Origin of the sequence: Larkinella bovis (genome assembly GCF_042655385.1) — a bacterium.
GTDB lineage: Bacteria > Bacteroidota > Bacteroidia > Cytophagales > Spirosomataceae > Larkinella > Larkinella bovis.
Genome location: NZ_JBHSMA010000003.1, coordinates 461,374 through 576,716 on the forward strand (window position 1 = coordinate 461,374; position 115,343 = coordinate 576,716).

A 115,343-nucleotide genomic window follows, 5' to 3' on the forward strand; every position below is an offset into this window, starting at 1 on the left:
ACAGGCGCAAAACCGGGCCGAAACCCTGAAGTTTATTCAGCAGGAGTGGGACCGGTATTTCCCCGAAAAAGGCTTTGCGTATACCTTCCTGGACGAAAGCCTGGCGCGGCTGTACGAGAGCGAACAGCGCCTGAGCAAGCTGATTGGCTATTTCGCCGGGCTGGCGGTTTTGATTTCGTGCCTGGGCTTATACGGGCTGGTGTCGCTCGTGACGCAGCAGAAAACCAAGGAGATCGGCATCCGGAAGGTGCTGGGTGCCACGGTCAGCAGTATTGTCGGCCTGATTTCGCGGGATTTCGTGATTCTGGTGGTGATTTCGCTCGTCATTGCTTCCCCCCTGGCGTGGTGGGCCATGAACAAGTGGCTGGCCGAGTTTGCTTACAAAATTGATGTTGAATGGTGGATGTTCGCGCTGGCGGGCGTACTGGCCGTCGCCGTAACCCTGCTGACGGTTTCGTTTCAAAGCATTAAAGCGGCTTTGATGAATCCGGTGAAGAGTTTACGTAGTGAATAACTCCAATCTCCTATAACCATGGCAGCACATATTGCAATTCCTATTCCAACGATGCCCGGCAAACAGGACATCGAAATCGAGGTTACAATCAATGGACAGAAACAGGCACTGCACTACCGCGTGGAGCTATTCTACTGGGAAGACTGTAACGTCCCCTCCATCGATCGGGTCGAGTGCATCCGGCAGATGCTGGCCGGTTACGATCAGGACTGGACGCTCTACTACATTGGTTCGCCCACCGACCAGTTTGTCCCCATCACGTTTGTGAAACGGGAGGACCTGGTGAAGCAACGGAAGTTGTTGATCGAAGAGTTGTAAGAAAAGTTATTTCACAGGGTTAATCAGAGAACTCTCTGATTAACCCTGTGAAATAACTTAATCTTCGACCTTCTTAATTCTTATCCCACCACAAGGGCGTTGACGCCTTGTCGGGGCCGTTCAGCAGCGAGAGAGCGGCTTTGACGGCTTCGGTGTTGGATTGTTGTTCCAGGAGAAGGAACGGAATCCGGCGGGGGTAGGCCGACGTCGGGACATCGGTGTTGACCGAATTCACCACGGGATATAACTTCGGCAATTTGGTCCGGCGGAATTCGGCCCAGGCTTCGATGCCATCGGGATACAGGGCCAGCCACTTTTGCGTAGCGATTTGCTCCCGCTGGATGGCTTCCGTTGCGCCCCATTTCACGGTGATGTTCGACAAGGCCGGGGATTTCTGCTGATCCTGCGGAGCCGTCGGCGTTTTCGTGCTGACAATGTACGCGTCGGTCACGGCACTGCTGATACCCCAACTTTCCATCGACGTCCGGATTCCTTTTTCGTAAGCCTGCTGGGCAGTTACCCCACCCGTGTTCCAGCCGTTCAAAGCCGCTTCGGCCAGCAGGAAATAGGCTTCGGCTGCGTGCATAACGTCCTGTTTAACGGCCAGTTGGCGGTCCCAGGCCGAACCGGCACCGGTATTTTTGATCCAGCGTTCGCCAATGTTGGAATTGTTGTCGTTGGTATTCAGGGATTCTGTCAATTCCGTGGGACCCAGTCCATTGCGGAGCCCTTCGTACGTTTTGGTGTTGAAAGCGGGCTGGAAGTAAATGCCAATGCGCGGATCGTCGAAGCCTTTCAGCACCGATTCCATTGCGGCACTCATCCGGAACTCGCCCCAGCCTGAGATCGTGGCCAGACCATTGTTGTCGCCACCGTCCAGACTTTTTACCATCATGGCGTCATCACCCTGTTTGTCAATATCGCCGGGAAGCGAGAGCAAGCCCCCCGCAATGGCGGCTTCGGCTTCGGTTTTGGCCCGTGCCGGGTCCACTTTGGAAATACGAAGGGCTAATCGCAGCCGTAATGTGTTCGCAAACTTGATCCATTTGGTAACATCACCTTTGTAGATAATATCGTAGGTGCCATACGGTTTTTCGGCGGTTTTGCCTTTCAAAATCGTTGTGGCTTCGGCCAGCCGTTTGAAGAAATCATCGTAAATTTTGTCCTGCGCGTCGTACTTGACACTGTTGGCCGGAATACCGGCATCGAAATAAGGAACAGGGCCGTAGTAATCCGTCAGCCGGTGGAAAGCAAAAACCCACCAGATGCTGGCCAGGGCGTACTGCGAGGAGGCCTTGTCGGTTTGCTCGAACAGCGTTTTCAATTGCGGTACGACCTGCGTATAAACCGGGTTCCAGTGCGAGTTGATCCAGGTCGGGTGCATGAAATAGCGATCCGACTGGAAGTTGGGCGTGGTCGTCGCAAAATACTGGGCGTATAAATCCGCAAACAGGTTTTGGGCGGTTTGGTAGGTACCAGCCGCATACGAAGCCTGCTGCTGAGCGCGTGAAAACAAATACGGAAGTTCGGTGGCCGTCAGCGTGGTAATGGCGGTTTTGCTGGTGTTGATTTCTTCAAAATCGCTCGTGCAACCGCTCCAGACTCCGGCTGAACCGGCGACCAGGCCGACCATCGACAGTCGAATGAATTTATGAATTGATACGTTCATGGTTCTAATAATCGTGTTTTTGATTCCAAAAATGAAGGTGTCCGGTTTTTAGAATCCTAATTTCAGGTTAAGACCCACCGTGCGGGTGGAAGGCAGCCCTCCGTATTCGGAGCCCTGGTAGTTGGCTGCACTGAGGTTGACATCCGGGTCAAAAGGCAGTTTGCGGGTTTTCAGACCGGGAATGTCCATAATGGCGTTACCCCGGTACAGGAAGAACAGGTTCCGGGCCGTCAGTGACAAACGGGCGTTCTTGATGAAGAAGTTCGACGGGAACGGGATGTTGTAGCCAAACGTTAACTCGCGCAACCGTACGTTCGTGGTCGAGTACGCAAAAAACTCACCCCAGGTATACCGGCCCTGCGATACGGTTTGCCAGAACTGTTCGGCTGTCACGGCTTTCGTATTCGTTTCGCCCTTATCGGTTACACCCGGCAAGACCCAGCCGCCTTCGCGGTGCTGGAGCGTGTATTCCGCGGTCCCGTCGTAGGCCAGGTTTCCATCGGTTCCCGAAACCATGATACCGCCCACCCGGCCATCGACCAGGAAGCTCAGTACGAAGTTTTTATACGAGAAGGTGTTGTTGAAACCGAGCGTCAGTTTGGGGTTGAAGTTTCCGATGGTCTGGAACGCACTCACCATGGGTAGACCGCTCGCATTGACCAGCAGCCGCCCCTGGGCATCTTTTGCCCAGCCGAAGGCCTGCAAATCGCCGTACGAACCGCCTGCCTCGACGATGGCGGTGGTGGTCCGGGTGTTGCCGCCCAGGGTCGCGGTTTTGATGCCGGGATAAAGTTCGACAATGGTGTTGACGTTGCGGGCCAGGTTCAGGGAGGCATCCCAGGTGAGGCTATTGCCTTTCAGCGGAGACGCCGTCAGGGTTAGTTCAAACCCTTTGTTGTTGATCTTTCCGGCGTTGACAAACTGCGTGGCGAAGCCCGATGCCGGTGCCAGACCCAGTGACAGAAGCTGGTTGACCGTGTTGCTGTTGTAGTAGGTAAAATCGACGCCGAGACGACCACCCAGGAAGCGCAGATCCGCCCCGAATTCCGTTGATGAGGAAATCTCCGGTTTCAGGTTTTCGGCCGGACGCTGGGTACTGCGTGAAATGTAACCACCCGATCCACCCTGGGAGAAGGTGTAGGTTTGCTGCAAACTATACGGGGAGGCATCGTTCCCCACCTGCGCCCAGGATCCCCGGATTTTAGCGAAACTAATCCAGGTCGGCAGGTTGACGGCATCCGACAAAATCAGGTTTGCACCGAACGAGGAATAGATGTACGAATACGGTGGCGGCAGGGTCGATGACCAGTCGTTCCGAACCGACGCATCGACGGTCAGGTAGTCGCGGAATGAAATCGAAGAGGTTCCAAAGACGTATTGCAGTTCTTTCTGGCTAAACGCGCTGTTGTGGTTGAGGGCTTTGGCAAACGACAAATCGAAGCGGTTGGCAACGGATAAACCGCCGTTGCTGCTGGCTCCAACCTGCGAATACCGGTTGTAGGTGGCTCCGGCTCCGGCGTTATACGTAATGGCAAAATCCTTGCTTAGGCGATTGTTCCCGGATAGAATGACATCCATGTTGCGTTCCAACTGGTCGCCCGCGTAATCCTGGTACGAACCGCCTGGCCCGGCAAACAGTAAGGTATTGTTGTAATAACCGAAGTTATACCGATCGACATACCAGTCGTAACTGAGCCGTCCCTGCACGTTCAGCCAGTCGGTGATTTCGTAACGGGCCGATCCCAGCGCCGTCACGCGGTTCCGGTTTTCCTTGGCAAACGTCCGGTTCAGCGTCCAGTACGGGTTCATATAAATCCCCGAGCTGGTCCAGTACGTCGGTTTGCCTGTTGCATCTTCAAACGTACTGTACTGGCCGTTCAGGTCCACACTGCGGGGGACTTTGTAGAGGTTCATCGTCACCGAACTTTCTTCACCCGACCGCGGTTTGTTGTCAATTTGCTGGTTGATATACGTGATTTTGGCGTCGGTTGAGAAGCGCTTCGAAAACTGCGAATTGATCCGCAGGTTCAGCGTATGCCGCATCAGCTTGTTGTTGGGTAAAATCCCCTGGCTGCTGTTGTTCGTGTAGGACGCATACGTCTGGAGTTTCTCGGTTCCCCCCGCAATACCGATCGAGTTGTTGGTCGAAATGGCATCCCGGAAAAAGTCTTTGACATTATCCGGGTACGTTGTGGCGGTTGCGCCCCAGCTACCGGCGGCATTTTCGCTGGATTTGCCACCCGCGCCCTGGCCATACGTATTTTGCAGCTTGGGCAGCATGAACGGAGTTTCCATCTGCACCCCGGAGTTAACATCTACCGATATCTTTCCGGCTTTTCCTCGTTTGGTGGTGATCATGATAACGCCGTTGGCGGCCCGGCTCCCGTAGAGGGCCGATGCGGCCGGTCCTTTCAGGACGTTCATGGACTCGATGTCGTCCGGATTGATGTTGTTGGCACCATCGCTGCCGTTGATCCCGCCGAAGTCCCCCGTCACCTGACCGCGAACCGTATTGTCAACCGGCACACCGTCAATGACGAACAGCGCATTGTTATTGCCCGTAATCGACCGGTTTCCGCGCAGGACGACCCGGGTCGCTGAACCCGGCCCCGAAGAGCCTTGGGTCACGACCATCCCGGCGACTTTACCGGATAGGGTGTTGACAAAGTTGGCGTCGCGCACGTCCACCAGTTTCTTGCCGTCGATTTGCTGCGTCGCATACGTCAGTGTTTTGGCGTTCCGCTCGATCCCGAGGGCGGTTACGACCACTTCATTCAGTTGTTTCGAATCTTCCTGAAGCGTTACATCGATCACCGTGCGGTCGCCCACGACAACCTCTTGCGTCAGGGAGCCGATGAACGAGAAGATCAGAACCGTCGCATTATTTTCCACCGTGAGTGCATATTTTCCTTCGCTGTTGGTGGTGGTCCCGCGGGTCGTTCCCTTGATCACGACGTTGACACCGGCCAGGCCGGCCCCGTTGGCATCTTTCACCGTTCCCGTAATGTCTCTGGCGAGAGGGGCTGTCAGTACACCCGTCCCCGGTCCGGCATACGCGGGCGTTTGGGGGGATAAAAACGTGGAACAGGCCGCCAGCAACACAATCGCACACGAGCGCAATCGGAAATTGCCGGGCGATTTCTGGGTTGAATAGAGTACTGGTTTTTGCATGTGACTAATAGAATTAGAAATGGTAATTGGAGTTAATAAAGAATTAGGAATGGGTGATACTTGCCAATGATAACTATTTTGATATTTAGTTACATTGTCCAATTTAATTTTACAAATCGGCCATAATTTAGTATTTAGTTGGTTTGATTCGCAATTATGTGGAGGTAAAATTTTATTTGTAAGGAATTTTAAGAAACGTTCTAAAATAGAACTAATCCAAGAGCGCCGAAAAGAGCGGAATGACTGCTGCTGGTTTGATGGCCGAACGACCCCACTTTTACAATTCCTTTACAAACTTTTACGGGGCTTTTACGACGTCGGGGAGTGCGGTGGATACCTTTGAATCAGTTGCTGGTTTAACCAAAATTCACCATGTCAAAAAGCAGAATAATCGTCATCGGACTTTGTTGTCTGATGCTGGGCGTATCAACTCGAAGTATGTCCAGCCGACGCCCGAAAAAAACCTCCGTGAGGCCGGAGCGTGTCATGTCGGGTGAAGAAAACAGAAAGAAATTTGCGCCCAATGCGCTGCGGTTAAACGGTTTTCCGCTGGACTATGGCTGGTTTTCGATCCAGAGTCGCGGAAAACTTTCAATTGTGGAAGGGGATGCCGATGAGAATCAGACCGCCAGAATACCGATCCGGGTTTATTTGAAACGGGGCAAAACCATTGTTACTCCGGATCGGGCGGGCGGGTGCCAGGGCGCTACTGAGGTGGATCTGGCGGAAATCATGAGCCTGGCCCGGGCCGGCGACGAGCTGGTGGTTGAACCAGTCCGGAAAGAAGATGCGATGGCGAAGCGCGTCATTTTTCTGAAACTTTTCTGGTTCCTGCCGAACAAAAACGTCAAGGGGCCCGGCTGTTGAGTGCAAGGGATCGGTATCAGCCGGAGCAATCCCGTATTTTTCGTATTTTGTAAAAAAATACGGCTATCATGCTTATCTGATCGCATTGGCGAAGGCACGGCTGGCCGTAGATCAAAAACCGAAGGCCATTGCATTCCTGGAAACCGGGATGAAAAAGAGCGACTCGATCCGGAGGTCAAAGGAGAATGGGAAAAATTTCTGACGGAGGTGGTTCGGAGGGAATAAACGCAAAAAGACGATGAAAAAGGTGGTCCGTATCGTGGTGTTGGTGGGTCTGTTGCTGACCACGGGCCTGTTGTTTGTTCAGTTTGTGGGTTCGGAGACGGCCTCGGGCGCGGCTGAAAAACAGCGCTTTGCGGAAAACGTAAACCTGGCGCTTCGTCGCACCGCGGATCAACTGCTGCGGGCCACGGGGGATTCGATCTCCCGGATTGAACCCGTGCAGCAGCCGGATGCCAACACTTTTCGGCTTCGTTTCGACCGTTCGTTCGATTATGATCAGTTACCGGCCTTGTTGCAGAATGCCTTAAAAATTCACGGGATTTCCACACCCTACGACGTTGCTGTTCTGGATTGTTCCGATGGGAAAATTGTGCTGGGGTATGCGGTTACGGATGTGACAAAACCGCAGACCGTGCCGTGCCGTGGGCGTGAGCAGACGACCCGGTGCTACACCCTGCAAGTCCGGTTTGTAACCGCCGAACCCCGTCCGCAGGCCGCAACGGCGGGGTGGATGCTGGTGTTCGGGAGTTTGCTGGCCGCCCTGGTTTTTACGGTTTGGCACCGGTCGACTCCCACCGCCGACGCGAATCCGCCGGAGGACGGAAAGGAGGAAGCGAAGTACCTGTCTTTTGGCAATTCCCGCCTTGATGTAACCAATTTAGGGCTGGTTTCCGGATCGAGCCGCCACCAGCTGACGTACCGGGAAGCCAAATTGCTGCGGCTTTTTGCCGAACACCCGAACCAGTTGCTGGAGCGGGATTTCATTCTCAAAGCCGTTTGGGAAGACGAAGGAATCATCGTTGGGCGCAGCGTGGATGTGTTTGTGTCCCGGCTTCGCAAACTACTTCAGGAGGACTCGACGCTCCGGATTGTGGCTGTTCATGGCGTTGGCTATCGGCTGGAAACCCGGATCAGTGGGCCCGCGGATAGGCCTGTTTAATCCGGGACGTTTCCGATGAAAGTTTACTGGGATTCGATTGACTACGCCCTGAATTTTGGGGATGCAAATTCGCTTATCTGTATGCTCCATAACAATTTCAGGATCACCTTCCGCCATTGGTGGCAAAACCGGCTGTATTCGCTGATCAATGTCGTTGGGCTGGCCGTCGGGATTGCCTGTATGGTCCTGGCGATACTATACCTCAAAGACGAACGGAGTTTTGACCGGTTTCACGCCCGGAATCCCCACCTGTATCGTATCACAACCACCGTGATCGAAACCCGGGGTGGGTCGCCGGAAACGAACGGCGGCACCGGGCAGGTGCAGGGCCCTGCCTTCCAAGCGCAGGTGCCCGAGGTGCAGGAGTACGTTCGGGTAATGGGGGGCGACATTCAGGGCCTGTTTATGGCCAATAACAAATCCTTTCTCCTGCAACCATTTTTTGTCGATTCGACCTTTTTCAATGTCTTTTCGTTCAGGCTGTTAAGCGGTAATCCGAAAACCGCCCTGCGGGGCTCGGGCTCGGTCGTCATTACCGAGCGGACGGCGCGTAAGCTGTTCCATAGCCTCGATGTCATCGGGAAGCCCCTGCTCGAGCAGGGGCCTTCCGGCCAGCGATTGGGAGCCTCCATCATTACCGGTGTGGTGCAGGATCCGCCCAAAAATTCGTCGTTGCAGTTCGATCTGCTGGTTCCGTTCCGGTTTATGCAGGCTTCGTTCGACGATACCAACTGGCTGAATTCCTACCTGAGCACGTTTGTCGTGCTGCATCCCCGGGCTGATCCGGAAACCGTTGTCCGAAAATTTGAAAAAGTCTACGCCGTTCACGCCCGGCAGCAGGTGGCCGAAAATCGGAAAAACTACGGTTTTGATCCGTCCATCCGGTATGGTTTACAACCCATGACCGACCTTCACCTAAACCCTTTGTACCAGAGGGAAGGCAACCGGGAAGGGGGGATTATCAACGGCAGCAGCCCGGTTTTTTCGTACCTCTTTCTGGGGATTTCAGCGTTTATGCTTCTGATGGCCTCCATCAATTTCATTAACATCAGTCTGGCGGGTTCGCTGAAACGGACGAAGGAAATCGGGATTCGGAAAATAACCGGCAGCACCCGGCGAATGATTATGGTGCAATTTCTGGGTGAGTCGGCGGTGTTGTGTCTGGCGGCTTTCGGCCTGGCGCTGCTGCTGGCGGTACTGGCGTTGCCGGTTTTTAATCAGTTGTCCGCCAAGGCGATCGTTTTCGGGGAAATTCTGGATGGTGAATTGGTAATATATTTTCTGATTTTGCTGATTGTCAATGTTATACTATCCGGTTTTTATCCTGCTTTTGTTCTGTCGAATTTCAAACCAGCGGACGTGTTGTACAACAAACCCAGGGTTTCCGGTCGAGGGTGGCTGGGGCAGACGTTGCTGGTGACCCAGTTTGCTTTATCGGCTTTTCTGCTGATTGCAACCACGGTTTTTTACTGCCAGATGGATTATGTCCGCACGAAGGATCTGGGCTACGATCCCTATCAGGTTATTCGTACGTACATTCCCTCCAGCCAGAATCTGACAAACGATCATACGTTTCTGCGGAACGAACTGGCGACCGAGCCGTCGATCCGGCAAATTTCGTTCCACAGCGATCTGGGCGGATTATATGCAACCCGCGTAGCCGACCGGAAAATCGAAAGCCGCTACCAGTACATCGACGAAAACTATCTGCCGGTTTTGGGTATTCGGCTGAAAGCCGGTCGGAACGTGTCGGCTTCTTTTGTGTTGGATAAAACCGATGCGGTGCTGGTGAACGAAACGTTTGTAAAAGCCGCCGGTCTGGCGGAGCCCATCGGGAAAACGATCCGGCGGCACGAAAATTTCAGTCCGAAACCGCTGACCATCGTGGGGGTATTCAAGGACTTTCACGTCCGGTCGTTGCGTGAGCGCATTGAGCCGATGGTGTTGTTCATGCGCGAAGGCCAGGCCAGTGGTGTCCTGGTGAAAATTGATAAAAACCGGCAACCGGAAGCCATTGCGGTGTTGAAGAAAGCCTTCGGGAAAGCGTTTCCGACGGTTGACATGGACTACGCCTTTCTGAATGAAGTGAATGCCAAAGGCTACGAACTTGAGCAGCAGTGGCAGCGGATTGTGGGGTACGCAGCGGCCCTGGCGATCCTGATTTGCGGACTGGGCGTGTTTGGTCTGGCGAAACTGGCCACCCGGCAGCGCACCAGAGAGATCGGGGTTCGGAAAGTGCTGGGCGCCACAGTTCTGGACATTATTGGCCTGATAGCGAAAGGCTTTCTGAAACCGGTGCTGGTGGCGCTTGGCCTGGCGTCGCCGGTAGCAGCCGGGGTGATGAGCCGCTGGTTGCAGCATTTCGCCTACCGCATTGAATTGCAGTGGTGGATGTTTGCCGGGGCCGGTTTGCTGGCGGTCCTGATTACGCTATTGACGGTTTCGTTTCAGTCGGCGAAGGCGGCTTTGGCAGATCCGGTTTCCTCCCTACGCTCGGAGTGAAAGGAGTTAAGAATTAAGAGTGAAGAATGAAGAGTTGGCTGACGCAAGCTATAAAAGAAGGCGTCAGCCAACTCTTCATTCTTCACTCTTAATTCTTAGCTGTCCGACAGCGAACGAAAACCGTCCGCAAGCGGACAAATGAAGTGATGAGTCTTTTAGTAGCCTATTGATAATTAGTGATTTATCTTTATTGGTATATTGTTTGAGTATCCTGAACCGGTGCCTTGAACGAACAGTGAACAACGAACAGTATGCTACGGAATTATCTGAAGATTGCCTTTCGCAATCTCTTGAAACACAAAACGTTCGGCTTTATCAACATTGTCGGCGTGGCCACAGGGCTGGCGTGTTTTCTGCTGATTGCGCTCTACGTGCGGGACGAACTCAGTTTTGACCGATTCCATACCAAAGCCGACCGGACGTACCGGGTGCTGCGAACCTTCCTGAATGCCAACGACGGCACGGTGGAACTGAAATTAGGGACCGTGGCTCCGCCCTTTGGCCCGCTGATCAAGCAGGATTTTCCGGAGGCCGAACAGGTCGTGCGGACGCTCGAAAACGGCGCTTTGGTCAAATACGGCGAGCATACGTACAACGAAAACCGGGTGCTTTTTGCCGAAGAAAATATCTTCAAGGTACTGGATTTCAAGGTGACGAGCGGTAACCCGGAGCGGGCGCTGGCGAACCCTTTCTCGATCATGCTGTCGCAGCCAATGGCCGAAAAATACTTCGGGAAAACGTCGCCGATGGGCAAAAGTATCCGGCTGAACAACCAGTTTGACTTTATGGTAACGGGCGTTTTTGAACCGCTGCCCGCGCAGTCGCACATTCATCCGGATTTTCTGGCGTCCTTTACGACCCTGAACGACAACCGCATTTACGGCGCCGAAGGACTGCGGACCAATTGGGGCAACAACTCCTTTCTGACCTACGTGCTGCTGGCGAAAGGCGCGAATCCGGATAAACTCGTGAACGCCTTTCCGGCCTTTCAGAACCGGCGCATCGGCCCCAAAGCGTCCACCTATTCGCTGCTGAATCTGCAAAAACTGACCGCTATTCACCTGCGTTCGGACACCGACGACGGTCTCGAAGCCGACGGCGATATCCGGTATGTGTACCTCTTTTCCGCCATCGGCCTGTTCATTTTGCTCATTGCCTGTATCAATTACATGAACCTGGCAACGGCCCGCTCGGGCAGCCGGGCCAAGGAAGTGGGCATGCGGAAAGTAGTGGGGGCGGAGCGAAGCCAACTGGTGGGGCAATTCCTGAGCGAATCGATTCTGCTGGTGATTTTTGCGCTCGGGCTGGCGGTAATGTTCGTGATCCTTTGTTTGCCGGCGCTGAATAATTTTACCCAGAAACAGCTCACGCTAAGTCAATTGGTCCACCCGGTTTTTCTGGGCATTGTGGCCGGCATTACACTGCTGACCGGCCTGGTGTCGGGCAGTTATCCGGCTTTCTTCCTGACCTCCTTCCAGCCCATTAGTGTCCTGAAGGGAAAAATTGCGTCGGCCATGCGGGCGGGGCGGTTTCGGCAGGTACTCGTCGTGACGCAGTTTACGATTGCTGCGGTGTTGATTATCAGTACCGTGGTGGTGTACAACCAGATGGATTATATCCGGAATTACAAACTGGGGTATCAGAAAGACCAGATGATTCTGGTGCGGATGGTGGAGGACTCGACGATCGATTACGAAGCGCTGAAACAGGAACTGAAACGCAACAGCGCGATTCTGGAGGTCGGGCAATCGTCGCGGGTGCCGTCGGGGCGGCTGCTGGATTCCTGGGATGCGTACGTGGCGAAGGGCGACAGCATGGCACCCTCGAAAGTGGGGCTGAAAGCCCTATCGATCGATCACGATTTTATTCCGGCCTACGGCATGAAAATGGCCGCGGGGCGTAACTTTTCCCGGGCCTACGCCACCGACGACACGGCCGCGTTCATCCTGAACGAGACGGCCGCTCGGATGCTGGGCTGGAAAGACCCGGCCCAGGCTATCGGAAAAGCATTTGGCTACGGGAAACGGCGCGGGCAGATTGTCGGCATTACCAAAGATTTTCATTTTGAATCCCTGCGCCAGTCGATTGCGCCGATTGCTATGTTCCTGCTACCGGAACGCAACAACTGGCTCTCGCTTCACGTCGCGGGCGGAGCGGGCCTGCAAAATGGCCTGGCGCATCTGGAATCCGTCTGGAAACGCCATTTTCCGGAGCGACCTTTTACGTACGAGTTTCTGGATCAGCGGTTTGGTCGCTTATACACTACGGAACAAACGCAGCAAACCCTGTTCGGGATTTTTGCCGGGATTGCCATCCTGATTTCCTGCCTCGGGCTGTTTGGTCTGTCGATGTTTATGGCCGAGCAACGCACCAAGGAAATCGGAATTCGCAAGGTGTTGGGGGCCACCACCCCCAGCCTGGTCGCGCTGCTCTCCAAAGACCTGCTGAAACTGGTTGTGGTTGCCCTCGGACTGGCGTCGCCGGTGGCGTGGTGGGCGATGAGCAAGTGGCTCGAAGGCTTCGTGTACCGGACCAGCATCAGTCCCTGGGTGTTTATCCTGACGGCGGTTATCGCCATCCTGATTGCCTTCGCCACGGTTTCGTTTCAGTCTGTCAAAGCCGCATTAACGAACCCGGTGAAGAGTTTGAAGAGTGAATAGTGAGCTGGGAGTAAACGGATTAAAGGATTGACAGGATATGAAAAAGGGCGCGGTAGCTCATCCGTTCATCGTTTATTCGGTGTAACCCCGGTTCACAGATGCCGTTCCTGTAAAATCAATTCCTTTCAACCCGGTGGCGCTTTATTTTGCGTAGATTGATCCGTAAAGCTGCTCCATCATGCGTACCTTCTTTTCCGGTTCGGTTCGAAAACCGGCCAAACCCAAAAAGTCCTTCCTGCGGGAATGGTTCGACTCGATTCTGTTTGCGGTCATTGCCGCCACCCTGATCCGGTTTCTGACCTTCGAAGCCTACGCCATTCCGACGCCTTCGATGGAAAACAGCCTGATGGTAGGCGATTTTTTGTTTGTCAGCAAGCTGCATTACGGCATCCGGACTCCAACAACTCCCTTGCAGGTGCCGCTGACCCACCAGAAAATCTGGGGAACCGACGTTCCGTCGTACCTCGACTGGATTCAACTGCCCTCGTACCGGCTGCCCGGTTTTACGCAGGTGAAAAACGGCGACGTGGTGGTGTTCAATTTTCCGCCCCCGAAACCGGGCGAACCCGATCACCCGGTGGATTTACGAACGAACCTGATCAAACGCTGCATCGGGATTCCGGGCGACAAACTGGCGATTCGGCAGGAAGGGGTGTACATCAACGGCAAGGTGTTTCCGGCCCCTGCGCGTTCCCAGACCACCTATTTTATCCGAACGACAGAAGCGCTGAATGAGCGGTTTTTCCGGAAATACAACATTGTCAACGATTACGTTTCGGCGGAAGGGCCCTTCATCAACTGGCAGCCGATCGAAACCTACCACGAAGCGACCAAAACCGCCGTGCTGGCGGGCTATCAGGTGACGACGACCGCCGAAACCATCGCCCGGATTAAAGAACTCGATTGGGTGAAAAGCGTCGAATTGCTGACGGAGCCGGTAAACCAGCCGGAACCGGGGATTTACGGCGGAGCGGCTTTCCCGTGGAACCGCGACAATTTTGGCCCGATCACCATTCCGAAAGAAGGCATGACCATTCCGATCAATCCGCAAACCATCGCGGTCTACGGCCCGGTGATCAGCCGGTATGATGGCAACGAGAAGGTGGACGTAACCCCGACGGGCCTTAAAATCGACGGGAAACCGGTCACGACTTACACCTTTAAACAGGATTATTACTTCATGATGGGCGACAACCGGCATAATTCCGACGACTCGCGGTATTGGGGGTTTGTTCCCAAAGACCATATCGTGGGGAAGGCGGTTTTAGTCTGGATGTCGATTGACCCCACGCCGGCCACGGCCTGGGCCAAAATCCGCTGGAACCGGCTGTTTCGGGTGATTGAGTAGAAGCTCATCGGGCTCTGCAACTCCGATGAAGGCGGTTGCGGAGTTTAACTCCGCAACCGGGTCGGGCAAGATTTGCAATCTTGCCCCGCATGATATAAATCCGAAATCATCTTACATCTGTAGAAGCGCTCATGCTGTATTACACCCAAATCCTGTTTGTAAAACCGGGTCAGGAAACCGTCTTTCACTCGTTTGAAGACCAGGTACTGCCCTTGCTGGCGCGTTACAACGGCGAGCTGGTATACCGCGTCCGGCCATCGGAATCCGCCGTGGTGACAACCACGTTCGGCTATCCGTACGAAATTCACCTGGTGACCTTTCCGGCCAAAGCGGATTTTGAAGCCTACCGCGACGATCCGCAGCGGTTGCAGTTTATCGACCTGAAAAACCAGTCGATCGACCGGGTTTTGCTGATCGAAGGCGTTGCGCTATGAGCCGGTAGCTTGAGTTCTGGGTAATTTTCGGTAAAGTTGCCGGAGAATGCGGCTGTTAATGCCCGCTTTTACCCGAAAATTACATGGAAACCGTCCTTGACCTCCGACTTGCGGTATTGATCGACGCCGATAATGTGCCTTATTCCAACGTCCGGGGTATGCTGGAAGAGATTGCGAAATACGGAACCCCGACCTTCAAGCGGATTTACGCCGACTGGACCAAACCAACCGTAGCGGGCTGGAAAACCGTACTGCTGGAAAATGCCATTACGCCCATACAGCAGTATAGTTATACGACGGGCAAGAACGCTACCGACTCGGCCATGATCATCGATGCGATGGATATCCTGTATACCGGACGGGTCGACGGTTTTTGCATCGTTTCGAGCGACAGTGATTTTACGCGGCTGGCCACGCGGCTGCGCGAAGCGGGGATGAAAGTCTTTGGCATTGGGGAGAAGAAAACGCCAACGCCGTTTATATCGGCCTGTAACAAATTCATTTACCTCGAAATCCTGAAAAAGAACGAGGACGTGCCCGTGCTGCTACCGGCGACGGTGAAAAAACGATCCCGGAAGAAAACCGTAGCCAAGCCCGTGGAACCGCCGGTGCAACCGCCGAAAGAACCCGAGGTCATTGGCAAGGTCAACCAGGAGGTGATCAAGATGATCGCCGATAGCATCAACGACCTGGCGGACGAATCGGGCTGGGCGTTTCTGGGCGAACTGGGCAATTTACTACCCAAAAAACAGGCCGATTTCGATCCCCGAAACTACGGCTTTAAAAAACTGGTGCCCTTGCTGAAAAGCATCGAGCAGTTTGAGGTGGACGAGCGCGAAACCGGCAAAGGCAACATGAAATTAGTGTACGTTCGGGTGAAGTAAGCACGGGTTTGCATCCTGGAGCGCATCGTCTTGATTCCCGATCCGGAAAATCAACCAGCGGTTCTGTGGATAGCGAACGCGTTCCGGAAAGTGATATAATTTAGGCTCCAGTGTGAGCCTGATCATTTTTTGAGCCATTTTTACCACCTATTTTTGAGCCTTCCATTTAAACCAAACCGTACCATTCTAAAAACATGAAGACCGAAAAAGTAATCATAAGCGTTTTGCTGGCGGCCACGGCCGGCGTTGCCCTGGGCCTCCTGTTCGCACCCGAAAAAGGCTCCAAAGTCAGAAAGAAAATAAAGCGCAAAGGGGAGGATTTTCTGGAAGATCTGAAAGATGAGTATGCCGGTTCCGTTAAAAGCCTCAAACGGAAAGTGGATGCCGTTTACGACGATATCGCCACGAAAGTGAAAGGTCAGCTGGAAGAAGTCAAATAAGTTGTCGGGCTTTCTGTAATCAGACAAAAGGAGAAAGAGAAGGGGGTAGGTGTAATGCGTTGACAATCAATGCGTCGCTCTGCCTCCCTTCTCTTTTGCTTTGGTTCTCCTCTCTGGTATCCGGGCTTCACCGCATGGATACAACGCCTTTTTTCTTCTTTTCCCAAAAGTAGCAGGGATTGACTCATTTGTGACAGGCTTTTTTGGCCCGGAAGCGGACCTTTGATTCATCCAAACGGACAATCAAACATACCCTTTAAAGCCATGAAAACGATCCTCAAAACCCTGCTTGTCGCCTTGACATTGACCTTTGTTGGTTTCACTACTGCCGAAGCCGGCCAACCCATCGGCCGTCCTAAAAAAGCCGCTTCTTTCCAGAGCGTGATGTACCTCACCGCCGAAGGGAAAATCCAGGTTTCCCTGAACAAAGAAGTCGGTGGTGCGGTGGTGGTTCGCCTGAAAAACAGTAAGAACGCCGACCTCTACGTGCAGCATGTTGGGAAACGGCAGCATGCCGTCCGGATGCGGTTTGACGTTGGCGCTCTGCCCGATGGCGTTTATCAGGTGGAAATCAGCAACGGCCTGGAAAAAACGACTCAAACCGTAACCCTGATCACGCAGACGCCCACCGAACCGGCTCGTCTGGTTGCCATCAATTAACCATGCGGTCGGAAAACCGCCCGTTCGAGCCCTGCCGGGAAGGCCGACCATCGGGGTCGGCTTTTCTTTTATCCACTACCAGGCGGTTTTAAGCCCCGTTCCTTCGTACCTTGGACGTTTGTTGCTAATGCCCGATTTTTTGATGAAGACCAAAATCCTGTTAGTGGATGACGAAGCCGATCAGGAAATCCTGTTTCGGCAACGCTTCCGGCAAGCCATTCACCGTGGTGTGTACGAATTTGTCTTTGCCCGCAACGGCAGTCAGGCCCTGGAAATCCTGGAAGAACAGGCCGACATCGACCTGCTGCTGACCGATATCAACATGCCCGGTATGGATGGGCTGACGCTGCTGGACCGGCTCTCGCAAGGCAGCGCCATCGTGCCCGCCGTCGTGCTGACGGCCTATGGTGACCTGACGGCCATCCGAACCGCCATGAACCGGGGCGCGTTCGACTTTCTGACCAAACCCATTGACTTCGACGACCTCGAAGCAACGATTGAAAAAAGCCGCCGGTATGTCCAGCAGTTGCGGGAAGCCCAGGAGTCGAAAGCCATCGACGCGATGAAAACCCGGTTTTTTACCAACATCTCCTACGAACTGCGGGCACCCCTGTCGCTGATTATGTCGCCGGTTGACAAACTGCTGGAAACGGATGATTTACCGGACCACTTGCAACAGCCACTGGTGACGGTTCGGCGGAATGCCCGCCAGATTCTGCAACTCCTCAATCAGTTGATGGCCATCGACCAACTCGAAGCCCGGCAGGTGGATGTGGACGAGCAGATTGGGAATTTGCCCGGTTTTGTCGGTCAGCTGGTGGATCTGTTTCGTCCCTCGACCGACCTCAAGAAGCTCACGCTGGTCTATGAGACGGATTTACCCGGCGGTTATTACCGCTTCGATGCGGGCAAGTGGGAAACCATTCTCTTTATTCTGCTGACCAACGCCATCCGGTTTACCCCGGCGGGTACCATCAGCGTTGTCCTGACCCAGACGGACCAGGGCGCCCGGTTGACCGTACGCGATACCGGCATTGGCATCAGTGCCCACAAACTGCCGCATATTTTCGATCGGTATTACCAGGGCGACAACCTGCGCATCCGGGCCAACGACATGACCGGCATCAGTCTGGCGCTGGTGCGGGAACTGGTCTTGCGATTGGGCGGCAACATTCAGGTCGAAAGTCAGATCGAAGGGGATCCGGGGGAACCGGGTACGGTTTTTACGCTCGAACTGCCGCTCCGGCGTACGTCCGGCGACGAGGATGCTCCGCTGGTGGAAGCGCCGTCGGTGGCAGTCGATCTGCCCGCACCAACGGCCGACTCGGCGGGCAAGGAACCTGCCGAATCGGCCGATTCGCCCCCGCTGGTGCTGGTGGTAGAAGATAACCCCGAACTCCGGGAATTTATGGTAGCGGAACTGGCAACGACGTACCGGGTCCGGTCGGCCACCAACGGCTACGAAGGCTGGATACTGGCCAAAGAGGAACTGCCCGCCGTGATCATTACCGACCTGATGATGCCGCGGCTCGACGGCCACGGGTTGATCGAACGACTGAAAGCCGATCCGGCAACCGATCACATTGCCGTGATGCTGCTGTCATCGAGTGCGGCTGAGACGCACCGGTTGCAGGGATTGACGCTCGGTGCCAACGACTACCTGACCAAGCCTTTTCACCTGGGTGAACTTCGGCTGCGGCTGCGCAACCTGCTCAGTCACCAGCAGCGGCTGCGCGAACACTACCGCCAGCAACTCGCTCAGCCCGATAGTGCCAATCCGTTGCAGAGTGTGGGCGATGAGTTCCTGCGCAAGCTTTACACCCTCATCGAGCAACATCTGGACGACCCGACGCTGAGCGTGGAATGGCTGGCGGATGAACTGGCGATGAGCCGCAAGGCGCTTTATCTGAAAGTGCATAACCTGACGCACCTGTCGCCCGTCGAACTGATTCGGCAATACCGGCTCCGCAAAGCCATCGATCTGCTGCGGCTGGGACACAGTGCCGCCGAAACAGCGTATATGGTCGGATTTGAAAGTCCGTCGTATTTCACGAAGGTTTTCCGGGAATTTTACCACCAGACTCCGACCTCGTACCGCAAGAAATAAACCCGGTTTTCCGGCTTTCGTTGGATGCCGGGCAGGATAGCGTACCCAACCGTCAGCGTCCGGCTGATGGGAATCGAATGGCAACCGGTGGGCGTTAATCCGGCCGGAAGATCAACTAGGAAGCGATCAGGAGCGGACGTTCCCGGGTCAAAGCGGGTTGGGTAATTTCTCCCCATTTTCGAATCGGAAGAACCTGCCCCCGGGACGAATCCGCCGAAATCCGGCGCATCAGGACCGGGATGGACCGCAACCGGTTGTGGTTTTTCATCTCGCGCAGGAAGGTTAGTCCGTCATCGGGGGATTTGGACAAATCGACCACAATCAGGTCGGGTAATACCGTCGTCGGGCGGAGCAGTTTTTCGATCAGCAGCTTGGTGGAATTATAAACCACGACGGGGTAAGAGGCAAGATACGTCTCCATCCCGGGCACAACAAACACGCGATGATCAGAGACCCGGGTAATCATCACCACGTAGCGAGTAGCAATTTCGACAGAGGAAGACACGGTTTTGGGAATGGCTTGAATTGCTATGGAAACTTCAGCCAGCCAGAATGGTTTGACTTTTTTTCATTCGATGAGCGTACGGGACATCGGTCGCGCTCCCCATGTTTTCCATTTCGCTCATTTCAAGGGCGCGCGTAAGGAAGCCGTTATGGGTAACTAATTGTTTTCGAGTGGATTGTCAGGCAGGTCTGAAGACGGAACGGGATTTGTGCACGGCTACCGGTCCGAAAGTTTTCCGGTTTTCTTTGTTCACCCTTCATAACTATTCCTGCCTTGTTGAGGTTTGTATGCATACAGTTACTCAGTCTTTTTTCGTATGAATACTTCCAACGATTCGGCCTTAGCGGAATTGGCGGCCTACCTGTCGGCGCGCCGGGATGCCTTTTTGAATAATTGGCGGACCTCCTGTGAAAACGACCCGGTTTGCAATACGGTAGCCAACCTGAGTCGCGAAGAGTTCAATAATAAGGTGCCGTTTATGCTGAACGAACTCAACCGCCAGTTTCGGAACGAACCCGTACAGAAGGAAATTACGCTGCTGGCTGCCGAACATGGGCTGCACCGCTGGCAGAAAGGATATACGTTAGCGGAATTGCTGAGCGAAATTCATCACCTGAACCGGTTGATGATGGGCGAGGTCAGGCAGTATTGGCATCAGCACCCGGTTACGGATAGCGATTGGATTGCTGAATCATACGAATCCCTGGCCTGGTTCACGCAACAGAATATTCAGGGGAGTGTGGAGCAGTATATCGAATTACAGCGTATAGCGGCCAGTAACCGGATGCAGACCCTGCAACAGGCACTGGATGAACTCAATGATCTGAAGCGCCGGCGGGGTGATTTGCTGCGCTCGGCTTCGCACGATCTGCGCGGTAGCTTCGGGGTTATTCAGGGGGCAGCCTCGTTCCTGAACCTGGTTGAAGTGGAAGAGCCGACGCGGAAACAGATGGTCGAAATTCTGAACCGTAATATGGCGACGGTGCGGGATATGGTGTTGCAATTAATGGATTTGTCGCGGCTGGAAGCGGGTCAGGAGCCGGTCACCTTTCAGTCGTTTAATGCCGGCCAATTTCTGTATGAACTCGTAGAGAGTTATCAGCCACTGGCCGCGAAAACGGGCCTGCTCCTGAAGGCGGATGGCCCGACGGATTTAAGGGTCGAAAGCGACCCGGTTCAGTTGCAGCGCATCATGCAGAACCTGGTCCTCAATGCGTTAAACAACGCCACAACCGGCTGGGTGTCGGTGTCGTGGGCGCGTGAAAGTGCCTTCCGCTGGGTGATCAGTGTGCAGGATTCCGGACCCGGTTTGCCAAAGGGGTCGAGCGGTACGTTGCTACAAGCGCTGGCACCGACCACCGAGTCGTCGGCGGCTTTCGGAGTGGATGCACCGGCGGAGGAGCGTCGGGAAGCGGACATAACGCGGTCGCCCAAAACCGCACAGGGTGAAGGCATTGGCCTGTCGATTGTCAAAGGCTTGTGTGAGTTGTTGCGGGCCAGTCTGGAAGTTGAAACCAAAGCGGGGGAAGGAACGCTGTTTCGAATCCGTCTGGCGATCAACCAGAAAACGCCGGGATGATCCGCGAACGAAAGCCTTATTTTCCCATCCACTTCTTGAAATCCGTGGCCCGCTCGCGGCTGACGAGCACCTCCTCGCCGGGGGAGGGCTGAAGCGCCAGCTTGAGTTTGTGGTTGAAATACGGATGAAACTGCTGCACCGCGTTGATGCTGACCATGAACTGGCGGTTGGCCCGAAAAAACTGCGTCGGATCGAGCATCGTTTCCAGTTCGTCCAAGGTATAATCCAGCGAGAACTTTTGCCCTTTGTGCGTGCGAAACAGCGTAACCCGATCCTCGGAATGGAAGTAGGCAATATCACAAACTTCAATGGGCTGCCATTGCGACAGATGACGAACCAGAAACCGGCGCCGGTAGTCGGTGGGCTGCACCTGCTGCCGTAGCTGCTGCACGAGTGCGTCGATGGCTTCCTGTTGCCGGGTCGTCCCGCTGGCGGGGCGGTGGAGCTGGCGAAATTTTTGCAAACCGGCCACCAGTTCCGGCTGTTTAATGGGCTTCAGCAGGTAATCGATGCTGTTGACCTTGAAGGCCTTGATGGCGTATTCATCGTACGATGTGGTGAAGATCACCGGGGCTAAAACCGGCGTTTGCTCAAAAATCTCGAAACTCTGCCCGTCGGCCAGTTCAATATCCATGAAGATCAGATCCAGGGCCGGTTGGGTTTGCAGATACTCGACCGACAACTCCACGCTGGGGGTGGTGTTGACCACCCGGATCGCCGGATCGACTTCGGCCAGCAATTTGGTGAGCCGTCGGGCGGCTAAATCTTCATCTTCAATAATCAGAACCTTCATAGCACAGGGGGAGCGTGTTTAAATCGACACCTAAACTACAAAACGAGCGCACCGCCACCGACGGTATCCGGGATCAACTCACCAAAACGGCGACTGAAACGGGATTGCGATGCCCTGATCTGCCACCCGGTTTAGCCCCGAATCAGCGGCAGGGCAACCACGAATTGACCGCCTTCTTCCCGCACCGAGGGTCGGGGCTGGTTGAGCATTTCGTATTTTGCCAGAATGTTGGTCAGCCCGACCCCGTTCGAAACCACGCCCTGTTTTTTCTTCTGAATGTTGTTCCGGATGTGCAGGTTGGCTAAGCCATCGGTCTGGAGCTCGACCAGCAGCGGTTTCGTCTTCATGACCACGTTGTGCTTGACGGCATTCTCGACCAGCAGTTGCAGCGTCAACGGGGGCAATAGATACCCCCGAAACTGCGAATCGACCTGAATTGTCAATTGAAAACCGGTGCCGTAACGGGTCCGCAGCAGGTGGGCGTAGGAATGGATGAAATCCAGTTCCGTGGCTAAATCGGTGAGTGACTGTTCGTTGGCCCGCAAGACGTAGCGGTATACCGAACTCAGTTCTTCCGTAAATACCTCGGCCTGCCTGGGGTTTTCGCTAATCAGGGTCAGCAGCGAATTGAGGCTGTTGAACAGAAAGTGCGGGTTGACCTGCTGCTTCAGCACATCCATCTGTTGCTGCATGTGCAGTTGTTTGAGCTGGTATTCCCGCTGCGTACTGGCCCGCAACTGGTTGTAGGTAAAAATGGATTCGTGACTACCCGCCGACGTAACATTGGTTACAAAACCGATGATCAGAATCCAGGGAATCGTTTCGGGCTTGTATGGGTAGCCCAGCCGGTCGTAAATCCAGAAAATACTCAGAATGATGGCAATCATCACGCCCACATACATCAGCATCGAATACAGCAACCGCTGGGCAAACTGATCGGGGCCACCAAACCGAAACCGCATATATTTCATCCACAGCGTCAGGCTCACGAAAAGGACGATGGCCCCGCCATTGACGATGAGACTGGCCCCAATCAGCAACGACCGATCCTGAAAGTAAACCGGTCCGAAGATGAGGTAATTGGCAATAAAGACAGCGGGATAATTCAGCAGATAAATAAGAAAATCGAAGCGGTCGAACTGAGCCCACTGTCTCATATGAAAAAGCGATTATGCATTCCCAAAAATACGGCATACGCGCGGATCGGCCAATGAAACCGGCCTGGAAGAAAACCGCCGGTTCGGCCGGACCGCCTACCAGACCGTCAGGTAACGGCGCTGCAAGTCGGCGGCAATGCCTTTCTGGACAGCCTGTCGCCCCAGCCAGTGTAAAACCGGTTGCAGCAGGGCCATCCAGCCCGTCATGTACGTTCCGCCGATCAGCACCGTATAACCGAGGGCGTACGGACTTTTGGGCACGCCCTGCGCGTTGGTCTGGCCATCCCGCGCCAGTCCGTACATCAGTTGCAACGTCTGCTCAAAACCGGGGCTGCCGGGCGCAATCCGGCAGCGGAACCGGCACGGTCGATGGCTCTGGTTAAAAAACCGGTGTTTGCTGTAGGCCGGGGCGGTGGCCGATTCTCCCGGTTTTAAACGGATAATCTGTTTGCCGAGCTGAATACTCACTTCGCCTTCCAGGCAGGTAAATTCTTCGGAAAAATCCTTGTGGAAGTGCAGCGGATTTCCCCCGCCTGCCGAGAGGGTTACGTCCACCAGCGTCTGGGTGCCGTTGCTTTCGCGGCTGGTTTCCAGAAAAACAACTTCGTCTTTCAGAATCGGATTGATGATGGTCCGGGCGGCTGCGGGTGTTCCTGCCGGTTTTTTGGCCGTTTGCATACGATTGGTGTTTAGATGAATGCACCAAAATTGGCTGAACAGAACCCCGTTCCCGAGACGCATCTGACCGAAGCGGTACTTCTGTCGACTGAAACCGCACCCGGCGGAACAGAACCGGCCTTGGACGACCCCCGGCGGTTTCCATTTTCAGGAATCCGGCAGGAGATTAAGCACACCTGCCCGGCCTGGAATTGCTTCCGGTCGGGCAGGTGTGGAGCGTTGGTGCGTTAGTTCACTGCCACCAGCCGGGTCATCACGGCGGGTTGTTGGGTGGCAAGGGTCAATTCCTGGGTCGTGGTTTCCACTCCGTTGGTAATGCTGACCTGGTAGTGGCCGTCGGGCAGGTTGCTGACATCCAGCCGGACCCGGGCGGTGGGGCGGTTTTTGGCGATGGACTGGGTAAAGACTTCCTTGCCGGTTTGGTCGGTCAACCGTATCACAACGGTGCCCCCGGTTTCTTTATCGACCGCAATGTGTAGTTTACCCTGGGTGGTGGTGTACATACCACTCTGGAAGGCCGCGGCTTTTTTCGGCTGGTGGATCGGTTTGTTGATGTCGGCCTGAGCAGCGGTGAAGCCAACGAAAGTCAGGGTAAAGGCGACGAGCAGGGATTTAACGAGCGTTTTCATGATTGTATGTGTCTAAGGTTGTTGTCCGTTTGGATGATACAAAGGTCAGCATCCGGTCACGAAACGACTGTCACAAATGAGTCAATCCCTGTCACTTTTGGGAAATGCAGTTTGAAGGGTTTTGAAACCGCCTATTTCTGAAAAAAGCCCGGATTCTGCTTCCGGTGGAAGAGAAATCCGGGCTCCCGCTTCGGCAGCGCCCCTGACCAGCCTGCTGGCAAGGGTAGCACGATGGCGCGTTTAATCCGTTGATGAGAATTTCATTAGAACAAGACCGGCCACAATCAACAAAGCCGCCAGAAACCGGGTTACGGTAAGGGATTCGCCAAAAAACAGAATGCCAACCAGAAAGGCGCCGATCGCTCCAATGCCGGTCCAGATCGAATAGGCCGTACCCAGCGGCAGGGTTCGCATCGCTAAGGCGAGCAATCCAAAACTGGCCAGCATGGTAACTACCGTAATGAGGGAAGGAAAAAGCCGCGTAAAACCGGCCGATTGTTTCATGAAAGAGGCCCAGACGACTTCAAACAGTCCGGCCAGGACCAGAAAAAACCAGGACATACGTAAACCAGGTTGTGGTGAACCGGGCCGTCCCGAACCGTTCCCGTTGTGGGGGAGGTCGTCCTCCTGCTCGACAAGCTTTCCGTAAAAGTTGTCTGTGGTAAGAAGAAAGTCGGGTTGGAAATAGTTCCCTGAAAACCATCGAAAAGTCTGACGCGATTGACCTCCCAGACCTGAATGGGGTACGGCGGGAGGATCGGAAAGGGCGGTTTTTCAGGCATTTAATCGAATTTTAATGGAGCCTGGACGACGGATTCAAAGAATGGTTTTGAACCCGGTAGTTTCCCGGACGACGGATCTTTAGGCTATTATTGGCTCGCAAACCCATCCGCCGAAGTGATGAAAATGGCGTCCTTTTCGTCCTTTGCAATCGGTTGCCTCTGGCGGCTGCCCAGCAACAGGCCGCAAATCGCCCGGCCCTGGCTCGTCAAAGGCTCGTGCGCGGCTGACCCGGTTTTGACATTTTAAGCGGATTTTAAGCGGGGAATGTCCGATTTTCGGTTCCGACTCTTTATTTTCAACCTGGTTTTAAACCTATATACAATGAACAATCGAATTTTTCTACTCCTGACGGGGGTTACACTGGCATCAACGGCCTTTGGACAAAGTGCGTCCACACAAACGAGCGGACTGGCTCCGGTTGAAACGAAAGAACCCAATTCCGCGTATAAGTCAGCTTTTACGGGCCAGACCCGGATTGCGGGTGTCAAAACCGCTACCAGCTACGAAGGCAAAGTATTGAGCGAAGGTCTGAAGAGTCCGTGGGGCATTACGAGCCTGCCCGATGGTCGGCTGCTCATCACCCAGAAAGAGGGAACGATGCGCATTGCCACGGCCACGGGTCAGTTGAGCGAGCCGATTACGGGGCTTCCCAAGGTGAACTCCGCGGGTCAGGGCGGTTTGCTGGGGGTGCGGGTTGATCCCGATTTTGCAAAAAACCGGATGGTTTACTGGGTCTTTTCGGAGCCTCTGGCCGACGGAAACCTGACGGCGGTGGCCAAGGGCAAATTGTCAGCCGATGAAAAGAAGATGGAAGGGGCAACGGTGATTTACCGCGCGACTCCTGCCTATAACGGAAATCTGCACTATGGGGGCCGGATTCTGATCGATAAATCGGGCAATCTGGTAATCAGCACCGGGGAGCGTTCGGATAAAGTAACCCGGCCCCAGGCGCAGTCGATCAACTCGGGACTGGGCAAAGTGATCCGTATTACGAAAGACGGCAAACCGGCGGCTGGTAATCCGTTTGCCGGTCAGGCCGATGCCCGGCCTGAACTGTATTCCTATGGCCACCGGAACGTGCAGGGACTGGCTTTGCATCCGGTCACGGGCGATTTGTGGGAAACCGAATTCGGGCCGCGCGGGGGCGATGAGCTCAACCGCATTGAAGCGGGAAAAAACTACGGTTGGCCGACCATTACCTACGGGATCGAGTACAATGGCAGCAAAGTAGGCGATGCGATCCAGCAAAAAGAAGGCCTGCAACAGCCGGTTTATTACTGGGATCCGTCCGTGTCGCCCAGCGGGATCACCTTCTACAGCGGTAGTCGGATTCCGGAGTGGAAAAACAACCTCTTTATCGGCTCATTGAGCGGCATGCACATCGTGCGGCTGGTGATTCAAAACAACAAAGTTGTGGGCGAAGAGCGGTTGCTGGCCGGGGAATTCCAGCGGTTTCGGGATGTGACCGAGGGCAAGGATGGGGCTTTATACGCGGTTACCGATCAGGGCCGATTGTATCGTATCGATAAAAAATAAACGATCCGTATCAACGAAGCCTCCGGTTTTGCCGGGCTATTTGTTATTGAGAAGCCGCCCCGCTGGAACAGGGGCGGCTTTTATGTTAAACGGGTAACTCGGAAGCCCAGAAGTTGTGCTATCAATCCGGGCTTCTATCGGTTGGCGAATTGCCGGAAAGCCGTCTTAAGCGTTCGTCAGTTGGTTCTCCTGGTCGACAATCGGCAGCAGTTCGATGAGGTTATGGATGATGAATTCGGGGTGGGCCGACTGCAACTGTTCATACGTATGGGCCCCCGTTGTAATCCCGACGTTAATCCGGCAACCCGCGTTTTTGCCTTCTTCGATATCGATGGTTGAATCGCCTACTTTAATCACTTCGGCGGCATTGGAAACGCCCAGTTGCTTCATAGCCAGTAGAATCATATCGGGTTCGGGGCGGTTCTGCGCCACATGGGAAGCGGTTACCAGCAAGTCAAAATCAGTACCCTGCTTCCAGCCAATTTTCTCAACCAGCGCTTCGGCGGTATGCTGGTTGTAGCCCGTATTCAGCACCACCAGAATACGGTTTTTTCGCAGCGCCTGAAACAGGGTCGTTGCGTTAGCCTGTTCCATGATGTCCTGCTGGCGGTAGGCGTCGTCGAGCAGCGAAAGAAACCGGGTGAAAATCTCCCTGGCGAGGGGTTCGTCCACGATGGCTTTCAACTGAAGCACACTCCGGATGGCCTGTAGTTTTTCCTTGCCGGCCCCTTCCGCCAGCACTTCGTCCAGCGAGAAATGGAATCCTTTTTCATTGATAGCCTGTTGAAGCGTTTTATACACCACGTTGTTCTCATCAACCGTCGTACCGGCCATGTCGAACACCACCATTCGAATCATTTGTCTGTCTGTTTAGGGGTGAGTTGAGATTGCTGAAAACCCTCTTTCGGGATAGGCGAAACGTAACAGTGCGAAGCAACGCAATCAGGTTTACAAAGCCAAACCGTACGGATTAATTTCCGGTGGTTTCGGTGGATTTACCCGGACGTGAGCTGAAAGGGGGCCGATTGAAAGAACGACTCGCAGTAGGCTTTGATCTGATCGCGCACCTGCCGGAAAGACGCCAGCGAATCCGGATCGGGGAAACTCTGATGGAGTTTCCGGGCGCTCGACGGAAAAACCGGGCATTGCGCGCGGGCGTTGTCGCAAACCGTGAGAACGTAATCGAACGAAAGCCCGGCGTAGTCATCGACGGCGTTGGAGGTGTGGTGCGAAATGTCGATGCCGTCTTCGGCCATGACCTGAACGGCCAGCGGATTGACACCTTTGGGCGCAACCCCGGCGCTGTAGACCACGGCCCGGCCGTGGGCGAAATGCTGCAAATAGCCCTGCGCCATCTGCGAGCGGGCCGAATTGCCGGTGCATAAAACCAGAATTTTTTTCATCCGACGGCGTATTTTATCCACAACAGGCGGCTCCGGGCGTACACGCTGCTATTTCCTCTCCGATCCGTTCCGGATGGCCTGGGGCGGTTTTGGGCGATCCGGTGCCGCACTGCTGGTCCCGGTTTTGGGCCTTACACTGCGTAAAATCCGGCGTCAACCGGATCGTGAAGGTATCCCCTTCGGAAATGAATTCGGCGGGATACAGTTGCCGCGCATCAAACCGGGTGTTACCAAACTCGATTTTAACCGTCGCCAGGGGGTGTAAAGGCAGCAATTGCTCTACCCGATCAATGATGGAAAGGGCCTTGCTGACTTTCATCGACCGGCCGGGTTCCGGCATGGGCGGTTCCCAAAGCTGGACAATGATTTCGGTCCAGGCATTCATTTTTCCCCCGCAATCCACCGAAACGATGGGGGCCTGTTTGATTTCGGTGATGTGAAAAGCCGCATCGACCCAGTGGTTTTCGGCGTATTCAAACAGCAGATGCTGCTCCGGGTGATCGAGCAGCGTCCGTTTAAACGTCTGCCAGTCGATGGGTTCAGTCTTTTTGGTTGTCGTGTCCATTGTAATATTACGATTGATAAAGGTAAAAAAATAGGCAGGCGGTTTTCAACAGCAGTTCGTGACCACGAAGGAATCGAGCAGCGACCCGAAGACGTGCCGGGCTTCTTCCCACACGGTTTCGTTAATGCAATAGCACACGCGGGGCGGATCGATTTCGCCCTTGATAATGCCAATGCGCTTTAGCTCCTTCAGGTGCTGCGAAACCGTCGGTTGGGCAAGCGGCAGTTCGTCCACCAGATCCCCGCAAACACAGGCTTTTCGGGCTATGAGCAATTGCAGAATCGCAATGCGGGCGGGGTGGGCGAATGCTTTCGCCAAATCCGCCAGGCGGTTTTGCTGATCGGTAAACACTTCGGTTTTTGTAACTCCCATGCCGCAAAGAAAGGGAAAAAAATGATTCATCGTAATATTACGATGCGTTTTTGAGCGAACGGTTCCGGTCAGGCTGCCTAAACCATTCTTCTGACCCTGCTTTGGCACTTTACGCGCATTTTACCTAATTGTTACCCTGCCGGTTTTTCGATCCGTCTCTGGGTTGACTGCCAGAAACCATCACTGGGATGACGGTGAGCAGCATCCCCCGAAAAAGAAAAGCGCCCTAAATTTTATTGGCGGCCCTGATGGAAAATAATAAAAAATTGTACATTTGTGTTTACTCTACTGTACTCTACTGTTATGCTCTCTGGAGTGAATGGGAGGATTATCGGCTCTACGACTACGGTTTTTATGTAAAAAGTACATTTGGAATGGAAAACTTTACCCTCGATTTGCCAGCCCAGTCGGCAAGCGGACAACCCAAATACCAGCAGTTGATTGAATCGGTCCTGACGGCCATTGAACGTGGGACGCTTACCCACGGGCAGCAGTTGCCGTCCATTAGTGAATTGTCTGATTCGCAGAAGGTTGCCAAGGTGACGGTAGCGAAGGCCTACGAAGAACTGCGGCAGCGGGGCATTGTCCGGTCGCAGCACGGCAAGGGCTTTTACGTGGCCAGTACCGACGTGCGCACCCCGCTGAATGTGCTGCTGATCTTCGACACGCTGAATGCCTACAAGGAAACGCTGTACGACGCCCTGAAAGCGGCTCTGCCGGCGGATACGGCGCTGAGCATTTTCTTCCACCACTATAATCCGCAGGTCTTCGAAAGTCTGGTCCGGAACGGTGTGGGGCACTACAACGCCTACGTGATCATGCCGCATTTTGACGAAGACGTGACGGAGATCGTCAATCTGCTGCCGAAAGATAAACTCCTGCTGATCGACCAGGCCCTGCCCCGGCTGGAAGGTTCCTACGCGGCTGTCTACCAGGATTTTGAGCAGGATATATACCAGGCGCTGATGACCGGTCTGCCGTCGCTCCGTCGCTACCGGAAACTGACGCTGGTGCAATCCAAGGCCCATTTTCAGTATATTCCGGCGGGTACCCTGGCCGGTTTCCGGCGGTTTGGGCTGGAGGCTGAACTGGACATCGATGTTGTGGATGATTATGCCGACGAGCTCGTCCGGCCCGGTGAAGCGTACCTGCTGTTTGCGGATCGTGACATGATTCGGTTCATCAAATACGTGACCCGGAAGAACTGGCAATTAGGCAAAGACGTGGGGCTGATTTCGTATGACGATACGCCGGTGAAAGAGATTCTGGCGGGCGGCATTACCGTTATCTCGACGGATTTTGCCCAAATGGGCCAGACTGCCGGGCAGTTGCTGACTGAGCGAAACCGGGTCCAGATTGCCAATCCGGGCGGATTGATTTTGCGACACTCCCTTTGATTGGCAAGCGAAACGCCCCTGAAAGTTCCTAAACCCTATCTTTCCTTCATGAAAAGTGTATTCTCCGTTCTTGCCATCGGCAGTCTGGCCGGATTGGGCGTACTCGTCGTTAGCGGCTGGTTAGCCGCACCCGCCCGAACCGTCATCGCCGGAGCCGAAAAACCGCGTGTGGTGATTCTGACCGATATCAGCAGTTTGGAGCCCGGTGTTGCCGAACCGGACGACGGGCAGTCGCTGGTGCGCTTGATGCTGTATACGAACGATTTAGAGATCGAAGGTCTGATTGCATCGTCCAATTTGGGCCACGGCCAGAAAACCCGGCCCGAACTGATCCGGAAGGTTGTCGAGACCTACGGCCAGGTGCACCCCACGCTCGTTCAGCATGACCCGGCTTACCCGTCTGCCGATCGACTGCTAAGTCTCATCAAATCCGGGCAACCGCAGGCCGGCCCCAAGGTGCCGGTAACAACCAGTATTGGTGCGGACCGGGATACGGAAGCCTCCGACTGGATCATCCGGGTGGTCGATCAGCCCGACCCGCGGCCGGTTTGGGTGTGTGTCTGGGGCGGTACGGCCGACCTGGCCCAGGCCCTTTGGAAAGTTCGGCAAACGCGTTCGTCGGCTGAATTACAGACGTTTATCAGCAGGTTGCGGATTCACGCCATTGCGGATCAGGATGCGACCGGCCCCTGGATTCGAGAGCAGTTTCCAACTCTTTTTTACATTTTAAACCGGCATAATTTCCGGGGTGTCTACCGGGGGGGCGACACCCGGCTGGCGGATTCGAGCTGGGTGGTTACCAGCGTTCACAAAAAAGATAATCCGCTGGGCATGTTGTACCCTAATTATACGGGTGGCGACATTTGGGCGTCCCGCATCGGTCGGGTGATGGGCATCAAAGAAGGGGATAGCCCGTCGTTTCTGAGCCTGGTTCCGAACGGTTTGAATGTGCCCGAAAGGCCCGATCTGGGCGGCTGGGGCGGTTTGTTCAGTCGGAACAAAGCCGGTTTTTATCAGGATCAGGTCGATTCGACGGTTATCAATCCCCGTGATCCAACGCCGTATATGGCCTCCGTGTACCGCTGGCGCCCCGACTGGCAGGCCGATTTTGTAACCCGTTTGCAGTGGTGTACCAAACCCTTTAAGCAGGCCAACCATGCGCCCCAGGTGGTAATTGACGGCCAGTTGTCGCACGAGCCGGTCACGCGGCTCGTAAAACCGGGGGCTGAAATTCGGCTCGACGCTGGAAAATCGGCCGATCCCGACCGGCAATCGCTGCAATTCCACTGGCAGATTTACCCCAAAACCGGGCCGCAGGACGCGACGCTGAGCAATGAGCAGACGGCCCGCGTGCGGATTCGGATTGCCACAACCGCCCGTCCCCAAACCATTCCGTTGCTGCTGACCGTAACCGATGCGGGACAGCCCGCCTTGCGCAGCTACCGGCGCGTTTTCCTGCAAGTTCCCTAGGGTCTGAATTCGTTGTGCCTTAATAATCCAATTTCATCTTTAAATTTTTGAAAACTGAAAAATACCACTACATTTGTTTAAAATAAAGTACAGTAGAGTACAGTAGAGAAGTGATCCTGTAAGTATTTTAAAAATCATCCGCTTTCAAAAGGTAATGTCCGTAGCCAGTTGCTACGCTAAGGTGAACTATGTGTGTACACAATTAAAACCGCGCCTGGAGCGCAGATTTCATTCTTTATTAAACCATCCTATCACCCTTATGAGGAATTTTACCCGACTAAGTTGCTGGCTTTTGCTGTTTTGTGGCCTGCAACGCCCGGTTTTCGGGCAGGTTTCGAGCGCATCCGACGGGATGATTCAGGGCAAGGTCACGTCGACAACCGGCGAAGAACTGCCCGGCGTCAACGTGGTGGTCAAAGGGACGAACACCGGCACGACAACCGACGCCACCGGCGCGTACAAATTGACCGCATCGGCCAGTTCGACGCTGGTGTTCAGCTTCATCGGCTACGTCAGCCAGGAAATTCCGGTGGGAACGCAGGCCCGGATCAATGTGCAACTGGCGACCGACACCAAATCGCTCGATGAGATTGTGGTCGTAGGCTACGGCACCAAAAACAAAACCAACCTGACCGGCAGTGTGGCGACCGTCAATCCGAAGGACCTGCGCTCGGTGCCGATGCCGACCGTAACCCAGTCGCTGATGGGGAGGGCCGCCGGGGTTTTCATCAAGAATGGCAACGGCCAGCCCGGCGAAAACAAAGTGAATTACAACATCCGTGGTTTCGGAACTGCCCTGCTGATCATCGACGGTTTGCCGGCTTCGGATAACGACTTTAACCAGCTCGATCCCAACGATATCGAGAACATCAGCATTCTGAAAGATGCGGCTTCGGCCGCGGTGTATGGCGCCCGGGCCGGAAACGGCGTGGTGCTGGTGACCACGCGCCGGGGCGGGGTTTCGGATGCCAAGTTCACGTATACGAGCAACTACGGTTTGCAGTATTTCGCCATTCGGCCCGAATTTGTGAACGCCGAACAGTACGCCCGGATGGAAAACGTGTCGCGGGCCAATCAGGGGCTGGCCCCGGTCTGGACCGACGACGAGATTCGAAAACTGGGCGACGGCACCGATCCGAAGTACCCGAATACGGACTGGTGGAAAGCCACGCTGCGGACCTATGCGCCCCAGATTCAGCACAATATCAACGTGCAGGGTGGCACGGAAAAGGTCAAGTATTTTGTATCGGGCGGTTATTTCAGCCAGCAGGGTTTGGAACGGGAGAGCGAAACCCGCAACAACCGCTACAACCTGCGGTCGAACCTGGACGTGGCGCTGACGAAACGGCTGAAACTGGGCCTGAACCTGTCGGCGCTGTACCAGACCTACTACGGCTCGGCTTTTCAGATGGAACGAACGAGTTCGACGGTGGGCATTATGACGATGATTTTCCGCGCGCGGCCCAACTTCCTGGCGGAGTATCCGGACCCGACCAAACTGCCGACCACCGGCGGGTCCGAAATTGCGCCGAACTCGCTCATCCGGCCCGATCAGGTCGGCTACAAAAGCTGGAACAAGCTGACGGGCGATGCCAAGGTGCAGTTTTCCTACGATTTGCCGTTCGGGTTCCAGGCCCGGGCAAACTTCCATGCCTACCGGCTGAACGATCAGTACAAGGAGAAAAAGAAACGCACTCCGGTTTACAGTTACAATACCGACACGGATGCGTACACGTTTGTAAAGTACACCAGCGATCCGTCGCGGCTGTACGAGAAAAATTCAACGGAGAACAACCTCAACCAGCAGTATTTTCTGACCTGGAACCGGACGTTTGGTGATCATAACGTCAATGCGCTGGCGGTGTATGAAGTGTTGTCGAATACGACCAACTGGATCGAAGCCTCCCGGATTCGGTATGATTTCGACATCGATTACCTGTTTGCCGGTCCCGATCTGGACAAAGACAACAACGGTTCGGCCACGCAGGGCGGGCGGAAAGGCTGGATTACCCGGCTCAATTACGATTATCAGGGTAAATACCTGGTCGAGTTGAACAGCCGGGCCGATGCCTCGCCCAAGTTTCCGAAAGCCACCCGCTGGGGCTTTTTCCCCTCGGCCTCGGTGGGCTGGCGGATTTCCGAAGAAGCCTTTATGAAGGACCACCTGCCGTTTATCAGCAACCTGAAACTCCGGGCATCATACGGAAAGTTGGGGTATGACAACGTGGGGAATTTCCAGTACCTCCAGAATTATTCCATCGGTTCGCAATTTATCTACGACGGGGCATCCAATGTGCTGGAAAAAGGCATTCGGGCCGATGCCCTGGCGAACCCGTTGATTACCTGGGAAAAAATGACGACCTCCGATGTGGGGCTGGATTTCAACCTCTGGGGCACGAAACTCGAAGGGTCGTTCGACTACTTCTACCGGTTACGGAGCGATGTGCTGGGCACGCGCATTCAGTCCCTGCCGAACGTCGTCGGGGCCAACATGCCGCAGGTCAATTACGCCAAATACGACAACCGGGGGGTGGAACTGACGCTGAATCACCGGAATGTCGTCCGTGATTTTGAGTACAGCATTGGCGGAAACATTGCCTGGAACCGGGAAAAAGCGCTGTTGATCGACCAGAGCGACTTTGCCAGCGAAGAAGCCCGGCGCCGGGGAAACCGCGTGGACCGGTGGACCGATCAGGTCTGGGGTAAAAAAACCGACGGCCTGTTCCAGAGCAAGGAGGAAATTGCGGCCTGGGCTGATCAGGACGGCAAGAACAACGCCACGATTTTACCGGGCGACGTGAAATTCATCGACTACAACGGCGATGGCCGGATTACGGCGGAGGATGAGGTAGTGATTGGCCGCGGAACATTCCCGAAACTGTCGTTCGGCGTGAATCTGTCGGTGGCCTGGAAAGGCTTCGATTTCAGTATGTTGTGGCAGGGTGCCGGTTTGTACGACATCAACCTGCGGAGTTCGCCCGATCTATCGCAGCCGTTTTATGCCGCCAACACCCCGCTGACGGACATGCTGACGGATTCGTACGTGCCAGTTATGGAAAACCAGTGGCTGCCGGTCAACACCAGCGCCCGCTGGCCGCTCTACCGGACGGACAACTACAACCGGAGCCACGTCAGTTATTCGGCCTCCGACTTCTGGCTGATCAACGGGTCGTACATGCGGTTGAAAAATGCGGAGCTGGGTTACACGATTCCCCGGCATATCACGCAGAAAATCAAGGTCGATCGCTGCAAAGTGTACCTCTCGGGCTCGAACCTGCTCACGTTCTCGGCGCTCAAGTTCATGGACCCGGAAATCGACACCAGTCCGGCCCGCACGCTGGGCGACTACTACCCGCCCGTCGGTACCTACAACGCCGGTTTATTGATTCAGTTTTAATGCTAACCCGGAAACACTATGAAATTCATTGCCTATTCACTGGTGCTGTCGGCCTTCCTGTTTCAATCCTGTAAGGACGTAACGGACGTACTCGACCGGACGCCCATCGACAAGATTTCGGAAGTCGATGTCTGGAAAGATGAAACCCTGACCAAAGCCTACGTAACGGGACTCTACAGCCGGTTTCCTTTTGCCGCTTTCGACTACAATACCTTGTACAACTGGACCGACGAAGGCACCACTTCCACCGGCAACGCCAGCAACATGACGATGGGAACGGTCAGCCGGTCGAGCGAGGGAAACGCGTACTGGGATTACATTTACGTCCGGGACTGCAACGTTTTTCTGGATAAAATCAAAATCGCCACGATTTCGGAAGCCACCAAAAAGCAACTCGAAGGCGAGGTGCGGTTCATCCGCGCGTATGTGTATTTCGAAATGATGAAACGGTATGGCGGGGTGCCGCTGGTGGACGTGGTCATCGATCCGTTTGCGTCCGTGGAAGAAAAGTACGCGGTTCGGGCCACGGAAGAAGCCATTGCGGATTTTATCGATGCCGAACTGACTACGGCCAGCGGTTTGCTGGGCACCGATGCCACCCCACGGGGCAAAGCCAACAAATGGACAGCGTTGGCGCTGAAGGCCCGCGCCATGCTCTGGGCGGCTTCCATTGCCAAATTCGGTACGGTGAATCTGAATGGCCTGGTGGGCATTCCGGCGGCTAAGGCCAATACCTATTACACCAAAGCGTCCGAAGCCGCCGAAGCGGTGATTGCGTCCGGGAAATACAGCCTTTTTAACGGGGTTCCGAACGATAAGGCGGAGAATTACCGGAAAGTCTTCGTGACGGAAAACAACAGCGAAGTCATTTTCGAGAAAGTGTACAACGGCCCGAATCTCGGCCACAACTGGGATGCGTTTACCGGCCCCAACCAGTGGGCCGTCCGGGGGGGCGTTTGCGACCCCAGTCTGGATTTTATTCTGGGGTACGAAAATGCCGACGGTTCGATGGACCAGCCGGTTTTTGGGGCCGACAACTTATACGCAAGCGGAGCGGAGCCCTTTGCCAAAAAGGATCCCCGGCTTTTTGGAACGGTTTTTTTTCAGAATGATAAATGGGCGACCGGCAAAGTGGAAACCTACGAAGGGCTGGACCCCAGCCCAACTCCCAACCCGACGGCCGTGATCCGGAACCCCAACACCTTATACCAGGGCGTACCAACGGTCGGCATCGATTCGCGGACGCAGGCCAAAGACGATTTTAGCACGAATTCCGGTTTTCTTAACAAGAAATACCTCGACGATTCCGAGATAAAAATTCCGGAAGGTCAGAGCAAAACCAACTGGATTGTGTTCCGGCTGGCCGAACTGTACCTGACCAAAGCCGAGGCCGAATTTGAACTGGGCAATGCCAAAAAAGCCGTCGATGCGCTGAACATGACCCGCAGCCGGGCCGGCATCAGTCTGGTGACCGAAGCGACCCTGACGCGCGACAGAATCCGGACCGAACGGCGGTCGGAACTGGCGTTCGAAGGCCACCGCTATTGGGATTTACGGCGCTGGCGGACGGCGCAGGCGGTTTTGAATACGCGCATTCAGGGCCTGCAGATCATCTTGCACCACGCCACCGGCAAATACTATTTTCTGCCGCTGAATGCCGAGTCGTTTACGCGGGTTTTCCGGGCCGAGCACTATTATAACCCGATCACGAACAGCCGGATCGACAACAATTCGAAACTGGTTGAAAACCCGTTGTACTAAGACTGGAAAGGGCTCCTGGGCTCTTTCGTTCCTTCACTTTTCCGCTTCTAAAAAGATGAAACGACTCCATACACTCCATGCGCTCACCGTCTGCGGGTTGTTTTTGCTGAGCCTGACCGCCTGCGAACGGGACGTTACCGATTTCGGGTTCGACGGCTCCATTTCGGGCACCATCAAAGACCAGGCCGGCAACATCGTGCCTGGCACCACCACCGCCAACGCCCTGACCGTGCAGGTCCGGGGCGCAACCGACCAGGTGGCCACCGTCGTCCGGGTCAAAGGCGACGGCACCTTCCAGAACACCAAACTGTTTCCGAGCCAGTATCGCATCTGGATCAGCGGTCCGGCAACGCTCGTGGGCGACACGGTGCGGGTTGATTTAGCGGCCGAACGGGTCTGGATGAAAGACCTGGTCGTAGTTCCGTTTATTTCCGTCAAACCGCCGGTGGCGGCCGGTTCCACCGCGACCTCGGTGAATGTCAGTTTCGACATGACCGCCAACAGCGGAAAAACCGTCGCGACCCGCGAACTGTATTGCAGCACGGTTCCGTATCCGGACGCCAGCATTGGGGCGGGACCAGGCTACGACACCAAACGGGTAGCCCTGACCACCAACAGCGGGACGGCTACGGTGACCGGGTTGCTTTCCAAAACGAAGTACTACATCCGGATCGGGGCGCAGGCCACGGGGGTCAGTAGCATGAATTATAGCGACCAGCTTACGGTGACGACGCCGTAAAAACCGGTTTTTTTAGGAAATTAGGCGTTGGGAGAAACCAGTTCGGTTTTTTCCAACGCCTGATCCATTTTTAACCGTCCCAATTCCCCTGGTATGAGAACGATCCTGTTCGTCTGGAGTTTCCTAACCCTTCTTTCTGTTGCCCACGCCCAAAACACCTCTCCGTCTACCGATACCCCGTACCTAAAACTGATTCCCGGCTCCGCGCAATCGGCTTTCAAACGGCTGGAGCTTTCGTCGGATATCGATACCAGTTGGAACCGCTGGAAAGAGCGCGGCTACCATTTCGGGTTTAATGCGCAGCTCACGCCCATGTACACGACGGTCAACGGCATTTTGAGCACGCCGTATATGATCCAGGTGCGGGGCAACGAAAACGAGAAAAACCGCAAACGCTGGGGCTTTCATGTGTTCGAAGGCTACGCCCGCGACGACAAATCCCGGATTACGATGCTGGTGAACAAACACGTGGAAGAAGAAAAACCGGTGGCCGAATTGTATTACTACAGCACGGTCTATAACCACAGCGCACCGGCCTACAACTGGTTCCGGATCGGTTCCGATGTGCGGCAGCATTCGTTTCTGTTCAGCCGTGACAAGGCCATTTTCTACGGTTCGTTAAAAATGACCAATGCGTTTACGCTCGGCAATGTGGGCAAAGAGGATTTAGCGACGGTGCCACCCACCGCCGACGCGGAAACGAATTACAGCGAAGATGCCAAATACGTCAATTACGAAGCCCTGAAAACCAGCGATAACGGAACGATGTTTTACGACAAAGACAACAACATTGTGGTGATCAAGGTCAACGGGAAATGGATGAAACTGGTGGTGGAAGAACTGCCGAAAAACGTCAAGTATCCGTTTTGATCGCCATGCAAACCCGGTTTTTATGCTTTTTGATGCTCCTTGGTTTGGCTCTGACCGGCCCGGTTTACAGTCAGTCGAAAACTGCCGTCATGACCACCCTAAAACCGCATATTCTGGCAGAAGCCCGCTGGGCGATGCAGCAGGAACCGGTGACGGTAACGGCCCAGACCTCGCCCCGCAGCGCGGGCGGCAAGCACGATTTCTTTTCGGAAGGAGACTATTGGTGGCCGGATTCGGCCAACCCGCAGGGACCGTACATCCAGCGCGACGGCCTGACGAATCCCGATAATTTTGTGGCCCACCGACAGGCCATGATCCGGTTTAGCCGGATTGTGGGAGCCCTGGCGTCGGCCTATGTCGTCACCCGCGACGAAACCTACGTCCGGCAGGCATTTCGGCACCTGAAGGCCTGGTTTGTCAATCCGGCTACCCGCATGAATCCGTCGCTGTTGTATGCGCAGGCCATCAAAGGCCGGGCCACCGGGCGGGGGATCGGTATCATCGACACCATTCACCTGATGGAAGTCGCGCAGGGCGTGCGGGTGATGGAAACCGCCCGAACCCGTGACCCAAAGGCAGTCGCGGCCATCCGGCAATGGTTTGCCGATTACCTGAACTGGCTGACCACACATCCGTACGGGAAAGACGAGATGAACGCGAAAAACAACCACGGAACCTGCTGGGTGATGCAGGTAGCCGCGTTTGCCCGACTGACGAAAAACGATTCACTGTTGGCATTCTGCCGAAACCGGTACAAAAACGTCCTGCTGCCCGACCAAATGGCGGCCGACGGCAGTTTCCCGCAGGAACTCCGGCGGACCAAACCGTACGGTTATTCGCTGTTCAACCTCGACGCCATGACGATGATCTGCCAGATTGTATCCACGCCAGCCGACAACCTCTGGACCTACCAGACCGCCGACGGGCGCGGGATTCGTCGGGGTATTGCGTACCTGCATCCGTTTGTGCGGGACAAAACCGCCTGGCCATTGAAACCGGATGTGATGTATTGGAACGACTGGCCGGTCGCCCAGCCTTTTCTGGTCTTCGGGGCGGTTACATTCGGCCAGTCCGACTGGCTGGCGACCTGGGAAAAACGGGACCACGATCCGCAGGTGGAGGAAGTGCTGCGTAATCTGCCGATCCGCAATCCGGTTATCTGGTTATAAACGCCCGGATTTTTTTCGTATAAAAAAGCGGCCCCGGTCTGCGTGCCCGGGGCCGTGGGTAATTTGCTAGTTTTTATCCCACCAGAGCGCGGTTGACAGCGGCACTTCCGCCGGGACGTTGGCGCCGTTTTTGGACGTTTCACCGTTCGGGTAAGCGGCCCGGCGGATGAACGTCGGCAAGGCGGCATTCAGCGGAAGCCGGAATCCTTTGTACTGGTAGTCAAACCGGCGCGCATCGTTCCAGGCTTCCGGATTCAGGTAGGTAGCGACGTATTTCTCCTTGAAAATCAGGTCGAGCGTCAGGGCCGCCGAACCGACGCCCACCGCCGGATTGGCCAGGTACGCATCGCGGGCGGCTGCAGCAACGCCGTACTTGTCCATATTGGCTTTGATGCCCGCCAGATAAGCCGTGTAGGCGCGGGCTTTATCACCGGAGCGGAAAGCGGCTTCGGCTTCGACAAACCGCATTTCGGCGTTGGTGACAATCAGCAGGGGAGAGGCATCCCCGGTCAGCGGAGAGTTCAGCGAAATGTATACCTCATCCTTCACGGTATTGTTACCGCCGACATTGCCCTGACCGTTGCGGGTTCCCTTGTAATCGTTGTTGACGGTTTTGTCCGTGATTTTCTCGATGCGCGGGTCCACAATTCCGTAGGTCATGCCGTTCAACTGGTTGACCAACTGATCCGACAGCCAGCCATCGAGTACCAGCGAGGCATTGCTCCGTGCTACGGCTGCCCACGGATTTCGCAGCAGGAACGACGCCATCTGGGCATCGTCGGCATTGGTCGTATACGACTTCGAAACCGCATCCAGTACATCGGCCGGTTTGTAGGTGCTTTTCTTGGAAACCTTGTTCAGCATCCGGGCTTTCAGGGCGTAAGCGGTTTTGGTCCAGGTAGCTACATTTCCCTTGTGAATCAGGTCGTTGGCAGCTGCGTCACTCAACTTTAACTTTGAGTCGGTTTTGGCCAGCTCCGCGATGCCTTCGTTCAGCAGGGTCAGAGCGGTGTTGTACAGCGTTTCTTCCGAATCATACTTCGGCGTCAGCGTGCTGCCGGTGAAGGCGTCGGAGAAGGGCGCGCTCCCGAACACATCGGTAATCAGGTTGAGGTGGTACGACAGCATGATGTCGGCCACCCCGACATACTCGGAAGCACCCTGCTCCTGCGCCTTTTTCTTGAGGTCGTACAAGTCGGCCATGCCGAAGTAAACCGCATCCCAGGTACCGGTATAATCCGTGATCTGGTAGGTGTCGGTGGAGCCGGCGGTGCCGGGGCTGGCCAGGTATTGCACAAAGTACGAGGTAATCCCGGCCACCCGCTGCGAATTCAGGGCGGTTTTCTGCGTCGTGGTCGATAGAAGCGAGCCCAGCGGTGGGTTGCTGATCAGGTTCGGGTTGTCGTTCAGGTCGAAATAATCCTTGCACCCGCCCAGGCCGATCAGCAGCAGGGTCAGAACCGGAATGATGTATTTGGAATAGAATCTCATGATTGTCTGTGAATAGGGGTGATTAAAAACCAACGTTCAGCGAGAACAGGAAGCTGCGTACGGCCGGGTACGTAAAACCGGTAAAACCGTCGACGTTGCTGCCGCTGCTGCTGGAACTGGTTTCGGGGTCATAGCCGGAATACTTGGTCCACAACGCCAGGTTGTTGCCCGTGGCACTCACCCGCACGCTTTTGATGAAGGTGTTTTTCAGGATCGAGGTCGGTAAGTTGTACGAAATGCTGGCCGACCGCAGCCGTACCCACGACGCATCTTCAATGAAGTTTTCCGACACGCCCCGGTGGACGTTCCGGTAAAAACCGTTCGTGTAATCAACCCCGTCCGGCCCTTTGCCCTGCCCCAGCCAGACCTGCTTGGTGTTCGGGGTTCCGTCGGCCAATACACCCTCGAAAACTTTGGTGTCGTTCCGGTTTTCGGTGTATTTGGCAATTCCGAAGGCCGAGAAGAAGTTGTCCAGCTGGTTGTACCGATCCTGCCCTACGCGGGCGTCGAATAAAACCGCCAGCGAGAAATTACCGTACCGCAGGGTGTTGTTGATCCCCCCGATCCAGTCGGGTTGGGAGTTGCCGAGCAGTTTCTGCGCCGTGTTGATCACCGGAAAACCGTTGGCGCCGATGACGATGGGGCGGCTTTTGTCGATCAGGATGGGATCTTCCTCGGCGGAATTGGCGTAATACCGCTTGTAACTGCGGCCGTACAGATTTCCGTAGGCGTACCCCGGAATGAGTTTCATCGAAACCGTCGAGCTGGAATACCCGAACTGTGATGCGTAGTTGATTTCCGTCAGGCCCTCGCGCAGGCTCAGGATTTTGTTGCGGTTGGCCGAGAAGTTGAAATTAACATCCCAGTTCAGCTTGCCTTTCCGGATCGGCGTGGCCCGCAGCACCAGTTCAATTCCCTTGTTCCGCATCGAACCGGAGTTGATGGCGGCTTTCACGTACCCCGTCGACGAAGTAACATCGACCTGTATGATCTGGTCTTTGCTGATCGAATGGTAGTAAGTAAAGTCAAGGCCCAGCCGGTTATTCAGAAAACTCATTTCCAGACCGCCTTCGTACGTATCCGTAAATTCCGGGCGCAGGGCCGGATCGCCCAGCAGCGCTCCCCGCGTAAAACCGGTCGTGCCGGACGGGAGCTGCATATACGCCGAATACCCCGTGATTGTCGAGTAGGGAGCGGCATCTTTCCCGATGCGGGCGTACGACGCACGAAGTTTGCCCATCGTAATGGCCGCGGGCATTTTCAGTTGCTGCGAGAAGAGGTACCCCAGACTGACCGACGGATAAAAGAACGAGTTGTTGGGAGCCTGCAACGACGACGTCATGTCGTTCCGGCCCGTCAGCGTCAGGAACAGGAAGTCCTTGTAATCCAGCGTCAACTCGCCGAAAATTCCCATCAGGCGGTAGTCCTCCGCCGACTGCACGGGCGTGATCGTTTTCGCGTTCCGCAGGTCGAAGTAATTGTAAACCGTCAGTTCGTTGCCTTCCGCTCCGAAGGTCCGGATCTGACGGTCATACAAATCATGACCGACGCGCAGCGTGGCGTTCAGACTCTCGCCAAATTTGGTGGTCGCACTGGCCGCAAGCGTCGAGGTGATGGCCCGGAAGTTGGTGTGGTACTGGTAAATAAAACCCAGTTCGTTGTCTCCGTAAATCCGTTCGTTCGCAATCCCCGAAGGGCCCGGTGCGGTCCGCTTCCGATCCTCCGAATACGTATCCAGGCCCACGCGGTAATTGAACGTCAGCCATTTCAGCGGAGCGTACACAAAGTTCAGCCCACCAACCAGCCGGTTGACATTATCGCGCAGTTTGTTGGTCATCGCGCCGTAAATCGGGTTGTCGTTATCACCGCTATAGGTTTTGTACGTACCGTCCGGATTCAGGTAATCCCGGACGTCGTAGCGGGGTGACCAGTAGCTCAGGCTTTCGTTGTAGCGATCGGCGTTGTAGCGGTCCCCGCCCGAGTTGATGAAGTTCAGGTTGGCATTGGTGGTAAATTTGTCGCTGAACTTGACGTTCGTATTTAATCGTACCGACAGTTTGTTGAAGTTCGTAAAGGGAATCACGCCTTCGTGCCGCAGGTGGCCGATGGACGATAAAAACGTAATCTTTTCATTTCCACCCGAAAACGACAGGTTGTTCTGGTACTGCTTTCCGGTTTGGTACGCATCTTTGAAGTGATTGTAAAGCTTTTTGGGGTGTGTCGGATCAATCTTGATCGCGTCTTCGACGGTCGGCCCCCAGGATGGGAAGAAGTCCTGCGGGTTGTAAACGCCCGAATACCCAATGGTGTACTTGTCCTGTACTTCCGGGAATTTGTTCACGTTTTCGACCCCGAACGTACTGCTGTAATTGGCCCGAAAAGCCCCGGTTTTGCCCGATTTGGTCGTAATTACGACGACACCGTTGGCACCCCGCAAGCCGTACAGCGCCGTGGCGGCCCCACCTTTCAGGATGTTGATGGTTTCAATATCGTCCGGATTGATGTCGGCGGCCCGGTTCGACATGCCCCGCAGTTCAGCCCCGGAATTGGTCGTTCCCGTCGAGGTGCTGTTGTCAAACAAAACCCCATCCACCACAAACAACGGCTGGTTGTCGCGCGTGACGTCGATCGAGTTGATCCCGCGAATCAGAATCCGGGCTCCCTGGCCCGGTGCCCCGCCCGTGCTCGAAATGGTCACCCCGGCCACTTTGCCCTGCAGGGCATTGACCATGTTGGGTTGCCGGTTTTGCATCAGTTCTTCCGAATTGACGTTCTGGGCCGCATAGCCCAGTGCCTTCTTGTCGCGGCTGATCCCCAGCGCCGTCACCACCACTTCATTCAGCAGTTTGCTGTCCTGCCGCATGACCACGTTGATGTTCCGCCGGTTTTCTACTTTGATTTCCTGGGTTTCAAAACCGATGTAGCTGAATACTACGACGGTATTTCCCGGTGCCACGCGGATCGTATACCGCCCGTCGGAATCGGTCAGGGTGCCGGTGGTGGTACCTTTCACCGAGACATTGACGCCCGGCAGGGCCGCATCATCGCCGTCGCTGGTAACCCGTCCACTCACTTCGATTTGCTGCGCTCTCGCCAACGACGAACAGAACAGCAGAATCACGCCCAGATAAATCCGTAATGCTTGTTTCATGTTTTCTCATAAGTTAAAATGGTTAAAAAAGTATTCCCATGGCAAGTTTAACATTTATCTAAAATTTTGCAATTTTTGCTATTTAACGTAGAATATTCTGTCGTTTTAAAGACTAAGCATGGATTTTTTTGCACAAAAGAAAGGGACTACGGCTGTTTGGGCCGGGGAGGACGCTCAGGGGGCCACTGGTGCAACCACGGCCCCGATCGTCAACAGCGTGGCTTTTTCGTACCACGATCTGGACGAATGGTATGCTGTTGCCACCGGCAAAACCGAGGGACATATCTACAGCCGGAATACCAATCCGACGGTGCAGGTGCTGGAAGAAAAAATCCGGATTCTGGAAAGTGCCGAAGCCGCGACTTCCTTTGCGACGGGGATGGGGGCCATCAGCAACACGCTGTTTGCGCTGCTCGGACCGGGGAAGCGCGTGGTGTCGATTAAGGACACGTACGGCGGCACCAGTCGGTTGTTTCTCGACTTTCTGCCCGCTTACCAGATCGACATAACGCTCTGCGAAACCGGTAACCACGAAGCGATGGAAGCCGAAATCGCCAGCGGCTGCGATCTGGTGTATCTGGAAACCCCCACTAACCCGACCCTGAAAGTGGTTGATCTGAAACGACTGGCGGCTGCCGCCCACCGGGTCGGCGCCATTGTGGTGGTGGATAATACCTTCGCGACACCGATCAACCAGAATCCGCTGCAACTCGGGGCCGATCTGGTGGTTCACAGCGCCACGAAATTTCTCTGCGGCCATTCCGACGCGATGGGCGGTTTGCTGTGCGGCAAAAAGGAGCTGGTCGAAAAGGTGTTCCGGTTTCGGGAAATCAACGGGGCCAGTTTGCAGGCCGAACCAGCCTACCTGATTGCTCGTGGCATGAAAACGCTGGAACTCCGGATTGAGCGGCAAAATGCCTCGGCCCTGAAAATCGCCCGGTTTCTGAAAGCGCATCCCGCCATCGGCGATGTGTTTTATCCGGGACTCGACACGCATCCTGGCCACGCAATAGCAGCCGCGCAGATGAGCGGTTTTGGGGGTGTGTTAAGTTTCTCGTTAAAAGGGGATTACGAGGATGTTAAAGCGTTTCTGACCAGCCTCCGGTTGGTGCACCTGGCCGCCAGTCTCGGATCGGTGAGCACGCTGGCCGGACCACCCCGCACCACCAGCCACGTCGAACTCACGGAAGCGCAGCGCGCCCAGTTGGGCATTCCCGAAAGCCTGATCCGGTATTCGGTCGGCATCGAAAACGTGGAGGATCTGATCGCCGATTTGAGCCAGGCGCTGGCGGTTTTAAAACCGGTTTCTCAACCTGCAAATAGCTAATATCCGATTTTGGGTCTTAAAACTCCTGTATACCCGATGAAAAAACGCGTACACTTCGCAACAATCTACATCCTGTTCGGCATCCTGCTGATTGGCCCGTCCGGTTTCAGCCAGTCGAAAAAAAGCAAAACCGCCCCCGCAGCGGCTCCGGCCCCGGTGGTTCCGACTATCGCCGAACAGCGCCTGAACCAGGAACTGGAACGCATCGCCCAATTCGCCAAAGGCAAAGTTGGGGTTAGTGCGGTTCACCTCGAATCGGGCCGGCAGATCAGCCTGAATCCGCACGAAAAGTTTCCGATGGCCAGCACCGTGAAAGTGGCCATTGCCGTCGAACTGTTCAACAAAATTGAAAAAGGCGAACTTTCGCTGCGGACGATGGTGGATTTGAAACCGTCGGATCTGCACCCGGGCAGCGGGACGCTCGAAACGCTGTTTGCCAAACCGGGCGTTCAGCTTTCGGTGGAGAACCTGCTGGAACTAATGATGGTCATCAGTGATAACTCCGCCACCGATATTTTGCTGCGGCTGGTCGGTGGTGCCGAACCCGTTCGCGCCCGGCTGAAAGCACTGGGCATTGACGGCATGTCCGTCGATCGGACGATTATTCAGTTGATTGCGGATTTACAAGGGGTAACGCTTCCTTCCGAAGACCAGTGGACCACCGGTTTTTACGCCAAGCTGGAAGAAGCAACCACGCCGGAATCGCGCCGGGCAGCCGCTCTGAAACTGGAACAGGACCCGCGTGACACCTCCACCCCGGAAGCGATGGTAAAGTTGCTGACCCAGATTTACCAGGCCAAAGCGCTCAAACCCGAAAGCCGGGATTTGCTGCTGGCCGTCATGGAACGCTGCCGGGGCGGTCTGGCGCGCATCAAGGGTTTTCTGCCGCCCGAAACCGTCGTCGCCCACAAAACCGGCTCGCTCAATTCCAGCGCTACCGACGACGTGGGTATTATTACCCTGCCGGGCGATGCGGGCCACATTGCCATTGCGGTTTTCATTACCTCGTCGGCCCAGCCACTGCCCGAACGCGAACAGACCATCGCCCACCTGAGCCGCACGATTTACGACTATTTCCTGTTCCAGCCACCGGTTTTGTCCGCCCGTTAATGGGTTACGGTTTATGGTTTACGGTCGTGGACGTACGTCAGGCTAAGACGCTGATCAGGATTTGCAATCCTGATCCTGTCTCTAGCGGATTTACAATCCGCCGTTGATGAGCCGGGAAACGATACCAGGCGTCCGGTCCCGAACAGCAAAAGCCCGGACAATCGCATTGCGGATTTCAAATCCGCAGCCGTTTAGATCAGGATTTGCAAATCCTGATCAGCGTCTTAGCCTGACGCGCGTCCGCGACCATAAATTGTAAACCATCTCTCACGATGAGAACAATCTATACTACTCTTTTCTTTCTGAGTTTCCTGACCGCCGTTGCGCAAAAAAAACCGACGGCCAAACAGTTGCAGGAATTTGATGCGTACGTTGAGAAAGTTCGCAACGAATGGGAAGTGCCTGGTCTGGCTATTACTGTCGTGAAGGACAACCAGGTTATTTTCAAAAAAGGCTACGGCGTTCGGGAAATAGGGACGACCAACGCGGTCGATACGCAGACGCAGTTTGCCTGCGCTTCGACAACGAAGGCGATGACGGTGGCGCTGATGGGGATGCTGGTCGATGAGGGCAAGATTTCGTGGGATGATCCAGTGTACCAATACCTACCCGAACTGCAATTTTACGACCCGGCGGTCACCCGTGACGTTCGCGTCCGCGACCTGCTGACCCACAACACAGGCGTTCCGGGAACCGACTTTTTTACCGGAGCCATGACGATCCCGGCCAACGAAATGTTCCGGCGGATGGTGTACGTTAAACCGAGTTATCCGCTGCGGGCCGGTTTTATTTACCAGAACATCCTGTATTCGGCGGCCGGGCGCATCATCGAACGACTGTACGGAAAACCGTGGTCGACGGTAATGCAGGAACGGATTTTCGACCCACTGGGAATGACCCAAACCGCTCCCAAACGCGGCCTCAGCAAGAGTACCAACATGACCAAACCGCACATCGCCATCAACGACACGATCCGGGCGATCGACTACGGTGCCGATAGCGAAATTGGGTCGGCGGGGGCGGTCTGGTCGTGCGTCGATGACATGAGCAAGTGGATCATCTGCATGCTCGACAGCGGCAAATACAACGGCGGTCGTTTGCTGAAACCCACCACCTGGGCCGAAATATTCAAACCGCAGGTACTCGTTCCGCACGACGAATATGCCACGATGCAACTCCTGAAACCCCATTGGCTGACCTACGGGCTGGGCTGGTACCAGCACGATTACCGGGGCCACAACGTCAATTTCCACACGGGGAGCCTGGTGGGACTGACGGCAATAACGGGACAATTGCCCGACGAAAAGCTGGGTGTATACGTTTTCGGTAACTACAACTACGCCGAAGTCCGGCACGCACTGCTGTACAAAACCTTCGATTTCTTTGCCCTGGGCGGCAACCGCGACTGGAATACTGAGGTTAAAACATTGTACGCCGGAATCCGGGAAGCCGGAAAAAAAGCCGTACAGGACTTTCAGGCGAAACGCGTGCCTAACACCACGCCGTCGGTCCCACTGAAAGACTACGCAGGGAAATACACCAGCCCGCTCTACGGAAAAGCGGAAGTTTCGGTGGTAAATAACCAACTGGTTTTCAGTATTAACGACCAGGCGATGAAGGCGACACTGGCGCACTGGCATTATGATACGTTTTACGGCCCGCTTCAAAAAGCGTGGTACGGAAATGCCCTGGCCCGGTTTACGCTTAACAGTGCGGGCAAGGTGGATACGCTGATTTTTAGCGGGATGGAATTTCGAAAAGAATGAGGGGCTGAACAACCGCTTCGGGCGGATTGGATACTTGTTACGGCCATTCCGGGTTTCCCGCTGGCTCAGTTCCGATAACCTTCTCCGGTTTGGGGCGTTATTCATTCGAAACCAAATGCAACGGAATCATGGAAAATCAGCAACGATTGAAGGGCAAGAAAGTGGCGATTCTGCTGACCGATGGCTTTGAACAGGTCGAAATGACGGAACCCCGGAAAGCCCTGCAGGACGCCGGTGCCGAAACGCACCTGATTGCCCCCAAAAATGGGGTCGTGAAGGCTTGGGATGAAAAAGACTGGGGCGATTCATTCTCGGTTGATGTTATACTGGACGATGCCGATGCGTACAGCTACGATGCGCTGCTGCTGCCGGGGGGCGTTATGAATCCCGATCACCTGCGGATGGAGAAAAAAGCCGTCGCGTTTGTCCGACACTTCTTCGAAGAACACAAACCGGTGGCTGCCATTTGCCACGCGCCGATGCTGTTGATCGAAGCCGATGTGGTGAAAGGCCGGACGTTAACGTCGTATCCGTCGATTCAAACCGATCTGCGCAATGCGGGGGCTAACTGGGTCGATCAGGAAGTGGTCACCGATCAGGGCCTGGTCACCAGCCGGAAACCGGACGATATTCCGGCGTTTAACCGGAAAATGATTGAAGAAATCTGGGAAGGGACCCACGCGGGGCAGCACGCGTAAATAGAACCGGTTTTACCGTTTTAGCCCAGTCCGATTGCTCGGACTGGGCTTGTTCTTGTTTTCCAGGGGCCTATCGGGATTTAGTATGGCCGGGCCGCGTGGCGAAACAGCAAGGCTGATCCAACGAACAGCAGGGCGAAGAAGGTATGGAGACCAAAGACGGCCACCATCCCATTGGCAAAGGCGGGCGTACCGATGAGCAACGCAATCACGGGGACGAGGGCCATCGTAAACGCGGTTGCATACAACGTACGTGACATGCCCGGTGGCTCCAGACGGGCGAGGAGCGCCCCGGTTAATCCGACGAGGAGGACCCCGGAATACATCATGTTGGCCGGGTCGTCCCCGAGAATACCGCCAACGGCAGCATTCATCCAGATGAGGATGAAAACGGCCGCCAGGGCCAGTCCGACGGCGAATCGGTAGCGTCGATTGCTCATTTTATTCTTTGCCAGCAGTTCATACGTAAGACCGGCCCCGCCCAGCAGAAGGACACTGGCTAACACAAACGCACCCGGTTTCCAATGCCAGCTGGCAAGCAGTGTCAGTACGCCGGGGATAAGCACAATCAGTGCAGGGACCATCGCCCATTTTGTCGTTTTTTTTTGACTGTTTTGCATCAGATTCAGCAGGTTTGTTCTAGGGATTATTTCCTTAAATCGTCGAGTTTCTTTCCATCGTAAACACGCGTTCGCTCCCCAGCCGTTTTATGGTCATCCGGTTTTTCGCGAGGGCTACTGTAAAGTTAAAAAAGAACTTTGTAAAACAAAGTAAAGTATGTAAGAACTACTATTTCTGAGAGAAAAAATGCGGCAGGAGGGTGGTTACCTTCCTGCCGCATCGCTCGTTTATTCTCTATTTTTACTCCGTCCGGAGGCTCTTGACCGGGTTCATCAGTGCGGCTTTGATGCTTTGAAAACTGATGGTCAGCAGGGCAACGATCGTGGCCAGCAAACCGGCCAGGACGAACATCCACCACTCAATGGCAATGCGGTATTCAAAGGCCTGCAACCATTTGTTCATGGCATACCAGGCCAGGGGCGACGCCAGCATAATGGCAATCAGCACCAGCTTCACAAATTCGCGGGAGAGCAGACCGACGATGCTGCCCACCGATGCGCCCAATACTTTCCGAACGCCAATTTCCTTCGTCCGTTGTTCGGCGGTGAATGTAGCCAGCCCCAGTAAACCGAGACAGGCGACAAAAATGGTCAGGCCGGAGAAAATGCCCAGAATCTTGCCGATCTTCTGTTCGGCTTCGTAGGTCTGCATAAACCGTTCATCCAGAAAGGAGTAACTGAAAGGCTGCTCGGGTTTGAACGAATCCCACTGTTTTTTGACCGACGCCAGAAGGCCCGTCATCTCGCGGGTTTTCACTTTCACGATCATGGTACCGGGCGTTTTGGCCAGCACCATGACCAGGGGAGAAATTTTTTCGTGCAGCGACCGGAAGTGAAAATCTTTCACTACGCCGATCACCCGGTAGGTTGGGCTTATGCCCTCCCGGTCCAAATGGGTAATGGTATGGCCCAAGGCCTTTTCATGCCATCCGAACAGGCGGGCGGCCGTTTCGTTGAGAAGGATCCCGGTGGAATCGGTGCCGAAGGCTTTGGAGAAATTTCGCCCGGCGACCATTTTCATGCCCAGGGTTGCGATGTAATCGTAATCGATGTCGTAGCGTAATGTCTTGACGATCTGGGTCGAGTTGTTGTCGCCATACACCATAAAGTTGTTGTTATTGCTCGGACCAGCCGGGATGTAGCCCGAATGGCTGACGTTGACGACCCGTGGGTCCTGCAACAGCAGATCACGGAACACCTCCGCTTTCGGTCCCAGCGCCCAGGTATTCGACAAGACCAGCACCTGCTCCTTGTCGTAGCCCAGATTTTTGTGCTGAATGTAATCAAGCTGGCGGTATACGACCGTCGTCCCGATCATCAGTAGAATCGCAATGAAGAACTGAAATACCACCAGCCCACTGCGCAAACTGATACTGCTTTTTCCCGAACTAAACCGCCCTTTCAACACGGCGACGGGTTTGAACGATGCCAGGAAAAACGCCGGATAACTCCCCGCCAGCACGCCCACGAGTACGCCAAACAGCAGCACGCCCGGCAATAACCAGGGAGCGGATACCAGATTAAAGGTCAGTGCTTTACCCGATAAGGTATTGAACAGCGGCAGGGCTGCATACACCAGCAACAGGGCCACTACCAGCGAAATGGCAGTCAGTAGAATGGATTCAATCAGGAATTGAAACGCCAGTTCCAGCCGAATGGAGCCCATTACTTTCCGAATCCCCACCTCCTTGGCCCGCTTGGAGGCTCCGGCGGTGGACAGATTCATAAAATTGATGCTGGCAATCAGCAGCACAAAAACCGCCACCGCACCGAACAGGTACACATACTGGATGTTGCCGGACGGTTCCATCTGGTAGGCAGAATCCGAATACAGGTGAATAGCCGTCAGCGGTTGCAGAAACAACCCCAGGTCGTTGCCTTTCTGCCGGAATAAGGTGTAGGGCATCCCGAACGCTTTCTCGATTTGGGGGGCCATGTATTTTTCGGTTACCTGTGGCAGTTTCGCTTCCAGCTTTTTGTAATCGTACCCTTTTTGCAGCACCAGGTACGTGAAGAATTCGGATGTCATCCACGACGGTGATTTTGCGTCCGGCAGGCTCGCCATCGAAATGAAAAGATCGAAATGAAAGTGCGAATTCGTCGGAATTTCGGCCATGACGCCGGTGACGGTCAGGGGGGTATCGCTGCCTTTTACCCGAATCGTTTGCCCCAGCACCTGTTGCCGACCGAACAATTTAAGGGCCGTCGGTTGGGTCAGTATCACGGTATTGGGTTGAGTCAGGGCGGTTTTGGGATCCCCCTGGAGCAGCGGGAAGCTGAACACCTGAAAGAAATTGGAATCGGCAAACGCCATCCGTTCTTCCTGGAACAACTGGTCACCAACCCGAAGCTGGGGCTGACCGCCGACGCGCAGACGCGTAGCTTCTTCCACCTCAGGGTAATCGGCCTGGAGCGTCCGGGCCACGGGGGGCATCACGTGCGCTTCGTTCATTTTACCGCCCTGCACCGTGCCCCGGAACACGACGCGGACCATGCGGTCGGCTTTTTCGTGAAACCGGTCATAACTCAGTTCATCGAGCACAAACAAACTGATGAGCAGGCAGGTCGCCAGTCCGATGGCCAGACCAACGATGTTGATGACCGAGAAAACCCGATTCCGGATCAGGTTCCGCCAGGCAATTTTGAAGTAGTTCCGTAGCATATCCCGTTGAAATAAAAAGTCTGCTTACCAGACGGTAAAGCAAATTGCTGGCAATGGCAGGTACTATGTAATACATTGTACATGAAAGGCAATATACCTCAATGAGCGGTTATTGTGGGCTCATGCTTCCGTTTTCTCTTGTCCCCAAACGGACACTCTTGTCCGCAAATGGACGCTCATCCTGCGCTGAACAAGTTTACACCGGTTTTAAGCATAATCGGCTGGTTGGCAGAAAAGTAGATTCCTGAACGAAGTCCGTTACCCGCCAATCGTGGACATGGATTCGGTCACGGGGCCGCGCTCCCGCTCGGCTTCAAAACCGTTTTGGGGCCGGTGGGCGAAGGCTTTCAGAAAAGCGGCCGTCAGGTCGGCATCCGTCGCGCCGGATCGCAGGAGCACCCGCACATCGAGCACCCCATTATCGTAGAGGCAGGTTTTAAGCGTTCCCTGCGCCGTCAGGCGGATGCGGTTGCAGGTTCCGCAAAACGTACGGGTAAAGGCGGCAATGATGCCAATAGTGCCCTGATAACCTGGGATTTGGTAGGTGGTGGCCGTAGCGAATGGCGAATCTTGTTGCCTCTTCAAACCGGGATACAGGGTTTGCAATTCCTGCAAAATCCGGCGGTGCGTCCAGTTCAAAACCGGGTAGTGGCTGCCCTCACCATTGAACGGCATTTCTTCGATAAACCGCACCGCAACGGGATGGTCGCGGGTCAGTTCGGCCAGCAAGGGAATGTCTTCACTATTTTTGCCTTCCATCACCACCGCGTTCAGCTTCACTGGCACGCCATGCGCCAGCAACGCATCCAACGTTCTACGGACGGCGGGAAGCTCGTCGCGCCGGGTGATCTGCCGAAACCGCTCCCGGTCGAGTGTATCGATGCTCAGATTCACCGAACCGATGCCCATGCGGACCAGTTCCGGCACAAGCGGTTCGGTCAGCACGCCGTTGGTGGTGATGTGCAGTTCATCAACGCCTTCGATGGCTTTCAGGCGCCAGAGAAAGTCCATCAAACCGTTGCGTACGAAGGGTTCTCCGCCCGTAATCCGGACTTTCGACACGCCCAGCCGCGCCAGCACGCGCACCAGCCGTTCCATCTCCTCATAGGTCAGCAACTGGTGTTTGGGCAGGTATTTGATCCCCTCTTCCGGCATGCAGTAAAAGCACCGCAAATTGCAGCGATCGGTGACGGCTAGCCGCAAGTAGGTGATGGGGCGGTTGTGGTTATCGAAAATCATCGTAAGCAAGTTACAAAAAACAGGGCGAAAAAGTGCATTGCCCGTTTTTTGCGGTTCCTGCGCGGATGCTTCAACGAGTGAAGCCGGTTCGGCGAACACAGCTTCACCGAACTTCAGGCTCAATTATTTCCGATGCGCGTACCCGGTTTGGCTTTTTCAACCGTTGCTCCCCGGTTTTGCCCGACGGCAATTTCGGTTTGATCGCCCACGAGAATCTTTCCGGTAGTTCCTTTGAACATATTCCCTTCAACGATCACATCGTAACCATTCGGCAGAAATTCAATGGCAGCTTTGGCTTGGGGGCCGGTTTCGAAGATATTGTCTTTTAAAATAACCGGGCCGTATTTTCCGCCAGCCTGCCAGGTAGTAAAATAGATTTCGGGGTAACTTTCCCATTCGCCCGTGTGGAAACTTCTTCGCCCGTGCCACGGGTCTTGTTCGCACTTGGTCGTGTTGTTGATAAATACATTGCCCTGGATCAGCAGGTTTTTGGGCTGGTTGATCCAGCTTCCCCGCCCGCCGTTGCGAAACGTATTGCCAATGACCGTTACGTCTTCGTTGGATCGCTCGATGCTGACAATTCGGGAACCGTTGGTTCCGTCAACGGTATTGCCCGTAATGGTGGAATTTTTGCAGTATTCGGCCAGAAAAAACGCTCCCATCCGCGCTCCCAGAATCTGGTTGTTGGAAAAAACATTGTTGTGACTGCTGTGGATGTGCATGGCGTCGCCCAGGGCCGAAATCTTACAGCCAGTGATGCGGGTGTTTTTGCAGGCCACCAGGTCGATGCACCCCTTGCCCGGCCCCGCTCCGAGTGGCGCATAGAGCCCAAAAAAAGCCGATTGTAAATTATATATCAATTTCGTTTCAGGACCGGCAGAACCCGAAAAAGCAATCGGTTTTCCACCGAAGGTTTCACTAACCTGAAGGTGATCGGCAGCCGAGTTTACTACATAATACTTACGCCCCCGCAGGATGTTAGCGGGCAATTTATCCCCATAAAAACACACTGTCTGAGCGGGCGAATCCTGCTGACTGACCGGAATCGTCCGTTGAGTATTGGCAACGCGGACCTCCGTTGTGCCATCGGCCATGCTGACGCCGGAACGGATCACGTCATTCCGGAAGTATTTTTTGGCCATGGCGATATCGGCGGGGGTATAGTCCTCGGGCCAGACCAGAATTTGCCACAGCAGGCCGTAATCCCACATAAATTTGCCACTCTCCAACAACGTACAATTCTCAACGGTTACGTTGGTGGCAAAATTCACAACCTCCGATTCCGATCCTTCCCGATGCAAGCCCAGAACGGTAACCACCGCTCCGGCGATTTTACTGGACTGAATATCCCGAAACAGCAGGTTGTCGGTTTTCCCTTTTGCCGTCGTCGTGATGAGAATCATGCGAGTAGTGACATTCGGCTCCCAGGTATTGGGCGGGTTGCGGTGATCGAAGCAATAGCCTTCAAAATACCCGCCGAACCACGAAAAATTCTGAATATCAGCGCCCGAAAATGCAACGATCCGAGCCTGATCGCCCAATACTTTCGGCAGAAAAAACCGGGCACCATAGGCCGAAACGGTGGTGTTGGACGAAACCGGAATGGAGACGTCGCCCTTCAGAAAGTAGTTCCCGACCGGAATGGTCACCGTTCCGCCCCCCGCTTTGGCCACAGCGGTAAAAAGCCGTTGAAAAGCGGGGGTATCATCCGTTTTCCCGTCGGCGACGGGCTTGTAGGCACTCAAGGAAAACGATTGCCCAAAGACCTGGGTACCTAAATTCAGGAAAAAGAGGATAGCGAGGAGTCGTTTCATTTTTTAAGGATAATTGTAATGAAAGGGTGATAGGATTTACTTTCCCAACTCTTTCTGAAAAAAGTCGAGCATGACTGGAACCGATTGCCTGACCATCTGAAAATCATGGTTTCCCTCCAGTTCAAAGTAGGTATGGCCAATTTTTAATTGGTTGAGTCGGTGATGAAAATTCTGATTCATCCGGTAATCAAACCCTTGCCTTCCGGCTATCAACAAAATGGGTTTGTTTCGCAAAACCGGGGCATTGTTCAGGCAGTTAAAGCGAGCCCAATCCGTTGTATCCGTACCGAAAATACTGGAAACCGGGTAATTCTGTTCGTTGGGCAAGCGCGGATTCGGGTAATCAAGCAGGGCAATGGTGGAAGCCACTGCCCTTACCTGATCCGGGTACGTTTCCGCAAAATGAACCGCCCCAAAACCGCCCATGCTCCACCCGCAAATCCCGGTGTGCCGGACAGTTTGATAAACCGGAAAGTTCGCCCGAACATGCTCCAACAACTCCAGCAGCATCGACTGATACCGGCTTTTTGTATCGGTTTTACTATCGATGTACCAGGCACGGTCGCCATTTGGAAAGACAACCGCCAGGTTTCGCTTCACGATTTCCCGTCGACAAACGGAATCGTCGGCAATGGTGCGATGCGTTCGCCCGTCGCCGTGCAGCAGCAACACAACCGGAAAACTATCCCGTTTCACCACTTTTCGATCCGGCAGAAAAATGGAATACGAAACGTCTCGACCGAGTGTCTTGCAGAAAAACCGGTTGTCCTGAATTACACTGTCAGCCTGCGAAAAAACCGGACTCTGCTGTTCCGTCAGCCTTTCCAAAGCCAAAAGAGTGAAAAGTAGCCAGGAATAAACCATAAGCGATTAAATTTTCGGATACGATGCTGTGAACCCCGCCGATCGGGATCTATACTTTCATTCAAAAAATTAGTAACCCGGATTCTGTTTCAGTGCGGGGTTGACATCGATTTCGTTAAGGGGAATGGGGTACAGCAGATTTTTCTCGGTCGCAGGAACCCCGGCTTTCTGAAGCGTTGCGATAAATTTACCCGTTCGGATCAGATCCCACCGGCGGTGGCCTTCGAAACACAACTCCCAACTGCGTTCCTGTAAAACCGCGTCCCGGAACTGGGTTTGAGACAATCCTTTTAAATCCTGCGGTTCTGCCGTAGCGACGCCGTTGCGGGCCCGCCCCCGAATCTGATTGATGGCCGCATAGGCATCAGCACTGGGACCATTGAGTTCATTCAGAGCCTCTGCGTACATCAGTAAGACGTCGGCATACCGAATGACCATGAAATTGTTACGCGCCTGTGACACACCACAAGGCGACGGATCCCAGTATTTGTCGGTTGTCGGCCCCTGATCGGCACCGGGCTTGATGATTGCCCCGGTAGCAACGTTCTTTTTCTCGGTCACCACATTCATCTCTTTCCGAACATCGCCGGGTAAATACGTCTGGATATGGTACGGAGTGACGTACATATACCCGCCTGTCTGTTGAATCGGATACGTAAAAAAGATCGAAAAGGCCTGTGCCATCGAACTTCCATAAGTGGCCAACACGCAACTGTATTGCACGGAAAAAATGTGTTCAGGCCCGTTCTTCTTCTCCGGGGGAAAAATATCCTTATAGGCCGACACCAAACTGTACACCTTCGAATCAATGACTTCTTTGGCTTTGGCTGCCGCATTGGTCCAATCCTTCCGGGTCAAATAGACTTTGGCCAGAATGGATTTGGCCGCCCCCGAGGTAGCCCGGCCAATTTCTGATACAACCGTATACGTTAAAGGCAGCACCGTTTCGGCGGCTTTCAGATCCTGAATAATCTGCTGATAGACTTTTTCGGCCTCATCTCTTGCTCGTTTGACATTCGTTACATCCGATGTCGGGCTGGTAACCAGCGGCACATCCCCAAACGCTTGGACCAGATTGAAATACGCTAGCGCCCGGATAAACTGGGCCTCCCCTACGATCTGATCACGGAGCTTGGTATCCATCGCGATCGTGGGTACATTGGCAATCACACGGTTCGCCCGATCAATGAGAATGTAGGAATTGGTGTAAAAACCATCAAAAATGGCATTGGCTGCGGTATAGCGGTTCAAATCGATATCCTTCACTTCGGCCATAATCGGATTGACTTCCAGATCTTCCCCGCTAATATCGGACAGATGAATCCAACTCATGGTATAGACGTTTCGAAGACGGTTATAGACCCCGTTGATGGCCGAGGTTGCATCTTTATCCGTTTGGAAGGAATTTCCTTCCTCAAAAAAACTTTTCGGTTTCTCTTCCAGAATCTGCTCACAACCCGCCGTGAGCAGGAAAAGAACACTAAGCAGAAATAGGGTATATCGTTTCATGATGTTGGGGTTTAGGAGCTTAGAAGGTAAAATTTCCACCCAGTGTCAACGTGCGGGAAGCCGGGTAGGCAAACCGGTCAAAACCGTAGAGCGTATTACTGTTGAAATCGGAGTTTACCTCCGGATCGTAGCCTTTGTACCGGGTAAAAGTCAACAGATTCTGGCCGCTTACATACACCCGGACACGCTTGATAAACTTGGTTTTGAGCGGTAGCTGGTAGCTCAAGGAAACATTTTTCAAGCGCATAAACGACCCGTCTTCGACGTAAAACGAGTTCACGCCCAGGTCCCATTGCCGAAGGGCATAATACGTATTGGAGGGTTTATTGGCCCGCCAGGCTCCTTCGGCGTATACCCGTAACTTGTTCCCGCCGGGGTCTCCCCCCACCAGATCGCGAAAGGTATGATTGAAAATCTTGTTTCCCTGAACTCCCTGCAGGAAGATGGACAGATCAAACCCTTTATAAGAGAAGTTGTTGGTTAAGCCAAAGATGAATTTAGGGAGTCCATTTCCCAAAATGGTGCGATCGGTTGACTGGTTGTAAACGCCATCGCCGTTGACATCTTTGAAGCGGGGAGCACCCGGTAAGGCGTTTGTAATGGCTAAGCTTCCAGCCGCTTTAATTTCGTCGGCCGTTTGCCAGATGCCATCGAAAACTGTTCCGTAGAACGAACCCAGCGGTTCGCCGACTTTCACGATCACCTCGCTTTCACCCCCCACGAAGTACTGATCGGCATCGGCCAGCTTCAGGACTTTATTCTTATTGAAGGAGATATTACCCATCGTCGACCACTTAAATCCGCCCCGGTTGAGATTCGTCGAGTTGATGCCAAGTTCGAAGCCCCGGTTTTCGACACTCCCAATGTTTCGCAGGACCGAGGTAAATCCAGTGGTAGAAGGTAGCTCGACTCCTAACAACAGATCACTGGTGGTTTTTACGTAATAATCGGCGGTGATTTGAAGGCGGTTTCCCAGCAGCCCCAGATCAAATCCGACATCGAACTGTGCCGTTTTCTCCCACCGGAGGTCGGAATTAGCCATGCGCGAAGCTTCGATATAGAGTTGTTCCCGATCATTAAGCACCATCCGGCCCGTACCATATTGAGAGAGCGAATTGTATAATCCAATTCCGTCGTTTCCGGTCAAACCGTAGCTAACGCGTACCTTCAAATCACTGATTGTCGCGTTATTACGCAGAAAAGCCTCATCCGAAACCCGCCAGGCAAAGGCTCCTGACGGAAAAAAACCGTACTTATTGTTGGCCCCAAACCGTGACGAGCCATCGATCCGTCCCGTTACCGTAAAAAGGTAGCGGTCTTTCAGTCGGTAATTCAACCGCCCCAGGTAGGACGCCAGCCCCCATTCGGCAATCGAGCCGGAAGGGGCCAGCAGTTTGTTGCCCAATCCCAGGTTACCGGCCCCTAGCGAATAATTGGGGAAATCCTGGGCTTCGCTATAATTCCGGACCTCTTTGTTTTTCTGAAAAGTAATCCCGGCCAGCAGGTCAAAGGCATGATCGGTACCTATGGTTCGGTTATAACTTAAGGTGTTCTCGTTCAGGATATTGGTGTTAACGGCATTTCCAACGCTACCGTACCCATTGACCGAACTGGCAATCTGCGTCTGGGGCGTAAAAAACACGTTCCGCCGGGAATTGATAATATCCGTCCCTGCACTAACCCGGCCCGTCAGCCCTTCAGCAAGCCTGAATTCGCCAAACAGCGTGCCCAGAACACGGTCGCTCTGGAGGGTGTTGGTACTCGTTTTCAACACAGCAATCGGATTAGGCAATCCCTGCATTCCCAGAAAATCGAGTGTGTAGCTTCCGTCGGGATTGTAAATCATCTGGGCGGGTGTCTTCAGAAGAGCGGCCCGCACCGGTGAAGTAGAAGAGCTTTCCGTGACCAGGTGGTTGTCGCTACGAGTCATCGTAAAATTGGTCCCCACCTTGATTCGTTCGGTCAACTTGGCGTCCAGGTTTAGTCGGGCCGAATACCGCTTGAAATTATTGGTAATTATTATGCCATCCTGATCGAAATAATTACCACTGACCAGATACCGCAATTTGTCATTGCCACCCGAAAGCGTGAGCTGGTAATTTTTGGTGGGTGCATCGCGGTAAATGGATCGTTGCCAATCGGTTCCGGGCAGGTAATCATCCGGTTTTTTGGTGCCATAGGCGGGGTCAGTACCGTAGCGCTCGGTGCGTCCCAGATTCACGAGCTGCTCGTTTTTCATTTTCAGGGACTCCGAGGCATTCACCAATTCGTGGAACTTGGTAATCCGGGAAACACTGTAGTAGGTCTCAAACTCGATGTTGGTCTGGCCTTCCTTTCCGCGTTTTGTCGTAATTAGTACGACGCCGTTCGCTCCACGCGACCCATAAATAGCAGTAGCTGAAGCATCTTTCAGCACTTCCATCGACTCGATATCGTTGGGATTGAGCGTTGCCAGCACGTTGGGAAAAGCGTTTGAGTTATTGGCACCGCTGGCAGGGCTGGGATTGGTAACCGGAAAACCGTCGATGACATAAAGTGGGTCGTTACTGGCCGAAATGGAGTTACCACCCCGGATACGGATCTGAACCCCACCACCCGCGGAGTTGGAAGCCTGGGTCACCTGTACACCCGACACGCGCCCCTGTAGCGCCTGGTTCAATCCGGAAACCGGTTGAGCCTTGATTTCGGCGGCCCCAATGGAAGCCACCGATCCGGTCAGGTCCCGCTTTTTAACGGAACCGTAACCCACCACCACCACCTCATTCAATGATTTGTTGTTGAGTACCAACGAAATCGTGAGAGCGGTTTGATTCGAAATCGTAACTTCCTGAGATTCATACCCGACGTACGAAAAAATCAGCACGGCTACCACATCTGGAACCGCGAGCTGAAATTTCCCCTGTGCATCGGTAGTCGTTCCGCGGCTGGTGCCTTTCAAAACGACACTCACGCCGGGAAGCGCCTGGTTGGTTTCGTCCAACACAACCCCGGTTACGGTCTGGTCAATCGCCTGATTACCAGCCGGGTCAACCGGTTCCATCGTTGGCTCATTCGGGGGAGCTATCGGAGGTGTCTTCTGCAAACCCGATGGAGGCCCACCGGGTTGCGACGCTTTCCGCCGAAACTCCCGAATACTTTTGTCATCCATATCGTCGGGAAAGATGGCGTATATTTTCCCGTGCCGTTTGTACGTAAGACCACCGGCTTTTAAAACCCGTTCCAGCGTTTTCTGAACACTTTCGCCCGTAACGGGCCGGTATTGCACCTGAATCGTTTTGATTTTTTCACTGTGGAACATGAAGAAAATCGAATGGTTCGTTTCCAGATCTTTCAGGATTTGGTGGACGGTCCGAAGCTCGCTTTGTAGTTCCTGGAATTTTACGCCCCCCTGCCATTTCTGGTGGAAAGCCACGGTCTGGGCTGCGGATATCGTTGGGGAAAGGATTATCAAAAGGCATAGAAATCCTCCCATGAAGAAGTAGTTCTTTTTCATGTAACTGTAAATAAGTGAGTTAGGAATAGTCTTAGGGTGCTGTTAAGGGATCGCAGTAATTATGATTCGGTCGGACTTTCGGTCAATATGCACATCCAGAATACTTTCCAGCGTGCCGAGAAGGTCCTTCAGGTTATCGGTTGGAATGACTCCGTTTACGCTCAGTTGGGTTAATGAATCGGTTTGAAACTTGACCTTTAAACCGTAATTCTCTTCAATCAGCGAGGCCACTTCCTGCAAGGTTGCATCGTTAAGCATCCAGCGGTTATCGGTCCAGGAGTGGATCGGGCTCGTGTCGGCCAGGTGCTGAACCGCCAGTTGCCGCCTTTCTTTCGAAAACGCCACGGCATCGCCCGGTTTCAGATGAAGCGGTTTCTGGTTCGCATTTCCTTTTAACTGCAGACTAACGTGGCCTTCGCTCAGCACAACCTTGGTTTGCTCTTTTCGGGTGTTCACGTTGAACTGCGTCCCTTTCACTTCCACATCCAGGTCATCCGTATGCACCAGGAACTTGACTGGCTGACCATGCTGGCGTTGTTTGGAAACGTTGAAAAAGGCTTCACCTGTTAGCCAAACCTCCCGGGTTGCGGTCCTGTTCCAGTTGGCGGCCATCCGTAGTTCGGAATGGGCATTGAGTATCACCACCGAACCATCCGGCAATTGAAGCCGTTGCGATTCGCCGTAGGCCGTGGTGTGCGTAATCGTCCTGTTCTGGTAGAACAGATAGCCACCGATGGAAAGGCACAGGATCACAACCGCTGCCGCCACCCACTGGATTCGGAAAAACCGCTGCCGGGTTGCGGGATGAACCACCTCGGGGGCGGCCTCCTGCCGGTTCTGCTGGATGTTCGTCCACATTCGTCCGATCGTTTGTTCCGACGGATCGGCATCGTTGTCCTCGGCCGCCAGTAAAACCAGTTGGCGGGCCAAACTGATCTCCCGGGCCTTATGTGGATAGGTCTGAAGCCAATCCTGCCAAAAGGTTTCCGTCTCCGTATCCGGTTGCAATACCCACCGGCAAAAGAATGTGTCGGTTGCTAATTCTTCCGGTTCGTGGGACAAATAATTCATCAGAAAAATTAGTTTACCAGCCTTTTACCTTTCTAATGGTGGAAAAGGCCGGTTACTACCCCACAAACTGAAAGTTTTTTCAGGCAAGAAAGGAATCGATACCCAGCAGAGAAATCAGGAGGAGTGTACTTAAATGAGCCCGCAGCACTTTCATCGCTTTTTGAAGCGTATTGTGTACGGACTGAGGATTGATGCCCATCAGTTCGGCGATCTGTTCATAGCTGAAACCGTGAAAATAACGCAGGTTGATAGCCTCGTGTTGCCGGACGGGCAGGGTACTCAACGCCTGGTGGAGTTGGTCTTTTTGCGAGGCCAGTTCCTGCATAGTCACCAAACTGCTTTCATAAGATTCAACGAAGGGTTCCGGAACGTGTTCCAGTCCGTCGGTGTGGGTCGCTGGCAGACTGGAAAGGCTCCCGTAGAGTTTGCGACGCATCACCCGGAATAGGTAGAATTTGATGGAGTCGGTGTTTCCGAGTCGTTCCCGACTATTCCAGAGTTCAATAAATAAATCCTGAATGCAATCTTCGATTAGCGACTGATCCCGGGTGATTTTCAACCCGTATCGGTACAGGATTTTCACAAATCGGGTATAAATTCGGGCAAACGCAGGTTCATCGCCTTGCCGGAAGGCAAGCCATAAAGCCACGTCGTCTTCCTGCGGGGAAGCGTTAGTAGCTGCCTGTAACGACCCGGAGGAAGCCATAGAATGAATCGGAATGGCTGCGTTGGTGCCTAAATAAGGTACAAAATAACCAAAAAATAGTATAATAACCAATAGGTGAACCGGTTTGGGTCACCCTGCTTATATTTTTTCATATTTTTCTGTAACCTTCTTTTTTCGGCTCGGTTTCCACAACCAGATTCGACAAACCCGCAACACGTACCCGGTTGAAATCGCTGACGGACAATACGCTCATGCTTCAGGTGAAGGACGGCAATCTGGAAAAGATGGGCCTGCTCTTCGAGCGTTACCACCGCACCCTGTTCGGTTTTCTGTACCACATGACGGGCCAGACCGACGCCAGCGAGGACCTGGTGCAGAACGTGTTTTACCGGATGTTAAAATACCGGCATACGTTCACCGGCGAGGGCGAGTTTCGGACGTGGATGTACCATCTGGCGCGCAACGTGCTGGCCGATCACGTCCGGAAAAACCGGCATTCGGTTCACCAGTATGATGTGGCCGATTTTGTCGAACGAATCGGCGGGGGAACCGCGGCCGATGAGCACGTGCAGCACGAACAGGAACTAGCTTCGCTGCACGACGCCCTGCGAAAATTGAGCCCCGAAAACCGGGAAGTCTTGCTTATGAGCCGGTTTCAGGAATTGAAATACGAAGAAATTGCCCGCATTCTGGATACCACCGAAGGAGCTGTGAAAGTCCGGGTGCATCGGGCCATGAATGAATTGAAACGTTTAGTGGGCCGAGGATAAGGGGGAGTGGGGCATAGGGGAACCCGAAAAATGGATCTGCTATCCTTATCCTGCTGTCCAACGCGCAAAATTATACTGCCATGAACTGTGAAAGCGCCAAGGAACAATTGATCGACCTGCTGAATAATCAGGTTTCGGGTGCCGAACGAGCCGCCGTGGAAGCGCATCTGGCGCACTGTGCGGATTGCCAGGCGGAACTGGAAGCGACCCGGCAACTCTGGGGAATGATGGGCAAGGTGCCCGTGCCCGAACCCGGCCAGAAAGTCCGGACCCGGTTTTATGCCATGCTCGAAACATACCAGCACGCGGAAGCCCAAAAGCGGCAACGGTCCTGGAAAAGCAGGATGCGCCGGATCAGGCGGTTTTTGACGCCGGAGCTTGCCGTTCGGGTGGCGTATAGTCTGGCGCTGGTGCTGATCGGGCTGGCGGGCGGTTACTGGCTGAGCGCGCGCAACAAACCGGTGTACGAACAGCAAATCAGCGAACTCGACACCCAGGTGAAGCAGATGCGGCAGACGGTTTTGCTGTCATTGCTCGAAAACCAGTCGGCTACCGAGCGGCTGCGGGCAGTCGAATACACCAAAGACATCGAACACGCGGATGAACAAGTGGTGGAAGCGTTGCTGAGTACGCTCAACAACGACTCGAACGTGAACGTCCGGCTGGTTACGCTCGAAGCACTGGCCGGACTGGCGGCCAACCCGAAAGTCCGGGAAGGACTGGTGCAGTCGATTGTCCGGCAGGATTCGCCCCTGGTGCAATCGGCGCTGGCCGATGTGATGCTGAAGTTGCAGGAAAAACGCTCGGTGCAACCGCTCCGACAACTGCTCCGGCAGGCCAATCTTAACGACTTTGTCAAAGTAAAAATCGAACAAACCATCAGGGAATTGTCGTAGATGGGACAGAGAAAAAACCAGAAAAGAATGCTTTCCGGTCCCCATTGTCACTTGTCTTACGTCTCTAATCTGACTTCTTTACACTAACTAAACAACAACGATGAAACCGTTTATGACCCTCTTTCTGGTGGGGATGGCGCTTTTTTGTGCCTCCGCTTCGGCCCAAACGCAGGAATCCAAAAGCCACATCAGCAAGGAGTTTACCTTGTCGAAAGAAGCCGGTGGCAGCACCCTGGCGATTTACAACATCGCCGGTTTTATCAAAGTCGAAGGGTATTCGGGCAGCAAGGTGGTGCTGGAAATCGAGCAGACGCTGTCGGCCAAATCCGGCGACTTGCTGGAGCAGGCCAAAAAGGAATTTCAGCTGGCGTTCGATCAGAATGCCGACAGCGTGATTGCCTACATCGCCGAACCGCACGATTCCCGCCCGAACCGCAACTGGCAGGACCGGCGGACTAGCCGGCGGATCGAGTACACCTACGAACTGGAGTTCACGGTGAAAGTGCCTTTTGCGCTGAACCTGCACGTTTCGACCATCAACGCGGGCGATGTCACGGTGAAAGACGTCAGTGGAACAATTTCGGCCCACAACATCAACGGGGCCATTCGCCTGACCAACATCAAAGGCACCACGACGGCCCACACGATCAATGGGAATGTAGAAGCCAATTACCTCGCCAATCCGCCCGAAAAATCGAAATACTACACACTGAATGGTGATATCAAGATCAGTTACCCGGCCAATCTGTCCGCCGACCTGAGTTTCAAGAGTTTCCAGGGGGCTTTTTATACCGACTTTACGAACACCGAAATTCTGCCGGCCAAAGTCACCAAAACCCAGGAAAAGAAAGGTAACGGCACGGTTTATACACTCAACAAAGACACGTCGGTCCGCATTGGGAAAGGCGGGCAAACGCTGCAATTCGAGACATTCAACGGCAACGTCTACATCAAAAAACAATCCTGATCAACCACCCCAATCCGTACAGCCCGGTAAAACCTTGGATCGTTTTTGGGCCGGTCTGTCGTCTTTACTCCAAGTTTAGCATCATGAAAACAAGTCGCAGTATCCTCTCCGTATTTTTGGTATTTTCCACACTGACCATTCAGCCGCTTTGGGCCCAGAATGACGTGAAAGAACAACTGATCGTTCCGCTGAGCGATCCGAATAAACCGGGTTTCCTGCAAATTGGGCTGGTCAACGGGTCTATCCAGGTGATGGGCTATACCGGCAAAGACGTCGTTATCGATGCTTCCCTGGACGCCGACGGCAAGGCCGGTGGCCGGAAACGGGAAGAGCGGCCCGACGAACTCGCAAACGGCATGAAACGGCTCTCGACCCGGGGCGGTCTGGACCTGACGGCGAAGGAAAATAATAACCGCATCAACCTGAGTACTACCTCCATTAATCGCTCGGTCGATCTGGTGATTAAGGTGCCGCAGCAGTTTTCGCTCAAGGTCGGCACGGTCAACCACGGCGACATCGTAATCGAAAACGTAAACGGTGAACTGGAAGTCAACAACGTCAACGGTGCCATTACGCTGACCAACGTCAGTGGTTCGGCCGTTGCCAACACGGTCAACGGCGCCCTGAAGGCCACGTTCCGGAGTGTCAATGCCGAGGCTCCGATGGCTTTTTCAACCCTCAATGGCAACGTTGATGTGACGTTTCCGGCCAACGCGAAATTCAACGTCAAACTCAAGTCGGACCGGGGCGACATTTACAGCGACTTCGACGTGGACGTGGACAAAAATCAACCCAAAGCCACCCGCACCAGCAAAGACAGCATGTATAAAGTCAGCGTCGACGACTGGGTGCAGGGCAAAGTCAATGGCGGGGGCCGGGAGGTGATGATGAAAAATATGCACGGGACTATTTACATCCGGAAAGCGAAATAAGCAGGCCGTTAGTTGGTATTTTCCGTACGAGCAGCGTTGAAAACAACACGTACTATGAATCAAAAAGCCCTCAGTTCATCAACTGAGGGCTTTTTGATTTAGGAAAGGGATGCCGGATAATCAAGCTGGTAGGAAGGGATTACCCGAATGGCCTCCTGCTGGCGATGTTCGATCACTTCTTCGGAAGGAGCCAGTGCGCCATCGACCAGCCCGCCAATGACGGCCACTGCGACGGCAATGACCAGCGCGGGCCAGAAACCGGCGATGGTGAAGCTGCTCATCATCTTATCGATGAGTTTCAGGATAATGGCCGTCACGACGATGCGAACAATGCCCGTCAGGAAGAAAAAAGTAACCAGATTCAACGGGAAACGGATCAGCCAGCCGATCAGGAAATTCAGAACCGCCAGCAAAACCGCAATGAGCAGAGCCGTGCCGAAGCTTTTTACGTCAACCTGGGGCATGAGGTAGGCCAGTCCAAAGATGACGGCAGCATCGAGTAAGAGGTGCAAAATGAGGTTCATAAGAATGGGTAAAAGGTGGAAATTAATCTCTAAACACTTTCTTTTGCAGCTTGTTCAATTCCTAGACTATTTCCCTGTCCCTTATGAAAGTGCTGTTTGGGTCGATCCGTTTCACGCTTCTCCTGCTGCTGGCTGGTTGTGGTCTTTCGATGGGCCAGCAAACCGGGGCGGTTTCGGGGGAACAAAACGGGGTTTATCGCTACCAGAAACCGGCAAACGACGGCATTGGTAAAACCTACCTCGGGCGGGAAATTGCGCAGGTGATGGGTCATCTGGGCGCTGCCTGGCTCGAGCGGCCGGAGCGGGAGCAGGAGGAGCGCACCGATCTGCTGCTCGACGCCCTGAGCCTGAAACCAACCGATGTGGTGGCCGATATCGGCGCCGGAACCGGGTATTTCACGTTCCGGATGGCCCCGAAAGTTCCGAAAGGCAAAGTCGTGGCCGTCGATATCGAGCCGGAAATGATCACCGACCTGAACAATACGAAAAAGAAAACCGGGCAGACCAATATCGAAACCGTCCTGGGCACGATTACCGATCCGAAACTGGCGGTTGGCAGTATCGACCTGGCGTTGATGGTGGATGCTTACCACGAGTTCTCGCACCCCCGCGAAATGATGACGAACATTGTCCGGGCGCTCAAGCCGGGTGGGCGTGTGGTGCTGGTCGAGTACCGCGCCGAAGACCCAAACGTGCCGATCAAACTGCACCACAAGATGAGCATCGCCCAGGCTACGAGGGAAATGAAAGCGGTGGGGCTGTCGCTGAAAACCGTCTACCGAAAGCTCCCGCAGCAGCACGTGATGGTCTTTCAGCGGTAGGGGGTTTGGTCAAAACCGCATTACGTAATACTGGCACAAAAACGACTGGCCAAACTCCTGAACGGTTTTCCGGTAGGTAGGCTCAAAACCGTATCGCTCATAAAACCGCAGCAGGGCCGGTCGGGTGGAATCGGTTTCCAGCTGGATTTCGTGAATGCCGCGTTTCAGGCAGGTTTCGCGGCAAAACTCCAGAATGGTGGCGAACAGATTCTGTCCGGCAAATGGCCGCCGAATGGCCAGCTTGTGGATAAAACCGGCGGTGTTGTCGGGCACGTCGGGGTAATACAGCGGATCTTTCCACTGCAAAATAAAGGCCGCAGCCGGAACCGGCCCCTCATCCGGATGGGCGTAGAGGACGTAAGCGTTATCCCGGGTGTAGGGATCAAATAGGTTTTCCGGCGTTAGCGTATCCAGCTCCCAGAGTTCCCGCCCCGAATCCGCCAGCCACTGGCCTACTTCCCGGACAAGGACCAGAAAATCGTCGGGCCGGTCGTTGCGAATCGTAAAGGTCATCCGTAAATCAATACTATACTCAGCGAAAAAATTAGAGCAAAGACATGTGACAAGAGAACCCGCACGGGTCTTTTGTCACATGTCTTTGCTCGGACCGTCTTCCATAAAACCGGTCGGTCCGCCGGGTTCCTACCGGATGGTATGATCGCGTTTTTCTTCTTCCAGATCCAGCAGGGTTTCGACTTTCCGGATCACCTCATCGTCGAATTCTTCCTGTTTCCGGAGCCGTTCCAGTTCCTGGCGTTTGGCCAGGTGCAAATGGACCAGGGCTTCGTTATAGCGTGTCAGCACCGGACCGTCGCGGTCGGACGCCAGGTACTGATTTACCTCCAAGTCGCTCTCCAGGCGGTTTTTGAGGCTGGTCAGCAAGGTGTTGGTGGCCAGTTGCCCATCGTAGCGCTGCTGCAGTTCGCGCAGGGCCGCTTCCCTCAACTGGCGTTGGATCATGGCTTCCTGTTTGGCGGTGGGCAGCCGCGGAAAGAGTTCTTTGGGATGCGCCCACCGAATCACCAGCGGGAGCGTCAATCCCTGGAAAACCAGCGTTACCAGGATAACCACAAACGTGATAAACAGAATCAGCGCCCGGTGCGGAAAGGCGTTTCCATCGGGTAGCGTGAGCGGAATGGCCAGGGCGGCCGCCAGCGAAACAACCCCGCGCATGCCCGCCCAGCCGACCACAATCGGTCCCCTCCAGCCCACATTCCGCACGGCTACGGTAATGTAGCGCCCCGCTACGTTGGTAAAGACCGACGAAACCAGAGAGAATACCATCCGGACCACAATCACCACCGCTGAGATCAGCAGGCCGTACAGAATGGCGTCGGAGAGCGAATACCCTTTCAGCCCATCTACCACGACGGACAGTTCCAGGCCAATCAGCACAAACACCAGGCCGTTGATGATAAAGATAACCGTGCCCCACATCGACAGGCCCTGCACCCGCTCCGTATGGTTAAGAAGTGCGTGGCTGTGGTTCGATAAAAACAGCCCCCCGGCCACCACCGCGATAACGCCCGAATAATGGAATTCTTCCGCAGCCAGATACATGATGTAGGGGGCCAGGAAGGTCAGCAGAATGCTGATGCGCGGCTGCATCGGTACCCAGCGGTGAATGACGTAAAAAAAACCGGCCACGGCCAGACCGATGAAGGCCCCCATTACCGTTACCAGCACAAAATTCAGGGCCACGTCCTGCCAGACGAAGGTGCCGGAGATGATCGTGCCCATTGCAAACCGGAAAACGATCAGGCTGGATGCGTCGTTGATCAGGCTTTCGCCTTCCAGAATACTGGTCATACTTTTGGGCGCATTGATATCTTTTAAAACCGAACTGGCGGCTACGGCATCGGGCGGAGAAATGATACCGCCCAGCAGGTAGCCGAACGCCAGCGTAAAACCGGGAATGAAGGCGTAGGACGCGTAGGCTACCGCCGTTGCCGTCAGCACAACCAGCCCGAAGGCCATCACCAGTACAATCCGTCGCCAGCGCCAGAGTTCGCGCCAGGACATATACCAGGCCGCTTCGTAGAGTAAGGGGGGCAGAAAAACCAGAAAAATCAGGTCCGGCTCGATGGTGAGCAGCGGCACCCCCGGAATCAGGCTGACCAGTAACCCCCCGATAACCAGAAAAATCGGGGTCGGAATTCGCAATCGCTGGCCCAGTGTCGCCAGCAATGCCATGCCCAGCAGAAGGGTTAACCCCAGCAGAACGTCTTCGCGCATGAATAATCATGAATAATCGGGTACGGGTTGAAAAAAGTTTGGGTATTTAAAAACAATTTCGCCCCGGGCGGGTTTTGTACGTATAAGTCGCTGATAACCGGGGATACTGTGAAAGGTACCTGATTGTAAAAATAACCGTTTATTTAGCGATAAAAAAAGCCAGGTGACTCACGTCGTCTGGCTTTCTTTTTGATCGAAACCGGTAAACCGTCAATTGTTGCCCGGACCACCCGGTCCCGGACGCCCTCCGCCGGGCATACGCCCCGGGCCACCATCCCGCCAGTTCGGGCGGTCGGGCTGATCGGTTGGGCCGTTGTTATTCCGCGCGGGTGCGGCTTTGAACTGACGGAGGTTATACGTAAAGGTGAGCATGAAATACCGTTGCAGGACCTGCGCCCGGCTGTTTTCCACGTACGTATCGCTTTGTGAGACGTTCAGGCTGTTGTTCTGTTTCAGCAAATCGAAGACCGATACTTTCAGTTCGCCCCGCTGATCTTTCAGGAATTTCTTACCCACGGCGGCATTCCAGAGCGTATACTGCTGGTTGACGCTGCCGTTGAAACCGGTGTATTTCTGGTTTGAAATGTCGGATTGCAACACCAGACCGGGTCCAAAGATCCAGTTGACCCGCCCGCTCAGGACCTGAAAGTAATATTTGTTGTTGTTCTGGGGCTGTAGCGAATACTTCACATCGTTGAAATTCCCCGAATACGAGAACGAAAAGTCGAGTTTCTGGCTGATGTTACTGCTCAGGTTCACACCCTGCGACCAAGTCATCGAGTTGGCGTTGTTGATCTGGTTGTTGATCAGGCTGGGCGAGGTGCCGTAACTGTTCCCGGCGTTGATGCTGATGTTACTCTTGATGAATTTCAGCGGTGTGCTGTAGGTAACAAACGTACGGAGGTTCCACAAACCGCTCAGGTTGACCGGCCGCGACAGTTGAACGCCCTGTCCGAGCGTCGTTCCGTCGGGCAGCGTAGCCGACCCGTTGCTGATCAGCGTCGAATTACCGATGTAATTGTTGGTGGAACTGACGTTTACAAACACGAACAAACTGCGTCCTTTCACCGGTTTGGTCAGTTGGTAGCGGGCCGAGATGTTGTGACCGTACGACTGCTTCAGGTTCGGATTCCCCATCGTCAGGAACAGCGGATTGGAGTTGTCAAGCACGTTCTGCAACTGCGTCACGCCCGGTGCCTGGGTGTTGGTGCGGTAAAACAACCGGATGCGGCTGTCGGTCGAGAGCCGGAAATCCAGCATGGCCGACGGTAACAAATTGTTAAAATGCGCCCGAACGTCGTTGTTCAACGGAAATAGCTGATCACTGATCAAATCCGCCCGCTGGAAGTTCATATTCACGTTCAGCCCCATTTTCGGCGAACGGTAATTGTAGCCCACCCCCGCCTGGTTGGTCAGGTAATCGTTCTGGAAGGTGTTCGACAACAGCGAATCCAACTGGTCGTAGCGCTGCGTGGCCGGGTTATACCGATTCGTCCGTTTGTTGGCGTCGCTGTAGCGGTACGTTGTTGTATAATTAAGTTGCAGTTGACTCAATTTGCTCAGCGGTTCCGTATAGGCTGCATTCAGCGAGTATTGATAACTCGGGGTGTTGTTGGTCGTCAACTGGTCGATGCGCTGATCCGGCGTGGTTCCCGTAAAATATTCGTTCAGGGACAACTGCGAGTTCTCCCGATTCTGCGTACTGATCTGGGTGCCGAAGTTCAGCGATAGCGACCGCCCGCGTTTGGCAAACCGGTGCCGGAACAAAATGTTGTTGCTGAAGTTGAACGCCCGTGTCTGGTTCCGATAGTCGGTATTGCTCCGGTTCAGCAGCAGGCTGTCGGGCGGCAAAATCGGGTTGAAATTGTTTCCCAGCGTCGGATTGTCGGACGTGCTGTCGGCTGCCAGGAAGGTAATGCCCTGCACCCGGCTCGACGAACTGTTATTCTGCCAGCGCAACCGGGGCGTAATCAACAGCGAATTGTTGGAGTTGATCGTGTATTCGAGCCGGAAATCCAGCCGGTGGTTGTAGTTTTCGGTGCGGCTGATGCTGTTTTCGAAATAGTTCTGACTGGCATTCTCGGTGAGGGTATACCGCCGGAAAACCGTCTGGGCGTTGTTGTTATTGCTATTGTTGAAAAAGTAACTTCCCCGAAACGTAACGTGCTTGCCCCAGTCGTCGGAGAAATTAAGACCAATGGAATTGGTTTTGTTGATCCCGCTCTGCTGCCCCACCAGGAAGTTGTCGGCACCACCGCCCCCTCCGCCAAAGTTGCCACCGCCACCCCCGCGGCCACCTCCTCCGCCACGGCCACCCCCTCCGCGGCCACCCCCCCCTCCGCCGAAGCCTCCACCACCGCCACCGCTACTGGCGACGCCGGTCAGGTCCTGCGACGAAAAGTTTTGCTGGTTGATGTTGTTGCTCAGTCCGACAATCGACAACCGCCGGGCGCCGTTGAAAAGGTTGACGTTGCCCCCCGCTGAATAGGTGTCGTTGGTGCCGTAACCGGCGTAAACGCGGCCAAAAACACCATTCTGGCGATCGCCCCGCGTCACGATGTTAATGGTTTTGGAGGTTTGACCATCGTTGAAACCGGTAAATTGCGACTGGTCGCTCATGCGGTCGAAGATTTCGATTTTATCGACCACTTCGGCGGGCAGGTTGCGGAGCGCAATGCTCGGGTCGTCGCCGAAAAAGATTTTTCCGTCCACCAGTACCTGCTGAACGTCCTCGCCCTGGGCTTTCACGGTGCCGTTTTCCACGGTAATACCGGGCATTTTCTTGATCAGATCCTCCGTCGTCGCGTCGCGCGTCACTTTAAAGGCCTCGGCGTTCAACTGGAGCGTGTCGCCTTTTTGCTGGGCGGGCGGTATTTGTCCTTTGATGACCACCTCCTTCAGCATTTTGGAATCTTCGAGCAGGGTGATTGCGCCCAGATTCTGAACGGGCTGGGTAATCGTAATGACTTTATTGTAATCCTGGAATCCCAGGTAGGTCGCCTGGATTCGGTAGGGCTGCGGATTCAGGTTCATGAACGTAAACGAACCCGTTGTGTCCGTGATCATATATTGCCGCTGCGTCGTATCCTGCTGCGACGTCAGAATGACGGGAACGCCGACCAGGGCACTTTGGTTGGAATCGACAAATTTTCCGGTGAGTTGGTTGGTCTGGGCCAGGAGCGATGTTGCCGAACTCAGCAGTAGGGTAAACAACAAAGACATACGTAACGGAAACCGTCGCGAATGTCCGGGAAACAACTGGAAAGAAAGTAGCGAAGAGGCATTCATTAGTCTGATTGAAAAGGCGGATGACTGGCATTTCGGTCAGCCCGAGATGATTTCCGGGCTGACCGAAACGCGGACAGCTAAAAATGATGAAGCGTAATCCCGACACGAGATTAGTACTTATACCATTTGTCGGGCTTATTTGTTTTGCGGACGGCGGCCCCGCATGGCACGTTCTTCCTTGAAAGTCCCTTTGGCATCGAAAACAACAATTTTCCGGGTTGTATCGGCCGCAACGACCAGGGTGTAGTTATCTTCCTTGTCTTTCATAATCCGCCGGACCGTCATGTTGGGGTATTTATCCTTCACGTAAGCCATCACCGGCGCGGGCAGCGCACTTTCTTCCACCTGCGTCATGCCTTCCATCATCCGCCCCCGGCCCCCACCGCCCGGACCATTCTGGGCGTTGCTTTCAAAAACCGTCAAACCTGCCAGCAGCAGGGCAATGCACATTACTTTTTTCATGTGGTTGATTTATTTAGTTGTTATGGCTTAGGTGTCAATTCGCCGGAAACCCTGCGGAGGGTAGCGAAAAAAAATGATTATTTTTCCGAATGGTTCCGCCGGGCGGAATCCGGGCGGTGTTTTCCCTGCCAGCCGGAGCCACCAAAGGAGCTAAAACCGGGTCGTTCGGCCAGCACCTGCTTCAGTTTCTGCCGTTGCTCGGGCGTACACAGGGCGCTGACCTGCTGAAAATGCCGCAGGTTGATCACATCCAGCCGGGCGTTTTTTTCTTCCAGCTGACGCGCCTGCTGCATCAATTGCGCATCGGTTTTTGTCGAATCGCCGACCAGTTCAAAAAACCGCCTGCGTTCCTGCCGCAGCGAATCCAGTAGGGGCCGGATCGTCTGAAAATGTTTCAGCCGCATGGCCCGGTACTGCGTCCGCTGTTCTTCCGAAAGACCAAGCGTTTTCGACAGGTACGACCGTCCGTCGGGGCGCCCGTCGCGGTGATTCCGTGGCCCCAGCCACATCCAGGCCATTAATCCGGCGTTCAACAACACGAGCGCAACGATGATGCCCACCAGCAGCCGGTAGCGTTTTCGATCATTCATCGACAAAGGTGGTTTGGGGGTTCAATTGATAATCCTGCACGAACGATTCGTACGTGCCGGGATCGGGTTCCGGATTTGCCGGCGCGTGTTGCCAGACTGCCACGGCAATATTCAGGGCGATCAGGACGCCAAGCGTCCCGAGGGCATACGCCGGTTTTTGCAGCCACCACGGCAAGACAGCCGCAGCGTCCGACGGTTCGAGCCGGTTTTTCAGCCGGGCTTCCAGCCTTGTATAAAAAAAAGGACGGGGCTGGGCGGGCTTCAATTGGCCCAATTGCCGAAACCGGTCTTCCCATTCGTGCTCTTCTTCGTTTCTGTTCATGGTGTCACGGGTTCTTTCTCTCGTTATAAAACGGGGTCAACTGTTTGCGTAAATGCTGTTTGGCGCGGTGCAGCAGCGATTCGACCGCCGACACACTCATCTGCATGACCTCCGCAATCTCGCGGTGGCTTTGTTCTTCCATATAGTGTAACACAAAGGCTACTTTCTGCGTATCGGCTAGTTTTTCGATGGCTTTGAACAACAGGCTCATGGTTTCCCGTTGTTCGAGCGATACCCCCGGATGGTGAAAATCCGGCGGGTCGTGCAGGACCTCGTTGTTCACTCCGAACAAGCTGGTAATCCGTGAAAACCGCTTCTGGGCCTTGCGTTTCCGCAGGTGCGCCAGCGCCTTCGAGGTTGTGATCCGGTAGAGCCAGGTTGTCAGTTTGGCTTCTTCCCGAAACTGCCGGATGGTTTGGTAGACTTCCACAAACACGTCCTGCGCAAGGTCTTCGGCCTCTTCGGGCTGTTGCACAATGGCCAAAGCCGTGTTGTAGACCTTGTTCTGATACGTCTCGACAAGCGTCCGGAAGGCCGACTCACGGCCCGCTTTAAGCTCAGCGATCAGTTCGGATTCCTGCAAACGGACGATATCGTTAAAGGTGAACACATGGGATTAGGTGCGAAAGATTGAAAAAACCTGCGGTATCGTTTCGTTTTTTTTCAACGAAGCCCCTCGCGATCCGTGGCTTGTCGGAAAATTCTCCGGTTTACCGGCCAAAACCGGCGGTTGGGCGCTGCGCTGGCGGGGCAGGATGGATGAAATAGATTATTCGTATACATTCGGTAGTTTATTCTTTTTCTGGACGTTACGGCTAAACGCCCGGTCCGACAACAGATCGGGGCTAATTCGTATGAGAAACTCTATTTTTAAATCCTCTTTTTTGTGGAAAACCGCGCACCGACTCGCCCACTCGCTGGGGTACGGACTGGTTTTCCTGGCGATGACCGCGCTGCTATCGGCCACCGATCACCCGGTTCCGGCCCGGAAAACCGGTCAGCCCGGCGGCTGGAAGGTGGAGAATGCTTTTCCGAATGTATCGTTCAACCGACCGGTGGAGTTTACGGTTCCGAACGACGGCAGCAACCGGGTTTTTGTGCTGGAACAGGAGGGCAAGATTCGCGTCTTTGCCAATCATTCCGCGACAAGAACCGCCCCGGTTTTTCTGGATCTGACCAGAAAGGTGTCGTCCGAGGGGGAGATGGGGCTGCTGGGGCTGGCCTTTCACCCGGACTTTAAACAGAATGGCTATTTCTACGTGTACTACACCAAGCGCAATCCGCTGGAATCGGTCATTGCCCGTTATCAGGCCACGACGCCCGGCCTGACGACCGTGAATCCGGCCACGGAAACCGTGCTGCTTCGTTTCGATCAACCCTACGACAACCACAACGGCGGCAAAATTGCCTTCGGTCCCGATGGCTTCCTGTACATCGGGACCGGCGACGGGGGCGCCTGGGGGGATCAGCACAATAACGCCCAGAACCGGGCTTCCTGGCTGGGCAAAATTCTTCGGATCGACATCGACAAAACCGACAAAGGAATGTACGGCATTCCGGGCGATAACCCGTTTGCGGGAAACCGGGAGGGTTACCGGGAAGAACTGTACGCCTACGGTCTCCGGAACCCCTGGCGGTTTAGCTTCGACCGGAAAACCGGCCAGCTCTGGGTGGGTGATGTGGGCCAGAACGAGTTCGAAGAAATCGACCTCATCACCAAAGGCGGCAATTACGGCTGGCGATTGAAAGAAGCCGTCCGGTGTTACAACCCCCGCAACGACTGCGATTCGGGCAACCTGATCGAACCCGTTCATCACTATCCGCGCACCGAAGGCACCTCCATCACCGGGGGGGTGGTGTATCGCGGTTCGCGGCTTCCGGCTTTGCAGGGAAAATACCTGTACGCTGATTTCACGACGGGCAACGTCTGGGCGCTGACCGCCGAAAACGGCCGGAAAACCGACAACCAACGGCTCATGGCCGGGGCCGGTCCCATTTCGGCGTTCGGGGAGGATGCCGCCGGTGAAGTCTACCTGCTCGATCACCAGGGAACCATCAAACGATTGGTGGCCCCTTGAAAACCGCCTTTCCCCGAAACGCTGTCCTGGTCCGTTTCGCTGTCATGCTCCTTCCCCGGCGGCTTCCCGATCGACCCAGACGTAGGCATTCGGATGGATTTGCAGGATGCTGGCGGGAAATTCTTCCGTCACCGGTCCTTCGAGGGCGGTTTTGATGACGGGTGCTTTTTTGGAACCGCTGGCGATCAGGATGGCTTCGCGGGCGTCCAGAAACTGCTGCAAACCGGTCGTCACCCCCAGCGTCAGCGAGGTGGGAGTAGAGAAGTACTTTTGCCCGACGGTGATGGTCGTTTCGGCCAGTTCCGACACGTGGGCTTTCAGATTGAAGGGCGTTCCCGGTTCGTTCAGGGCAATGTGACCGTTTAAGCCGACACCCACCAGAATCAGGTCAAAACCGCCCCGCCCGTCTACAAACCGATTCATTTGTTCGCATTCCGCATCCAGATCGGCAGCTTTGGCATCGAACAGCCGGTATTGATCAGGCCGCAGGTTGAGCGGGCCGAACAGTTCGCGCTGGAGGTAATTCGCACAACTGCCTTCGCTTTCGGGGCCCAGACCGACCCACTCGTCCAGTCCGACAAACGTGCAGTGGTCCACACGCGTCTGGCCTTCTTTCACCAGTTGAACCAGGGCGCGGTAAGCTCCTACGGGGGTGTCGCCCGAAGCGGCACAAATCAGGGCGTCGGGTTTGCGGTTTAACAGATCGGCCAGGTGCTGGGCCGTATGGCGTGAGAGGGCATCGTAGTCGGAGAAAATCTGGAAAGTCATAGCCGGTTTTTCGTTTAGGCCCTACAAGATAGCGCAGCTTGCGAAAACCCGGCAACAGGCCCCCTGAATTTTCGGTTTTTGAGTCCGGAAACCGAACCGGTCGTTTGTTACTCACTATATTCAATCACCATGCAGTTGGAGCAATACCAGGGCGACTCCTTGCCATAAAAATCGAGCGTCACGGTCCCGTCGGCCGCAAATGTCCCGTTTTTGTTGCGAACCCGGACTTTGGTCCCGCTGGGTTCATGAACCGCCGAAATCCGGTAACGGCCGATCGGAACGTCGGCTAGTTTTCCGTAGGTAGCGCTGCGGGGTGGGCCGCTTTTCAGTTTCAGCGTTTTGCCCGTCGATCCGTCGATCAGCGGCCCGTCCGGCGTCAACGTGAACAGGATGTTTTCTACGTCGTACAACCCGCTGTTAATTTCTTTATCGAGGGTGATGGTACCGCCGTAAAAGAGCCCGTCATGATCGGGGTATTCGCCGGTTAAGGCCCATTGGAAATTACGCACTCCGCCGTCCTGCGTAAAGCCTTCCACGTTGTCCGGACGCAGATCAAGCTGGTATTTCGTTCCGTGATAGCTGACCTGGAGCTGGGCCGTGGCCTGGTAGGTCGACGCGGCCGCCGGTAAGGCAATGGAATACGCACCGTTGGCATCGCTTTGGGTGACCAGGTTGCTGTTATAAAGCCAGGTGTTGTCGGCGATGATCTCGGCCCCCTTCAGGGGCTTTCCCTGCGTATCGGTGACCTTGCCCACCAGATACCCTTTTTTGGGTTGATCGGGCGAAGGTTCACTGCCATCTCCTTTGCAGCCGGCCAGCAGGGCCGCAACCAGCAGGCTTTTCGCCAGCGGCAGGGCATACTCGAATGATAAGTAGTTCATTGTATTTGTTGTGTATGGATTATTTCCTCCCGAACACCGGTGCGCCGGAATTCAAGCCCCAAAAGAAGCCAGCAAAAAGGGGAGAGGGGACGGATTCTATGCAAAGCGCCGGAAATTTTATCTGAACCGGTGCTGCGGTTTTCCGAAATCCGCGTTCGGCAGGGTGACCGGTAAGACAGGAAGCACGCGGGGGAATAGCGGTTTTACTTTTGCGGGTATTTTGGTAAATTTCGTAGAAGGAATTGAAAAAAACGCTGTATGGAGCGATTGATTCACTATTTCGAAACCATTCCGTCGGCGCACCGGAGCCTGATTCTGGTGGGCGGTATTACGTTGTTCTGGCTGGTCGAAAGCGCGTTTCCGTTGTTCCGGTTTGGAAAAGCCGAGGCTGGTTACCGGAAAGTCGGCCATGCCGGTATCAATCTCTTTTTTACGCTGACGACGGTTGTTGTTAATTTTGTGTTGGCGTTTATCCTGCTGAAAACCAGTGATTTTGTGGTTGCCGGGAAAATAGGCGTGTTGCAGTGGCTGAATGGGCCGCTCTGGGTGGAGGTAATTGTCGGGGTATTGCTGCTGGATCTGCTGGGAGCGTGGGCCATTCACTGGTTGCAGCACCACGTCCGGTGGATGTGGAGGTTTCACCTGATTCACCATACCGATACGTACGTGGACACGACTACGGCCAACCGCCACCACCCCGGCGAAAGCGTGTTCCGGTTTGGGTTCACGACCCTGGCGGTTTTCGTGGCCGGGGCACCCATCGGCGTGGTGATGCTGTATCAGGCGCTGTCGGTTTTGCTGTCGCAGTTCAACCATGCCAATATCCAGCTTCCCCGCTGGATCGACCGACCGCTGGGCTGGTTTTTGGTGACGCCGAACATGCACCACGTCCATCACCATTATGTCTTGCCCCAGACCAACACCAACTACGGCAATATTTTCCCGTTCTGGGACCGGCTGTTCGGCACATACGCCCGCATGGACAGCCAGGACCTGCGTTACGGCGTCGATACGCACCCGCAACCGCACGAACACGCCCGCATCGGCAATCTGCTGACGATTCCGTTTCAGCCGTACCGACCGCCGGTTGGAAACCCGCAACTGCCTAAACCGGCATCAGGTGCCACAGACCGGCCACCTGATGCCGCTGCCGGACACCGAAGCGACCCGAAACCGGGTGAATAACATTATTTCAATTCGTGCAGGAATAAATAAATCGCTTTCAGTTCGTCGTCGGTATACACTTTGCCGAAATACTTCCAGGGCATGAAATCGTTGATCACGCGCCCATCCGGCGTTTTGCCCGTTCGGATGGCGGTAACAAAATTCTCTGCGGTCCATTTGGCGATTCGTCCCGTCTGGGTCAGGTCGGCAATATGCGGTTCGCCGGGCCCGTGGCCCGGGCCTCCTTTGAAGGTGGGACCGTGGCAACCGGAGCAGGTGACGGCCAGGTATTTTCCGTAAGCGGCATCCACCGCGGCCGGAACATGGTCGGTGGGCTGGGCCTGGTGGTCGATGGCTTCAGCCGGGAAAAGCGGTAAAGCGCCGGTAAAGGTTAAAAACCGCCCCAATGGTTTCACTTCTTTGGCCGGATGGGTTTTGTCGACGGGCGGCTGACTTTTCAGGTAATAAATCAAGGCACCCAGGTCGCGGTTCGACAGCGGGGCGCTGACTTCGGGTGCCGGCATGAACCACAGCGTTTTGTTGTCTTTCCCCAAACCGTGCCGCAGGGCGCGAATCCAGTCCTGATCCGTGTAGGAAATACCGCCTTTGCCGGTGGTCAGGTTGGACGCATACAACACCGCAACGGGCGTACTGGCGTCGAAAAAAGCCTTGCCGCTGAAATCGGCGCCGTGGCATTCCGCGCAACCCCGGATGCCGGCAATGTGTTTACCGAGGGCGTACGAAGCCGAATCGTTCGGCAGGGTGAGCGATTGTAGGTTGACATCATACACTTTGTTAGCCCGCGATTCGGTCTGGAAGTAGAGGAAGGCGTAAAAAGCGAGCAGCAATACCAGAACGGCACCCACAACGATGCCAATCCATTTCAACACTTTCGTAACCATAAGGCCTTTGCTTGAGGTGAACAAACCCGGCACCGGTTTTGGGTAAAACCTGACCGGATAGGGTGCAAGGTATCAACCGGACGAAAGGCCCGGACGAATTATTGAGGGAACGGCAAGAGGCTCGTAACCAATTGATTAATCGGTCTTGAAAACCGGCCCGGTTTACGCCTGATGCCGGTCGAGCAACGCCAGAAACAGGCGGGCGGCTGGTTCGATCAGGTCGTCGTTGAAGTCGTAATCATCGTTATGCAGGGCCGGGGAGTTTTCGCCGTTGCCGATGCCGAACATTGCGCCGGGATGGTGCTGCGTGAAGAGGCCAAAGTCTTCGCCCCATTTAAACGGTTCCGGTTTTTCGGTGAACGCAAATCCCAGTTGGTGCGCCCGGTCGCGGATTTCTGCAAACGCGTCGGGATGATTCTGGTTGGCGTAAAAAACTTCCGTGATGGCGGTTTCGATCCCAATACCGGTTCCGACGCTGAGGATGGACAAGGTCGTGAGCAACTGGCTGGTCAGCCGTTCCATTTTCTGGCTCGTGCGGGTCCGGAGCGTCAGGTGCACTTCGCCGTAACCCGCCGAAATCCCGTACGATTTCTCGCCCAGGGTCGTAAAAACCGGTGTGATCAGCGCGAAGTCGTCGGACCGGGGATCGGTCGTTGTGAATTGTCTGCTTTTCAGGATAAAATTCGCCATCAGAAATGCCGGATTGACGCCCTTTTCGGGCTCGGCCGAATGCGACACTCTGCCCCGGAACGTCACGATCAGGCTTTGCACCGCTGAGGTGAAGGGGCCCGGTTTGCAGACGATCGTTCCGACCGGAAAACCGGGGAGGTTATGCAGGGCAAACACCCGGTCGGGCCGGAGGTCGGCAAAAGCCGGATCGTTCAACACCGCCGGAGCTCCCTGCCCGGTTTCTTCGGCGGGCTGGAAAAGCAGATACACCCGTCCTTGTCGGACCGGTTTTTCGGCCAAGTGAGCGGCCAGCCGGGCCAGAATGGCCGCGTGTCCGTCGTGGCCGCACTTGTGCGAAACGCCTTCGGTCTGCGACTTGTGCGCAAACGCATTGACCTCCTGAATCGGCAGGGCATCGATATCGGCCCGGATCAGCGTGATTGGACCGTGGCTGTCCGTACCGTACTGCAATAACAAACCGGTCTGGGCCACATCCGTCATCCGATCCGGCCTAAATGCGCTGACAAAAGCCCTAATCCGTTGCCGGGTGGCAAACTCCTGCCCGGAAAGCTCGGGAAAGCGGTGCAGTTCTCGTCGGAAGGCAACAAAAGGGTTGGGGGTTTCGGCAGGCATAGCTCGCTGACGGACATTCCGGTCTGAAACGGAATTCCTAAAATTACGGGAAAAGTCCGATATTGCAGCCTTCATTCCGGCGGCTAATTGATGGAACGAGCGGCCGGAAAGCGACGGAGCTTCTGTATGATTCAGTTTAAACGGTTAGACCACATTCTTCTTCCGATTCCGGCAGGGAAGCGCGAGGACGCGCGAATTTTTTACAGCCATATTCTGGGACTGAAGGAAGTGCCGGGCGATCACCCCGGCGGGGCGCTCTGGTTTGCAATCGGCGACCTGGAACTTCACCTCCGCGAAGAAGCGCCCGGTCCTTATTCCAAACGGCATCCGGCTTTCGAAATCACCAATCTGGACGAAGCCCGGCAGCATTTGCAGCGCCACGGAATCGAAATTACCTATTCGTCGGACATCGACGGGCGGCAGCGGTTTTTCTTCCACGACCCGTTCGGAAACCGCTTCGAATTGCTGGAATTCACGCCATAAACGGAATTCCGTATCTTTACGGGATAAGAAACACCAACGCCCGGCCAGGATTCAGATGGAAAACGAGACGGTTATGACAGGGACCGAAAACCGGGTCCAGCACACCATAAGCGAATGTACGCGAGCCTTGAGCGGGGTGCGCGACGCCCTGTATGTGTTGAATGGAAAGTGGAAATTACCGATCATCATTGCGTTGTCGGAAGGGCCAAAACGGTTTAAAGATTTACAGCGACGCGTGGAAGGTATTACGCCCAAACTGCTCTCCAAAGAATTGAAAGAGCTGGAGCAGAATGAGTTGCTGGTACGCCATGTCTATCCGCAGACGCCGGTTCTGGTGATTTACGAACTGACGGAATACAGTTCTTCGCTGAACGATATTATCCAGGCCATGTCCGAATGGGGTCTGCAGCACCGCGCCCGGATTCAATCCCATTAATAGGTAAAAGGCTGGAACCCGTAAGCCGATCACTCAAATTGCTGCCTACTTATTAGATTTATAAGTAGAAGAATTGTACATTACGCCTTCCTAAATCTTCGTCTCTCAGACCGCCGGTTCAAAACCGATTGTCCGAAAAAAAATGACTTGTGAACGAAACCCGTAACTGTACCTGGTGGAGAATTTTTCTAGTCGGAGTTCTGATCGCGGCTTCGATTCTAAACGTCTATCTGAGCCATCAGCCCCGGCAGTCGGTGGGTAAACTGGAGCTTTCGACGCTGAATTCCCTGTCGGAATACGATGATTATTGAGCGATTTCGCCACACTCGGTCTAGAGCCCACCTTTTCATCTGATTGCGCTGCTCTATGAAGAGCATATGGAACAACAAGCCATTTCCGGATTTTGATCAATTCATCCCCCCATCTACGCCAAAAAGCGGGCGGTTGACAGGAATACCACCCTTATTACCCGGCGTACTTGGCTTGGTGATGCTGGTTGGATGGCTTGTTTTTCAGCCGGTTATTCCCTTCGATTACGTTCGTTACGTAAATCTCAGCGCTCACTTTTTTTACGTTGTCCCGCCGGTTTTTATCTCGGTTTGTGTGCTCTATCTGGTTGCCGCCGGAGTTCCGTTGAAAATCGGCCGGATCGACCTGCTGCTGGTGGTTTATGCGGGATATATAGTCATTAACTATAGCGTGCGTGACCTGCCGTATAGTGAGAATCTTGTCAATTTTACGCTGATTATTTTTGCGGTTCTGTTCATCCGACAACTCTATAACCAGCCGCGCTGGGGGACCTGGATTCAATACGGCTGCTTTTTTCTCCTCTTTTTGTTCGGGCTATTCGAAGTAGTGTATGGGGAACTGCAATTGCTGGGAGTGCGCCCGAGTCACCACCGCTTGTTCCGTCTGACCGGTACGTTTCATAATCCGGGGCCTTATGCCATTTTTCTGAGCCCGGTTTTCATTGTGGCGCTGGCGGTTGTTCTATTTCCGCCGAAACACTCCGTTCTGTCAAAACCACTCATTGGATTATGCTGGGGAGTCGTATGCGGTATTGCTGTTATTCTGCCCGCAACTAATTCCCGCTCGGCCTGGGTCGGAACGCTGGTCGGAGCATCACTGGCCGTTGGGGTGAAAAACCAGGTAAAACTGGCCGAACTGTATGCAAGGACGCCAGGCTGGCAGCGGCTGATTGCTGGAGGGGCTGGTCTGGCTGGCGTGCTGGTTGGAGCGTACCTGCTGTATCAGTATAAGCCGGATTCGACTGTAGGGCGGGCGCTGGTCTGGCGCATCAGTTTGCAACTGTTGCGCGAAAATGCGCTGTTTGGTGTCGGATTTGAACAGTTTCGGGCGCAGTTTGGGAGTTTGCAAAGTGCCTTTGTTGAACAGTACTCCGATAATTTAACGGTATTGAAACGGGCAGACTACATTCCGTACGTTCTGAACGACTACCTGCAGATTGTGGTTGAAAACGGTCTGGTCGGGCTGGGCCTTTTTACGATGATGGTGATGAGCGCGCTCCGTACCGGTTTCAAAAAACGGCATATCCCATCCTTCGTCGTCATTGGTTCAACGGCTGCCTTGCTGGCCTTGCTCATTGCTGGCTTCTTCTCGTACCCCTTCGAAGTGCCTTCCATCTGGGTCGTGTTTCTGTTTCTGATCAGTGTGCTCTCACACCAGTCCAAAGAACCGGTTATGCAAACGACGGCCCGTCATCCGTTCGTGCAGCTTATTGCCGTCGCTACGGTGGTTTCGCTCACGCTGGTGCTGAGGAATCAGATTCGCATCATTAAAGCCCAGAACGACTGGCAACGGGCGCGGTACTTGCTATCGAGTCAATCGTTTCAACAAGGGGCGCTGGCCTACCAGGCCGCTTTTCGGGAATCACCGGATCGGCCGGAAGTCTTGCTTGGCTATGGCAAGGCGCTGTATATGAATGGGCAGTTCGCCCAAAGCGCCAGAATCCTCGAAAAGGCGTCAACCCGGACTTCGGACCCAGTTTTGTATATGAATCTGGGCAATGCCTATGCCAAACTCACGGAGTATGCCAAGGCGGAGCAGGCGTATAAAAAAGCGTGCTCAATTATCCCTAATCGGCTGTATCCAAGGTATTTGCTGGCTAAATTGTATCAGGCAACCGGCAATCGGGAGATGGCCCGTCAAACCGCCCGGTATGTTCTCGATATGCCGGTTTCTGTTTCGTCGCCGGCTTCGCGGCAAATCCTCACTGAAATGAAAAAACTGCTGGACACTGACTGACCAGCGCGATCTGATGGATATGAAATTTTTCCGGACCCTTGCCTTTTTGACCCCTATTCTGTTTTCGTCCTGCGACAAACAGGCTCAGAAAGAAAACCTGCTGAAGGAAGTGCTGGCTCATTATGCGGCCCCCGGCGACAGCCTCCAGCGGAAGTCGGCCCTGTTTCTGATCACCCATATAGACGGGAATTCGACCGGCGAATCCGGAACGGATGACCTGGGAAACGTCGATGCCGCTTACCTGATCCGAAACATCGATCTGGCCCTACAGGCGGCTTCGCAATCCCTGAAAACCGGATCGCTGTCGTTCGCTGATTTCTGTGAATACGTATTACCGTACCGTTTGGCGAACGAGCCGCTGACGGCCTGGCGGGAACAGAATTTAAAAACGTATGGGCCGTTGCGCGATTCGTGCCGGCTGGTTGAAGACCCCAACCTGGCATTGTGTACGCAGCTCAGCGCCCGATGTGGTACCGGATTTCGGTACAACGCCCAGGCGGCCCCGGCACGGTATCAATCGTGGGACGACCTGATCAAGAACAAAGAGGGCGATTGCTGGGTGATGACTAGCCTGGTCAGTTACCCGGCGCGGGCGCTGGGCGTGGCCGTAACGACGGATTTTGTGCCGATGTGGGGCAACAGCAACGGCGGCCCCCATGCCTGGAATGCGATGGTTTCGTCGAAACACGGCTGGGCTAAGTTTATGGGCTGCGAAAGCTCCCCGGCTTTTCCGGCCGACTATGATCCGCTAGGCGTATATCATTATCAGCGACGATCCGCCAAAGTGTTTCGGAAAACGTATTCGATCAACCAGGAAACACTACCGCACCTTATTGCCGACGAGGACGCTATTCCATACAACCTGCGTTTCGACCGGGTAATCGATGTGACGGAGGAGTATGTGCCAACCAGTGATATCGAGTTCGAACTAAAAGACGGTTTAACCCCCGAAATGGTGTATCTGGCGACGTTTTCGAACGGCGAATGGGTGCCGGTTTTCTGGGCTAAACCTCAGAAAAGTCACTGTCGATTTTCGAAAATGGCGAAAGGATTGATGTATCTGCCCTGTACGTACCACGCGGGGAAAGGGGTTACGGCCCTCGACGCCCCTTTTTACATCGATGAAGCAACGGGTCGGAAGGTGGTGTGTCGGCCAGATGCCCGGCAGAAAACCGTTATCGCCGTTACGCAGATGCGGGACCGCATTGCCGAAGAGGCTGCGGTATACGGACTGGGGCGTACGGGTATTGCCTTTCACCTGACGATGGACAGCATTTGTCTGGGCCAGAAATACACTGCGCCGGTTCAGAACGAATTCTATCGGCTGTATTACTGGGACAACGGCTGGCAACCGGCGGGGGAGCAGCAAAAACCGGCGCATGGACCCCTGCAATTTGTGAACGTTCCGGCGGGGGCGTTATACAGGGTGCTGCCTGCCAGTTCCAAAAACACCGAGCGGTTTTTTACCTATTCCCATAATCAGCAACTTTGGTGGTAATTTCCTGAAAACCGTAACGTCCATATGAACCGACGCCTTTACCTGTCTGTCGCGCTAAGTTGCTGTTTCTTTTTCGCCTGTGATAAAACCAAAGAAAAAGAGCAACTGCGGCAGGAATTGCGGGCGCATTACAACGCTCCGGCCGACAGTCTGCAACGTCGGGCCGCCGACTTTCTTCTCGAGCACATTGACGGCCTCTCGACCGGAGAATCTGCGACGGACGACCTCGGCCACGTGAAAGCCGATTACCTCATTCAGAACATCGATCTGGCCTTTCAGACTGCTGCCGAACAGTTGCAGGAGGGGTCGCTGCCGTTTGCGGATTTTTGCGAATATGTGTTACCGCACCGTCTGGCCAGTGAACCACTGACACCCTGGCGGGAGCAGTGCATCCGGGAGTTCGGGGCTTTGCGGGATACGTTTCAACGGGCCGACGACCGTAACCTGGCGGTTTGTAAACATATCAATATTGCCTTTTACAACGAACTGAAATACAGCATGAACGCCAAGCCGGCCCGGTATCGGTCGTGGGAAGAAATGGCAAAGAATAAAGAAGGCGACTGCTGGCTCATGACGTCAGTTATCGAATACCCGCTGCGGGCGCTGGGCATTGCCGTGACGACGGATTTCGTGCCGATGTGGAGCAATAGCAACGGCGGCCCCCACGCCTGGAACGTGATGGTGACCTCCAAGTATGGATGGACCAAATTCATGGGTTGCGAACGTTATCCAACGTTCCCTGCCGACTATGATCCGTTGCTTACTTACCACGAATTCCGGCGTTCTGGGAAAGTTTTTCGGAAAACCTATTCAACCAATACGACAACGCTGCCCCACCTGCTGGATGATGAGGATGATATCCCGTTTAACCTCCAGTTTGACCGGGTAATCGACGTCACCGATCAGTATTTTCCGGTTTCAGATGTGGATCTCCGTCTGCCGAGCGAATCGACCCCGGAAATGGTGTATCTGGCCACGTTTTCGAACGGGGAATGGATACCGGTTTTCTGGGCCAAACCCCGGGATAACCGCTGCCGGTTTCCGAAAATGGCGAAAGGGGTGGTGTATTTACCCTGCACCTACCAGGGTGGCAAGGGTGTCGAGGCCCTGGACAAGCCCTTTTATATCGACGAAAACACCGGGCAGAAGGTGACTTTTCGGGCTGATTTGCAGCGCAAAACCGCTATTCCCGTCCACTATACACGGTCTAAATTAATGGAGGAAATTGCGGCTTTTTCGCTGGGCCGAACCGGTTTGGCTCTTTTTCAGACGATGGATAGCATTTGTCTGGATCAAAAACGGAGTGCTCCGCTGGCCGACAAAACCTATCGGCTGTATTACTGGGACAACGGTTGGCAATTGGCCGGTGAGCAGAAGAAAACAACGGCGTCCTTGCAGTTTGAAAACGTGCCGGTCGGCACGTTTTACCGTCTACTGCCCCAGGAACCCCGGAATAACGAACGGTTTTTTACCTACACCGGGAATCAGCAGATCTGGTGGTGAGCTTTCGCAAACCGGTACTGCCAAAACCGCTGCCAGTTAATCCGCAGCCGGGTTTTCAGGGCGGTTTGATGAAAAAGAAGCATGCGTCAATCGATTTTTGAGTAGACAAGAGAAGGTAGCCAAGAGAGTAGAGACTGTTCCTTTTCTGGTGTCTTTACTCTCTTGGCTTCTTTCTCAGACGCCCAGTTGCTCCTGGAAGCGGGCATGATCCCAGTCGATAGCAACGGCCACGATTTTATCCTCCTCGTTGAAGCGGAAAATGAAAATGTGATCGCTGTTGAAACGCAGCCCTTTGTTCGGAATACCGGCAAAATCGGCCGTCTGGGTACCAAACAGCGCTACGTGGCAAATGATTTTATCGCCCTCGGCGGTGATGGTATCGACGGTATTGTCGATGTCGGGGAAGGCACCGATAACGCCCGTCCAGAAGTTCCGGCCCAGTTCGCCGATGGTGCCTTGCGGATCGGGACCGAGCGGCATGAGCCAGAAGTCGCCGGCGGGATCGAACAGGGCCATCATGCGCTCGATGTCGCGTTCCTGGTAGGCCGAAAAAAATTCAAGGCTGGTGCCTTTGCGCGTCAGATCGGTCAATGATTCGGTTTGTGTCGTTTTCATGAATCGTCATGGGTAAATGAATGACTCAAAAGTAACCGGGCTTCCGCAGGTCTTATTGTACAAATGCGACATTCTGCCGGGTTTCACGCCTTCAGGAAATTGGTCAGTTCGAGATTGTTACGGACGTAGCGCGACGGATTGCGGCCTGTAAATCCGGTAAATTCGCGGATGAAATGCGACTGATCGTAATAACCGGCCCGGTAGATGACATCGTGCCAGTCGTTGACGTTCCAGCGATTATTGGCCAGTTGGGAGCACAAATACCCGACCCGGCGGATGCGGGCGTAATACTTCGGGCTAACGCCCACTTTTTGCAGGAATTTTCGCTCAAACTGCCGCCGACACACGTACAGTTCGTCCATTAGCTCGTGAATATTGATGATGCCACGCTGCTCGACAATCCGATTGGCGATGTAATCCGTCCGGTCGGTCACGGCACTGCTCCGCACCAGCTGGTTGCTCAAAAAGCTTTCCAGTTGCCGAATCCGGCTGCTGGTATCCGGCAGGTCGAGGATGCGGTCCTGCACAACCCTGATCGGATCGCCCAGCACGGCCGCCAGTTCGACGCGCTCATCCGTAAACTCGTACATCGGCAAACCGAACAGGCTGCTGAGTCCCGCCGGACGAAAAACCGCCCCCACCATCCCGATTTTGCCCTGAAGCTGCAACTGGTAGCTGCTGGTCGACTGCCCACTCAGAAAGGAAACCGGGACCACCGTATTCTCGCGTTTCGGCGTTTGCAGCCGATAGGGCGTCCCGTAATTAAACACCAGCGAACCAAAACCGTTCGGGGGCGACTCGACGGTAATGGGTTGCAGCAGGGGCTGTGAATGTTCCCAAACGAAGTAACACTCGATGAACGGGCGCAGTGGGGCAGCAGGCTGGTATTTCTGGTAAAACATGGCTCAGGCGCAGTATACCAGCAAGTTACAGTTTTTGGCACCAAAGCCCTCCAACGATTTAGCGAAAGGCAACTACCGGCCCGGGCGCGGACTTCATCAACAGGGAGGGGCCCCTATCCGGTACTTTAGGCTAGAAAAGGCCACCAATTAGCCAGTTTTATATCGGAATAATGCCATAAGTAAGACTTGGTTTTCAAAGTGTTATAATTTTCTGAGAAAGTATAGCAGTAATTCTGTACGTAACGAATCCTTTATACGGGATAATGATAGCCTGTTTATTTTATCATTCAGTGCGCTATAAACCTAAATTTATTACAAACATTTATGAATGTAAACCTTACCATCTCATTTCGGCGGGAATGGATCAGGGGCATGTTGGTCGCCCTTCTGCTTCCCTGCCAGCTGGCCTTTTCGGCACCTGCTACCCGTTTGCGCCCGCATGCCGGGATTGTGGCCGATCGAACCATTACGGGGCGGGTTGTTTCCCAGGAAGACAACAGCCCAATTCCCGGCGTTACGGTGGTCATTAAAAACACCACGAACGGAACCAATACCGATGCGGACGGGAAGTATCAACTGAAAATTACCGACGACAATGCCGTTCTGGTCTTTTCGGCGGTGGGGTACATCTCGCAGGAAAAAGCGATTGGTAACCTGAGTATCATCAATATTACGCTGACCAGCGATCAGAAAACCCTGAACGAAGTGGTGGTGGTCGGTTACGGAACCCAGAAGAAACGGGACCTGACCGGGGCGGTTTCGCAGATCAACACCACGAAACTCGAAAACGAAAACCCCAATTCCGTGCAGGACATTCTCCGCGGAAACGTGGCCGGTCTGAACGTCGGGATGTCGCCTTCGGCCAAAGGGGGCGGTAGCCTGCTGGTGCGGGGCCGCAACTCGCTCAATGCCGCCACCAGCCCGTTGCTGGTGTTGGACGGTGCGATCTATTACGGGGAGTTGTCGGATATTAACCCCAACGACATCGAAACCATCGATGTACTGAAAGATGCCAGCTCGGCTGCGGTTTTCGGGGCCAAGGCGGCCAGCGGGGTCATTCTGATCACGACGAAAAAAGGCAAGGAAGGCAAACCGGTTATCAACATCAACACCAACATCGGCGTTGGGAGTGTGGCCCGGCATCAGGACGTGCTGGGGCCGCATGAGTTTGTGGCCTGGCGGAGCGATGTGATGAAAAACATCAACAGCAGCTACAAACCGGGCCAGTTCGACAACCCGGATAACCTGCCGAGTGGGGTAACGATGCAGCAGTGGATGGCCTACGACGGATCAAGCGGGGACCCGACGACGGTCTGGCTGCAACGGTTGGGAATGCAACCCATTGAAATCGAAAACTACAAAGCCGGGAAAAGTGTCAACTGGTACGATATGATTTTCCAGAATGGCATGCGCCAGGACCACACGGTGAGTGTTTCGGGCCGAAACGGCGGAACGAATTACTACATGTCGCTGGGGTATCTGGATAATAAAGGGATTATCTACGGTGACCGCTTCAAAACCGTACGGTCACGGTTGAATCTGGAATCCAAGCTGACGAATTTTCTATCGGTCGGGATGACCACCCAGTTTGCCGACCGCGACGAAAGCCAGGTGCCCGTCGACTGGAACCTGGCCCGGACACTCTCGCCCTGGGGCTCGGAATACGATGCGAACGGGAATTACATGTGGCGTCCCAACAACGAAGCGAGCGGGGGCAAGCACCCGTACTACGACCGGAGCTTCATTGATCGAAAGCAAAAAATTACGACCCTGAATACGACGATCTTCGGACTCGTGACGCTGCCATTCGGGTTTACGTTCCGGACCAATTTTACTCCCCGGTTTGAGTTCTACGAGCGCTATAACCACGAATCGTCGAAACATGCCGAATGGGCCGCAGTGGGCGGTAACGTCAGCCGGCAGCAACGCAAGACCTATTACTGGCAGATTGACAACATCCTGAAGTGGAACAAAACGTTCGGTGCGCACAACTTTGACGCCACGTTCCTGGCCAATGCGGAGAAATACCAGCGTTGGGACAATACCATGACCAACAAGGGGATGTTGCCGACCGACGTTCTGGGGTATCATAACGTAGGAACGGGCGTTAACCCGACGGTTTCGAGTAACGACGAATACAGCACGGGTGATGGTCTGATGGCCCGGTTATTTTATTCATTCAAAGACCGGTACATGGTGACGCTGTCGACCCGCCGGGACGGTTATTCGGCCTTTGGCCAGAAGAATCCGCGCGCGCTGTTCTCTTCGGCCGCCCTGGGCTGGGTCTTCACCGACGAAAAATTCTTCCGGAGCTCGTGGCTTAACTACGGGAAACTGCGGTTTTCGTGGGGGAGCAACGGGAACCGGGACATTGGCCGGTATGTGTCTCTTTCCGACCTGAATACGGGTAAGTATCTGTACGTCAGGCCCGACGGGACGGTTTATCAGGTCAATCAGCTGTACGTAAACCGGATGCAGAACCCGAACCTGAAATGGGAACGGACGGAATCGTTCAACCTGGGGCTTGATTTTGGAATACTGAACGACCGCCTGAGCGGTTCGCTCGAAGTCTACCGGTCATCGACGAAAGATTTGCTGGTGCAGCGGTCGTTACCGAACGTCGTTGGATTCGACTGGGTGATGGATAACCTGGGCGAAGTGCAGAACCGGGGCTTCGAAATCAGCCTGAACTCGGTAAACATGAACCGCGACAACTTCTCCTGGCGGTCAACCTTCAACCTCCAGTTGAACCGGAACAAGATTGTACACCTCTACGGCGATATAGGCGCAAACGGCAAGGAGATCGACGATGTGGCCAACCGCTGGTTCATTGGTCATTCCATCGACGAAATCTGGAACTACCAGGTCGAGGGCATCTGGCAGGTCAGCGAGCGGGATCAGGCGGCCAAGTACGGGGTAAAACCGGGTGACTTTAAAATCAAGGATGTCGACGGCGACGGCAAGTATACCAATGCCGACAAGGATTTCCAGGGCTGGACCAACCCGCGTTTCCGCTGGACGCTGCGCAACGAGTTCCGGCTGTTCAAAAACCTGGATGTATCGTTTACCATGTATTCGTACTGGGGACACAAGGCCGGTTTTAACCAGATGAAAAACCGGGATGGCTTCCTGGACCGGACGAGTTCGTACGTATTCCCGTATTGGACTGAAGAAAATCCGTCCAACGAATGGGCCCGACTGTATTCAAGTGAAGGGGGCGCCAGCGGCTTCAGTGTCTACCGAGACCGGTCGTTTATCCGGCTTGACAACATTTCCATTGGCTACACACTGCCGAAATCACTGGTGCAGAAAGTAGCGGTTCAGAATCTGAAGTTCTTTGGCTCGGTCCGGAACGTCGGGTATTACGCCCCCAAGTGGAATTACTGGGATGCCGAACCGGATGATGATGGCAACAACGTACCGGCTCCCCGCATCATTTCCCTGGGACTCGATATCACTTTGTAACCTATCCGTCCATTTTTGCCTGAAGAAATCATGAACATTCAAATGAATAAAAAACGCAGCCTTTGTCTGGGTGTCGTGGCGCTGGCCGCAACCGCTCTGACCAGTTGTGAAAAATCCTGGCTGGAGCCCAAACCCCTCTCGTTTTTTGCCCCCGAAAATACCTTTAACGACCCGGCCGGTCTGCGGGCTACCCTGGTGGCCTGCGAGCGTAACCTGCGCTATGAATGGTACGGGGATAACCCACCGCTGCTGACCGAATCCATTTTTTCGGATATCGCCGTGGAAGGAACTACCGATAAATCGGGACCGGCCCAGAATATGAATCTGCAGATTACGCCGGATGCCCAGCTTAACCACGTCGATTACAACCGAATTGGCTGGTACTGGCTGGAAGGCTACAAGGGCATCAAATACGCCAATGCGGCCATCACCCGGATCGATCAGCCAAAGTATAAGTCGGATGAAGAGAAAAATGCCATTCTGGGAACGGCCTATTTTCACCGGGCTTACCGGTATTACCGACTGACGCACCAGTTTGGCGATGTTCCGCTGATTCTGGAGGAGGTCAACACGCCCAAACTGGATTTCCAGTCGACCAAACGCGAGGTGATTCTGAAGCGAATGAAAGAAGACCTGGAGTTTGCCGAAAAGTGGGTACCGGCCGTTGCGGATAAAGGCACAGTCAACAAAGGCTCGGTAAGTCACCTGCTGACCAAGGTCAACCTGGCGCTGGGGTTATTCGATGATGCGATCAAGTCGGCGAGCAACGTCATCGAGGGCGGAACGCACAGCCTGATGAAAAACCGGTTTGGGGTCAATATGGCCGATGCCACCAAAAATGTCATCTGGGATTTACACCGCCCCGAAAACAAGGCGATTGCGGCCAACCGGGAAGGGTTGATGCTGGTGATCGACCGGCTGCTGATCGAAGGCAACTTTGATGGTGGTATTCAGATTATGCGGAATGCGGTTCCGTTCTGGTTCAATAATATCAATACACCCACCGGAAACCGGGGCACCATTGATACGTATAACATCGAGTTCGACCAGGTAACCTCCGTCGGACGGGGTATTGGCCGCCTGCGCCCGACCTGGTATTCGACGCACAGTGTCTGGGACGACAAAAACGATTTGCGCCACGCACCCGGTAACTGGATGCGGATGGAAGATCTGGTTTATAACAACCCGGCCATCAAAGGGCGAGATCCGTATTACGGCAAAAAACTGCAACTGCGAAACGATGCCGGTGCGGTGCTGACCATCGATACGATCCGGTGCTGGTTCGACTGGCCGGCTTACAAACTGTATATCCCCGACCCCGAGCGCCTTCAACCGACGGGCGGACATACCGACTGGTACGTGTTCCGGCTGGCTGAAACCTACCTGCTGCGGGCCGAAGCCCATTTCTGGAAGGGCGATCTGGTGAATGCTGCCAAAGACCTGAACGAAGTTCGGGCCCGGGCGGGTGCGGCTCCGCTGGCGCCGGCGGCCATCAACATCGGAACGATTCTGGATGAGCGGGCCCGCGAACTGTATTTCGAAGAACCGCGTAAAACCGAGCTGACCCGGATTGCTTACATTCTGGCCCAGACCGGTAAGCAGGCTTACAACGGAAAAACGTACAGCCTGACGAACTTTTCCGATAATAATTTCTTCTACGACCGGATTATGGAAAAGAGCAATTTCTATAACAAGGGCGTGAAAACCCGGCACGGTGATGAGTACAAAATCAGTCCGTACCACGTGCTTTGGCCCATTCCGCAGAACGCCATCGACGGGAACTCGAAGGGTATTATCAACCAGAACAAAGGATACTCGGGGTATGAACGCAATGTTCCGCCGTTGACGGAAATCAAGTAAAACGGCCCATTCTTAAAAACCGCAAAGCCCCGAAGATCGGGGCTTTGCGGTTTTTAAGAATGGGCAATGGAATTACGGTTTCCGCTCGGGCTGGAGCAGCAGTTTAATGAAATTCTTGCCGAAATACTGGTTGGCGGCCTGTTTGGTACTCTCTGGAGTGACCCGTTTCAGGTAGTCTTCTTCGTCCAGGATCTCGGTCGGGTCGTCGTTGTTGAAGTACTGGTTGGACAGGTAGCCGAGCCAGAAGTTGTTCTGTTTCAACTGAAGTTCGGTTTCGCGCCGGGTTTCGGCCTTGAACTTTTCGATGTCTTTCGGATCAGCCCCGTTTTGTTTGATCTTCTCAATTTCGGTCAGCGTCCGGTTGATCAGCTTGTCCACGTTTTCGGGCGCACAGCCAAAACCGATGCGGATGGTGTAGCGTTGTGCGGGAATTTTGGCGTACGCTCCACCGACGCTTACGCCGTATACCCCACTTTCTTCTTCGCGCAGGGTTTCGGTGAGTTTAATTTCCAAGGCTTCGGCCAGGGCGTCGATCTGGGTGGCATTCTCGGCATTCCAGACAAAATCCCCGCTAAACACCAACTGGACACTGCTTTTCGGTTCGATGCCTTTGGTGACCGTTTTTTCGATTTTCCCCGCCGGAGTCCGGATGCCCAGATCACGGTAGGTTTCTTTTCGATTCGTTACCGGCAATCCGCCCAAATACTTTTCAATCAGCGGTTTGATATCGTTTTCCTTGAAGCTGCCGACGAAGAAAAAGGTGAAATCACTGGCATCGGCGAAGCGGTCCTTATAAATCGCCATCGCACGATCGACGTTCACCTGATCCAATCGTCCGGGCGTCAGCGGCAACCGGCGGTAATGATAAGCGCCCAACAGCGATTGGACGGTATCCTGAAAGACCTTCTGGGGCGTTGGCGTAGCGAACTGGCTTTGCAAATAACTTTTCTGGTTCGACAGAAAACCCTTGATCACATCGGGGTCCTGCCGCGGGGCCGTAAAGTAGGCATAGACCAGTTGCAGAGCGGTTTCCAGGTCGTCGGGGGTGGTGCTGCCGCTGATGCCTTCGGTGGTTTCGCCGATGTAGGGCGACACGCTGACGGTTTTGCCGGTCAGGTATTTGCCCAGTTGAATCTGGTTGTACTCGCCGATCCCGCTCATCTGCGTGAGGGTTGAGGCAAACCGGGCCGATTCGAAATCCTTGTTGTCGTAGAGCGAGGTACCGCCCAGGCTGCTGGCCGAGAAGATGATCTGGTCGTTTTTGAAATCAGTGGGTTTCAACACCACCTTCACGCCGTTGCGCAGCGTCCATTCCGTCACCTTAATCTCCTTGATTTCTTTCGCGCTCGTCACCGGATTACCCACCGGCAGAGTCGGCAGCAGCGGTTTGTCGAGCGTTTTATCCACGTAGGCGGTCAGGTTTTTCCCGGCGTTATCGATCAGAGCCAGCACCTGTTTTTCGGTCGGCAGCTTGGCTTTGTCCTTCTCCGGTGCCATGATCACAACCGCCCGGTTTTCGGGCGTAATAAACTGTTTCGCCAGGTTGTTGACGTCGCCAACGGTGATGCCGTCCAAGTACTTTTTCAGAAAATCGTTGTAAAACGAAATGCTCATCGGAATATCGCCGTGCAGAAAATTCTCGACGTATTCGCTGACGTAGTTGGTCGAACGGGTTTTGTCGCGTTCACGGTAGGCCCGGTCGACGTATTTCTGGTACTGCTTCTTGGCGCGGTCGAGCTCGGTTTCGGTGAACCCAAAGCGATCGACGCGGGCATTTTCGTCCAGAATCGCCGTCACGGCCCGGTTTACATTCCCGTCCTTGGCAATGACGTACGAACTAAAGGCATCCTGATCGCCCAGAAAACTCCCGTAACTGCTGTAACCGGCCAGAAAGGGCGGGTCGGACTGCTGGGTGAGTTCGTTGATGCGGTTTCCGATCATCGAATTGAAGAGCACCCGTTTGATCGCTTCGCGAACGTCGTACAACGTTTTCTCCTTGATTTCGGGCCGTTTGTACATGATCTGCACCATCGTGTTCGGTTGTTCCGGGTCGGTCACGATGGCAATCTTGGTATCCTTATGGGGCGGAATCGGGTAGTTCAGGCGCGGTTTGGGATTCGTAGCCTTCGGAAGGCGACCGAATTTTTCCTTGATGATGCCTTCGACCCAGGCCAGATCGAAATCCCCCACGGCCACCACCGCCATCAGATCCGGGCGGTACCAGTCTTTATAAAACCGTTGCAATGCCTCCGGTTTGAAGGTTTTGATGATATCATCTTTCCCAATCGGCAAACGTTCGGCGTAGCGGGAATTGTTGAGAATCAGTGGGAAATAGGTTTCGCGCATCCGTTGCCCGGCCCCGCGCCCCGAGCGGGCTTCTTCCAGAATTACCCCGCGTTCTTTTTCAATCTCGGCGGGGTCCATCGTTACGTTATGTGCCCAGTCTTCCAGAATCTGGAACGCCTGTTCAAACAGCCGCACCGAATCGGTCGGAACAGGTAACTGGTAAATGGTTTCGTCAAAACCGGTGGATGCGTTGAGGTCGGCCCCAAACCGCACGCCGGATGATTGCAGAAAACTAATCAATTCATTTTTGGGAAAATTCTTGGTGCCGTTAAACGCCATGTGTTCCATGAAGTGCGCCAGTCCCTGCTGGTCGTCGGTTTCCAGAATCGACCCGGCATTGATGACCAGCCGCAGCTCCGCCCGGTTTTTGGGTTCGGTATTTTTGCGGATATAATAGGTCAGGCCGTTGGGCAGTTTGCCTACTTTTACGTCTGGATCGAACGGGATCGGTTGTTTAAGTTCAGCCGGTATTCCGGCTGCGACAGCCTTGGCGGGCAGTGTTTTGGCCGGAACTGCGGTTTTTTTTGGGGCGGTTTTCGCAGGCTGCTGGGCATTCACACCGGATGCCAGCAGCGAAAGCGCAAGCCCGGCGGCAAGAATCTTGTTCATTGTGTTAGGTTGGCGATACGGTTTATAGCGTGTCTACCGTATTCAACCCGAAATTAGTGGTATTATTTATACTTTAATAATGATTTTTTTCTGATACATTACGTAGAGGATTATAAACCAGATCAGTACGAAGGTCAGCGCCCCGGCCAGCGACGCGTTGTACGGGCTTTCGAAATAGGGCACGAAAAACGTCTGGTACAGCCACTCCTTGGCACCGATGTCCGTTCCGTCGGGCTGCGCCACCCGGATCAGGTTCAGAATCCGCGGAATTAACCCCGACAAAAAGAAAACCGTGATGGCATTGACGCCGAAAGCGACAAAGGGCCTTGTCCAGCGCCGATACCCCTGCACATCGATCAGCCAGTAACACAAGGCCAGGGCCTGCAACGCCAAACCGGACGTCAACAGGACAAACGAACTGGTCCAGAGCGACTTGTTGATCGGGAAAAAACCGTTCCAGATGTACGCCCCCAGCAGCGACAGGCAACCCGCTACGAATAGCCAGGCGGTTTTTTCGGCTTCGGAGCGGTTGCTTTTCAAGAGGGTTCCGGCCAGAATGCCCGACAGGCCGGTGGCAATTGCCGGCAGGGTGCTGAGCAGCCCTTCGGGGTCCCAGACTTTGGCGGTTTTCCAGAGGTGTTCGCCCAGCAGTGTCCGGTCGAGCCAGGCGCCGAGGTTGGTTTCAGGATCCAGATTGGCCGGGCCAAAAGCCGGGACGGGTACGAAGGTCATCAGAAGCCAGTACCCAACGAGCAAAATGGCAATCAGCCCGCTTTGGGTCCGGGTGGTGGTTTTGAGGTAAATCAGTGAACAGGCCAGATAAACGAGCGCAATTCGGGGTAACACGCCCGGAATTCGAACCGTCGAAAAATCAAATTTCGGAAACAGATTCAGAAACAGCCCCAGCCCGAACAGAATCAGGCTGCGCTTGACAATCTTCCCGACCAGTCCGGTTTTTTCCTTATTCTGCAGGGCGTACGAAATCGACACCCCGACGATGAACAGAAAAAACGGAAAAATCAGATCGGTGGGCGTCCAGCCGTGCCATTTGGCGTGGCCGAGCGGGGCGTAAATATGGCCCCAGTCGCCGGGATTATTGACCAGAATCATGGCCGCAACGGTGATACCCCGGAAGGTGTCGAGCGATAAAAGCCGGTTTGTACCCACGGACTTCAGTCCGTGTTTTTTTGGGATGAGAGAGAGTTGTTTCATACAGAGTCAATACCCTAAAATACGGACTAAAGTCCATAGGTACGTTAAATACGGACTAAAGTCCGTAGGTACGTTTTTTCAAGTAATGGTGTCGGGAGACTAAAGTCAGGTGGTACCCACGGACTTTAGTCCGTATTTTTTGGGAAGTGAGAGTAGTTTCATACAGAGTCAATACCCTAAAATACGGACTAAAGTCCGTAGGTACGTTCGTTTAGATAGTTGTAGGGCCAGTGGCGCCAGTCGGTTACCAAACCGGCTTGGACGGGGTTCTGGAGTATATAGTGAACAATATTTTTTAACTCCTGCTTGCTTCGCACGACGTGATCGTAGCTTTCCGGTTGCCAGAAAGCGCCAGAACGGCCCAGCATTTTATTGGCCTGATGGGCGGTATGGCCCTTAATCTGTTGTAAAACCGTATACAGTTGCTGATAATTCTGCCTGCCTGGTTGCGTTGTCTCCTCCCAATTCTCCAATTGAACAGCGAAATCGACGAGCAAATGGACGTGATTGGGCATGATACAATAGGCAATCAAATCATAGGCCAGGCCGTCGTACGACTTGATTTTGTCGGCAATGTGTTCCGCAATCGACCGGTTTTGGAGCCATCGGTTCCCGGACTGACACCGGTCTAAAATACCATTAATTTTGGCAAAATAGCGCTTATGCGCTTTGACAATAGCTTCTTGCGACGGCTGCTGAAGCTGGCGGAGAGCAGTGTGTCGTTCTTCAATGAGTCGCCGGACAGTATCGGCAGGTAGAGAACCCTTCAGACAAAAGGTTATAAAAAACGTTGCCCCAACATATTGCAGATGGGGCAGGTTTCGACGGTATTCGATTTTCATCCGTACCCACGGACTTTAGCCCGGTTTTAAAGTGACACCAGTTGCTAGTATTGGACGAATTTGCTGGTGTCGGGTCACACGGACTAAAGTCTGTGGGTACGGATCTGGTTAAAAATGCCAGCGGACGAAGGCTTCCATCGCTTCGTATTCGGCCAGACCGAGCTGGTTATACAGCCCGGCGGTTGCGCGGTTGCGTTCCTCGGCCCGTTGCCAGAATTCGCGCGAGTCGGTGCCCTGGTACACCACGCCGTCTTTCTGCGACTGGTGCTTGAAAATCCCGAGCCGTTTCCGCATCAGCTGATCGGGCGACATCGGTACGGCCATCTCAATTTCGTGAATATCCCACTCGGCCCAGGCGCCCCGGTAGAGCCACACCCAGCAATCCTGCATGAACGCTTCGTTTTTCAACCGGCGAACGGCTTCGAAAATGGCGTCCAGACAGACCTTGTGCGTACCGTGCGGATCGGCCAGGTCACCGGCAGCATAAATCTGGTGCGGTTTCACCTGCCGGATCACGTCCATCACCACCTGAATATCTTCTTCACCCAGCGGTTTTTTCTCCACCTTACCGGTTTCGTAGAACGGCATGTTCAGGAAGTGGGCGTTTTCGACCGGGATACCGACAAACCGGCAGGTGGCTTTCGCTTCCCCTTTCCGGATCAGTCCTTTGATATACCGGACCTCGTTCGTGTCCATTTCGCTGTCTTTTTTCACGCGCAGAAATTCGGCCGCATCCCTGAAAATCCGGGTGGCTTCCGGACTGTCGATACCGAATTTCTCGTTGAAATCGACGACATAATCGGCAAACCGCAGCGCTTCGTCATCGGCGACGGCGATATTACCCGATGTCTGGTAACCGACATGGACCTCGTGGCCCTGGTCGTGCAAGCGCTGGAACGTTCCGCCCATGGAGATGATATCATCGTCGGGGTGCGGGCTGAAAATCAGGCAGCGTTTGCTGGCGGGCAGGGCACGTTCGGGCCGGTTGGTATCGTCGGCATTGGGTTTTCCGCCCGGCCAGCCCGTAATCGTATGTTGGAGTTGATTGAAAACGTCGATGTTCAGATCGTACGCCTGACCCACCTGGGCGAGCAGATCGCTCATCCCGTTATCGTTATAATCCTTGTTGGTCAGCTTCAGAATCGGTTTGCCCAGCGTCCGCGACAAATACGTCACGGCTTTCTTGATCATGTGGTTATCCCATTCGACGGTATCGACGAGCCAGGGCGTTTGCATCCGGGTGAGATCCGATGCGGCCGCCTGGTCGATGACAAACAGGGCGTTCGGGTGGGTTTGCAGGTACGAGGCCGGAACCTGTTCGGTTACGGTGCCTTCCAGCGCAGCCCGGATCACCGGCGCTTTGCGTTCTCCCCAGGCCAGCAACACAATTCGTTTGGCACTCAGAATCGGGGCAACCCCCATCGTAATGGCTTTTTTCGGGGTTTTGGCCAGGCTACCAAAGTCCCCAGCCGCAGCCGCCCGCGTCGAGTGGTCGAGCATCATCAGGCGGGTGTGCGAATTGATCAGGGAACCCGGTTCGTTGAATCCGATATGACCGTTCCCCCCGATACCGAGCAGTTGAAAGTCCAGACCGCCATACGATTGAATTTTTTCTTCGTACGCCCGGCTGAATTCGGACACTTTATTCGCCGGAACCGTTCCGTCCGGAATGAAATAGTTGCCTTCCGGGATATCGACGTGATCGAATAACTGCTCCTTCATGAACCGTACGTAGCTTTGCAGCGAGTCGGGTTCCATCGGATAATATTCGTCCAGGTTGAAAGTTACCACATTGCGAAAGCTCAGGCCCTCTTCGCGGTGCTGCCGGATAAGTTCGGCGTAAACCGTCTTGGGGGATGAACCGGTGGCCAGACCCAGCACGCACGGCTGGCCTTTGGCCTGCTTTTCGCGAATCAGTTCAGCGATTTCGCGGGCAACGGCACGGGAGGCATCTTTCGCATCGGCGTAGATGTGGGTGGGGATTTTTTCGTAGGTGATGGCCGATTGAACAGGTTCACCCGGTTGACGACCCGACGCGTTCTCGATAACGGAAGGTTCAGTAATCATAACGGAAAGATAAATTGTGGTTCGAGCGGAGCGGCAAAATTCGGCATATTGATCGGGATCACCAATAAAAATATTTTAAATTTTTTTAAAAAATGCCGGTAGTCCCCAAATTACGGAATCCCGGCGGATTCTGACTTATCTTGTTACGGTTTTCAACGCATCTTGTACTACTGACTTATTTAAAATGTCGTTTTCCCGCCGAAACTTTCTGCAAACGTTGACGGCAGCCGCTGCGACCACGGCTTTTCGTCCACCGGTTTCCGCCCTGAAACCGCCCCGGCTGAAACCGGGAGATACGGTTGCGCTGGTTGGCCCGGCGGCTCCGGCCTTCACGCACGAAACGGTACAGGTTGCGGTGGAATCCCTGCAGGCGCTGGGCTTCAAAACCGTCATTGCCAAACACGTTTTCGACCGCTACGGCTACCTCGCCGGAACTGATGCCGACCGCGCGGCTGACCTGAATACGATGTTTGCCGACGCCAGTGTACATGCCATCATGGCCATGCACGGCGGCTGGGGGTGCGCCCGCCTGTTGCCGCTGCTTGACTACAACCTGATCCGGCGGAATCCGAAAATTCTGGTGGGCTACAGCGATATTACGGCGTTGCTGCTCGGTATTTATGCCCAAACCGGTTTGGTGACCATGCACGGCGCGGTGGGGTCGGCGACGTTCAACCCGTTTACCGTCCAGTATTTCCGGCAGACGCTGATGGATGGACAGGCGGTTTTGATGGAAAATCCGCGCGACAAGGGCGATTTGCTGGCGCAGGTCAAAGACCGGGTCACGACGCTGCATCCCGGCAAGGCCCGTGGCCGGTTGCTGGGCGGCAACCTGACGGTTCTGAGCCATTTGATGGGGTCGAAGTATTTGCCCGACTGGAAAGGAAGTATTCTGTTTCTGGAAGATGTTGGCGAAGATGTGTACCGGATGGACCGGATGATTACGCAACTCAAGCTGGCGGGGGTGTTGGATGAAATCAGCGGTTTTGTCTTCGGGAAATGCACCGACTGCGAACCCGGTAAAGGCTACGGCTCCCTGACGCTGGAAGACGTGTTTCGCGACCACATCGTTCCGCTCAGAAAACCGGCTTATTCGGGCGCAATGATCGGCCATATTACGCACAAATTTACGGTTCCGGTGGGCATCGAAGCCGAAATGGATGCCGGGGCCGGAACGATCCGGCTGCTCGAACCGGCGGTGCGCTGAATGATTGTCCACTAGCGGTCAATGAAACCGTCCATTTACGGACAGTCTTCGAATGTGGTAGGTGTTAATTGTCTGACAGTAAGGTATTTAGTTGTTTGGTATGGCGTTTGGGAGTAAATGGAGAAGAACGCAGAAATACGGTTTTATCACGTCAACAATCTACGATCATGCTATACAATTACCTGAAAATCACGCTCCGGACCTTCTGGAAAAACAAGCTGTTCAGCGGACTCAACGTGGTTGGGCTGGGCATCGGCATGGCGGCTGTTGGCCTGATGGCACTGTATGTACTCAATGAATGGAGCTACGACCGGTTTCATGCCAAAGCCGACCGCATTGTTCGGGTGGTGCACTACGCCCAGTGGCCGGGCGGCAATCTCAAACTGGCCCCGACCTCGGCTCCCTACGGACCTGCCCTGAAAAACGAATACCCGGAAGTAGAGAAAGTCGTTCGGATTCACCCGGAAGGCGGGGGAACTGTGACGTTTCAGGACAAAAAAATAGAGGCCAACGATATCTTTTTTGCGGACCCAACGGTATTTGACGTGTTTACCCTGCCATTTCTGTACGGCAATCCGGCTTCGGCCCTGCAAAAACCGCAAACCATCGTGCTGACCCGCCAGCTGGCCGAAGCCCTGTTCGGGGATGCCAGCAAAGCCGTCGGCCAAACCGTCGAGTTCAGCAACCGTTTTCCCAATACCGTCACGGGCGTTATCGAGGATGTACCCACCAATTCGCATTGGAGATTCAGCGCCTTGCGCTCGCTCCCCGCTAATTATACCAGTGGCTGGCAGAATTTTGAACTGTATACCTACCTGCTGCTGGCGGAGGGCAGCAATGCCGAAACGCTGGAAGCCAAGCTGCCCGGTTTTTTCCGGAAATACATCAAACCGGAGATGGGCAATGTCGATTACCGGATGGAACTCCAGCCGCTGACCTCGATTCACCTGCACTCGCACCTGGATTATGAGATCGGCCCGAACGGCAATGCGCGGACGGTTTCCATCTTTGCGGGGGTGGCGGCCCTCATTCTGCTGATTGCCTGCATCAATTACGTGAATTTATACACCGCCCGCTCGCTCAAACGCACCCGCGAGGTGGGCGTTCGGCAGGCCATTGGGTCGTACCGGTGGCAACTCATCGGCCAATTCCTGACCGAATCGATGTTGATGACATTTCTCGCGGGACTGGTGAGCATGGCGCTGGTGGGAGCCGCCCTGCCGTATTTCAATCAATTGGCCGATAAATCGCTTTCCATTCGCAGTGTTCCCGCTACGCTGCTGGTCGTTACCGGTTTTTCCCTGGTCATTGGGGCGCTGAGTGGTCTGTACCCCGCCCTGCTATTGTCGGGATTTCGGCCCGTTGCCGCTTTGCGCGGGCTGGTGGGCGAGCAGTCGGGCCGGGCGCTGTTCCGGCAGTCGCTGGTGGTGTTTCAGTTTGTTGCCGCCATTGCCCTGATTGCCTGTTCGGGTCTGGTCTATCGCCAGATGCAGTTTGTGATGCACAAGGATTTGGGTTTCAATAAAGAGCAGGTGCTGACGTTCCACATTGACAATCAGGAGGCTCGGCAGCGTGTCGAGGCCCTCAAGGAAGCCCTGTTGCGTAATCCCGTGATTCAGGGTGTGTCGGCGGCTTCGAATCCGATTGGTAATAACAACATCGGTGGTAATGGAATGTTCTTTGAGCATAACGGCGTCATCGCATCCAGCAGCCAGGTTGTTCAGAAATTTTTGGTCGATGCGGATTTTCTTAAAACCATGGAGATCAAGCTGCTTGCGGGGCGGAATTTTTCGGAATCCTTCAAAAGTGACCAGCAGGGAGCGGTCCTGGTGAACGAAACGCTGGTGAAACAACTCGGCTGGGAAAAGCCGGTCGGAAAGCGGTTAAAGTATTACATTGACAATGAAAAAAATACCGCTGAGGCCCGGGTGATCGGCGTGGTCAGGGATTTTCATATTTATTCGCTGCAGCATAAAATCGAACCGCTGGTGTTGCAAATGCCTCCGCCGGCCGAAAAAGACAATGTCTATGTTCGAATCCAGCCCGGCAACGTGACCGACGCGCTGGCCCATATCCGGTCGGTCTATCGAACCTTCGACCCGGCCAATACCCCGGAGTTTCATTTCCTGGATGAAAACTTTTCGCGGCAGTATAAGGCGGAACAGAAACAGGGGCAAATCTTGCTGACCTTCACAGTGTTGGCGGTGGTGATTGCCTGTCTCGGCCTGTTTGGGCTGGCAGCTTTTGCGGCCGAACAGCGGACCAAGGAAATTGGCGTTCGCAAGGTGCTGGGGGCTTCGGTAATCAGCATCGTTGCACTTCTGTCCAAAGACTTTCTGAAGCTGGTGGTTATCGCGATTGTCCTGGCGACGCCCATTGCCTGGTATGCCATGAGTCAATGGCTGCAAAGCTTTGAATACAAGCTCGAACCGGCCTGGTGGCTGTTTGGGCTGGCGGGTTTGCTCGCCATCGTGGTGGCCTTCCTGACCGTGGGTTTCCAGAGCGTCAAAGCCGCTTTGACCAATCCGGTGGAAAGTCTGCGCAGCGAGTAATGAGTTAACGTATATTCAGAATCTCCTTTGGAGTGGCTTAAATAGCTGAATCATTCCAGGTATTATCTGCATTTAACAAGGAAAAGTCAGGAGTTTTTATAAATTTTGTACTTCTTATTATATATACATTACCGGTTTCGCACTCTTTATCAAGAGTCGATAACTAGAACCTGAACCCTTGTTATGAAACCTCAACTCCTGGTGGTTGGTGGGTTGGCCGTGGTGGTTGCGCTTACACTTTCGTCGTTTCTCGGAATTTTCGAGGACAAAGTGGATTTTAACACCCAAATCAAACCCCTGCTCAATAAAAACTGCATTGCCTGCCACGGGGGCGTCAAAAAAGCGTCGAACTATAGTCTGCTGTTCAAACACGAGGCCCTGGCACCGGCCAAATCCGGTAAACACGCCATCGTGCCCGGCGACGCCGACGCCAGCGAACTGATTCGCCGGCTCACCCTGACCGATCCTGAGGAACGGATGCCGCTGGATGCGCCCCCCCTAAAACCGGAAGAAATCGAATTACTCCGAAAATGGATCGACCAGGGCGCCGAATGGGGCGATCACTGGGCGTACCAACCCGTTGAAAAACCGGATGTCCCGCAAATCGGTACATTTTGGTCCAGACTCGGACTGACTGAAAATGATGAATTGCAGTGGGCGAAAAACGAAATCGACCATTTTGTACTGGATAAACTCAACGCCGAAGGGCTAAAACCGTCGCCCGAAGCCGACCGCGCCACGCTTCTCCGTCGGGTGTCGCTCGACCTGACGGGTTTGCCACCGACGGAACAGGAAGTTGCTGATTTTGTGGCGGATCAATCGCCCAATGCGTACGAAAAAGTAGTAGACCGTTTGCTGGCGTCGCCCGCGTACGGCGAACGCTGGACGGGCATGTGGCTCGATCTGGCCCGCTACGCCGACACCAAAGGCTACGAACGCGACCCCGGCCGGACCATCTGGCGGTACCGCGACTGGCTCATCAAAGCCTTCAATCAGGACAAACCGTTCGACCAGTTTACCGTTGAACAACTGGCGGGGGATTTGCTGCCGAATCCAAGCGACGATCAACTGGTGGCGACCGGTTTTCACCGCAACACGATGACCAACGACGAGGGCGGTACGCAGGACGAAGAGTTCCGGGTGGCGGCCGTCATCGACCGCGTGAACACGACCTGGGACGTCTGGCAGGGCACCACGTTTTCGTGCGTGCAGTGCCACAGCCACCCCTACGACCCGTTTGTGAACGACGAATATTACAAGTACCTGGCCTTCTTCAACAACTCCCGCGACGAGGACGTCACGACCGAAACGCCGACGCTGCGGTTTTATAAGACCGAAGATTCGCTGAAAGTGGCAGAATTGCACGGCTGGCTGAAAAACCGGCTGAGACAACCCCAGCCGGTGCAGGACTGGATGCGGTTTGTCCGGATCATCGAACCGAAAATCAATTCGCACGACTTTGACCAGTATGTGAATGCGTCGCTGCTGGATGCCAAGTTTTTCGGCATGCAGGATGCCGGTTCGGGACGGATCAAAAACATCGACCTGACGGGCAAAAACCGGCTGATCATGCAGTGGGGGACCAAAGCCAAAAATTGTGTGCTGACGCTGCACCAGGACAGAATCGACGGACCGGTTTTGCTCACCGTCCCAACCCCAACGAACGGCCGCGACACGACCATGATTTTTGCGCTACCGGCGGTTTCGGGGCGGCACGATCTATACCTGACGCTGCACAGCCCGGAAACGCCGAAAGACTGGGTGCAGATCAAGTGGGTGTCGTTTCAACCGGCCCTGCCCGACCAGCCCCTGACCCAATTGGGCGAAATGGACCTCAAACTGCTGGCAATTCTGAATACCCGGCCCGAATCGACGCCCATCATGCAGGAAGGAACCGGCGACCTGGCCCGGAAAACCCACGTTTTTCAGCGGGGTAACTGGCTCGTGAAGGGGAAAGAAGTGAAGCCGGATGTGCCAAAATCACTGCCGCCGATGGCGAAGGAGTTGCCCAAAAACCGCCTGGGGCTGGCGAAATGGATGGTCAGCCGCGAACAACCGCTGACGGCGCGGGTGGCCGTCAACCGGTTTTGGGAGCAGTTGTTCGGCACCGGCATTGTCGAAACCGTCGAGGATGTGGGCACCCAGGGCCTTCCGCCGACCCACCGCGAACTGCTCGACTGGCTGGCGGTGGAGTTCATGGAAACCGATCAGTGGCACGTCAAGAAATTGCTGAAACGCCTGGTGTTGTCGGCGACGTATCGCCAACGGTCCGACGTATCGCCGGAACTGCTCGCCAAGGATCCGTTCAATAAACTACTGGCGCGCGGTCCGCGCGTTCGGCTGGCGGCCGAGCAGGTCCGCGATCAGGCGCTGGCCGTGACCGGTTTACTGAGTAAAAAAATGTATGGTCGGAGCGTGATGCCGCCCCAGCCCGACGGCATCTGGCAATCGCCGTACAGTGGAGAAAAGTGGCTGCTGAGTGAGGGGGAAGACCGCTACCGCCGGGCGTTGTATACCTACTGGAAACGGACCGCGCCGTATCCGTCGATGATCACCTTCGACAGCCCCAGCCGGGAGTTCTGCCAGTTGCGCCGACTGCGGACCAATACGCCCTTGCAGGCCCTGGTGACGCTCAACGACCCGGTTTACGTGGAAGCCGCCCAACGCCTGGCCGAAACGATGAAAGGGCGCGGAACAACGCCCGAACAGCAGATTCAGTCCGGTTTCCGGTTGATTATGCTCCGGGATCTGGCTCCGAAGAAACTGGCGGTTTTGACGAAACTCTACCGCTCTACCCAAACCTATTACCAGCAACATCCCGACGAAGCGAAAAAGCTGCTGGCCTGCGACGAAGCAACGCCCCAACTGGCCGCGCTGACCGTGACGGCCAACACCATGCTGAACCTGGATGAAGTGATTACCAAAGAATAAACCGATGAACAAACTCCTCAAAGAACTTCAGAAAGCGGCTCTGCAACGCGAAACCCGACGGCATTTTCTGCACACCTGTTCAACGGGGTTGGGCGCAATGGCCCTGGGGTCGGCCCTGACGAGCTGCGGTTTTTTTGATAAAAAAGAAGACAGGCTGGCCGCCGGTGCCACAGCCCCGAACGAACCGATGATGCCGCGCCCTTCGCAATTTTCGCCGAAAGCCAAGCGGGTGATTTACATCCACATGGCCGGGTCGCCCTCGCAGCTGGAGTTGTTCGATTACAAACCGGAACTGGTGAAATACCACGGCAAAGACTGTCCGCAGGAGTTGCTGGAAGGGAAGAAGTTCGCCTTCATTCGGGGGGTTCCGAAAATGCTGGGGCCGCAGGGTAAGTTCGCCCAGCACGGCCAGTCTGGTGCCTGGATTTCGGACTATCTGCCGCATTTGCAGACGGTGGCCGATGAGGTGACATTCATTAAATCGATGTATACCGACCAGTTCAACCACGCTCCGGCGCAGCTCCTGATGCATACGGGTGCGGCCCGTTTGGGGCGGCCCAGCATTGGCTCCTGGGTGACCTACGGCCTGGGGTCGGAAAATGATAATTTACCCGGTTTTATTGTACTGGCGTCGGGCGGCAAACAGCCGGATGCGGGCAAGTCGGTCTGGGGCAGCGGTTTTCTGCCGACGGTGTACCAGGGCGTGCAGTGCCGCACCGACGGGGATCCGGTTTTGTACGTTTCGGATCCGCAGGGCATGAACCGCGATATTCGGAAGCAAACCATCGACGCGATCAACGACATCAACCGGCAGCAGTACGAAGACGTGAAAGATCCGGAAATTCTGACCCGGATTTCGCAGTACGAAATGGCCTTCAAGATGCAGATGTCGGTGCCCGACGCGATGGACATCAAGAGCGAGCCCGACTACATTCTGAATGCCTACGGCGTCGATCCGAACAAGGGCTCGTTTGCCCGGAATTGCCTGCTGGCTCGTCGGTTGGTGGAACGCGGGGTGCGGTTTGTGCAGTTGTTCGACTGGGGATGGGATACGCACGGCACCAGCAAAGACGGTTCGATCGAAACCGGGTTGCGGGATAAGTGCACGGCTTCCGATCAGGCGGTAACGGCTTTGTTGAAGGACCTGAAACAACGCGGTTTGCTCGACGAAACGCTGGTGGTTTGGGGCGGTGAATTTGGCCGCACACCCATGCAGGAAAACCGCGACGGCCAGACGCTGCCGTTCATGGGCCGCGATCACCACCTGGATGCGTTCACGGTCTGGATGGCGGGCGGTGGCGTCAAGCGCGGGTTCAGCTACGGCGAAACCGACGACATTGGGTATTACGCTACCAAAGACAAAGTACACGTGCACGATTTGCAGGCCACGATTTTGCACCTGCTTGGCTTCGATCATACTAAACTCACGTACCAGTTTCAGGGCCGCCCGTTCCGCCTGACGGACGTGGCCGGGAAAGTCGTCAAACCGGTTTTGGCGTAGCGAATCGCGGCCGGGCCACGGAGGCCGGGCTGCGGAGGCATTAGCCGTGGAATTTTCGTACACCAGGTGATAGGAAAGCGTACGGGTTTTCACCCATAACAGGATACGGGGCCGATCAGGCCCCATTGTTTTTTCAACCCCAGACTCCTTTAAAACCCGCCACGGGGCTACCGGAAAATAAGGGTTCTACGGGCTGCGACAGAAACTTTTTCCGGGATTTTACTCCTGTTTTCGTTATGATTCTGTATTAAATGACGAAAAAATAGCAGTTGTTCTGTGTAACAATCAGGGGGCCAATCCCAAAATACCGTATCATTGCGTTTAGAATACATATTGATAAAACCGCTTTCCGGGCAACCGGGCCGCCGTTGTCACAGGCTGTAATCGGTTGTAATCCTGTCCGGTGGGGGAATCAGTTTTCGAAACCATTTTCAGTACACTTAACATATGATGAATCGCAGAAATTTTCTCGGAACGTCGCTGGGAATCAGTGCGTTTTCGGCACTGGCCCTGACGGCCTGCAACCGCTCAACGTCCGGCTCTGAGTCGGGTGCCGATTCGAGCGCGACAGCCGGAGCCGAAACCACCCCCAAAATCAAAACCATCGGTTTGCAGCTCTACACGCTCCGGGATGACATTCAGAAGCAGGGCATCGAAGCCATTCTGCCGCAGGTGGCCAGTCTGGGCTACAAGGAGGTCGAGAACTTCGGGTACAATGGCGGAAAATTCTTCGGTAAAACCCCGGCGGAATACCTCAAAATTTTAAAAGACAGCGGCTTGTCGGCACCCAGTGGGCATACGCTGACCGCGCGCTCGAAACAGGCCGGGCCGATGGATGGACTGACCAAAAACTGGCAGAAAGTGGTAGACGATGCGGCTGCCATCGGGCAGGAATACCTCGTCATTGCGTACCTGTTTGACGACGAACGCAAACCGGATGACTACAAACAACTGGTCGAATTGCTGGCGAAAGGCGAGGAAGTGGCCAAAAAGGCGGGTCTGACGCTCTGCTACCATAACCACGATTTCGAATTCAACGAACGGGTGGATGGCCAGATGCCCTACGAACTGATTCTGAAAAATACGACGGTGCCAATGGAAATGGATTTGTACTGGATTCTGAAAACCGGGCAGCAACCGGCCGATTATTTTGCCAAATACCCGGGTCGCTTCCCGCTCTGGCACGTCAAGGACATGGCCAAAACGCCCGAAAAGGAGTTTGCCGAAGTCGGCACCGGCTCGGTCGATTTTGCCGCCATTTTTGAAAAAAGCAGCGAGGCTGGTCTGAAACACTATTTTGTGGAACAGGATATCTGCAAACGCCCCCCGCTGGAAAGTATCAAAATCAGCATCGACCACATCCAGCAAGCCACCTGGGGGTGAGCAATACCGTTTAGGGTTTAAAGTTGATCGTTATAACCGGTTTCAATGATCAACTTTAAACCATTTTAACCTTTCAAACTACGATGATTCGTCATACGGTTACCTTCAAATTAAAACATATCGCTGGCTCGGACGCGGAGCGCAACTTCCTGAACGAAGCCCGGAAACTGGCCGCCCTTCCGGGTGTTGAGCAATTCGAGTGTCTGAAACAGATCAGTACCAAGAATCCGTATGACTTCGGCCTGTCGATGGAATTTGCCAATCAGGAAGCTTACGATCAATACACTAATCATCCCGACCATGTGCGGTTTGTGCAGGAAATCTGGCTGAACGAGGTCGATCAGTTTCTGGAAATCGATTACACGCCGTATACGGATTAAGGTCGTAAAAAAGAATCGTCCCATTTCCAGGGGCCTGATGACGAGCTCATATAAAGCCCGCTAAAAACCGTGATGCGCTTGTCGCCAGCCTGGGTAATGGAAGGCAACTTAGTGAGCTTTTTGCGCTGTCATCGAACGGCGACCATTCGTCAATACTAACCGTTCTATGTGCCCTTGATTCGGGTCACGAACAAACTGATAAGCGAGACGATTCGAGAAAAGAAAAAATTCCAGGTCGCTGGCTGGATACAGCCGTTCCCAATGGGCATCCGCATTTCCCTTGATCTCCAAATGGTTTTCGACTTGCCGAACGATCAGACTGGATTCCTCATTAAAGCGGTATTCGCCCACATAGTGAGCTAACTGACTGGCGGACAGAGTCGCTATTTTTTTGACAACCGGTTTATAATAACCGTTCCAATTGTAAACACGGGCAATGCTATTCAGAATTTCATAAACTATTTCGTAGCTATCCGAATTGACCATCACCACGGCGCCTTTTCCCGTATGTAAACCCGCTACAAAATCACAATTAAAACCGGCATTGCTTCCGTTATGGCCAAACATAGGTTCCGTTTCCTGATTCGACAGAAAAAAGCCTAAGGCCACCCTGGAGGAATCTAAATAAGGCGTAAGCATTTTTTGGGCCGTTTCGGCCCGTAGGAAACTACCCGGTTGCCCCTTGACGGATTGCTGAATAGCAATGATAAAGCGGGCCAGATCCGTAGGCGTTGTCCATAAACCATCGGGTGCCAGTTCGGGGTAGATATGGTACTTTCCTTTCAGGGCTTCCGCTTTTTCATTATACCCCGTAGCGGCCCATGCGGCCTGGTGGTCCGGTAAGGGTTGAGAAAAACTACTATGGACCATGTTAAGTGGTTTTAATACCGTTTCGGCTAGTAAAGCCGGATAATCACCTCCTATTTTGTCCTCCAGAATTTTGCGGGTAATGACGGTTCCACCACCGTAATACTAGTATCTCACCCCTGGTTTAGCAATGGGTTTGATGGCGGGGTTGGTCGCGGGTCGCTGGCCACGAAGGATCTGGTTCAAAGTGGGGAGGGTATCCCCGGAAGAATACCCGGCAAAGCCATGAACGCTTATTCCCGCCGTATGACTCAATAAATGAGCTAGCGTAATGGATTGGTTTTGAGAGTGTTCATTTTCCGGTAACGTCCAGCTTTTAAGATAAGACCGAATGTCAGCCTCCAATGACAGCGCCCCCCGCTCGACAAGTTTCATGATGGCTACGGCATTAATCGATTTACTAATGGAAGCGGCCTGAAATAAGGTGGTGGGGGTTGCAGACCGTTTTTCGGCCACATCGGCCAGACCGTAGGCCTTGGCCCATTCCAGACGCCCTTCGTTAATGACAGCAATCGAAACGGCTGGTAGTTGGTACGCCTTCATGCGTTCCACCAGCGAAAAGCTCGTAAAAGTGCTATCCTGAAATTGCATCCAGGGGCTGAGTCCTTGCTCTACCTGCCTGATGCGATCGGAAACGGTTTGGGCGTTGCCAGGGCTAAAAAGACAAGACAACCCGCTGAAAAAGAGGATCGAAAGCCGTTTTTGCAACCAAACAGAATGCGTGGTATGATGGGAAGTGAATCGACGAGGATCCAACTGGGAAACAGGTGCAGACGACATAATGACAATACGTAGCTTAGTAGTTGAAAGAGTCTGCAAGCTAGTCCCTGGATTTAATAAAAAATTGAACGAAATTAGCCTGGTGAGGGGACTCCCAAGTGCTGATAACGCTTAGGAGTAAAGCCGGTCAACTGCTGGAACGTACGGGAAAAGTGACTTTGATCGGCGAATCCGCATAGATAGGCAATTTCGGTCAGCGAGAGGGTAGACGTTCTCATCAACTGAAGCGCCTTGCTAACGCGTAGCGTGCGAATATACTCACCCAGGGTACAATGAAAATAGCGCGGGAAGTATTTAGAGATCGTAACGGGGTGGATACCCGTTTCTAACGCCAGGTCTTGGAGCGTTAGGGGCTGATTCCAGGAATCCTGCAAGAGTTCCTCAATTCGCTCTACCCATCGGGGTTTTACCGTTTTCAAGACCTTGTCCGGTGTCAGAGCAACCAGGAGCATTCCTACCGATGGGGCCAGGAAATTATCATTGATGATACATTCTTTATAGAGCCGTATCATCGTCAGCGCTACATTGGGATTTTTCAAGATTCCCTGACCAAGAACGTCTTCACTTAGTTGGTACTGCTTCAGTAGGGTACCGGCGATTTCGAGGTTGATATGTTGAGCCGGAAACCGTTTCTGAATGGTCTGATGCGCTTCGCCTGCATGATAAAACGTAACCGATCCCGGTCCCCTTTCCAACTGCGTGGCCTTTCTGCGTTCGACATTGCCACCCTGTAACACGAAGCTGATGTGGGCTTCGGGATGATAATGCATAGCGGCCGTTCGCTCGTTTGCCGGGTAAGCCGTTCGATTGAGGCTGATACCGTTTCCCTGAAAAAAGTGGAGTCTTTCTCCCAGACAATCTCCTGTTTGTAAGGCGATCATTCCCCAAGTGGTTAATTTTACAAAAGACACCATGGACCCGCAGGCGTTGCACGAGCGGGCGTATTATCGGTCCTCTTCAAGGGGTATACCTATTGATGAAGGCGTTCGCGTGGAGTGCTGCTGGTTGCTAGTTTTAACACCCGCCTGGTCTACAACGGGAGCGACCGGCGCTCCCGGTTTTGGGTGGGCCACCGGAACCGCGCTGGTGAGTGCGCCGGGACTTTCGGTGCAATCACCAGCAAAAAAGCCCGGAACGGGTCCGGGCTTGCTTAATAGAGATGGTAAGTGAACGGTATTCCTTGTACGGATCCCTCGCCATCCGGCGATTTTTGCGTACCCGCAGCACTAAAAGCAGGTACCTCCCTTTTACTACTGACCCATACCTTAAATTCTAAGGGAGCCACTAAGCCGGGAAATACACCTGAAACGCAGCGCCCAGTCCCGGCTGGCCCAGGGCGGTAATGGCTCCCCCGTGATTTTCGGCTACTTTCTGGCAAATGGCAAGCCCGATGCCCGTGCCTTCGTATTCGTTCTTGGTGTGCAATCGCTGAAACATCTGGAAGATCCGCTCGGTATTTTTCGGGTCAAAACCGATCCCATTATCGGCCACATCGATCCGGAAAAACCGGGTGGCTTTCATTGTGCCCGGAAGCTGGATCTGCACAGGCAACTCCTCGCGAGCCATTGCCTGGCAGGTGATCGTAATGACCGGTTGTATATTCGGGCGACGAAATTTGAGCGCGTTACTGAGCAGGTTCTGAAACAGTTGCCCCAGTTCAACCGCGTCGCCGGTGATGATTGGCATGGGTTCGATGCGGACCGTGGCTTTCGTTTC

89 protein-coding genes and 1 pseudogene (2 of these 90 only partly in view) are annotated in these 115,343 nt (G+C 54.3%); 46 read left to right on the plus strand and 44 right to left on the minus strand.

Annotation, left to right across the window (positions count from 1 at the left end; genetic code table 11):
• Together ACFPMF_RS13070 and ACFPMF_RS13075 are read left to right on the plus strand one after the other, a co-directional pair.
• On the plus strand, positions 1–514 hold the 3' portion of the coding sequence (locus ACFPMF_RS13070; protein WP_379845479.1) for an ABC transporter permease. The gene continues 1,937 nt to the left of window position 1, outside the view; 514 of the gene's 2,451 nt are visible here — the last part of the coding sequence; its start codon lies beyond the left edge, outside the window; its stop codon occupies positions 512–514.
• Positions 515–532: 18 nt separating this feature from the next.
• Positions 533–832: a hypothetical protein gene (locus ACFPMF_RS13075; RefSeq protein ID WP_379845482.1), complete on the plus strand. Its 300-nt coding sequence runs from the start codon at positions 533–535 to the stop codon at positions 830–832.
• A gap of 73 nt (positions 833–905) precedes the next feature.
• On the opposite strand, the gene ACFPMF_RS13080 is transcribed toward ACFPMF_RS13075, so the two are convergent.
• Positions 906–2,501, minus strand: a complete 1,596-nt coding sequence (locus tag ACFPMF_RS13080; protein ID WP_379845484.1) for a SusD/RagB family nutrient-binding outer membrane lipoprotein — start codon at positions 2,499–2,501, stop codon at positions 906–908.
• Between the two features lie 48 nt (positions 2,502–2,549).
• Positions 2,550–5,672, minus strand: coding sequence for a SusC/RagA family TonB-linked outer membrane protein (locus ACFPMF_RS13085; RefSeq protein ID WP_379845488.1), 3,123 nt, complete (start codon positions 5,670–5,672; stop codon positions 2,550–2,552).
• Between the two features lie 438 nt (positions 5,673–6,110).
• Here ACFPMF_RS13085 and ACFPMF_RS13090 point away from each other — a divergent pair, with 438 nt between their 5' ends.
• The 10 genes from ACFPMF_RS13090 (at position 6,111) to ACFPMF_RS13135 (ending at position 18,736) form a co-directional block, all read left to right on the plus strand.
• Complete coding sequence (locus ACFPMF_RS13090; protein WP_379845490.1) at positions 6,111–6,539, plus strand: hypothetical protein; 429 nt, start codon at positions 6,111–6,113, stop codon at positions 6,537–6,539.
• A gap of 238 nt (positions 6,540–6,777) precedes the next feature.
• Entirely contained in the window at positions 6,778–7,701 is a 924-nt protein-coding gene (locus tag ACFPMF_RS13095; RefSeq protein WP_379845493.1) for a helix-turn-helix domain-containing protein, read from the plus strand.
• 15 nt (positions 7,702–7,716) lie between these two features.
• On the plus strand, positions 7,717–10,203 hold the full coding sequence (locus ACFPMF_RS13100; RefSeq protein WP_379845496.1) for an ABC transporter permease: 2,487 nt from the start codon (positions 7,717–7,719) through the stop codon (positions 10,201–10,203).
• 251 nt (positions 10,204–10,454) lie between these two features.
• Positions 10,455–12,863: an ABC transporter permease gene (locus ACFPMF_RS13105; protein WP_379845499.1), complete on the plus strand. Its 2,409-nt coding sequence runs from the start codon at positions 10,455–10,457 to the stop codon at positions 12,861–12,863.
• A 178-nt stretch (positions 12,864–13,041) separates the two neighbouring features.
• Entirely contained in the window at positions 13,042–14,211 is a 1,170-nt protein-coding gene (lepB, locus tag ACFPMF_RS13110) for a signal peptidase I (RefSeq protein ID WP_379845502.1), read from the plus strand.
• A 131-nt stretch (positions 14,212–14,342) separates the two neighbouring features.
• Positions 14,343–14,645 (plus strand): DUF1330 domain-containing protein, encoded by a 303-nt coding sequence (locus ACFPMF_RS13115; protein WP_379845504.1) that lies wholly within the window; start codon positions 14,343–14,345, stop codon positions 14,643–14,645.
• 83 nt (positions 14,646–14,728) lie between these two features.
• Positions 14,729–15,529, plus strand: a complete 801-nt coding sequence (locus ACFPMF_RS13120) for an NYN domain-containing protein (protein ID WP_379845506.1) — start codon at positions 14,729–14,731, stop codon at positions 15,527–15,529.
• 194 nt (positions 15,530–15,723) lie between these two features.
• Complete coding sequence (locus tag ACFPMF_RS13125; protein WP_379845509.1) at positions 15,724–15,969, plus strand: YtxH domain-containing protein; 246 nt, start codon at positions 15,724–15,726, stop codon at positions 15,967–15,969.
• A 264-nt stretch (positions 15,970–16,233) separates the two neighbouring features.
• On the plus strand, positions 16,234–16,629 hold the full coding sequence (locus ACFPMF_RS13130) for a hypothetical protein (RefSeq protein WP_379845512.1): 396 nt from the start codon (positions 16,234–16,236) through the stop codon (positions 16,627–16,629).
• Positions 16,630–16,771: 142 nt separating this feature from the next.
• On the plus strand, positions 16,772–18,736 hold the full coding sequence (locus tag ACFPMF_RS13135) for a response regulator (protein ID WP_379845514.1): 1,965 nt from the start codon (positions 16,772–16,774) through the stop codon (positions 18,734–18,736).
• A gap of 115 nt (positions 18,737–18,851) precedes the next feature.
• Here ACFPMF_RS13135 and ACFPMF_RS13140 read toward each other — a convergent pair whose 3' ends face one another.
• A complete protein-coding gene (locus ACFPMF_RS13140; protein ID WP_379845517.1) occupies positions 18,852–19,241 on the minus strand; it encodes a response regulator in 390 nt (129 codons plus the stop codon).
• Positions 19,242–19,557: 316 nt separating this feature from the next.
• Between ACFPMF_RS13140 and ACFPMF_RS13145 the strand changes: the two genes are divergently transcribed.
• The gene (locus ACFPMF_RS13145; protein WP_379845521.1) at positions 19,558–20,820 is read left to right on the plus strand and encodes a sensor histidine kinase; all 1,263 of its coding nucleotides are present in this window, start codon (positions 19,558–19,560) and stop codon (positions 20,818–20,820) included.
• Positions 20,821–20,836: 16 nt separating this feature from the next.
• Here ACFPMF_RS13145 and ACFPMF_RS13150 read toward each other — a convergent pair whose 3' ends face one another.
• From ACFPMF_RS13150 to ACFPMF_RS13170, 5 genes are all read right to left on the minus strand, one after another.
• Entirely contained in the window at positions 20,837–21,613 is a 777-nt protein-coding gene (locus ACFPMF_RS13150) for a LytR/AlgR family response regulator transcription factor (protein WP_379845524.1), read from the minus strand.
• Positions 21,614–21,744: 131 nt separating this feature from the next.
• Positions 21,745–22,770 carry a sensor histidine kinase gene (locus tag ACFPMF_RS13155; RefSeq protein WP_379845526.1) on the minus strand — a complete coding sequence of 342 codons (1,026 nt, stop codon included), beginning with the start codon at positions 22,768–22,770 and terminating at the stop codon, positions 21,745–21,747.
• A 96-nt stretch (positions 22,771–22,866) separates the two neighbouring features.
• Positions 22,867–23,448, minus strand: coding sequence for a cupin domain-containing protein (locus ACFPMF_RS13160; protein ID WP_379845529.1), 582 nt, complete (start codon positions 23,446–23,448; stop codon positions 22,867–22,869).
• Between the two features lie 227 nt (positions 23,449–23,675).
• The gene (locus tag ACFPMF_RS13165; RefSeq protein ID WP_379845532.1) at positions 23,676–24,077 is read right to left on the minus strand and encodes a T9SS type A sorting domain-containing protein; all 402 of its coding nucleotides are present in this window, start codon (positions 24,075–24,077) and stop codon (positions 23,676–23,678) included.
• 240 nt (positions 24,078–24,317) lie between these two features.
• Entirely contained in the window at positions 24,318–24,638 is a 321-nt protein-coding gene (locus ACFPMF_RS13170) for a DMT family transporter (protein ID WP_379845535.1), read from the minus strand.
• Positions 24,639–25,181: 543 nt separating this feature from the next.
• On the opposite strand from ACFPMF_RS13170, the gene ACFPMF_RS13175 reads away from it, so the two are divergent.
• A complete protein-coding gene (locus ACFPMF_RS13175; RefSeq protein ID WP_379845538.1) occupies positions 25,182–26,396 on the plus strand; it encodes a PQQ-dependent sugar dehydrogenase in 1,215 nt (404 codons plus the stop codon).
• Between the two features lie 165 nt (positions 26,397–26,561).
• On the opposite strand, the gene ACFPMF_RS13180 is transcribed toward ACFPMF_RS13175, so the two are convergent.
• The 4 genes from ACFPMF_RS13180 to ACFPMF_RS13195 all read right to left on the minus strand — a co-directional run bounded on the left by ACFPMF_RS13180 (position 26,562) and on the right by ACFPMF_RS13195 (position 28,736).
• Positions 26,562–27,254 carry a phosphonatase-like hydrolase gene (locus tag ACFPMF_RS13180; protein ID WP_379845540.1) on the minus strand — a complete coding sequence of 231 codons (693 nt, stop codon included), beginning with the start codon at positions 27,252–27,254 and terminating at the stop codon, positions 26,562–26,564.
• 137 nt (positions 27,255–27,391) lie between these two features.
• Positions 27,392–27,799 (minus strand): arsenate reductase ArsC, encoded by a 408-nt coding sequence (locus ACFPMF_RS13185; protein ID WP_379845543.1) that lies wholly within the window; start codon positions 27,797–27,799, stop codon positions 27,392–27,394.
• Positions 27,800–27,812: 13 nt separating this feature from the next.
• A complete protein-coding gene (locus ACFPMF_RS13190; RefSeq protein WP_379845546.1) occupies positions 27,813–28,364 on the minus strand; it encodes a DUF6428 family protein in 552 nt (183 codons plus the stop codon).
• Positions 28,365–28,409: 45 nt separating this feature from the next.
• Positions 28,410–28,736, minus strand: coding sequence for an ArsR/SmtB family transcription factor (locus ACFPMF_RS13195; protein ID WP_379845549.1), 327 nt, complete (start codon positions 28,734–28,736; stop codon positions 28,410–28,412).
• 374 nt (positions 28,737–29,110) lie between these two features.
• On the opposite strand from ACFPMF_RS13195, the gene ACFPMF_RS13200 reads away from it, so the two are divergent.
• The 7 genes from ACFPMF_RS13200 (at position 29,111) to ACFPMF_RS13230 (ending at position 39,539) form a co-directional block, all read left to right on the plus strand.
• Positions 29,111–30,133, plus strand: a complete 1,023-nt coding sequence (locus tag ACFPMF_RS13200) for a GntR family transcriptional regulator (RefSeq protein ID WP_379845552.1) — start codon at positions 29,111–29,113, stop codon at positions 30,131–30,133.
• 48 nt (positions 30,134–30,181) lie between these two features.
• On the plus strand, positions 30,182–31,603 hold the full coding sequence (locus tag ACFPMF_RS13205; RefSeq protein ID WP_379845555.1) for a DUF1593 domain-containing protein: 1,422 nt from the start codon (positions 30,182–30,184) through the stop codon (positions 31,601–31,603).
• Positions 31,604–31,862: 259 nt separating this feature from the next.
• Positions 31,863–35,000 (plus strand): SusC/RagA family TonB-linked outer membrane protein, encoded by a 3,138-nt coding sequence (locus tag ACFPMF_RS13210; protein WP_379845557.1) that lies wholly within the window; start codon positions 31,863–31,865, stop codon positions 34,998–35,000.
• Between the two features lie 18 nt (positions 35,001–35,018).
• Positions 35,019–36,761, plus strand: coding sequence for a RagB/SusD family nutrient uptake outer membrane protein (locus ACFPMF_RS13215; protein WP_379845559.1), 1,743 nt, complete (start codon positions 35,019–35,021; stop codon positions 36,759–36,761).
• Positions 36,762–36,816: 55 nt separating this feature from the next.
• Positions 36,817–37,500, plus strand: coding sequence for a hypothetical protein (locus ACFPMF_RS13220; RefSeq protein WP_379845561.1), 684 nt, complete (start codon positions 36,817–36,819; stop codon positions 37,498–37,500).
• A gap of 93 nt (positions 37,501–37,593) precedes the next feature.
• Positions 37,594–38,370: a hypothetical protein gene (locus ACFPMF_RS13225; RefSeq protein WP_379845563.1), complete on the plus strand. Its 777-nt coding sequence runs from the start codon at positions 37,594–37,596 to the stop codon at positions 38,368–38,370.
• Positions 38,371–38,402: 32 nt separating this feature from the next.
• On the plus strand, positions 38,403–39,539 hold the full coding sequence (locus ACFPMF_RS13230) for an alginate lyase family protein (protein WP_379845892.1): 1,137 nt from the start codon (positions 38,403–38,405) through the stop codon (positions 39,537–39,539).
• Positions 39,540–39,605: 66 nt separating this feature from the next.
• On the opposite strand, the gene ACFPMF_RS13235 is transcribed toward ACFPMF_RS13230, so the two are convergent.
• A complete protein-coding gene (locus ACFPMF_RS13235) occupies positions 39,606–41,030 on the minus strand; it encodes a SusD/RagB family nutrient-binding outer membrane lipoprotein (protein WP_379845566.1) in 1,425 nt (474 codons plus the stop codon).
• A gap of 22 nt (positions 41,031–41,052) precedes the next feature.
• Entirely contained in the window at positions 41,053–44,181 is a 3,129-nt protein-coding gene (locus tag ACFPMF_RS13240; RefSeq protein WP_379845569.1) for a SusC/RagA family TonB-linked outer membrane protein, read from the minus strand.
• A gap of 118 nt (positions 44,182–44,299) precedes the next feature.
• Between ACFPMF_RS13240 and ACFPMF_RS13245 the strand changes: the two genes are divergently transcribed.
• From ACFPMF_RS13245 to ACFPMF_RS13260, 4 genes are all read left to right on the plus strand, one after another.
• Positions 44,300–45,508 carry a cystathionine gamma-synthase family protein gene (locus ACFPMF_RS13245; protein WP_379845571.1) on the plus strand — a complete coding sequence of 403 codons (1,209 nt, stop codon included), beginning with the start codon at positions 44,300–44,302 and terminating at the stop codon, positions 45,506–45,508.
• 36 nt (positions 45,509–45,544) lie between these two features.
• On the plus strand, positions 45,545–46,618 hold the full coding sequence (gene bla, locus ACFPMF_RS13250) for a class A beta-lactamase (protein WP_379845574.1): 1,074 nt from the start codon (positions 45,545–45,547) through the stop codon (positions 46,616–46,618).
• A gap of 272 nt (positions 46,619–46,890) precedes the next feature.
• Positions 46,891–48,384: a serine hydrolase gene (locus ACFPMF_RS13255; protein WP_379845576.1), complete on the plus strand. Its 1,494-nt coding sequence runs from the start codon at positions 46,891–46,893 to the stop codon at positions 48,382–48,384.
• A gap of 128 nt (positions 48,385–48,512) precedes the next feature.
• A complete protein-coding gene (locus tag ACFPMF_RS13260; RefSeq protein ID WP_379845579.1) occupies positions 48,513–49,082 on the plus strand; it encodes a type 1 glutamine amidotransferase domain-containing protein in 570 nt (189 codons plus the stop codon).
• An 80-nt stretch (positions 49,083–49,162) separates the two neighbouring features.
• On the opposite strand, the gene ACFPMF_RS13265 is transcribed toward ACFPMF_RS13260, so the two are convergent.
• The 9 genes from ACFPMF_RS13265 to ACFPMF_RS13305 all read right to left on the minus strand — a co-directional run bounded on the left by ACFPMF_RS13265 (position 49,163) and on the right by ACFPMF_RS13305 (position 63,060).
• Complete coding sequence (locus tag ACFPMF_RS13265) at positions 49,163–49,702, minus strand: hypothetical protein (RefSeq protein ID WP_379845582.1); 540 nt, start codon at positions 49,700–49,702, stop codon at positions 49,163–49,165.
• A 241-nt stretch (positions 49,703–49,943) separates the two neighbouring features.
• Positions 49,944–52,364: an ABC transporter permease gene (locus ACFPMF_RS13270; protein ID WP_379845585.1), complete on the minus strand. Its 2,421-nt coding sequence runs from the start codon at positions 52,362–52,364 to the stop codon at positions 49,944–49,946.
• A gap of 258 nt (positions 52,365–52,622) precedes the next feature.
• Positions 52,623–53,603: a GTP 3',8-cyclase MoaA gene (gene moaA, locus ACFPMF_RS13275; RefSeq protein ID WP_379845587.1), complete on the minus strand. Its 981-nt coding sequence runs from the start codon at positions 53,601–53,603 to the stop codon at positions 52,623–52,625.
• Positions 53,604–53,722: 119 nt separating this feature from the next.
• Positions 53,723–55,417 (minus strand): NosD domain-containing protein, encoded by a 1,695-nt coding sequence (locus ACFPMF_RS13280; protein WP_379845590.1) that lies wholly within the window; start codon positions 55,415–55,417, stop codon positions 53,723–53,725.
• Between the two features lie 36 nt (positions 55,418–55,453).
• Entirely contained in the window at positions 55,454–56,245 is a 792-nt protein-coding gene (locus tag ACFPMF_RS13285; protein ID WP_379845593.1) for an alpha/beta hydrolase, read from the minus strand.
• A 105-nt stretch (positions 56,246–56,350) separates the two neighbouring features.
• Complete coding sequence (locus ACFPMF_RS13290) at positions 56,351–57,790, minus strand: RagB/SusD family nutrient uptake outer membrane protein (RefSeq protein WP_379845596.1); 1,440 nt, start codon at positions 57,788–57,790, stop codon at positions 56,351–56,353.
• A 19-nt stretch (positions 57,791–57,809) separates the two neighbouring features.
• On the minus strand, positions 57,810–61,283 hold the full coding sequence (locus tag ACFPMF_RS13295; protein WP_379845598.1) for a SusC/RagA family TonB-linked outer membrane protein: 3,474 nt from the start codon (positions 61,281–61,283) through the stop codon (positions 57,810–57,812).
• A 42-nt stretch (positions 61,284–61,325) separates the two neighbouring features.
• The gene (locus tag ACFPMF_RS13300) at positions 61,326–62,354 is read right to left on the minus strand and encodes a FecR family protein (protein ID WP_379845601.1); all 1,029 of its coding nucleotides are present in this window, start codon (positions 62,352–62,354) and stop codon (positions 61,326–61,328) included.
• A 79-nt stretch (positions 62,355–62,433) separates the two neighbouring features.
• Positions 62,434–63,060, minus strand: a complete 627-nt coding sequence (locus ACFPMF_RS13305) for an RNA polymerase sigma factor (RefSeq protein ID WP_379845604.1) — start codon at positions 63,058–63,060, stop codon at positions 62,434–62,436.
• Positions 63,061–63,272: 212 nt separating this feature from the next.
• On the opposite strand from ACFPMF_RS13305, the gene ACFPMF_RS13310 reads away from it, so the two are divergent.
• The 4 genes from ACFPMF_RS13310 to ACFPMF_RS13325 all read left to right on the plus strand — a co-directional run bounded on the left by ACFPMF_RS13310 (position 63,273) and on the right by ACFPMF_RS13325 (position 66,586).
• Positions 63,273–63,791, plus strand: a complete 519-nt coding sequence (locus tag ACFPMF_RS13310) for an RNA polymerase sigma factor (protein WP_379845894.1) — start codon at positions 63,273–63,275, stop codon at positions 63,789–63,791.
• 80 nt (positions 63,792–63,871) lie between these two features.
• Positions 63,872–64,687: a HEAT repeat domain-containing protein gene (locus ACFPMF_RS13315; protein WP_379845607.1), complete on the plus strand. Its 816-nt coding sequence runs from the start codon at positions 63,872–63,874 to the stop codon at positions 64,685–64,687.
• A 100-nt stretch (positions 64,688–64,787) separates the two neighbouring features.
• The gene (locus tag ACFPMF_RS13320) at positions 64,788–65,654 is read left to right on the plus strand and encodes a DUF4097 family beta strand repeat-containing protein (RefSeq protein WP_379845610.1); all 867 of its coding nucleotides are present in this window, start codon (positions 64,788–64,790) and stop codon (positions 65,652–65,654) included.
• Between the two features lie 83 nt (positions 65,655–65,737).
• Positions 65,738–66,586, plus strand: coding sequence for a DUF4097 family beta strand repeat-containing protein (locus ACFPMF_RS13325; protein ID WP_379845613.1), 849 nt, complete (start codon positions 65,738–65,740; stop codon positions 66,584–66,586).
• Between the two features lie 98 nt (positions 66,587–66,684).
• Here the strand turns inward: ACFPMF_RS13325 and ACFPMF_RS13330 are convergent, their stop codons facing one another.
• Positions 66,685–67,110, minus strand: a complete 426-nt coding sequence (locus ACFPMF_RS13330) for a phage holin family protein (protein ID WP_379845615.1) — start codon at positions 67,108–67,110, stop codon at positions 66,685–66,687.
• Positions 67,111–67,193: 83 nt separating this feature from the next.
• On the opposite strand from ACFPMF_RS13330, the gene ACFPMF_RS13335 reads away from it, so the two are divergent.
• The gene (locus ACFPMF_RS13335) at positions 67,194–67,931 is read left to right on the plus strand and encodes a class I SAM-dependent methyltransferase (protein ID WP_379845618.1); all 738 of its coding nucleotides are present in this window, start codon (positions 67,194–67,196) and stop codon (positions 67,929–67,931) included.
• A 9-nt stretch (positions 67,932–67,940) separates the two neighbouring features.
• Here ACFPMF_RS13335 and ACFPMF_RS13340 read toward each other — a convergent pair whose 3' ends face one another.
• The 7 genes from ACFPMF_RS13340 to ACFPMF_RS13370 all read right to left on the minus strand — a co-directional run bounded on the left by ACFPMF_RS13340 (position 67,941) and on the right by ACFPMF_RS13370 (position 75,438).
• Positions 67,941–68,444, minus strand: a complete 504-nt coding sequence (locus ACFPMF_RS13340) for a GNAT family N-acetyltransferase (RefSeq protein WP_379845621.1) — start codon at positions 68,442–68,444, stop codon at positions 67,941–67,943.
• A gap of 129 nt (positions 68,445–68,573) precedes the next feature.
• Entirely contained in the window at positions 68,574–70,166 is a 1,593-nt protein-coding gene (locus ACFPMF_RS13345; RefSeq protein ID WP_379845623.1) for a Na+/H+ antiporter, read from the minus strand.
• Positions 70,167–70,376: 210 nt separating this feature from the next.
• The gene (locus ACFPMF_RS13350; protein WP_379845626.1) at positions 70,377–73,388 is read right to left on the minus strand and encodes an outer membrane beta-barrel protein; all 3,012 of its coding nucleotides are present in this window, start codon (positions 73,386–73,388) and stop codon (positions 70,377–70,379) included.
• Between the two features lie 201 nt (positions 73,389–73,589).
• A complete protein-coding gene (locus ACFPMF_RS13355) occupies positions 73,590–73,916 on the minus strand; it encodes a hypothetical protein (RefSeq protein ID WP_379845629.1) in 327 nt (108 codons plus the stop codon).
• A 77-nt stretch (positions 73,917–73,993) separates the two neighbouring features.
• Positions 73,994–74,506 (minus strand): Spy/CpxP family protein refolding chaperone, encoded by a 513-nt coding sequence (locus tag ACFPMF_RS13360; protein ID WP_379845632.1) that lies wholly within the window; start codon positions 74,504–74,506, stop codon positions 73,994–73,996.
• Positions 74,499–74,828 (minus strand): hypothetical protein, encoded by a 330-nt coding sequence (locus tag ACFPMF_RS13365; RefSeq protein WP_379845635.1) that lies wholly within the window; start codon positions 74,826–74,828, stop codon positions 74,499–74,501. The genes ACFPMF_RS13360 and ACFPMF_RS13365 overlap by 8 nt, the downstream gene beginning before the upstream one ends.
• Before the next feature lie 4 nt (positions 74,829–74,832).
• Positions 74,833–75,438, minus strand: a complete 606-nt coding sequence (locus ACFPMF_RS13370) for an RNA polymerase sigma factor (protein ID WP_379845638.1) — start codon at positions 75,436–75,438, stop codon at positions 74,833–74,835.
• A gap of 244 nt (positions 75,439–75,682) precedes the next feature.
• Between ACFPMF_RS13370 and ACFPMF_RS13375 the strand changes: the two genes are divergently transcribed.
• Complete coding sequence (locus tag ACFPMF_RS13375; RefSeq protein WP_379845641.1) at positions 75,683–76,906, plus strand: PQQ-dependent sugar dehydrogenase; 1,224 nt, start codon at positions 75,683–75,685, stop codon at positions 76,904–76,906.
• A 42-nt stretch (positions 76,907–76,948) separates the two neighbouring features.
• Here the strand turns inward: ACFPMF_RS13375 and ACFPMF_RS13380 are convergent, their stop codons facing one another.
• Together ACFPMF_RS13380 and ACFPMF_RS13385 are read right to left on the minus strand one after the other, a co-directional pair.
• On the minus strand, positions 76,949–77,674 hold the full coding sequence (locus ACFPMF_RS13380; RefSeq protein ID WP_379845643.1) for a glucosamine-6-phosphate deaminase: 726 nt from the start codon (positions 77,672–77,674) through the stop codon (positions 76,949–76,951).
• A gap of 107 nt (positions 77,675–77,781) precedes the next feature.
• Entirely contained in the window at positions 77,782–78,555 is a 774-nt protein-coding gene (locus ACFPMF_RS13385) for a carboxypeptidase regulatory-like domain-containing protein (RefSeq protein ID WP_379845646.1), read from the minus strand.
• 258 nt (positions 78,556–78,813) lie between these two features.
• On the opposite strand from ACFPMF_RS13385, the gene ACFPMF_RS13390 reads away from it, so the two are divergent.
• On the plus strand, positions 78,814–79,740 hold the full coding sequence (locus ACFPMF_RS13390; RefSeq protein WP_379845648.1) for a sterol desaturase family protein: 927 nt from the start codon (positions 78,814–78,816) through the stop codon (positions 79,738–79,740).
• Between the two features lie 2 nt (positions 79,741–79,742).
• Here ACFPMF_RS13390 and ACFPMF_RS13395 read toward each other — a convergent pair whose 3' ends face one another.
• Together ACFPMF_RS13395 and ACFPMF_RS13400 are read right to left on the minus strand one after the other, a co-directional pair.
• Positions 79,743–80,621 carry a c-type cytochrome gene (locus ACFPMF_RS13395; protein WP_379845651.1) on the minus strand — a complete coding sequence of 293 codons (879 nt, stop codon included), beginning with the start codon at positions 80,619–80,621 and terminating at the stop codon, positions 79,743–79,745.
• 162 nt (positions 80,622–80,783) lie between these two features.
• The gene (locus tag ACFPMF_RS13400; RefSeq protein WP_379845654.1) at positions 80,784–81,923 is read right to left on the minus strand and encodes an amidohydrolase; all 1,140 of its coding nucleotides are present in this window, start codon (positions 81,921–81,923) and stop codon (positions 80,784–80,786) included.
• A gap of 126 nt (positions 81,924–82,049) precedes the next feature.
• On the opposite strand from ACFPMF_RS13400, the gene ACFPMF_RS13405 reads away from it, so the two are divergent.
• The 6 genes from ACFPMF_RS13405 to ACFPMF_RS13430 all read left to right on the plus strand — a co-directional run bounded on the left by ACFPMF_RS13405 (position 82,050) and on the right by ACFPMF_RS13430 (position 88,108).
• Positions 82,050–82,406, plus strand: a complete 357-nt coding sequence (locus ACFPMF_RS13405; protein ID WP_379845657.1) for a VOC family protein — start codon at positions 82,050–82,052, stop codon at positions 82,404–82,406.
• 73 nt (positions 82,407–82,479) lie between these two features.
• Positions 82,480–82,842 carry a winged helix-turn-helix transcriptional regulator gene (locus ACFPMF_RS13410; RefSeq protein ID WP_379845660.1) on the plus strand — a complete coding sequence of 121 codons (363 nt, stop codon included), beginning with the start codon at positions 82,480–82,482 and terminating at the stop codon, positions 82,840–82,842.
• A gap of 149 nt (positions 82,843–82,991) precedes the next feature.
• Positions 82,992–83,153: a hypothetical protein gene (locus ACFPMF_RS13415; protein ID WP_379845663.1), complete on the plus strand. Its 162-nt coding sequence runs from the start codon at positions 82,992–82,994 to the stop codon at positions 83,151–83,153.
• 55 nt (positions 83,154–83,208) lie between these two features.
• On the plus strand, positions 83,209–85,107 hold the full coding sequence (locus tag ACFPMF_RS13420) for an O-antigen ligase family protein (RefSeq protein WP_379845665.1): 1,899 nt from the start codon (positions 83,209–83,211) through the stop codon (positions 85,105–85,107).
• Positions 85,108–85,120: 13 nt separating this feature from the next.
• Positions 85,121–86,605 (plus strand): transglutaminase domain-containing protein, encoded by a 1,485-nt coding sequence (locus tag ACFPMF_RS13425; RefSeq protein WP_379845668.1) that lies wholly within the window; start codon positions 85,121–85,123, stop codon positions 86,603–86,605.
• A 24-nt stretch (positions 86,606–86,629) separates the two neighbouring features.
• On the plus strand, positions 86,630–88,108 hold the full coding sequence (locus tag ACFPMF_RS13430) for a transglutaminase domain-containing protein (RefSeq protein WP_379845670.1): 1,479 nt from the start codon (positions 86,630–86,632) through the stop codon (positions 88,106–88,108).
• A gap of 174 nt (positions 88,109–88,282) precedes the next feature.
• On the opposite strand, the gene ACFPMF_RS13435 is transcribed toward ACFPMF_RS13430, so the two are convergent.
• The gene (locus tag ACFPMF_RS13435; protein WP_379845672.1) at positions 88,283–88,723 is read right to left on the minus strand and encodes an ester cyclase; all 441 of its coding nucleotides are present in this window, start codon (positions 88,721–88,723) and stop codon (positions 88,283–88,285) included.
• An 83-nt stretch (positions 88,724–88,806) separates the two neighbouring features.
• Positions 88,807–89,625 (minus strand): DUF6597 domain-containing transcriptional factor, encoded by an 819-nt coding sequence (locus ACFPMF_RS13440; protein ID WP_379845674.1) that lies wholly within the window; start codon positions 89,623–89,625, stop codon positions 88,807–88,809.
• 324 nt (positions 89,626–89,949) lie between these two features.
• Between ACFPMF_RS13440 and ACFPMF_RS13445 the strand changes: the two genes are divergently transcribed.
• Both ACFPMF_RS13445 and ACFPMF_RS13450 read left to right on the plus strand, forming a co-directional pair.
• Positions 89,950–93,090, plus strand: a complete 3,141-nt coding sequence (locus tag ACFPMF_RS13445; protein ID WP_379845676.1) for a SusC/RagA family TonB-linked outer membrane protein — start codon at positions 89,950–89,952, stop codon at positions 93,088–93,090.
• Between the two features lie 42 nt (positions 93,091–93,132).
• Positions 93,133–94,950, plus strand: a complete 1,818-nt coding sequence (locus ACFPMF_RS13450) for a RagB/SusD family nutrient uptake outer membrane protein (RefSeq protein ID WP_379845678.1) — start codon at positions 93,133–93,135, stop codon at positions 94,948–94,950.
• Between the two features lie 72 nt (positions 94,951–95,022).
• Here the strand turns inward: ACFPMF_RS13450 and ACFPMF_RS13455 are convergent, their stop codons facing one another.
• The 4 genes from ACFPMF_RS13455 to nagB form a co-directional block, all read right to left on the minus strand.
• Positions 95,023–97,905 carry a M16 family metallopeptidase gene (locus ACFPMF_RS13455; protein ID WP_379845680.1) on the minus strand — a complete coding sequence of 961 codons (2,883 nt, stop codon included), beginning with the start codon at positions 97,903–97,905 and terminating at the stop codon, positions 95,023–95,025.
• Positions 97,906–97,971: 66 nt separating this feature from the next.
• A complete protein-coding gene (locus ACFPMF_RS13460) occupies positions 97,972–99,117 on the minus strand; it encodes an acyltransferase family protein (protein WP_379845682.1) in 1,146 nt (381 codons plus the stop codon).
• A 188-nt stretch (positions 99,118–99,305) separates the two neighbouring features.
• Positions 99,306–99,959, minus strand: a complete 654-nt coding sequence (locus ACFPMF_RS13465) for a transposase (protein WP_379845684.1) — start codon at positions 99,957–99,959, stop codon at positions 99,306–99,308.
• A 108-nt stretch (positions 99,960–100,067) separates the two neighbouring features.
• The gene (gene nagB / locus ACFPMF_RS13470; protein ID WP_379845686.1) at positions 100,068–102,026 is read right to left on the minus strand and encodes a glucosamine-6-phosphate deaminase; all 1,959 of its coding nucleotides are present in this window, start codon (positions 102,024–102,026) and stop codon (positions 100,068–100,070) included.
• 184 nt (positions 102,027–102,210) lie between these two features.
• Here nagB and ACFPMF_RS13475 point away from each other — a divergent pair, with 184 nt between their 5' ends.
• The 6 genes from ACFPMF_RS13475 to ACFPMF_RS13500 all read left to right on the plus strand — a co-directional run bounded on the left by ACFPMF_RS13475 (position 102,211) and on the right by ACFPMF_RS13500 (position 111,980).
• A complete protein-coding gene (locus ACFPMF_RS13475) occupies positions 102,211–103,233 on the plus strand; it encodes a S66 peptidase family protein (protein WP_379845688.1) in 1,023 nt (340 codons plus the stop codon).
• A 167-nt stretch (positions 103,234–103,400) separates the two neighbouring features.
• Complete coding sequence (locus ACFPMF_RS13480; protein ID WP_379845690.1) at positions 103,401–105,785, plus strand: ABC transporter permease; 2,385 nt, start codon at positions 103,401–103,403, stop codon at positions 105,783–105,785.
• A gap of 183 nt (positions 105,786–105,968) precedes the next feature.
• Positions 105,969–108,716, plus strand: coding sequence for a DUF1553 domain-containing protein (locus ACFPMF_RS13485; protein ID WP_379845692.1), 2,748 nt, complete (start codon positions 105,969–105,971; stop codon positions 108,714–108,716).
• A gap of 4 nt (positions 108,717–108,720) precedes the next feature.
• Positions 108,721–110,217 carry a DUF1501 domain-containing protein gene (locus ACFPMF_RS13490; RefSeq protein ID WP_379845694.1) on the plus strand — a complete coding sequence of 499 codons (1,497 nt, stop codon included), beginning with the start codon at positions 108,721–108,723 and terminating at the stop codon, positions 110,215–110,217.
• Positions 110,218–110,664: 447 nt separating this feature from the next.
• Complete coding sequence (locus ACFPMF_RS13495; protein WP_379845696.1) at positions 110,665–111,600, plus strand: sugar phosphate isomerase/epimerase family protein; 936 nt, start codon at positions 110,665–110,667, stop codon at positions 111,598–111,600.
• 83 nt (positions 111,601–111,683) lie between these two features.
• On the plus strand, positions 111,684–111,980 hold the full coding sequence (locus ACFPMF_RS13500; RefSeq protein ID WP_379845698.1) for a Dabb family protein: 297 nt from the start codon (positions 111,684–111,686) through the stop codon (positions 111,978–111,980).
• 108 nt (positions 111,981–112,088) lie between these two features.
• Here ACFPMF_RS13500 and ACFPMF_RS13505 read toward each other — a convergent pair.
• From ACFPMF_RS13505 to ACFPMF_RS13515, 3 genes and pseudogenes are all read right to left on the minus strand, one after another.
• Positions 112,089–113,627, minus strand: a pseudogene (locus tag ACFPMF_RS13505) (serine hydrolase domain-containing protein).
• A 74-nt stretch (positions 113,628–113,701) separates the two neighbouring features.
• Positions 113,702–114,508, minus strand: a complete 807-nt coding sequence (locus ACFPMF_RS13510) for a helix-turn-helix transcriptional regulator (protein WP_379845700.1) — start codon at positions 114,506–114,508, stop codon at positions 113,702–113,704.
• A 403-nt stretch (positions 114,509–114,911) separates the two neighbouring features.
• On the minus strand, positions 114,912–115,343 hold the end of the coding sequence (locus ACFPMF_RS13515; protein WP_379845702.1) for a sensor histidine kinase. 1,116 nt of this gene lie beyond the right edge of the window; only the last 432 of its 1,548 coding nucleotides appear in the window; its start codon lies beyond the right edge, outside the window; it ends in the stop codon at positions 114,912–114,914.

Bases quoted from the DNA above. Each gene is read 5' to 3' on its own strand.
- ACFPMF_RS13460 (WP_379845682.1), bottom strand. From the start codon at position 99,117: ATGAAACAACTCTCTCTCATCCCAAAAAAACACGGACTGAAGTCCGTG.
- ACFPMF_RS13490 (WP_379845694.1), top strand. From the start codon at position 108,721: ATGAACAAACTCCTCAAAGAACTTCAGAAAGCGGCTCTGCAACGCGAA.
- ACFPMF_RS13265 (WP_379845582.1), bottom strand. From the start codon at position 49,702: ATGCAAAACAGTCAAAAAAAAACGACAAAATGGGCGATGGTCCCTGCA.
- ACFPMF_RS13440 (WP_379845674.1), bottom strand. From the start codon at position 89,625: ATGTTTTACCAGAAATACCAGCCTGCTGCCCCACTGCGCCCGTTCATC.
- bla (WP_379845574.1), top strand. From the start codon at position 45,545: ATGAAAAAACGCGTACACTTCGCAACAATCTACATCCTGTTCGGCATC.
- ACFPMF_RS13170 (WP_379845535.1), bottom strand. From the start codon at position 24,638: ATGTCCTGGTTTTTTCTGGTCCTGGCCGGACTGTTTGAAGTCGTCTGG.
- ACFPMF_RS13295 (WP_379845598.1), bottom strand. From the start codon at position 61,283: ATGAAAAAGAACTACTTCTTCATGGGAGGATTTCTATGCCTTTTGATA.
- ACFPMF_RS13105 (WP_379845499.1), top strand. From the start codon at position 10,455: ATGCTACGGAATTATCTGAAGATTGCCTTTCGCAATCTCTTGAAACAC.
- ACFPMF_RS13385 (WP_379845646.1), bottom strand. From the start codon at position 78,555: ATGAACTACTTATCATTCGAGTATGCCCTGCCGCTGGCGAAAAGCCTG.
- ACFPMF_RS13305 (WP_379845604.1), bottom strand. From the start codon at position 63,060: ATGGCTTCCTCCGGGTCGTTACAGGCAGCTACTAACGCTTCCCCGCAG.
- ACFPMF_RS13400 (WP_379845654.1), bottom strand. From the start codon at position 81,923: ATGCCTGCCGAAACCCCCAACCCTTTTGTTGCCTTCCGACGAGAACTG.
- ACFPMF_RS13320 (WP_379845610.1), top strand. From the start codon at position 64,788: ATGAAACCGTTTATGACCCTCTTTCTGGTGGGGATGGCGCTTTTTTGT.
- ACFPMF_RS13500 (WP_379845698.1), top strand. From the start codon at position 111,684: ATGATTCGTCATACGGTTACCTTCAAATTAAAACATATCGCTGGCTCG.
- ACFPMF_RS13475 (WP_379845688.1), top strand. From the start codon at position 102,211: ATGTCGTTTTCCCGCCGAAACTTTCTGCAAACGTTGACGGCAGCCGCT.
- ACFPMF_RS13160 (WP_379845529.1), bottom strand. From the start codon at position 23,448: ATGCAAACGGCCAAAAAACCGGCAGGAACACCCGCAGCCGCCCGGACC.
- ACFPMF_RS13300 (WP_379845601.1), bottom strand. From the start codon at position 62,354: ATGAATTATTTGTCCCACGAACCGGAAGAATTAGCAACCGACACATTC.
- ACFPMF_RS13420 (WP_379845665.1), top strand. From the start codon at position 83,209: ATGAAGAGCATATGGAACAACAAGCCATTTCCGGATTTTGATCAATTC.
- ACFPMF_RS13255 (WP_379845576.1), top strand. From the start codon at position 46,891: ATGAGAACAATCTATACTACTCTTTTCTTTCTGAGTTTCCTGACCGCC.
- ACFPMF_RS13450 (WP_379845678.1), top strand. From the start codon at position 93,133: ATGAATAAAAAACGCAGCCTTTGTCTGGGTGTCGTGGCGCTGGCCGCA.
- ACFPMF_RS13380 (WP_379845643.1), bottom strand. From the start codon at position 77,674: ATGACTTTCCAGATTTTCTCCGACTACGATGCCCTCTCACGCCATACG.
- ACFPMF_RS13175 (WP_379845538.1), top strand. From the start codon at position 25,182: ATGAACAATCGAATTTTTCTACTCCTGACGGGGGTTACACTGGCATCA.
- ACFPMF_RS13480 (WP_379845690.1), top strand. From the start codon at position 103,401: ATGCTATACAATTACCTGAAAATCACGCTCCGGACCTTCTGGAAAAAC.
- ACFPMF_RS13235 (WP_379845566.1), bottom strand. From the start codon at position 41,030: ATGAGATTCTATTCCAAATACATCATTCCGGTTCTGACCCTGCTGCTG.
- ACFPMF_RS13260 (WP_379845579.1), top strand. From the start codon at position 48,513: ATGGAAAATCAGCAACGATTGAAGGGCAAGAAAGTGGCGATTCTGCTG.
- ACFPMF_RS13360 (WP_379845632.1), bottom strand. From the start codon at position 74,506: ATGAATGATCGAAAACGCTACCGGCTGCTGGTGGGCATCATCGTTGCG.
- ACFPMF_RS13395 (WP_379845651.1), bottom strand. From the start codon at position 80,621: ATGGTTACGAAAGTGTTGAAATGGATTGGCATCGTTGTGGGTGCCGTT.
- ACFPMF_RS13425 (WP_379845668.1), top strand. From the start codon at position 85,121: ATGGATATGAAATTTTTCCGGACCCTTGCCTTTTTGACCCCTATTCTG.
- ACFPMF_RS13365 (WP_379845635.1), bottom strand. From the start codon at position 74,828: ATGAACAGAAACGAAGAAGAGCACGAATGGGAAGACCGGTTTCGGCAA.
- ACFPMF_RS13090 (WP_379845490.1), top strand. From the start codon at position 6,111: ATGTCCAGCCGACGCCCGAAAAAAACCTCCGTGAGGCCGGAGCGTGTC.
- ACFPMF_RS13310 (WP_379845894.1), top strand. From the start codon at position 63,273: ATGCTTCAGGTGAAGGACGGCAATCTGGAAAAGATGGGCCTGCTCTTC.
- ACFPMF_RS13325 (WP_379845613.1), top strand. From the start codon at position 65,738: ATGAAAACAAGTCGCAGTATCCTCTCCGTATTTTTGGTATTTTCCACA.
- ACFPMF_RS13405 (WP_379845657.1), top strand. From the start codon at position 82,050: ATGATTCAGTTTAAACGGTTAGACCACATTCTTCTTCCGATTCCGGCA.
- ACFPMF_RS13290 (WP_379845596.1), bottom strand. From the start codon at position 57,790: ATGAAACGATATACCCTATTTCTGCTTAGTGTTCTTTTCCTGCTCACG.
- ACFPMF_RS13330 (WP_379845615.1), bottom strand. From the start codon at position 67,110: ATGAACCTCATTTTGCACCTCTTACTCGATGCTGCCGTCATCTTTGGA.
- ACFPMF_RS13080 (WP_379845484.1), bottom strand. From the start codon at position 2,501: ATGAACGTATCAATTCATAAATTCATTCGACTGTCGATGGTCGGCCTG.
- ACFPMF_RS13340 (WP_379845621.1), bottom strand. From the start codon at position 68,444: ATGACCTTTACGATTCGCAACGACCGGCCCGACGATTTTCTGGTCCTT.
- ACFPMF_RS13495 (WP_379845696.1), top strand. From the start codon at position 110,665: ATGATGAATCGCAGAAATTTTCTCGGAACGTCGCTGGGAATCAGTGCG.
- ACFPMF_RS13155 (WP_379845526.1), bottom strand. From the start codon at position 22,770: ATGAGACAGTGGGCTCAGTTCGACCGCTTCGATTTTCTTATTTATCTG.
- ACFPMF_RS13185 (WP_379845543.1), bottom strand. From the start codon at position 27,799: ATGAAAAAAATTCTGGTTTTATGCACCGGCAATTCGGCCCGCTCGCAG.
- ACFPMF_RS13200 (WP_379845552.1), top strand. From the start codon at position 29,111: ATGGAAAACTTTACCCTCGATTTGCCAGCCCAGTCGGCAAGCGGACAA.
- ACFPMF_RS13455 (WP_379845680.1), bottom strand. From the start codon at position 97,905: ATGAACAAGATTCTTGCCGCCGGGCTTGCGCTTTCGCTGCTGGCATCC.
- ACFPMF_RS13150 (WP_379845524.1), bottom strand. From the start codon at position 21,613: ATGAAGGTTCTGATTATTGAAGATGAAGATTTAGCCGCCCGACGGCTC.
- ACFPMF_RS13355 (WP_379845629.1), bottom strand. From the start codon at position 73,916: ATGAAAAAAGTAATGTGCATTGCCCTGCTGCTGGCAGGTTTGACGGTT.
- ACFPMF_RS13165 (WP_379845532.1), bottom strand. From the start codon at position 24,077: ATGAAAACGCTCGTTAAATCCCTGCTCGTCGCCTTTACCCTGACTTTC.
- ACFPMF_RS13195 (WP_379845549.1), bottom strand. From the start codon at position 28,736: ATGGGAGTTACAAAAACCGAAGTGTTTACCGATCAGCAAAACCGCCTG.
- ACFPMF_RS13095 (WP_379845493.1), top strand. From the start codon at position 6,778: ATGAAAAAGGTGGTCCGTATCGTGGTGTTGGTGGGTCTGTTGCTGACC.
- ACFPMF_RS13190 (WP_379845546.1), bottom strand. From the start codon at position 28,364: ATGGACACGACAACCAAAAAGACTGAACCCATCGACTGGCAGACGTTT.
- ACFPMF_RS13100 (WP_379845496.1), top strand. From the start codon at position 7,717: ATGAAAGTTTACTGGGATTCGATTGACTACGCCCTGAATTTTGGGGAT.
- ACFPMF_RS13230 (WP_379845892.1), top strand. From the start codon at position 38,403: ATGCTCCTTGGTTTGGCTCTGACCGGCCCGGTTTACAGTCAGTCGAAA.
- ACFPMF_RS13465 (WP_379845684.1), bottom strand. From the start codon at position 99,959: ATGAAAATCGAATACCGTCGAAACCTGCCCCATCTGCAATATGTTGGG.
- ACFPMF_RS13445 (WP_379845676.1), top strand. From the start codon at position 89,950: ATGAATGTAAACCTTACCATCTCATTTCGGCGGGAATGGATCAGGGGC.
- ACFPMF_RS13225 (WP_379845563.1), top strand. From the start codon at position 37,594: ATGAGAACGATCCTGTTCGTCTGGAGTTTCCTAACCCTTCTTTCTGTT.
- ACFPMF_RS13430 (WP_379845670.1), top strand. From the start codon at position 86,630: ATGAACCGACGCCTTTACCTGTCTGTCGCGCTAAGTTGCTGTTTCTTT.
- ACFPMF_RS13085 (WP_379845488.1), bottom strand. From the start codon at position 5,672: ATGCAAAAACCAGTACTCTATTCAACCCAGAAATCGCCCGGCAATTTC.
- lepB (WP_379845502.1), top strand. From the start codon at position 13,042: ATGCGTACCTTCTTTTCCGGTTCGGTTCGAAAACCGGCCAAACCCAAA.
- ACFPMF_RS13115 (WP_379845504.1), top strand. From the start codon at position 14,343: ATGCTGTATTACACCCAAATCCTGTTTGTAAAACCGGGTCAGGAAACC.
- ACFPMF_RS13390 (WP_379845648.1), top strand. From the start codon at position 78,814: ATGGAGCGATTGATTCACTATTTCGAAACCATTCCGTCGGCGCACCGG.
- ACFPMF_RS13210 (WP_379845557.1), top strand. From the start codon at position 31,863: ATGAGGAATTTTACCCGACTAAGTTGCTGGCTTTTGCTGTTTTGTGGC.
- ACFPMF_RS13130 (WP_379845512.1), top strand. From the start codon at position 16,234: ATGAAAACGATCCTCAAAACCCTGCTTGTCGCCTTGACATTGACCTTT.
- ACFPMF_RS13510 (WP_379845700.1), bottom strand. From the start codon at position 114,508: ATGATCGCCTTACAAACAGGAGATTGTCTGGGAGAAAGACTCCACTTT.
- ACFPMF_RS13350 (WP_379845626.1), bottom strand. From the start codon at position 73,388: ATGTCTTTGTTGTTTACCCTACTGCTGAGTTCGGCAACATCGCTCCTG.
- moaA (WP_379845587.1), bottom strand. From the start codon at position 53,603: ATGATTTTCGATAACCACAACCGCCCCATCACCTACTTGCGGCTAGCC.
- ACFPMF_RS13215 (WP_379845559.1), top strand. From the start codon at position 35,019: ATGAAATTCATTGCCTATTCACTGGTGCTGTCGGCCTTCCTGTTTCAA.
- ACFPMF_RS13280 (WP_379845590.1), bottom strand. From the start codon at position 55,417: ATGAAACGACTCCTCGCTATCCTCTTTTTCCTGAATTTAGGTACCCAG.
- ACFPMF_RS13485 (WP_379845692.1), top strand. From the start codon at position 105,969: ATGAAACCTCAACTCCTGGTGGTTGGTGGGTTGGCCGTGGTGGTTGCG.
- ACFPMF_RS13180 (WP_379845540.1), bottom strand. From the start codon at position 27,254: ATGATTCGAATGGTGGTGTTCGACATGGCCGGTACGACGGTTGATGAG.
- ACFPMF_RS13125 (WP_379845509.1), top strand. From the start codon at position 15,724: ATGAAGACCGAAAAAGTAATCATAAGCGTTTTGCTGGCGGCCACGGCC.
- ACFPMF_RS13240 (WP_379845569.1), bottom strand. From the start codon at position 44,181: ATGAAACAAGCATTACGGATTTATCTGGGCGTGATTCTGCTGTTCTGT.
- ACFPMF_RS13220 (WP_379845561.1), top strand. From the start codon at position 36,817: ATGAAACGACTCCATACACTCCATGCGCTCACCGTCTGCGGGTTGTTT.
- ACFPMF_RS13375 (WP_379845641.1), top strand. From the start codon at position 75,683: ATGAGAAACTCTATTTTTAAATCCTCTTTTTTGTGGAAAACCGCGCAC.
- nagB (WP_379845686.1), bottom strand. From the start codon at position 102,026: ATGATTACTGAACCTTCCGTTATCGAGAACGCGTCGGGTCGTCAACCG.
- ACFPMF_RS13145 (WP_379845521.1), top strand. From the start codon at position 19,558: ATGAATACTTCCAACGATTCGGCCTTAGCGGAATTGGCGGCCTACCTG.
- ACFPMF_RS13435 (WP_379845672.1), bottom strand. From the start codon at position 88,723: ATGAAAACGACACAAACCGAATCATTGACCGATCTGACGCGCAAAGGC.
- ACFPMF_RS13120 (WP_379845506.1), top strand. From the start codon at position 14,729: ATGGAAACCGTCCTTGACCTCCGACTTGCGGTATTGATCGACGCCGAT.
- ACFPMF_RS13315 (WP_379845607.1), top strand. From the start codon at position 63,872: ATGAACTGTGAAAGCGCCAAGGAACAATTGATCGACCTGCTGAATAAT.
- ACFPMF_RS13135 (WP_379845514.1), top strand. From the start codon at position 16,772: ATGAAGACCAAAATCCTGTTAGTGGATGACGAAGCCGATCAGGAAATC.
- ACFPMF_RS13245 (WP_379845571.1), top strand. From the start codon at position 44,300: ATGGATTTTTTTGCACAAAAGAAAGGGACTACGGCTGTTTGGGCCGGG.
- ACFPMF_RS13075 (WP_379845482.1), top strand. From the start codon at position 533: ATGGCAGCACATATTGCAATTCCTATTCCAACGATGCCCGGCAAACAG.
- ACFPMF_RS13205 (WP_379845555.1), top strand. From the start codon at position 30,182: ATGAAAAGTGTATTCTCCGTTCTTGCCATCGGCAGTCTGGCCGGATTG.
- ACFPMF_RS13345 (WP_379845623.1), bottom strand. From the start codon at position 70,166: ATGCGCGAAGACGTTCTGCTGGGGTTAACCCTTCTGCTGGGCATGGCA.
- ACFPMF_RS13335 (WP_379845618.1), top strand. From the start codon at position 67,194: ATGAAAGTGCTGTTTGGGTCGATCCGTTTCACGCTTCTCCTGCTGCTG.
- ACFPMF_RS13270 (WP_379845585.1), bottom strand. From the start codon at position 52,364: ATGCTACGGAACTACTTCAAAATTGCCTGGCGGAACCTGATCCGGAAT.
- ACFPMF_RS13410 (WP_379845660.1), top strand. From the start codon at position 82,480: ATGACAGGGACCGAAAACCGGGTCCAGCACACCATAAGCGAATGTACG.